Below are 115,343 nucleotides of genomic sequence, written 5' to 3' on the forward strand. Positions count from 1 at the left end.
CCTTTACGAAAGGTATTGGAAGTGGTGGCGGAAGATAGTTTTACTTATTCTATTTCGAATTATATAGAAGGAAGAAAATTGTTCGATTTAAATAGCCAGGAGTTACTTGATATCTGTCCTGACGTAATGAAAACTCTCGAAGTATTAGAATCAATAGAAATACCTGAACAAAATGGATATGGTAGATATGACAATACAGGACAGGGAGCTTATCCAACATGGGAGGATTTTATTAAGGCAGTCTATAACGAGAAGATTTATAATTGGTCGGACCTTGAACAAAATGGTTTGGATTCAAGTGTAGTAAAAAATGCTTTACAAGAGTTAAAATCTCATATAAACAGTGTTTCTTTAAGCAAAATAAATATAATACACGGAGATTTAGGATCATTTAATTTATTGGCTAAGGGTGGACGAATTACAGGTATCATCGATTGGAGCCTTTCCTTAAATGGAGATCATTTATATGACAAAGCAAATATCCTGTTTTGGAATGAAGATAAGCTTCAACCACTTATACAGCGGATCACTAATAAATATATTGATTCTCCTGAATCAAAGGAAAAAATATATTGTTACATGCTTCGCATTGGCCTAGAAGAAATCTATAACACCGTTATACTTAACGAAGCAGGATATGATATTGAATGGGTAGCAAATCGATTACAAAAAATTATGAACAGCTTTTTATAAATTTTGCTATATGTTTGTACATTAGTTTGAAAAATAATAAATCATAGGCTAAAAAAGTAAAGAGATCGGATAAATTTCCAATCTCTTTTTTTGGTGCTTTTTGTTTAGTACTTTTTAGCTTTTCTTATTTTGCTTGTTTCGCTGCTGCCAAAGCTGCATCGTAGTCAGGGTGGTTCGTCCCTTCACTCACATATTCTACATACACAACATTGTCTTCGCTATCAATCACAAATACACTTCGAGCTAAAAGCCGTAGTTCTTTCATTACAACACCATACGCTTCACCAAAGGAAAGATCACGATAATCAGAGAAGATTTTCGCATCATTTAGGCTATTTTCATTTGCCCAACGCGCTTGTGCAAATGGTAGATCAGCGGAAATGGTTAGTACTTGAACATTACCTAAATTGGCTATTTCATCATTAAATCGTTTTGTTTGAAGTGCACAAACTCCAGTATCAACTGAAGGGACAACACTAATGAGTCGAACAGAACCTTTGTAATCACTTAGTTTAACTTCAGATAAATCATTTGCCAACACACTGAAATCAGGTGCTTTATCGCCAGCTTTTACCTCGTTCCCAACAAGTGTTATTGGATTACCTTTAAACGTAACTGCTACCATACATCATTCCTCCTTAAAAAGATATGTACACTTATATCATTGCCTATAATTTCCACTACTGCAAGAAAAAAGCCTAACGATATGAAAAAAATAACTCGCTATTTTTTTAGCGAGTTTTGGAATCACTTAAGAAATCATAAATCACTTTCTAGGAAACTGTTTCCTTCTTGCTCCAGAGCCCAGCGACTAGCAAACTTCCGGTTTCTGTTTGCGTAAGTCAGCATTGGCTCACCTTATAGGCTGACAATGTTTCTTTTATCTCCACAGAGGACAAAAAAGAAACGTCGACGTCGCCACGTCCTGTGGCGACGTCGACGGACCCACATCGTGTGGGTCTGTACATCGCTGAACGGGAGCCTTGCACTTTTCTTATTACAAATCAAAATCTAAGCTTTCCTTCTTTTCCGATTGTCCTTGCTGCTGTTGCTGTTTTTTATTAGAATAATTACTCGTCATTTTCTGTATTTTCTCGAAAGCGGCCGGAGCCAAGTCAATCATTTTTTCAAACAGATGAGTGTTTTGTTCCAAATGAAGCATGTTGACACCGTGTTTATTGACGACTAAAAATGCAATTGGCGTAATAGAAACGCCTCCACCACTTCCTCCTCCGAACGGTAAATATGAGCTTTGTCCGTTCTCGTCTTCCGAACTGTCATTTGAAGAACTGCTACCGTCTGATGAGCCTCCACTTGTTTTAAACTCACTGCCGCCCATTGCAAAACCAAACCCTACTTTAGATACGGTTAAAATGACTCCTCCATCAGGTGTTTCTACTGGATCACCAATAATTGTATTGACATCGATCATTTCTTTTAGGTTTTCCATAGCTGTTGTCATGACGCCTTGAATTGGATGCTCATCCATTAATGGTCCTCCTGTCTATCTTTTGATTTTGTCCCTCGAACTGAGAGGATCTTTGGTACTTTTTCCATTCTTTATACAATTTATATCCAGCTACCATAGCTTTTCCTGTTTTCATTTCAACCATACATCTTATGTTAGTCTCAGCGGAAAACCCTTGAAAAATAGGCTGCACGGATATTTGCGGTCGATTTTTAAAGAAAAGAAAACATCTCATAAAAGATATTAACGCTCCTTTTATCGCCCAAACCACCCCTGCTGCTATACTAGAAGATGCCGCATCACCAGTTCCAATCTTCGAGTGCCATTCTAGTTTTACAATTCTTACTTTCCGCAAAATCATTTTCAAAAATTGTAATGCAGGTTTCAGATCTTCTAGAAAATGATTAGTCGATTCCCACGAAAAGCCCTGAAACTGTTCCTTTAAATCTTCAGAAGCTTCACTCGAAAAAATATCCTCTAATGATAATTTCTTTCTTATGCGAACTAATCCAAACAAAGTAGTTACAAGGATTGTTATGTAACTTTCAGATCGGCTTAGTAAAAAAAACAATTCTATTTTTATTTTCATGAATAAAGTCAATAGAAATAACAATAGTAACAAAAGACCACCTATAACAGGAAGATTCATATTATCCCTCCGGCCTTCATTATTTCCATCAAAAAACAAAATAAACCCGCTTACGAATAAGCGGGTTCTACCATTTTCGTTCGTTCATGAATAACGGTCGTATCAGCAAAAATATCGTGTAAACCTTGTTTTTTCGGAGTGAAGGCTACTACTGCATATAAAAATTGAAAAGTAGCCGAGATATAACGGCCAATCCCTTCCCTAAAAATAACAGTACTCCAAGTTATTCTATCGCCCTTTAATGGAATTACTTTCAAACCAAAAACCATTTTTCCGAGAGTTTGCCCAAATAATTTTGTCATTAAAATAAAGTACAAATAAAAGATAAGCCCTGCTGTTATTCCATAAGGGGTGAAAATGCCCGAATCCGACAGGGAAATTCCAATAGCTCGAAAAAGAGGTTTTACTAGAATTCCGTTTATACTGAATATAATAATGCCGTCGAGCAAATATGCCCAAAACCGCATCCAAAACCCTGCATAATGATATGACACTATTGGGGTTTGAACTTTTTCAACAAGTTGACTTTGATTTTCCATTCTTGTTTTCTCCCCCTCATTATTCAGAGTATAAATACATAAGTCTTGGAGAATTTGGTTTAGATAAGAGATTTACAATTCCAGTCATTTCCGCCTGTTTCCCACCTATTTTTTGTGCTGCTACCCCAAACAACGAGCCAAGTCCTGCATTGGATGTATAGCGGACTACTTGAGCACCCGCTAATTTTTGATCTTTTTTCAGTTGCTCGATTACATCTTCCTGATACCCAAAATCATCGATCAACCCAACTTCTTTCGCTTGTCTTCCGTCATATATTCTTCCATCAGCAAGTTTGCGAACTTGATCTTCTGTCATTCCTCGACCCTCTGCTATAATTTTTACAAATTGGTCATAGGAATTTGTTAACATCGATTGTAATATATCTTCTTCTTCCTTCGTCATGTGGCGATATGAGCTCATAATATCTTTGTATGGACCGCTCTTAATCGTCATAAAGTCGACTCCATATTTTTCAGCAAGATCGCTGATATTCACACCTTGCATAATAACCCCGAGGGAACCGGTCAAAGTTTCGGGACTAGCAAAAATTTTATCGGCTGGAGCGGAAATATAATAGCCGCCTGATGCCGCCATCGCCCCCATCGAAACGTAGATTGGTTTTTTAGTTTCTTCTTTAATTTCTACGAGCTTATGGTGGATTTCAGCTGACTCATTGGTTCCACCGCCCGGTGAATTAACGCGTAGAACGATCGCTTTTATGTTTTTATCATCCTTTACCGTATTTAATTTCTTCATAAAATCCCTATGTAAGTAGCCATTTGTTGAAAATATGGACGTAGCCTCCCCTGTATCTTGGATTACACCGTCCACTTCGAGTATGGCAATTTTTTTAGCAGGATTGCCCGTTTCGACAATCTCTTCTGTGAAAGCTTTATTCGCAGAAAAATTTTCTCCAAACACCTTAGAAAAATCTGAAGTAATAAAGGCGCTTGCCATGTTGATCATACTTGATACAAAAAAGACTGCGGCAGCGATTCCTAGGGCCGCCCAACGTTTTCCATTCATCTGTTTTCCTCCTTTTAGTGCGTTCCCTCTTTTATATACGTCTCTTTCTTTTAAATAGTTTCAAACTAATGATAAAATAAATACATAAGACTTACTTCACACATTAATTTCTCTACATACGACCAAATAATGGCAATAACTCCAAGGGGGATATTTAAATGGGACAACGTAACAATATTTTCTTTTTCCATAAAAATAGTCCAGAAAGTATTGAAAAGATTTCAGTTCTTAAAGAACTTGCGGAAAGATACGGATTTAATATTGTAAAGAATTCACAAGAAGCAAATCTCATTGCTAGTATCGGCGGAGACGGCATGTTTTTACAGGCAGTTCGAAAAACCGGCTTCAGACAGGATTGCCTTTATGCAGGAATCCAAGACGATGGAATGCAGGGACTATATTGCGATTTTCATATAGATAACTTACACGCAATGATTGATGCAATGACAACGGAACAAATAGAAGTTAGACGCTACCCACTTATAAAAGTTGATGTAGATAAGGAAGGCTCATTCTTTTGTTTAAATGAATTTACAATTCGATCAGGTATCATTAAAACACTTGTAATGGATGTTTTTATCGATGGCTTACATTTTGAAACATTCCGCGGTGATGGAATGGTAATTGCAACTCCAACAGGAAGTACGGCTTATAATAAATCAGTCAAAGGTGCTGTAGTAGACCCACTTCTTCCTTGTCTCCAAGTGAGTGAAATGGCATCATTGAATAATAACCGTTATCGAACACTTGGTTCCCCATTCATATTAAGTGAGGGAAGAAAACTTGTATTAAAGGTTGTCCAAGATGGGAATGATTATCCAACAATGGGAATGGATAATGAAGCATTGAGCAGCCAACAAGTCGAGCAGGTCGAAATCATATTATCTGATAAACGAATTAAAACCGTAAAGCTAAAAAACAATTCATTTTGGGAAAAAGTAAAACGGACGTTTTTATAATATCAAAAAAGTGGATATTGTTTAAATACCGCTGAATTGAGAATGAACTAAGTGGATTCTGTCTTGCTTCAGGTTGGATTGAGACTGAAATCTATAAAATATGCTAGATTTGTCTCGATTCTGAATCGATTGAGACTGGACTCTTCAAAAAAGCATGGACACTTCCAATTCTGAGCAATTATGTGAATTTCTTTAGACTATGTTCAAAAAATAAAGCGAGATCCGACCTAATTAGCGTGGATTCTCGCTTTTCATTATCATTTATGCAACTTTTTTTCTATTACGCCCTTTAACGTAACTCCAATTTAAGGAAGATAGAGTTACCAAAGCTAGAGCACCCCAAATAAAAGCAAAAGCAATCAGACGAGTCGCACCAAATGGTTCTCCGTATAAGAATACTCCCAAAATGAGCATCATCGTTGGTGCAATATATTGAATGAAGCCCATTAAATAGAGTGGTATCTTCTGTACGCCTTTCGCAAAAAAGAGCAAAGGTATTGCGGTTATCGCTCCAGAAGCAATAAGTAAGATATCCGTTAGGAAAGATCCTGAAAATAACGCACTGCTGCCATTGATCATTTGGATACAAAGATAGATAAATGCAATTGGCATTATAACAAGAGTTTCCAAAGCTAAGCCGATGGATGAATCGACTTTAATCATTTTTTTAACTAAGCCATAAACTCCAAAAGATATGGCGAGACCAAAAGAAACCCATGGGAATTTTCCATATGAAAATGTTAAAATTAGCACTCCCATTAAGGCGAGGAAGAACGATATAATTTGAATTTTTGATAAGGATTCTTTTAAAAATATAATTCCAAGGATAATGCTTACTAATGGATTGATATAGTATCCAAGGCTAGACTCCACCACTTTATCGTTATTCACTGCCCATATAAATAAAAACCAATTTCCACTAACCAAAATAGATGCGGCTGCAAGTGCCACTAACTTTTTAGGCTTCTCCTGAAACTGCTTCAAACTTTTTATTAATAATGGGAACTTTTTGCTGAAAATTAACAGTACTATCATGAACCAAAAAGACCAAAAAATTCGGTTCGCTAATACTTCATCGGCCGCTACATCAACGATATGTTTCCAGAATATCGGCAAAATCCCCCATATAGAATAAGCGGCTACTGCATATATAATTCCCTCACGATTATGATTTGCCATCGTATTTTTCCCCTGTTATTTAGATTTACGAAATAACATTTATTATATACGATTTATTTAAATAAAGCTTTAGCTTTTTTACTTTGGTAAACGATTTTCCCGTCAACTACTGTCATCTCAACACTTGTTTTTAAAATATCGTCTTTATTTACTGTAAATAAATCTTGATTAAAAATCGTAAAATCAGCTGCAAAGCCTGATTTTATCATTCCCCGATTATACTCATGCCCGCAAGCAAAGGCGCTTCCTTTTGTATAAAGAGAAATAGTTTCAAACATAGACAATCTTTGTTCAGGCATATACATATTATGGTCGCTATCATTAGGCTTTTCACGAGTAACAGCTGCATGAATGCCTAGTAAAGGATTCGCTGACTCTATTGGTGCGTCTGACCCTCCTGAACAGTGTAAACCACTTTCAAGCAGTGTCTTCCACGCATAATTAAATGCCATATTATTTTCTCCAACTCGATCCATTACCCACGGGAAATCTGATGCCATAAAACCAGGTTGAATATCGATTTCAACTGGTAGTTTTTTAGCGCGCTCAATTAAATCTTGCCGTAAAATTTGTGCATGAATCAGTCTATCCCTCATTCCATTAGGTGGAGGAAGCACTTCAATCAAGTCCAGTACGTACTCAAAAGCAAGATCGCCTATCACATGAGTAGCAATTGGCATTTTATATTTCCTTGCTTTTGTTACTAGTTCCTTTAATTCTGATAATGTATGGATAGCCATTCCCTGAGTAGTCAAATCGTCGGCGTATGGCCTACTCAAAAGAGCGGTTCTGCCTCCTAGCGAACCATCAACAAATATTTTCATGGCTCCAAATTCAATATTGCCAATGGTTGACATATAGCGGTGTCCATCCTTCTTCCATTCGTCAACAACTTTATGATGTACAAGTAAATGGGCTTTAAATGGCAGTGATCTATCCCCTAAAACTCTTAAAAAGGCAGTCATCGCTCTATCATATGTTTCGTAGTAGCTTAAATCCTCCGTATGTACACCTGTCAATCCAAATTTCCAGCAGTTTTCAATCCCTAATCTCAAAGCTTTTTCTACATAATCATCTGTGATGCTTGGCATTTTTGAAAAAATTAAGTTTTGTGCTTCATCCTTAAAAATTCCAGATAAGTCCCCGTTTTTTTCTCGTTCTATGACCCCACCTACTGGAGCTTGTACTTGTTTATTAATATTAGCCGCATCTAAAGCCAAGGTATTAACAGCAATAACATGTCTGCATACTCTTTTCATAACGACAGGGTTCTGCGGTGCCGCCTCATCCAGATCTCGTTTACATAAAGGAGTTTTATCATACCAAAGGTTTTCATCCCAGCCTTCACCAATAATCCAATCGCCGGAAGAAGACGTTTTAACTTTTTCCGCAATTGCATTTAAGATTTCACGCTTTGAAGTCATCCCGGAAACATTTAGCTTTAAAAATGTTTCTCCGAATCCAATGAGATGCATATGACTATCTACTAGTCCCGGGATCATCATTGCCCCATTTAAATCAATTGAGCGCTCGATATTGTACTTCTGTTGTAATCCCGATAAGAAACCAGTTTCGATAATTTGGTCTTCATCCGTCACAACTGCTTCTACTGTTTCACCTTCATTTTCAAGCGTATATATTCTCCCGTTATACCAAATCGTCTTCATTTTTTTCTCCTTCAAGCATTAATATAAAAATGATATATAAAAGAAGAGATAATTTCCAGTAAACTCAAAAAGAAGCGGGAAAATAAATTCCCGCTTCTAGCCATTTATATTTATTTGTTAGTGAGCACCGCCACCAAGTTGTTGTTGAGCCATTTGTACAAGACGTTTAGTGATTTCACCACCTACAGAACCGTTGGCACGTGAAGTTGAATCTGCACTGAGATTAACACCAAATTCTGTTGCGATTTCATACTTCATTTGATCAATAGCCTGTTGAGCACCATTAACTAAAAGCTGATTGTTGTTTGGCATGTGTTTTCACCTCCTTGTAATCATAGAATGTGCGAAAACACTTGCGTTCATTCAATCTTTAACTGGTAATTGTTCCTTTCACTGTCTAATCTTGTTATCTACTTTCTACCATTAGAAGAGATCTTCAACGTCGGTTTCCTCTTGGTTCCTTCTTTCACTAACGATTATGGTTTCCGTATTTTCGATTGCTTCACTTAATAAAGGCTGCCAGTCCAATTTTTGCTCGAAGGCCATAACTTTTTCCAATCTTGGCCGGGTTTTAGGAGATGGCGGAGTAAAAATAGTACAACAATCTTCATAAGGTCGATTCGATATTTCTAACGTGTCAATTTCTTCTGCAATTTTAATAATTTCGATTTTATCCATTGTAATAAGAGGGCGCAAAATAGGCGTACTCGTTACATTATTGATAGCATACATACTATCCATCGTTTGACTTGCTACCTGTCCCAAGCTTTCCCCAGTTACAATTGCTAACCCTTCATTCTTTTTACGGATTTCATCGGTAATAGTGAGCATCATTCTTCTTGTCGATGTCATTGTGTATCCTTCAGGAATTTCTTTATGAATCGTTTCCTGTATTTTCGTAAAAGGAACGATATGGATTTTGACACTTCCTGAATACTCCGCAAGCTTATGTGCCAAATCAATTACTTTTTGTTTTGCTCTTTCACTCGTAAAAGGAGGACTATGGAAATGAACTGCTTCGATCCCTACTCCACGTTTCATCGTCAAAAACCCAGCTACAGGGCTATCGATTCCACCTGAAAGCATAAGCATCGCCTTCCCTGATGAAGCAACAGGAAAACCCCCAGCTCCTTGAAAAACTTCTCCGGATATATATGCTGCATCATGCCTAATTTCTACAATTAAATTAATATCTGGTTTTTTCACATCTACTTTAATATCTTCTACATTAATTAGAATATGCGCTCCAACCGCATGATTCAATCCATTCGTATCATATTCAAACGTTTTATCCGAACGGCGTGCACTTACTTTAAACGTATTTCCTGGTTGATGTGCCTGATTAATGATGTGTAATGCAACAGCTCTAATAGCTTCGATATTTTTTTCTGTTTTTATTGCAGGGCTAAAAGATTGTATACCAAATACTCTTTTTAATCCTTTAATGATTGGTTCTACAGGTTCACCATTTAATTGAACATACATGCGATCCCATTCGGACTCAATGCGAATATTTTTAAACTCGCGAAGAATAAATTTAATGTTTTTTTTCAACTTTTGAACAAAATGCTTTCGATTTCGCCCTTTTAATGACATCTCACCGTAACGTATTAAAATTCTGTCATAATTCATCTATTTCGCCTCATCACTTTATTTAATCTCTCTAAAACGCCATTTAATGTTTTTATAAATTGTTTTGCTTCATCCATTGTATTTTCATAAGAAAGACTGATTCGGACCGCAGCTCTTGCAATATCCTCATTAACACCAAGCGCTAATATCGTACTGCTAGGAGTATTTTCCTTGGAGGAACATGCACTCGTTGTTGAAACGATTATCCCCTCTTCTTCCAACGCATGGACAACGACTTCCCCTTTATGTCCAACAATGGAAAAATTCACAATATGTGGTGCTCCATTACGAGGTGAATTGATTACAATTTGCGGGAACTTCTGTAACTCGGAGAATAAAAATTCACGAATTCGCTGGAACGTATCCCCTTTTTCTTTTTGGTCCATTAACTCCATTCGCAAAGCTTTTGCCATTGCGACAATGCCACCTGTATTTTCCGTACCACTACGTATTTTTTGCTCTTGATTCCCGCCAGTTACTTGTGGATCAAGCCGTACATTTTGTCTTTTATATAAAAAACCGCTCCCTTTAAGACCGTGAAATTTATGAGCAGAAAATGTACAAAGATCAACGGAAGAGCCATATAAATCAAGTGGTATTTTTCCTATTCCTTGAACATGGTCAATATGATAAATCACTTTAGAATAATGGGTTAACATTTGACCTATCTCTTTAATAGGCTGGACTGAACCTATTTCGTTATTTACGTGTATGATGGAGACCATAATTGTATTTTTAGTTATAGCCGCTTCAACATCATCTACGGAAACTATACCGTCCTCGTTTACAGGCAAGTAAGTCACTTCAAAACCCATTTCTTCCAACTGTCTGCAGGGTTCCATTACAGATGGATGTTCGATTGAAGTCGTAATAATATGGTTTCCTCGACTTCTATATTTTAGAGCAACTCCCTTAATGGCTAAATTATTCCCTTCCGTTCCCCCTGAAGTAAAAATAATTTCGGAAGTTTTCACACCAATAAGGCTCGCAATTTGCTCGCGTGCTTTACTAATTAAACCTTCTGCTCTTCCGCCAAAATTGTGAAGCGAAGATGCATTTCCGTAAAAATCCCGATTTACTTTTATAAATGTATCCAATACTTCTTCATAAGGTTTTGTGGTCGCACTATTATCAAAATAAATCATTGTCAACACACCTTCGAAAAAATCGTTATTGCAATTTTTTTATCATAACACTGAATAGAAAAAAGAAAAAGGACTTGTCTTATAATTTGTGGTTTTACAAAGAATCATCCAAAAAAGCTTGTAGAGTTTCTACAAGCTTAGACTTGGAATCCATTATTGATTGACTAAATCATCTTTAAACATTTCTTCGATTCGTTTTAATGCTCCAGGTTCGATTTCTTCAACTGCAGTAGCAGCCTGTTCAAGAGCAGACTTATATTCGTAATTTCTAAATGCTTGCTCGGCTTTCTCCAGGTTGGATCGTAACTGCGGATCACGTCCTCTGTATCTGTTTCCATATTGAATTACTTTTTCAGCGAGACGAGCATTTTCAATATGTTCTTCCGTTCTTGAAAATAAATAATCGACAGTATCTGTTGCATCATATAAGAACTTTTGTACTGATATTATGTTGAGTGGTTTTTCATCTAAACTTTTGATCACATCTTCAATTTGCTCTTCCGCCTGTTCATAAAGCGATTCAAAATCTCCTGGCAGCCCAGGCATACGACTTTTCTTAACTAACCAAATGATTTCCTTAATTTTCTTTTGCAGAATTTCTATATTTTTTCTAACTTCTAATTCATCTTTTCTTAAGTTTTGAAGTTTTTCAATAAAATCATTTTGCTCTTGTTGCAAAGCTTTGATTTGTGTATCAATTTCTTTTAGTTCTTCACTCAAAAGTGTAAAAGCAGTTTTTTCATCTACTATTTTTGCTTTTAAAATTTCATATTGTTTTGAAAGCTGGCTTAAGTTTTTTTCAAACTTAGTTGGTGCCTCAAGATCATCTTTTAATAATTGATAACTATGTTGAACAATTTTTGTTTCTTGGCTAATGTCATCATTAACTTCTTTTAGTTGTTGTAAAGTCGAGTCAACATTTTCATTTTCTTGTAAAATATGATGTTTGGCAAATACTTCATTTTCAAGCAAGTCATATAGTGTTTCCATCTTTTCTTTAATTTCTTGTAGGCCATTCTCTACTTCTTCTGTTTCAGTTGCTTTAAGATACTCGATATAAGTTTCGAGTTCTTTATCGATCTGTTCAAATTGAGCATCAATGTTCAAATGCTCTAGGACAAAACCTTGCTGTATCATTTCATGAAAACCATCTTTTAGCTCACTCTTTTGGGAAGGTATCACTGTTTGACATTCAGTAAGCAAATCAGGAAGCTTGTCCATTTTCATGATTAATTGTTCTAATTCAGAAGCAAGAGTGATGACAACTTTACGAGCATCTAAATAATTTCCATTATTTGTCAACTCTTCGTAATTTGCGATTTTTTCTCCTACGTTATCCAGTAATTCTTCGAGCTTCTCAGCAGCAACTCCATAAATATGGCGGTGTGCAAGTACATTTTTTTTGGAATTACGGTATTGATTAAGTAGGCCTTCAATCTCTTCCCTATTTTTCTCTTCGCTACCAATCAGTTCATCTAACTCTGCAAGAATTTGATTAATTTGATCATCAATGTCTTCAAGCATTTTTTCAATTTTTATATGAATTTCCTTCGCTTTTTTAAATCGATATTTATCCGAATATTCTTCAGCATAGAAAAGCATTTCATCAATGTTAGGAAGTTCAACCGCAATAATTTCATCCCACATTCCGCGCCAACGCTCGAACATTTCCTCCGTTTGGCCAGTCATGTTTAATTTTTTTACTTTGGCCATTTCTTCCATAACAGGACGATTCATCAATTCCAATTTTTTTGATTCAAGCCTGTCAATTGCTTTATAATATGTTTTTCTCATAAAATATCCTACGATAAATAAAATAAGGACTAAAATTATCGAAGCAATCACGACTTCCATACCGTATTTCATAGTAAGCCCCCTATTCCTTCCTTCTTCTACCGATCATCTATGTATAATTCGTTCTTTAAAAATGAATTTGAGATTATGTTCTTCTATAATACCATGAAGGCGACAATTTTTGACTAATAAAAGCAATTTTTACGCCAAAAAAATAGAAATTTTTACTAAAAATAGTTTTGTTATAAATGACAAAATAAAAAAACGCCTAAAAATAGGCGAAATCTTTTTTTTACACCGGTAATTTATTTATCGTTGGAGATGTATTCTGCTCTTCAGTACCTAGTAATACAAGCAGCCAGTTTTTGATTGTATTAAAGTATTTTTCCGCAAAATAGGGCTCTTGCGGAATCATACCCCAAACTTCTCGGACGTATAGATTATTTAGGTAAGGCATCATGAGCATCCCTTTTAATTGAATGACGATCATACTAATCGGAAAAGGTGTTTTGTTTTCTTTTAAAGCAGCTTGTATCATGGTCGAATAAAAATACTGCTCTTTCATTAAATATAATGAAATCATTTCGCGCGATGTTTGGGTATCAATCGTTACTTCTCTCCAGACAAATCGAGCCAGTTGATAATGTTTGCTTTGAAAATAAAGTGCTTTTTTAATGGCTCTAATCAAGCATAGCTGAGCTGAATCACTTGCGAGTTTTTCTGTCTCTTCCTCCAAAAAAGATAAATACGGTTCAAAAAAATAGATTAGACATTCTTCCAGTAACCCTTGTTTATTTTTAAAATAATATGAAATATTAGCTGGATTCACATTTGCCCTTCTAGCTATATCTCGAATCGAAGTACCTTGATAGCCTTTAATATTGAACAAAGCAATGGCCGCTTCTATTATAGCTTCCTGAGTATTCATAGGATCCCCGCTTTCAAAGTCTTGAATATTATGAAAAAATATGCAAAAATAGTTCAACAGTCTAATCGTACATTCTATTAAATATATATGTACACTTCGAGAGAAAAACACGAACTCCTTTGAAGACTTATCGACAGTTTGTGCAGGAATAAAGTCGTGTTGAAGATTTATGTAAAAATTTGTTGTGGAAAGGGTGGGTAATAATGTTTGAAGTAAAAGAATATAGTGGAGATCGCATTAAGAATTATGAACTAGTAACGAAGCAAATGATGGCTCTTTTAGACGGAGAGACAAACCAGATTGCTAACCTCAGCAATGCATCTGCATTACTGAACCAATTCCTTGATCGTATCAATTGGATAGGATTTTATTTAATGGAAGATAACGAACTTGTACTTGGTCCATTTCAAGGATTGCCTGCATGTGTAAGGATTCCTGTAGGAAGAGGAGTCTGTGGAACATCAGCAGCCAATAAAGAAACGATCGTTGTTCCTGATGTACACTTATTCCCTGGACATATAGCATGTGATGCAGCATCCCAATCGGAAATTGTTATCCCTTTGATCAAAGATGGCGCTTTGCTAGGAGTCCTCGATATCGATAGTCCCGAAAAAAACCGTTTTGATGAACTTGACAAAGAATACTTAGAAAAGTTTGTTGAGAAGCTACTACTTTATATATAGAAGTTACAACTAATTTTATTGTAAAAAAGCTGTAGAAGGTCGTCTTGATAACAAGACGACCTTTGCTATTGAATCTTCCTATCTGTAGTTTTGTTGTTTTTTTTCAAGACCCATCAGTTCTATAGATATTAGAGAGTTTTCTTTGTTTACTCCGATTTTTTTAATATAGCTACGGCGTTGGATAGATTTCATTTTTTAGTACGAACTTTGTCAATCATACTCATTATATTGGACAAACTTCCTTTTCCTGCTCGGATTTTGTCCATCGTACGCATTACATCGGACAAATTTCCTTTCCCTGCTCAGATTTTGTCCATCGTACGCATTATATCGGACAGTTTTCCTTTCCAAGCTCGGATTTTGTCAATCATACGCATTATATTGGACAGTTCTTCTTTCCAAACCCGGATTTTGTCCATTATACACACTTTTATAAACAAAGATCCTTTTTCTGCAAGAGTTTGTCTATCATTTACACTTTCATAAAACCAATTTATGAATGTTAAAGCTACCCAATATGATTTTTTACAATAAAATATGAAGACTTTCCATGACGTATATGTTTGTAGTTATTAGAAAGAAGCCTTTGAATGGTTCTTTTAGATTTTATACCATTACACCATTCATAAATGTTACTAGTAGTAATTTTTCTAGCCGGAAATAGAAGGTTATATTCCTCGATACTTCGAAAAATAGCGGAAGTTACATTTTCTGTATTTCCACATGCGCATTCTAAAATGGATCCTACTATTTTTTGATTAAATGAATCACAACTAGCACAAGTAATCCCTTTCCTTAGTTCTCCATAGGTATACTTTGGTGTTTTCGTAAAACGTGATTCAGTCTTGTGCAGGGAAATTAGTTTGTGCGCAAATTTATTATAATGTTCATTTATATTTGTCGGTATTTTATTTAACTGTTCAAAAAAACGGTTGAGTTGAGTTGAAAAAATAATTGATTGATTTCTTGGGGCGTTATATAAGTGGAAATCAGGATTAACGAACAGTAGGTATGATTCGATGGGGATATTGTATCCGAGTTCACGAAGTAGCCTTCGAAAAAGCACTTCTTTTCTCTCCAGCTGAGACACAGGATTCTGTATTTGAGTTCCATTTATGTAGTACCAATCATCATCTACAATATAATAATCTCCTTCGTAATTCTTAATCTCAAACAATAATATCGGTTTTTGAGCGATTATTACGGAATCGATTTGAAATTCCGTATTGTTACTTTCAAACAGCATATCATTGAGAACAAGCCATTCTTTCGAAAGTCGTTCGACTCGTTCATCAAACAACAGCTCACCTTCATAACCTTTTTCAAGTCTAGCTAGGTGTGTCGCTTCTTCATTCAACAATATTTTTCTACTATTTAACAGCCTATACATTCTTAATTCGTTGCTTTCAATTCGCGGTTTAATATTTATCATCTCCTTTCTAAGTAATTATCTTAATTGTATGAAAAATACCAAAATAATTCAAGAACACAAAAATGCTACCCATATGGTATTTTTCAACATTCTGAAAATACAATATAGGTAGCATTAATAATCAAATTTCTTTTACTGCCACTTGGTTCTTCCCAGCATTTTTCGCTTCATAAAGGGCCGCGTCAGCTCGACTAAATAATTGGGTAACTTCATCAGGTTGCCTAGAATCCCAATTAGACACACCGCAAGACATGGTAACTGCTGGTCTTGTTTGTTGTGATACATGGTTCAGGAGTCGCTCCGCAATACTTGCTCCTTTGTCTATAGGGACTCCCGGTAAATAAACCGCTAGCTCTTCCCCTCCCCACCGTGCACCAATATCAGTTGGTCGCAGACAACCTTTAATAAGATTAGCTACTTGAATAAGAACTAGATCACCAGTTTGGTGGCCGTATGTATCGTTGATTTCTTTAAAATCATCCAAATCAATGAGGATGAAAGTTCCTCCACGATCGGTTTGCATTGATTTTTCTATCATATCATTTAAATAATTTCTTGCATAAAGTTGGGTAAGTTGATCTGTAATCACCATTTTCTCCAACTTTTCTCTAAGCATAAGATTTGCAACGGCTAATGAAGATCGTTGAATTAGAGATTGAAGAAGCTTAAATTTTTCAAAAGAGAAGCTATAAGGTTTGTCACCAAGTACAATGGCGATTCCGTTCACTGCATTACTATGAATCATTGGCACTGCCATTAATGAACCGTACTTCGACTGAACACATACCGGCATTTGTTTAATTTCGCCCATAAAAAGGGAATCATTATTATTTTCGATTCTCTCTAAAACAGCCTGGATTAGTTTCTTACCGTCTTCACCTTCAAAGTAGTTTGAACTGCCCTCCAAAACCCTTGGTTCTTCTCCTCCAAGAATGATAAATCCAATGGCAGAGGCATGAAATGACTTTTTAATTTGATTATGTAAATAATTCATTGTTTTACTTAAACTTGAGGTAGAGTTTAATTTTTGAGATACTTCATCTATTAATCGCAAATCCTCTACTAACTTTTGGGATTGCTGGTATAACTTAGCGTTTTCTAGCGCATTTCCAGCTGTATTAGCCAACAAACGAATAAAATCGATTTGACTATTTTCAAGCGGAAAGGTTAAATGTGATTTGACCTGAAGCACTCCATAAACACCTTGTTTTCCTTTTAAAGGTGCATACATAACTGGATATTCACTTTCTTCCAGTTCGACCGCCGCATTAACATAGGATGCGATCGCTGAAACGTTTTCAGAATTGTATTCTAAGTTTTTGATAGGTAGATCTTCGCTCGCGTCGTGATCGTTTGATAGAAGCAAAAAATAGTCATATGTAGGAAAAACTCTTTTTAGAGTTTGGATAATTTCCGCTAACACAATATTAATATCCATGCTGGAATGGAATTTTTCAGTAACTCTAAATAATTCTCTATATCTTATTTCTTCTAATGTTTGATTTTCTTCTATGGGATTTGTCCGATTTGGCATTCGATATCAACCCACCTATCAAATAAATAATAGTTATAAATAAGACTATTCGCCTATATATCCTTAATTTCACAAGATTGGATCTAGTAAGCTACTTTAGAATAATTATATCATACATAGAACTTTTTACCTACATATATATTTTATATTTCATTTTTCCAATGTTGACTTTAAAATGTAAAAATATTATAATGGTCGTTGTGTAAAATAATGCAGCCTAGATGAACACATTATGATCGTATTTTGTTCCTCAGAATTAAAAGATTCGAGGTGCATCTCGTAACCCGCTGCTGCTAGGGCGAAGGTGCATGAAAACAAAATACACATATTTGCTGTCTCATAATCGGTTTTTATTTTACAACAAAATAAAAACAAAGGAGGAGACTACTATGTCTCGTTACACCGGCCCAAGCTGGAAACTTTCCCGTCGCCTTGGAATTTCTCTAAGCGGTACAGGAAAAGAATTAGATCGTCGCCCTTATGCACCTGGACAACATGGTCCAAACCAACGTAAAAAACTTTCAGAATATGGTTTACAGCTTCAAGAAAAACAAAAACTTCGTCATATGTATGGAGTAAACGAACGTCAATTCCATAATACGTTCGTAAAAGCTGGTAAAATGAAAGGTAAGCACGGCGAAAACTTCATGATCCTACTTGAACAACGCCTTGATAACATTGTTTACCGTCTTGGTCTTGCACGTACACGTCGTCAAGCTCGCCAATTAGTAAACCATGGCCATATTTTAGTTGATGGAAGTCGCGTTGATATTCCATCTTACAAAGTTGTTCCTGGCCAAACAATCAGTGTTCGTGAAAAATCACGCAACCTTGACATCATTAAAGAATCTGTTGAAGCTACAAACTTCGTACCAGAATTTGTATCTTTCGATGCAGACAAACTTGAAGGAACATTCACTCGCATACCTGAGCGTTCTGAACTTCCTTCTGAAATTAACGAAGCGTTTATCGTTGAGTTCTACTCACGTTAATAAAATCGCTTAGTAGATTGCAGTATTTAAAAAGCCCCAAACCCACTATATATAATGGGTTTGGGGCTTTTTCATTTATTTAAGGTATGTAAAACAACGTAAAATTAGGTATTATTTTGGGGCAAATGGGGCTATCTATTTTCCAAACCATAAATATCTAAAAATATATACGTAGAGTGACAATAAAGTTATTTATTTTTATAACCTCAAATACTTATAACCCGTCCTGATTTTTAGGACGGGATTATAATAAAGTTGCTTAATTTTTGATGAAAAATAATTCACTACTTTTAAAATATAAAATAATCAAGTCGTTTTATTCTGAGTGTTGTTCTACAATAGTGCTCTTAGTGAAATAGATCAACATTTACGAATTTTGATCTATTTCGCCTCCTGCCTTTTTCAAAGCTCTTTGAAGCTGATAAATTTTCATCATACCAATTAATCCAACTAATAGTGCTCCCAATAGGACTGAGCCAATAATGACGAGGATCAATGGCCACTCAGCTTTTCCAAATAAGTAATTAACCGTTACAATGTCAACATTGATAACTGAAAAAACCGCGATAATTAAGACCAAAATCAGTGCTAATATTAAGTTCCATTGCCTTTTCATAAGCCACCTCATTAATTGTTATTTAACTATTATATTATCAGGACTAACTTAGGACAATCACTATCGTGCAGCAAGGATTTACCCTTTTTTAAACACCTTTATTATTATTTTCGTGAGTTATTGACTGGTACGAAACGATTTGGTGATCTTAGAAATGGAATACCTGATGGTAGCCAAAAGGTACTTACACAGAATCTACGGGCTATGGAGGAAGATGGAATCATAGGCATACGCTGATGTTCCACCTAGTAATTTGGGTATTACGCTCAGACCAGTTATCGAGACAATAACAGAATGAGGATTAGGCTATCAAGCAATAGTGACAAACAATACACATGAAACGAAATCTTTGATATAGAAAATGGCAAACAGACTTTAAGGATTTTAACAACGAACATATTTTCCATAAGCAGAAAGAAATAGTCTCGTTTGTTCTGGACATATTGTCCTGATTCGTATTCGCGTATTCTTTGTCAACATAATCCATAAGGTCACGTAGATAAAAAAACTCTATGCTGTTACTTTCGCGTAGATTATAAAAAAAACAGCTAACTGAACAAAAATAACAATGGTTGGAACGATGAACACTCCATCAACCAAAAGAAACACGGCTAAAATACCCACAAATGAACCAAAATGATAAATGCTCAAACGATGTTTAACAAAGCGATATTGATGGAAAACAAGCGTGTTTGAAAGAAAATATATCAAAGTAGCTACAAAAACCAAGGTTAGTAAAAACCAATATCGAATATCATGTAAAAATGCTAATTGAATGGACGATGCAATAATACTCAAAGACATATAAATGAATAAATGTCCATAAATAACCGCTTGCCCGGTGCTTTTTATCCCTTTATCAACCTTTTTCTCAATATTATCGAAGTACTGCCACCACATGGAAATGACGATGACAAAAGATAAAAGGGCAAAACCAATCGCATTCCAATCACCTCGTTCCGGATGCAAGACTGCAATTAAACTGACTATGGACTCTCCGAGCAAAATAATAGTGAAAAGACCAAAACCGGGCTAACAGATGCGGGGTATCAGTTGGAGCTTTCGCCAAATGTTTACGGCCCAAAATGGGGACCATAATATCTATCAAAATACCAAGGTATAAAATAAGATATCGCACCCAGTAATCAAAGAAAATAGAACATAAAGAGACCCCGATGCCAATTAAAAAGCCATAGCCTAAATAATTAGCTGCTTGCTGGCGAGAACCATTTTCTTGTCTACTAATCCATAAATATTGCAGGGATGTTAACAATCTAATTCCTACATAGCCAATAAGGAATGGAATATAATATGGGTCAAAATGAACGGACAAGCTGGCCGTCATTAGGATGATAAAGATCATTTGAATGATCATAAATAAACGTTGGGTGACACAATCCTTACCAAAGCGGTTAATAAATAAAGTTTGACCTACCCAAGCCCACCAAATTGGAACAAAAATTAAAACAAATTTCAATAGATATTCAGTCGGAATAATCCCCCGCTCTATATGTAATAGCAGCTGTGTAGCTTTCGCAATGGCAGCCACAAAAATTAAATCAAAAAGAGCCTCTAACCAAGTTAGGTTTTTCTCGTCCATGAGCGTATCTACTCCTCCATACACATTACATTACAATATCAAAAAGAAGCCACAAAACGGGAGCCCTGCTGGCATCAAAAAACCGTAAATAAGAGGTTAATCGTGTTTAACCTTTTCTGACAAACCTCTCATAGCCTGTCTCGCGGCTCGTTGAATTGGATCCCAGCTGCCATTATAAGGGGGGGCATAACTCAAGTCGAGATCCTCAAGTTCAAGGATAGTCATTCGATTAAAAAGAGCAGTGGCCAATACATCCACTCGTTTATCGACACCCTTTTCCCCGATAATTTGCCCACCAAGCAATTGATAATTGTCACTTCTGTATGTGAGCTTGATATGAATCGGTCGAGATCCCGGATAATAATTAGCAATGTCCTTCGCCTCAATCTTTACGACTTCATAGGGGATGTTTAATTTCATGGCCTCCCATTCAGATAAACCCGTCTTTCCCAATGTCAAATCCATGAATTTTAAAATAGAAGAGCCAGTAATTCCTTTAAATCTCCGAGGTTGTCTCGCCATATTCAGCCCGGCAATACGTCCCTGTTTGTTGGCCGTAGTCCCAAGGGGAACATAATCATCCTGCTCTTTTACCATATGATATTGTAGCGTACAATCCCCGGCTGCATAAATATCCTTCACATTGGTTTCCATGTAACGATTCGTTTGAATGGCTCCTTTCATCCCCGTAGTAATCCCAGTCCCTTGAATAAAAGATGTATTCGGCTTAATTCCGGTAGAAATTAAAACAAGATCGGTTTTATAAACCTTTTGATCCGTTCGTATTGACTCAACAGACCGAAGACCCTCAATGGCTATCACATTCTCGTTTACAATCAATTCAATTTGATGTTTTTTAGCTTCTTCATGGATGTATTGTGCCATATCTGGATCAAACATTTTGCCGACGTACGTTCCGCGATGAATCAGCCGAACGCTTTTTCCAAGGGTTCTGAAACTTTCCGCCATTTCAAGGCCGATATCCCCCCCACCAATGACTGTCACATTTTGAATTTCTTCACTAAGATTACGAATGATTTGATTGGCGTCTGGAATAGTTTTCAAAGTATGTACGCCGCTGAGACCAATCCCTTTCCAGTCGGGAATTATAGGACTTGCGCCACTAGCAATCAATAATTTGTCATATGAAAGGTGAAACCTCTTCCCAGATTGTGTATCCTGGCCAACAACGGTTTTTGTTTTGGGGTCAATGGTTTGTACTTCATGATAAGTCCTCGCGTCGATTCCAAATTTATTTCGGAAGGTTTCGATTCTTCTTGCAATAAGATCATCAGTTGAAGGAACCAAACCGCTGATAGTATAGGGAAGTCCGCACTGTCCGTAAGAATAAATGGCACCTTTCTCCAATGTAACAACTTCCGCATCCTGATCATATTTTATAATTTGCATGGCTGCACTCATCCCCGCTGCATCTCCACCGATAATCACATATTTCATAAATTACACCCCATTCCCAAAGTTATTCGGATTTCGACAATCGACTTAAAAAGTGCGAAGAACGCGATGTTCTCCGCACTCCTTTACCAAAGGATGATCCTTAGGACCCAAAAGCGAGATCACCGATTTTTCAATATAGCGAACAAAGACGTGTGGTATTGGTTCCCACTTGGTTAGTTTTGACGATCCTTAAGAACATCTTGGTATTCCTCATGCCGATCAATCTGACTTTTAGCAAATGGACATAAAGGGATAATCTGTTTCTGTTCTTCACGCGCGAACGTTACGATTCGTTCCACTAATGCCTCACCGAAGCCCTGCCCGCGAAGCCCGTCGGAAACATACGTGTGATCGACAATTAATTTCGTTGCGCCTGTTGGAACAAAATGAATTTCTGCCAAAGGCTCCTCTTGATTGTCCCCAACATAAAATTTGTTTTCCCCTTGCTTAATATCTATCATCCTTCAGTCTCCTCTCAAATTTTTTTATGGTCGGCATTCATGGCTGTTGTCACAAAACGGCTTGTTGTTGGAATGACCGCAACCGCAAAGCGCTGCTCGGTTACATTGAATCGTTTCATTCCCGTTCTTGATTGTCACGTTCCCCCTGATATACATTACATGACCAGGTTGTAAATCAAGGGTTGTTTCAGCTTGAGGTTGTTCTTGATCTTCTCCATCTTTTCTCACATATTCCAAAGCGCCACTAGGACAACGTTCAATTACTCTAGCCACATCATCAGCTGATGCCTGATCCGGATTGACCCACGGTCGCTTCTTCACATCAAATACTTCGGAAAGCCCTTTGACACACTGAGCCGCATGAAGGCAACGTTTAGCATAAAATTTAACCTCAATGTCTTTTCCACTATACAACTTATAATCGTTCTCCAACCTCGATCCCTCCTTTTAAGATTTTAGCAAAATATCTCTATTACGTTCATTCCCCTATCCTCTTATCTATGAACCTCTATGCAATCAATCACCATTACGGAAGGTTCGGATCCAACTTTCAAAGGTCATAAGAAACCTGTCAAGATAGTGTAACGTGCGGTCATCATCAAACAGTCCGGTCGTCTCATTGAGTTTTTCATGAACCCTTCCAATTAGAATTTTAGGTCCGGGCAAGGTATATGCATCCATCGCCAGAAGGGTTTGCCTCACCTGTGCCTGAGATTGCGCTGTCCCTCCGTTTCCCGGTGTAGCACCTGCAATCGCAAAAGGCTTGTGAATTAAAACGGAATCTTTTGGTGGACGCGAGGCCCAATCCAGGGCGTTTTTTAATCCCCCAGGGATCCCTGTATTATATTCAGGGGTAACAATCAAAACACCGTCAGCTTTTCGAATGCTTTCTTTAAACTCAACCACTGATAGAGGATATCCGCATTATAAAGAGGGATTGTCGATATATTTGTGTGATCAAACTCCCAATGTTCGGGTGCGATTCGTTCAATGGCGTTTAATACTTTGCGATTGAATGAATCTTTACGTAAACTTCCGCAAATTGTAGCGATTGTTAATTTGTTTTCTTCCAAGTTTTATCCTCCTCTATTGATTGTCCAAATAGTTTGCTCAAAAATCCCAAGTTAGTATCATTTATTGCCTGAAAATTTTCCATGTCTATAAACTTCTATTTCTCAATCCTGCTAACAGTTCGTGATTGACTAAGTGTTCTAATTGTAACTTGTACTCTTTTGCTCGCTAATATCTTAAGATATCCCGATTGCCAAAATCTTCTCGTCATTACAGGAAAAGTAGTAGTGGCACTTCGCAACGAATTTGGCGGTCATGCTGTTGAAAAGGATTAATAATGTTAAACACATTTTATAAAATGAAGGAGATACTAATGATGTGGGCTGTTGATGGGTGTTACTCCATTTGTTAACCTGGTGTAGAAGCATATAACACAAACATGTTTGCATTACACGGAAAATACTGATTTGAAGCCGAAAAAGAAAAATTAATGAAACGTATGGCAGAAACAAAAAAGAAAACGATGCATAGAGTGAAATGAAGCATTTATGATTTTTTCAATTTTTTTTACACTGGCATTTGGTGTAGAACCCTACGGTACAATAGCTTAATTTCTAAGGTTTTTTCTCTTTTAAAAAATGAATGATGCTCAACCAAAAAATAATTTAATAACTTTATTGATAATCTACAGGAACCTTTCTTTATTTGTCAGAAAAAAAATGATTAGAAAAACTATATATAATAAAATCGCTTTGTAGAACACAGTATTAAAAAAGCCCCACGCCCTTGGTATATAAAGGATTTGGGGCTTTTTTTATTCGGGACTAGTTTTTAATAGAAAAAGAGCGGACAGATGCTGAATTGGAATATTTTTTGCTACGCATTGCCAACAATCAAATCAAATGTAGATGGTGGACATACAACTGAGAAGTAATAATCCTCGGCACAGTCCCAAATGTCATGCCATTCTTGATCCTCACTTCCCTCCCGTAGATTATGTCTATGGCGTCGAACATCGGGTGACACATCCACTAGAACTTTAACATCGACTACATCAGATAAGATAGGCAATGAAGAATAAATACCATCCAGTAAAATAACCTTTGAAGGCTCTTTTGTGACTATTGAAGATGACAAACCGTTCCTCGAAGAAAATGAAAATGGGTGATATTGAACGGTTTCTCCAGTCATCAAAGGAGACAATACCTCATTTCGCATTCGCTTCCAGTCAATACATCTCATAACCTTTTCCTCAGGTGAGCATGCATCCCATTCTTCAGGAGTAACAGTGGCTGCAAAAAAGTCATCACATTGAATGACTGTTGCTCCAAAATGCATTGCTACTTCAGTTGCTATTGTAGATTTCCCTGCACCACTTCCTCCGTCGATGGACACCACTAATGGAATGGTTCGTCCTTTCAGCCGGGTATTTATAGCAGATACAATTCGTTGAATTGATGCTTTTGTTATATGAGTAATTTCGTTAATTTCCACTATTACCACTCCACTCTCTAGAAACGATAAAAAAATATATAAAGAACTTAGAAGAATACTAACAACAATCGAATTTATACAACTTATTTACAATCAGCGTGTTTCATTATTTTTTGTACGGTTTCCAAATCAATTTTTATGATAGGTCCTTCAGGAGAAATGATCACACCTTCCTGCAGATAAAATCTCCCGGCCATAATAAAGTCATCCCTTTTCTTGAAATATAACTTTACATCTGGTTCGTGACTTGGATACTCACTTTTCTCAATGTACTTCGATTTTTGAAACGAGTCAGTGATTTCCTCTACCAAGTTTGGCTTATCGATCTCATAAGACGCTGGATGACACAGAACGATTATAGAAGTGGCATTTCTCAAATCTTTAATATAATGCCATCTTTCATTAGGTGGCATTTCTTCTGCTTCTAAATGATCAATTGTACTATTCTTTTCAACAATATACCTTGTCTCCTTTAAATCAGTTTGATTTGATTGAGGAGAGCTTACCTGTTTTGGTTGTTTGGAAGAAAGCAGCAAAACCGTCACGACAATAAGTATGAATGACAAAAAAAATACCATTTTTCTCACACTATCGCCCCCTGTTTTTCATCCCTAAAAAAGTGAACGTTCTAAATCTAATTATATGAAGCGGTTTTTAATTTATTTTACTTACTGCTTCGTCAGTTAAAGGTGGGATTAAAAATGATTATCTATTCTTTTTTTGTATTACAAACAATTAAATTTGCATGTTGTCGTTACTTTAGGTATTTACAGTGCAGAACAATGTAACGTAACCTTATCAGATTTAATCACTAATTTTTTTAAAAATAGATCCTTCCTCAATCATTTGTAAGATCCAATAACCGTATACAATAATATTAATGGTTACAGTAATAATAACCCATATAGGAACTACCTCTTCTTTTACTGTATCAATCACTGTCCATATACATATTAAATATAACGTTATTCTAAGAAAATTTAACCATAAAGATTTTTTATCAAGTATGAGTAGTTTCCATGAAGATAATTGCCTAGGAAACTTCCTAATTGAAATAAAGTATAAAGATAAATAAAACATGATATTAAATATAAATAATAATAAAGGAGCAATAAACATAGAGAGAGCAGCTGCTGCAACGTTGTCAATTTCAGGATTTCTTTCTCCGATTACCATAACAATTGAAAAGTACAGTTTATAAAGAGCATAACAAGAAAAAAAAGAGATAATGAAACTTAATATAAATACAATTAGTTTATTGGATATCTTCATCCTATACTCCTCCTAATTGCAGTAACCTGCACGGTCGTCGAATAAGAAAAGGCTACATTAACAGCCTTGATTTCCTTGAACTCACACTACCCTTTAGAACAAGAACATAAAGTTATTTGTTCGATTCGTTGAACGGATTATAATTGTCTCTGTTAAAAAAAATGCACCATTAGAAGAAATGGTGTGGAAGCTAGTGATAAAATGTAAAAGTAAGATACATAGAAGTCAAAAGTGAAAATATTACATTGACTTAGACGGTGCGGAAAAAGTTGTGTAAATAGGTTTCAAATCAATCCTCCTTGGCGAGAATTAGGATAACTAATTTTGCCAAGGAGGATTTTTCGTCATGAAATTACCAAAGGAATTAATCAAAGAAATGGTAAAGGAACAAAAGTTCACTAGTACCGATCAAATTATGGAAACGATCAAGGAGATGTTTTCCAATGTCTTGGAGGAAGTGCTCAAATGCGAAATTGATGAGCAGTTGGGTTATGAAAAGCACCAACGTCGGAGTGATGGACCTAATAACTATCGAAATGGTTCAACAAAACGGAAACTAAAAACGCAATTTGGCGAAGTTGAAATAAACGTTCCTAGAGATAGAAATGGCTCGTATGAGCCACAAATTTTGGATAAATACCAAAGAAATGTGGACGGGCTGGAAGAGAAAATTCTTTCTCTTTACGCACATGGTATGTCTACCAGAGATATCAAGGAACAAGTCAAGGATCTCTATAATATTGAGATTTCCTCAGAGCTAGTTAGTAAGATTAGCGAAAAGATTATGCCACAAGTAAATGAGTGGCAAAGCCGTCCACTTGAAGCCTATTATCCTTTTATTTTCATGGATGCCATTCATTATAAAATTCGGGATAATCACCAAATTGTCTCGAAGGCGGCCTATGTGGTATTGGGTATTAACAATGAAGGTTATAAAGAAATATTAGGCATCTGGGTTGGGGGAAATGAAAGTAGTAAGTTTTGGTTAGGTGTGTTGAACGATTTGAAAACGAGAGGCGTTAAAACGGTTAATCTTTTCTGTGTAGATGGGCTTACAGGATTCAGAGAAGCCATACAAGCCGTGTATCCTTTCGCTGGAATTCAACGTTGTATCATTCACCAGATACGTTCAAGTACTAAATATGTTTCTTATAAACACTTAAAGGAATTTGTCGCTGATTTAAAGCTAATCTATACTTCAATTAACGAAGAATCGGGTATGGAAAGGCTCAAAGAATTTAAAGAAAAATGGGGTAAAGAGTATCCAACTGCAGTTAAATCATGGGAAGAAAATTGGGATATTTTAGCTACCTTTTTTGCATATCCGCCCGAAATTAGGAAAATAATATATACTACGAATGTAATAGAAGGGTTACATCGTCAATTTAGAAAAGTGACCAAAACAAAATCCATTTTCCCTAATGATGATAGCTTAAGGAAAATGCTCTATTTGGCATCTCAAAATATTACAAAAAAATGGAAGATGCGTTATCGTAATTGGGATATAATCTTGAGCCAACTTGAGATTTTAAATCAAACATCATAATTGGGGACTCTGTCCCCAAACCCCTGAAGTTTAACGCATTTGTTTTCCCTAAAACGGATGAAAAAACGGACAGATCAAGTCCGTCCGTTTTAGTGTAAAAACCATAAAATCGCTCGGGTTGCACTTCTGCATTGCCCTATCCTGTTTTATGGTAAAAGGCAATAATAGTTTTGCCAGATTGTATTTTTTCATACCTATTATTTCTTGCCTTGCGAAGATTATAGAATACTACTTACACAAGATTTTACGCAGATCCTTGACTTAGAGCACACTACCTTTTATTCCGCTTAGCCTCATCTCCAACTATTTTTATATTTTCATTAGGTGGCATAGGTTTGTATTCACTTAAATCTATATTTACTTCTGAACCATTAGACATTGAACTACAACCCAATAATACGATAATAAATAAATTCACAAAAACACTTTGCCATTAAGGTTGTAAAAGTCTTTTTTGCCACTCATCACCATTTATAGTATATTGTTCTCTTATATGTAGCCGACTTTCTTTAAATGTCAGAAATTCAATAGTGATGGGTTTAACGACAAAACCTCCCCAGTTCTCCGGCTTGGGTATTTGCTTTTCCTCAATATTCTTTTTGACTTCCTCAAATTGTTTATATAAATCTTGTTCAGAGAAAAAATACTGACTCTGTTTACAACTTAATGTAGTTATTTGTGCGTCTCTTGACCTTGTTTTCCAGTATTTTTCCGCTAGGGAAGAAGAGATCTGTGAGGCAAGGCCATTAACTCTTACTTGATAACCGATTGTTTCCCACCAAAATGTTAGCGCGACCTTAGGATTACGCTGAATATCCCGACCTTTTTGAGAATCCAGACTGGTGCAAAAAATAAACCCACTCTCGTCAACAGACTTTAAATCTACAAAGCGTCCAGATGGAAAGCCATGCTCATCAATTGTTGATACACATACTGCACTAGGATGCTTCAATTTTGAATTGTTCTTTGCCTCATCCCACCATGATATGAACTTTATAATTGGTTTCCACATTGAACAAAACCCTCCTTTGTCTCCGATACAATTTATGCAACCGATTTTTTGCAAATGATCCATCCTCTACTTTTGTGGGCTCCACACGAATTTACAAGGCTGTTGAAAATTTGCCAAGGAAAAGATGATGACGGATAACAAGCAATTTTACCGTATAATTGGATTAGGTATGGAAAAAAGGAATATCAGGAAATTAATTGTTGACTGGAAATATGTTTCTTCTTGGAATGTTCTTGACGGTTGGGTTATAAAAGGAATCATAGTAATCTCTACTTACATTTTTATGAGAAAAAAACCTAGATCAAATTCTAGGTTTTTTCTTTTATGATCATTATCCCCCAATTTGTTTTCCAATTTCCCAATGATGACCGAACGGATCTTCGATACGGCCAATTCTCCAACCATGTTCTTCATATATAGGTGCAATTTCTTTAGCTCCGGCAGAAACGGCTTTCTCAAACACTGCATCTGGATTATCTACCGATAAAATCACCCGGACTGATCCTTTGCCCAACGCCTCAGGACTTGAGCTAGGATCTTCTTGAATCCAAAACATAGCCCCATCAACTGAAAGTTGAGAAATAATCACAGCATCTCCTTCGCCAAGTCGATAAACCTCTTCAGCACTAAACCCTTTTTTGTAAAAGTCTACAGCCTTAGCTCCATTACTAACCGATAGCCAAGGTGCAATATTCGTAGCGTTTGCCAACATAACAACCCCCATTATTGATACTAACTAATTTCAATATACTCTAAAAATTTAGTGAAATCTATTAAAAAGTTGTTGTACATTTATAGTCTCCATAGTAATATTTAGCTAAATTACAAGGAAAATAGGTGGACACTTGGAATATTTAACGACACATTTATTATTCAATTTATCCTTATTAATTGTCCTGCTTTTTCTTTGCTTTATGCTTCCAAAACAATTCGTAACTTCTCAATATTATAAAAAGACTGCTCTCTTATATTGTATAGCTTCAATTATTGTATGTTTTCTGTTTTCTTACAGATTAAATGATTCTATTGTAATGGATCTACGTATTGTTCCTTTTATCATTGGAGCTCTATATATGAGGCTTAGCCCATTACTTGGGATCCTCATTATTGCATTACGATCCCTTCATGGTATCGATTACGGATTCTATTTAGTCTTCGGTTTCTATAGCGTTTTAACAATTATTTTTTGGTTTATTTCACCTTGGTTTTTAAAACTTCGTTCATCTCAAAGAATTTTGTTTTCAACGAGCGTCACGTTGTTATGTAGTATCTGCTTAAGTACTTTTATTGTACTTTTTATCCATCCTTTTCAGCTTCTCGATATTTGGATTGCTTTTATAGTTGTCCCTCCTATTGGTGTTGCCATGCTTTCATATATTATAGAAATGATTGAAAAAAATCAGCAACTATACCAACAATTATTAACAGCTGAAAAGCTGGAAGCAGTTGAACAAATGGGGGCTGCCATCTCCCATGAAATTCGAAACCCATTAACATCTGCAATCGGTTTCGCCCAGTTGCTAGACGAGGACTCATTGGAAAATGGGAAGAGAATGCAGTATCTTTCTATCATAAAAGGAGAGTTAGAGGCGGCTGAACGAGTCATAAAAGACTATTTAACTTTTTCAAAACCACAGATTGAATCACTGGAAAAACTTAATATAAATAATGAACTCTTTCATATTTTAAAACTAATGGAACCTTTAGCAAATTCGGCTTCTATCAAAATATCTTGCAACTTCTCTTCAATAGGATACATAGAAGGAGAGCGTCAGAAGTTTCAGCAATGTTTTATTTATATCATACGAAATGCTATTGAATCATTGCCAAATGGCGGAGATATTTTGATAGAAACAGAAACGACTAAAAAAAATATCATCATTTATATTAAAGATTCGGGATTCGGGATGAGTAAAACTAATATTGAGCGTCTTGGAGAACCATATTACGTAACAAACGGAAAAAAAGGAACAGGACTTAGTATTATGGTCGCCTACAGTATAGTACGAGCGATGAATGGTACGGTTGATGTACATAGTGAAATTGGGATTGGTACAACATTCCGATTTTCATTCAAGAGGTTTACATAAAAGATACTCTCAAACACGATTTTCCGATAAAAGATCACTCTAAATTCGAAACTAGGAGAGATTACTGATTGGACATTACTTTACACTTCTTTTTTAACCTATCTTTATTAATCATATTGCTGTTTTTAGGGATATTATGGATAGGGTTTTCAGACAATCTACGCTCATTAAAAACAATAGCTATCTTATTTTGTTTTGCTTCCTTAATTATTTGCTTCGCTTTTAAATTTCGTTTCCAAGAAGATATTTTACTAGATTTGCGGACTATCCCTTTTACAATTGGCGGTCTCTATTTAGGTATAGGTCCGATAATAGGACTGTTTATCATTGTTGTTAGAGGTATGTATGGTATTAATTTTGGCTTTTTCTCTACTGCCATCATTATCGCATTCACTTCTTTAATATTTTGGAGAATGTCCCCGTGGTTTTTAAAAACATCTTCACGGCAAAGAGTAATAATTGCAACTATCATGACCTTTATTGTCAACTTATTTCCAGTTATATTAATGGAAATAAGTCAAAAACCATTCTCTATTTATGATGTATATTTCGGCTATTTAATCATACAACCTATTGGATCAGCAATGATAGCCATTATTATTGAAATTCTTTTTAAAACCATCTACCTTCGTCATCATCTTGTGAAAACAAAGAGATTAGAAGTAGTAGAGAAAATGGCTGCGGCGATTTCTCATGAAATTCGGAATCCATTAACTGCCGCAATTGGCTTTGTTCAACTTATGCAAGATGAAACTATTTCAAATGATAAAAGAGATCAGTATCTTTCCATCCTAAAAAGTGAACTTAATAGTGCTGAAAAAGTTATTCAAAATTTTTTAAACTATACTAACCCTCAAATTGAAAGAGTCGAATCACTTAATGTAAATGATGAATTGGATATCGTCACTAACATAATGCAGCCCCTTGCAAAAAGAAATTCGGTCACCATCGAATCTAAGTTTTCAAGTATATTCTGGATTAATGGAAATCGACAAAGCTTTCATCAATGCTTTGTTAATATTATAAAAAATTCAATTGAAGCGATGGAGACTGGTGGACCATTAAAAGTTGAGGTTGAATCTACACAAACAAACGCATTCATCCGGATACACGATACGGGAAAAGGAATGACACAAGAGCAAGTCGAACGTTTAGGCGAGCCATATTATTCAACAAAAGGAGAAAGCGGCACTGGTCTCGGAATTATGGTCTCATATAATATTATTAGAGCATTAAATGGGACAATAAATGTTAAAAGTGAGGTTGGGAAAGGAACGACATTCGAGTTTTCTTTTCCTATAGATGAAACAAAATGAAGCCAGCTCTATTAAGAGGCTGGCTTCTGATTATTGGGCTCTGCTAAAATTACTTGTTTATTCACATCAATCGGTGTAGTGTACTTTTACTTAAATCGAATTAAATGATATTTTTTCTTTCCGCGGCGGATAATGGTAAATTGGTTTCCAAGGCGGTCTTCTTCACTTAAACTATATTGAATATCCGTTACTCTTTCGCCATTAATGGAAATAGCGCCAGATTGAATGTCTTCTCTTGCCTGACGTTTAGAAGGAGAAATTTTTGCTGCGACTAGAATTTCAACTAAATTCAAATCGTCTCCTGTTTGGTGCTCATGAGATGGCACATCCTTAAATCCTTGCTCAATTTCTTCCACATTTAATTTTTTAACATCACCGCTAAAAAGAGCTTCCGTAATTCTTATAGCTTGTTGTAATGCAGATTCCCCATGGATAAGACGGGTCATCTCTTCAGCAAGTGCTCGCTGCGCTTTTCTTAAATGCGGTTCTTCCTTAACAGAAGTTTCTAATTCATCAATTACTTCCTTATTCAAGAACGTAAAGAACTTCAAATATTTCACAACATCCGCATCTGCCGTATTAATCCAGAATTGATAAAATTCGTATGGAGTCGTCTTTTTAGGATCAAGCCATATTGCTCCACCTTCAGTTTTACCAAATTTCGTACCATCCGCTTTCGTCACGAGAGGAATGGTCATACCGTATGCTTTTGCACCTTCACCCGCCATTTTTCGAATCATTTCAAGACCGGTTGTAATATTTCCCCATTGGTCACTACCACCAATTTGCATTTTACAATGTAAATTTTCATATAGCTTAAAGAAATCAATTGCCTGAAGAATCGTGTATGAGAACTCTGTAAAAGATATTCCCGTATCTAAACGTGAAGCGATTGTATCTTTTGCAAGCATGTAGTTTACACCAATGTTTTTACCAAAATCCCTCAAAAAGGTAATGAGATCCATGGAACCGGCCCAATCGAAATTATTCGTCAAAACGGCCGCATTTTCCCCATCAAAATCGAATATTTGCTCTAGCTGTTTCTTAATTCCTTGAACGTTTTTCTCAACTTGTTCAATCGTTTGCAATTGGCGCTCTTCCTTTTTACCGCTTGGATCACCAATTAATCCTGTCGCACCACCAACTAGTACGATTGGTCGATGTCCATGTTGTTGAAAACGTCTCAGTGTTAAAAATGGCAACAAATGCCCAATATGCATGCTGTCAGCAGTAGGGTCTACTCCGCAATACAATGATATTTTCTCTTTGTTAAGTGTATCTTCCATTCCTTCAGCATCAGTTTCTTGATAAATAATTCCACGCCATCTTAAATCTTCTAATAATTGACTCATCAACTATTCACCACTTTCCATAAAAATTAAAAACGCCCCTTCGTAAAAACGAAGGGACGACTATTTACCGTGTTACCACCCAACTTAGGATTATGAAACTTTTCATACTCCTCACTCAATTCCATTAACGATGCTGGTCACCGTTTGCCGCTACTGCTATTTTTCACGGCAAAAGCTCAAGGAGGTACTTCATCATACTGTTTGTGCCAGTTTTCACCTCCCACTGGCTCTCTTAAAACAGGGACAGTTGACTACTTATTCCTATCAACGCTTATCATTATAATAATTAATACTTAATATATCGTATTTTACCCACAATTTAATAATAATGTCAATCTTGACTCGGAAATTACTCTAATTTTACATACCAATCCATTCAATTATGCTATAATAGGAATGATTTTGGGGGGATTAAAACTTATGACAAATCGTGAAAATAGAGGCAAAGAACGAATAAACAAGCTCGCTTCCGCTTTTAATTTTAAAAATATCGGTAAGGGAGTCCGCATAACATACGGTGTCGTTTGGAATTTATTGCTTCTGCTTTTTATCGTCATCATGATTGGCGGTGCTTTTGCCGGTGGAGTTGGAGCTGGATACTTTGCAGCCCTCGTCAAGGATGAAAAAGTACGTGCCGAAGCTTCTATGGTAAAAGATATTCATCAATATGAAGAAACGTCAACTTTGTATTTTGATAATAATATTCCACTTGGGAAACTACGTTCAGACATTGATCGGGAAGAAGTTAGTATTAAGGACGTCTCCAAATATTTAAAGAAAGCTGTTATTGCGACAGAAGACCAATATTTTTATGAGCATAAAGGTGTTGTTCCGAAAGCATTATTCCGCGCAGTCTTTCAGGAGTTTACAAATTCTTCTGTACAATCTGGTGGTAGTACTTTAACACAGCAGCTTATCAAAAACCAAATTTTAACAAATGAAGTTTCCTTTGATCGTAAAGCAAAAGAAGTCCTCCTTGCCTTAAGGATTGAAAGATTCCTAGATAAGGATCATATTTTAGAAGCATATTTAAATGTATCCACCTTTGGACGAAATTCGTCCGGACAAAACATTGGCGGAGTACAAGCCGCAGCTAAAGGAATATTTGGAGTCGAAGCCAAAGATTTGAATTTAGCGCAAGCTGCTTTTATAGCAGGATTACCACAAAGTCCATTCGGATATACACCTTTTACGAATCAAGGTGAACTCAAGAGCCCAGAAGGACTTGAACCTGGCCTGAATCGAATGAAGACCGTTTTAAATAGGATGAAAAAAGAAAATTATATTACAGAAAAAGAATATAAAAAGGCGATTAATTACGATATTACGGCTGATTTTATTCCTAGGCAGCCAAGAACGTTTGAGGAATACCCTGCACTTACGTTCGAACTTGAGGAAAGAGCAGTCAATGTCCTAACTGAGATATTAGCGAAAAAAGATGGCTATTCGAAAGGTGATTTAAAAAAGGATAAGAAGTTATTCGATAAATATTGGACGCTAGCTAATCGAGATATACGCCAAAATGGATATAATATTTATTCTACAATCAATAAAGACATATACGATGTACAGCAAAAAACAAAAGATGAGTATCAAAACTATGGTCCGACTTATAAGGTAGAAAGAAAAAATGAAGAAACAGGTGAAATGGAAACAGTAGATGATCCTGTTCAGATCGGTTCTATTTTAATTGAAAATAAATCTGGAAAAATTTTAAGTTTTGTCGCTGGACGTGATTATGAACTAAATCAAAACAATCATGCAACTCATACTAAACGTCAAAATGGGTCAACCATGAAACCACTTCTTGTTTATGCTCCAGCCTATGAGCTTGGAGTAAGTGCGCCAGGGGCAATTGTTGCAGACCTTCCATATAATATTCCTGCTGGAGGAAAGACGTATACACCTTATAACTTTACAAGAGGGAAATTTTATGGACTCGTTTCAACGAGATATGCTCTAGCAAAATCATATAACGCCACCGCGGTTGCAACTTATATGAAAATCATCGATCAAAAGCCGACGAAGTATTTGGAAAAAATGGGCTTTACAAGCTTACAGCCAAATGAGTATGCCAACCCTTCCCTCGCTTTAGGTGGATTAACAGTTGGTGTTACTGTTGAAGAAAATACGAATGCTTATACGACTTTTGCTAATGGTGGTAAATTTAAAGATGCTTATATGATTGAAAAGATTACCGATCAAAAAGGAAATATCGTTTTCAAACATAAATCGAAACCAGTTGAAGTATTTAGTCCACAAACCGCTTATCTAATGACAGATGTAATGAGGGGCGTGTTGAATTACGGTACAGCTCAGGCTTTACCTGGAATGCTGAAATTTTCAGCTGATTGGGCAGGTAAAACAGGAACTTCCAACGAGTCTAAAGATTCTTGGCTCGTAGTTTCAAATCCGAATGTGACAATGGGAACGTGGATGGGATACAATTCAAATAAACCTCAGAGTCAAGGATATGACTTAAGAAATTATCGCATCTGGGCCAATTTAATGAACGCTGCATATGATGTTGCTCCAGACGTCGTAAAACCAAAAGATAATAAACGTTTCGAAATGCCTGGCGGAATCGTCAATCGCTCTTATTGTGCGGTATCCGGTATGCTACCTTCTGAAGCATGTTCTAAAGCTGGGCTCATTCAAGCAGATATTTTTAATGCTAAATATGTTCCATCTAAAACAGATGATAGCTTAGGTGCAGGTGGAAGGTATGTTTTAGCAGGAGGAAAAAAATATGCTGCATTGCCATCGACTCCTGAAGAATTTACTCAGCAAGGCTTAGTAATTAATCCGGATTTCCTGAAACGTATTACCATGGGATATGTTAAAGACTTTTCACAACTTATTCCGAAGGATAATCCTAAATGGAAAGATCTCTTAGTTGCCGATGACAAGCTTGCAGATGATGGAAAGGCTCCTGCTGCAGTTAAGGCTTCCTTCTCTGATGGAACGTTAAAATGGAGTGCCTCCTCGAGTAAGGATGTAATTGGTTACCGTATTTATACAGATAAAGGTAAAAAGATTGCGTCCATCATGTCTGATGGAGATCTTGCACATAAAGTCGGGGACGGAATGTTTTACGTAGTGGCAGTCGATATTGCTGGTAGAGAATCAAAACAAGCCGAACCAATTGGAAATGGTGAGGAACTGAAGAAAAAAGAAGAAGAAGAGAAAAAGAAATTAGAGGAAGAGCAAAAGAAAGCTGAAGAGCAGAAGAAGAAAGAGGAAGAACAAAAGAATAAAGAAGAAGAGAAAAAGAAAAAAGAGGAAGAAAAGAAAAAAGCTGAAGAGCAAAAAAAGAAAGAAGAAGAACAGAAAAAGAAAGAAGAAGAACAGAAAAAGAAGGACGAAGAAAGTAAAAAAAATAATGGTGGTAACAACTCTGGAGAAGAAAATCCATAAGAGAAACCGGGCTATGCCCGGTCTTTTTTTTAGCTGTCGTAAGTTCCAATCAGTTATTAACGTAAGTCTATTAGGGATTACCAAATTATGCGAGATTCATATTCTATCGAGACTAGATATTTTAAAAGCGGGAATTTTGTGCTGCGTCACGTCCGATTGAGACAGAATTTCAAATAAATCAGAGGTTTTGTCAGATTCACGAAAAGTCGAAACTCCCTCCCCTATTCCGTCTCTTAAGGATGTATCGTTATATACAAAAAAGCCCCGTGCCAATTAAATTGATACAGGGCTTTTTATTAGTCTTCCATTGTCGATAAGTCGCCTGTTGGCAAGTTCAATTCCCAAGCTTTTAGTACTCGGCGCATAATTTTTCCGCTACGAGTTTTTGGCAGTTTATCACGGAATTCTATTTCGCGAGGTGCGGCATGAGCAGCAAGACCTTTCTTCACGAATTGCTTAATATCTTCTGCTAATTCTTCTGAAGGCTCATTCCCTTCAAGCAACGCAATAAATGCTTTAATGATTTCGCCGCGAACTGGGTCAGGTTTTCCGATGACACCCGCTTCTGCTACTGCAGGATGTTCGAGTAGTTTACTTTCTACTTCAAATGGTCCCACACGTTCTCCGGAAGTCATAATGACATCATCTACTCTACCTTGGAAGAAGAAATACCCATCTTCATCCATGTACGCTGAATCTCCAGAAACATACCAATCACCAGGTAAGAAATATGAATTATATTTTTCTTTATTATTCCAAATTTCATACATCATGGACGGCCAGCCTTTTTTAATAGCGAGATTCCCCATTCTATTTGCTGGTAACACGTTACCTTGATCGTCGACAATTGCAGCTTCTACGCCTGGAATTGGTTTTCCCATGGAACCTGGCTTGATATCTAGGCAAGGGTAGTTTGCAATTAACATTGCACCTGTTTCTGTCATCCACCATGTATCGTGAATGCGTTTATTGAACACTTTCATACCCCAACGGATGACTTCTGGATTCAATGGCTCCCCTACACTTAGAATATGGCGTAATTCCGATAGATCAAACTGCTTTACAAGTTCATCTCCGGCGCTCATCAACATCCTAAAAGCTGTTGGAGCACTGTACCATACTGTTACTCCGTAATCCTCCAATGTTTGATACCAATTTTCTGGCTTAAAGCGTCCTCCAACAATTACGTTCGTTGTTCCTGTGAGCCATGGGCCGAAGATGCCATATGATGTCCCTGTTACCCACCCTGGATCGGCTGTACACCAATAAATATCTTCTTCTTGTAAATCTAAGATCCAGCGAGCCGTTTGGTACTGCTGAATCATGGCATTATGAACATGCAGAACTCCTTTTGGACGACCTGTAGATCCAGACGTATAATGAAGGATCATTCCGTCATTTCGGTCAACCCACTCTATTTCAAGATTTTTATCTGCATCTTTTAATCTTTTATTAAAATCAATAAATGGGCCTTCTTCTTCGATATCATCGCCTACTAGAAAAATATGCTTCAATGCAGGTAATTCATCAACAGGAACCCTTTTTAATAATTCTGGAGTTGTTACTAGAACCTTCGCTTCACTATCTTCTAATCTATCTTTTACTGCAGCCTCCATGAAAGCTTCAAAAAGTGGACCTACAATTGCTCCAAGTTTAATCGCTCCGAGGATAGCAAAATATAGTTCAGGCGATCTTGGCATAAAAATAAATACTCTATCGCCTTTTTCAACATTTCCAAACGTCTTAAGCACGTTTCCTGCTTTGTTAGACCCTTTTTTCATATCATAAAACGTATATTTTTCATCTCTTACACCATCACGGTAATATAGCGCAACTTTATTTTTGCGAAACGTCTCCGTATGACGATCTATTGCTTCATAGGCCATATTAACGCGGCCAGTTTCATACCATGAAAAGCTTTTCTCTGCTTCTGACCAATTAAAATTAGCATACATTTCATCGTAATTCTGTAAATTATATTTACCCTCGATGACTGGTAACGCTTCCAACTTCATGTGCACAACTCCCCTTTAGTGTCTAGAATTACCTTTTATATTATAATATAAAGTACAATTATTCTCAATTTTTTTTACAATTTATTGAACATATTTTTTTAATATCTTTACCAGTTATAATAAAGTTACAAGACTGAAGGAGGGCGTTTAGTGGAGCATCTAAAAACGTATAATGCGATGGAGTTAAAGACAAGAAATGGCATCTTGCTTATTGAAGGGCCAATATCTGCAGAACAGCTCAGTAGGCTCGAATTTCATGAAGATCTTGTTGCTTTTCGTCCAGCAAAACAACAACATGAGGCTCTAATAGGTATAGCAGATCTCCCTGAAGGAAGAATCATCATCGCAAGATATGAAAATGAAGTAGTAGGCTACGTAACATACTTATATCCTGATCCTTTGGAAAGATGGTCTCAGGGGAATATAGTGAACTTAATTGAGTTAGGTGCGATAGAAGTCATTCCTAAGTATCGTGGATCTGGAGTAGGCAAAGGACTTTTACACGTATCCATGATGGATGATGCAATGGAAGATTATATTATCATTACGACTGAATATTATTGGCATTGGGATTTAAAAGGTACAGGACTAGATGTGTGGGAATATAGGAAAGTGATGGAGAAAATGATGAACTCGGGTGGGTTAGAATGGTATGCAACCGACGACCCAGAAATAACATCCCATCCCGCTAACTGTTTAATGGTTCGTATCGGCAAAAGAGTTGACACAGAATCAATCCAGCAATTTGATAGTATTCGTTTTGTAAACCGCTTTATGTATTAATAGCCGATTGAAAAGGAGTGAATAGATTGATAGTAGAACGAATTATGGCGAAGGATGTCATTACGTTATCGCCCAACGATTCTATTAGAACTGCCATCCATCTAATGAATGAAAAAAACATAAGGCATGTGCCTCTACTAAACAGTGAAAAGAAAATGGTAGGACTTGTTACGGATCGGGATATTAAAAGTGCTACTCCAATATTTACAAAGAATGAAAAAAGGCATGAACAATTAGAAATGCCTCTCTCTTCTATTATGACGACAAATATCATAACTGGTCATCCTCTTGATTTCGTAGAGGAAGTGGCTGCCATTTTTTATGATCATAAAATCGGATGTCTACCGATTTTAAACAATGGACAATTAGTCGGAATCATTACAGGGACAGATTTACTACATACATTAGTGGAATTGACAGGAGCGAATAAGCCTGGTTCACAAATAGAAGTAAAAGTTGAAAATCGCCCAGGTGCACTCCATGAAGTAACAGGGATTTTTCAAAAGTTTAAAGTTAATGTTCATAGTGTTCTTGTCTATCCCTCACAAGACAATGAAAAAGATAAAATCCTTGTTTTTCGAGTGGCCACGATTAATCCACTTTTACTAATTGAAAATCTAAAAAAAGAAGGACTTCAAGTGATGTGGCCTAATTTGCCAGGGATGGAAGCATGATGAAAGATTCAGTTTTTATTTACTCCGATTCTTTATTGTCTTATCGTTTTTCTGATCATCATCCATTTAACCAGCATCGATTAACGTTAACTTTAGATTTATTAAAAGAATTAGGTGCCATCAAAACAGATGAAATTATAGCTCCGCGAATTGCATCCGACGAAGAACTTCTTTTAAATCATGAACAGTCTTATATTGAGGCTGTTAAGCTTGCGAGCAATGGCTATCTTCCAAAAGAGAAGGCCGAAAGCTTTGGCTTAGGCACTGAGGATACTCCTATTTTCAAAGGGATGCACGAAGCGAGCGCTCAACTTGTCGGAGGTACATTAACTGCTGTTGATTATGTTTTACAAGGGAAGGCTAATCATGCTCTTCACCTTGGCGGTGGCCTGCATCATGGTTTTCCAGGTAAGGCTTCAGGATTTTGTGTCTATAACGACAGCGCGGTTGCGATTAAATACATTTTAGAAAAATACAAGGCGCGAGTATTATACGTTGATACGGATGCTCACCATGGGGATGGAGTTCAAAGTTCATTTTATGATGAAGACATGGTCTGCACACTTTCCATTCATGAGACTGGTAGATACTTATTTCCAGGTACTGGAAGTGTTAATGAATGGGGACAAGGACCAGGGTACGGATATTCCTTTAATATTCCACTCGATGCCTTTACTGAAGATGGTTCATTTTTAGAATCGTATAAAAGCGCTTTAATGGATATTGCGGAATATTTTAAACCAGATGTTATCTTGACACAAAACGGTGCAGATGCACATTATTTTGATCCTTTAACTCATCTCTCTGCTTCCATGAAAACATATCAGGCAATCCCAAAATTAGCCCATGAAATTGCCCATAAATATTGCGATGGTAAATGGATTGCAGTTGGAGGCGGAGGTTATGATATTTGGCGTGTCGTTCCTAGAGCATGGTCTCTCATTTGGCTTGAGATGATTGGGTTTCCTAGTATTACGGGTTCTCTACCGGAAAATTGGTTAAAGCGTTGGCAGTCTAAAGCACCAGTTACATTAATCAATCAATGGGAAGATCCAATTGATATGTACGAACCTATTCCAAGGAAAAAAGACATTGAAGAAAAAAATAAACAAACGGTTGAACGTGCACTTTATTTTGTAAGGCAGCAATTACAAAGAACCAATCAAAAAAACGGGTAAGAATAATAATAACGGGTTCGGTTTTGGTGTACAAAATACAAGAAAACTGAAAAAATAACAGCCTTATTTTTATGGAATTAACAGGATCTGCGTAAAATCTTGTGTAAGTAGTATTCTATAATCTTCGCAAGGCAAGAAATAATAGGTATGAAAAAATACAATCTGGCAAAACTATTATTGCCTTTTACCATAAAACAGGATAGGGCAATGCAGAAGTGCAACCCGAGCGATTTTATGGTTTTTACACTAAAACGGACGGACTTGATCTGTCCGTTTTTTCATCCGTTTTAGGGAAAACAAATGCGTTAAACTTCAGGGGTTTGGGGACAGAGTCCCCAATTATGATGTTTGATTTAAAATCTCAAGTTGGCTCAAGATTATATCCCAATTACGATAACGCATCTTCCATTTTTTTGTAATATTTTGAGATGCCAAATAGAGCATTTTCCTTAAGCTATCATCATTAGGGAAAATGGATTTTGTTTTGGTCACTTTTCTAAATTGACGATGTAACCCTTCTATTACATTCGTAGTATATATTATTTTCCTAATTTCGGGCGGATATGCAAAAAAGGTAGCTAAAATATCCCAATTTTCTTCCCATGATTTAACTGCAGTTGGATACTCTTTACCCCATTTTTCTTTAAATTCTTTGAGCCTTTCCATACCCGATTCTTCGTTAATTGAAGTATAGATTAGCTTTAAATCAGCGACAAATTCCTTTAAGTGTTTATAAGAAACATATTTAGTACTTGAACGTATCTGGTGAATGATACAACGTTGAATTCCAGCGAAAGGATACACGGCTTGTATGGCTTCTCTGAATCCTGTAAGCCCATCTACACAGAAAAGATTAACCGTTTTAACGCCTCTCGTTTTCAAATCGTTCAACACACCTAACCAAAACTTACTACTTTCATTTCCCCCAACCCAGATGCCTAATATTTCTTTATAACCTTCATTGTTAATACCCAATACCACATAGGCCGCCTTCGAGACAATTTGGTGATTATCCCGAATTTTATAATGAATGGCATCCATGAAAATAAAAGGATAATAGGCTTCAAGTGGACGGCTTTGCCACTCATTTACTTGTGGCATAATCTTTTCGCTAATCTTACTAACTAGCTCTGAGGAAATCTCAATATTATAGAGATCCTTGACTTGTTCCTTGATATCTCTGGTAGACATACCATGTGCGTAAAGAGAAAGAATTTTCTCTTCCAGCCCGTCCACATTTCTTTGGTATTTATCCAAAATTTGTGGCTCATACGAGCCATTTCTATCTCTAGGAACGTTTATTTCAACTTCGCCAAATTGCGTTTTTAGTTTCCGTTTTGTTGAACCATTTCGATAGTTATTAGGTCCATCACTCCGACGTTGGTGCTTTTCATAACCCAACTGCTCATCAATTTCGCATTTGAGCACTTCCTCCAAGACATTGGAAAACATCTCCTTGATCGTTTCCATAATTTGATCGGTACTAGTGAACTTTTGTTCCTTTACCATTTCTTTGATTAATTCCTTTGGTAATTTCATGACGAAAAATCCTCCTTGGCAAAATTAGTTATCCTAATTCTCGCCAAGGAGGATTGATTTGAAACCTATTTACACAACTTTTTCCGCACCGTCGGTGCTACAATTAACACCATAATTAACAGCACAAAAAGGAGCTTGAATACTTAAGCTCCTTTAGAATGATTTGTAACGACCTCTTATTCAACTAAAGCGCACTTATCTCAATAAATAAGGAGCAATCTCCTTCTTAAAGATAAGCTCCCTTTAGTTCAAAATAATAATCTCTTCCTTTTCCTTTCCATCGATTATCCATTTTATAGTCAATTCGTATTCACTTTCATCATCTGAGTAAGGAACACCACCTTCAAATAGAAATGTAAGTTTTGCTTCTCCTTTAGTAAGTATTTCTTTCCCCTCTGCCTCAAATTGCTCTAAAAAATATTCAACTTCTATATCATCCTCATACAAAGAACTGGATTTTAAATCTATTTCTCCCTTAGAGTCTAATGGCTTTACAGTAACAGAATTCGTTCTTGAAGTAACAAGTACTTTTGTAGTTATATTAGCTTCAACTACCCAATTTTCACTTTTACCATTAAGATGTAATCTACCTTCTCCTTCTTGTGTTTGATTGTCACTTGTATCTTGTTGGCAAGCACTAAGAACAATAATCAAAACAAAAAAAACTAATAGATTTTTGACCATGTACATCCCCCTATTCCACAGACAAATCCATTTATTTTTAGTCGACTTATTAAACATTACTGCTTAGTATTACAATACTAATTTAACATAAATATCCATTTTTAGCTTTTTTAGGGCAAAATAAGTATAGTAGGGAATCCCACTCTGATTCGAGATGAAACTGCTCGAAAATCCATTTTGGTCGCGAAGTAAGCATTAATTCATTAAAAATATATCCTAGTTAAAATCTAATAGTCCCTTCCACTATCAAATAGAATCTATAGTTTTTCCTTCGATAAATTCATCTTGGATTGCTGCAGATGCCTACAATTTTCAATCTCATTGTATTAGGGTCGACAAACAGAAACGGACCCACTTGATGTGGGTCCGCACTTTAAACGACTGGTTCTTGTGTAATTGCTCTTATTTCGTCGTCCCTCTGTATTCAATTCGATGAGGAAGTACAACGATTTGCTCGTCTACTTTTTCCTTATTCATTAATTTTGTCAACAATCTCATAGCAACAGCACCAATATCATATAGAGGCTGAACAATAGATGTCAGCTGTGGACGCACCATAAGAGTTAGTCTTGTATCATCAGAAGAAATAACTTCTAAATCATTAGGGATCGTTAATCCTTCGTCCTGTGCACCATGCATAATCCCTAATGCCAATTCATCATGACCTGCAACGACAGCTGTTGGTTTTTCGTTCGCTTGACTGAGTTTTGTCCAAGCTTCAAGCCCCGAATCATAGGAGTCATCGCCTTCTACCACATAGTCCTCATTATATTCCAATCCAGCTTTTTCAAGGGCTTCTTTATAACCAACTAATTTTTGATTGCGATTAATTGAATCATTCAACGAACCAATTGCATATGCAATATTTTTATGCCCTTTATTAATCAGAGCAGTAACAGCATCATATGAAGCTTGACGGTAATCGATATTGACAGAAGGTACCGTCCCTGCATCTTCGATAGAGCCTGCAAGTACGATCGGAACTGGAGAACGTTTAAATTCATTACGTAATTCTTCGTTAATATTACCACCCATAAAAACAATTCCGTCCACTTGTTTTCCGAGCATCGTATTCAGTAGATGCAATTCTTTATTTAAATTTTGATCGGAATTACTTAAAATTATATTGTATTTATACATAGTTGCGATGTCTTCAATTCCACGCGCCAGTTCCCCGTAGAAAATACTAGAGATATCCGGAATGATTACACCAACTGTTGTTGTTTTTTTACTAGCAAGACCTCTTGCCACCGCATTTGGTCTATATTCTAATCGGTCGATTACTTCTAATACCTTTTTTCTAGTAGTTGGCTTTACATTTGGATTACCATTAACTACCCTAGAAACTGTAGCCATGGAAACATTTGCTTCTCTTGCAACATCATATATTGTTACATTCATTAACAACTCACACTCCTCTATTACTTCTTTCGACAAAACGATCAACAACCGTTTATTAATTCTTCAATAATCATACGACACAGAGCCTCTTACCTGCAAATCATATCCCTTGTTTGTGAAGAAATTTTCATATTTTATTATACCTTTTTCCAAAATATACCCTTTTTCGATAAAATTTATGAGTTTTTCTTTATATAAGTATGTAAATTGTAATTCCTTTCCTTCTTTTTAACTAAAAGTTATGATACATTTTAAAATAGCTAATACATAATCGCATATTTTCTGGAAGGTGAAATTCGATGCAAAGCGACAAAATATTTGCATTAGATATTGGTACCCGTTCTGTTGTCGGCCTTATTCTTGAAGAGAACGGAGAACAATATAAAGTTTTAGATCTATTTGTAAAAGAGCATAAAGCGAGAGCGATGGTTGACGGACAGATTCATGACATACAAGCTGTTGCGCATGTAATCAAAGAAATTAAAGAGCATTTGGAAAATACGCATGGAAAGCTTTCAAAGGTTTGTGTAGCTGCTGCGGGAAGATCGCTGAAAACAGAGCGTGCAAAAGCGGTCGTTAATATAAAAGGCAAGCCTATGATTAATCAAGAGGATATCCTCTATCTTGAGCTAACAGCAGTCCAAAATGCCCAAGCAGCTGCTGCTGAACGGCAATTAGCTGAAAAAATGAATTCCTATTATTGTGTAGGATACTCTGTTCTCCATTATTTTATAGATAATCAGCTAATAGGAAATTTAATCGATCAACAAGGTGATGAAGCATCAGTTGATATTATTGCAACATTCTTGCCTCGAGTTGTAGTAGATTCCCTTATCAAAGCTTTACAGAGAGCTGATTTGGAACTTGATGCACTTACATTAGAGCCAATCGCGGCCATTAATGTGCTTGTACCTGTTTCGATGCGAAGGCTTAATGTGGCTCTTGTCGATATTGGTGCGGGAACGTCTGATATAGCCATTACAAATACGGGGACAGTTGTCGCATATGGAATGGTTCCCACGGCTGGCGATGAAATTACAGAAGCTATAAGCGATCAGCTTTTACTTGATTTTCCAGAAGCCGAGCAAGCAAAAAGGGAACTTTGGGAAAAAGACTCCATTATTGTCCATGATATTCTCGGATTCGAAAATGAAATATCAAAAACAGATGTTGTGGCGCAAATATCTCCTGCCGTTGATAAGCTTTCAAGAGAGATTAGTATGGAAATTAGAGAACTAAATAACGGACAGCCGCCAAAAGCCGTAATGCTTGTTGGAGGAGGCAGCAAAACTCCTGAACTACCAAAAAGACTAGCTGAGATGTTGCAGTTACCTGAAAATAGAGTAGCTATAAGAGGAGCGGAAGCAATTCAGGGGTTAACTTTTGCAGAACATATTCCTGGAGGTCCAGAAAACATTACACCTATAGGGATAGCGATCTCTGCTAGAAAATCGCCGATACAATATGTTACCGTCACAGTGAATGACCAATCCACTCGCATGTTTGAAGTGAAGGAATTAACAGTTGCAGACTGCATTCTTTCTTCTGGAATTATCATAAATAAGCTTTATGGAAAACCAGGGATGGCCATTTTTGTGACAATGAATGGTCAACAAGTCACGATCCCAGGCTCTTTCGGTGAACCTCCTATTCTATTAAAAAATGGAGAGGAATGTAGTTTAGAAGATCCTGTAAAAAACGGTGATATCATTGTAGCTAAAAAAGGTGCAGATGGTGATCAATCACAAATTAGAATAAAAGATTTAATTGATGAAATTCCTGCAAAAAACGCGATCATTAATGGTAAATCCTATCATATTCCGATTACCATTACTAAAAATAGAAAAAGAGCGTCACTTAATGACAATATAAGTGATCGAGATGAAATAACCGTTCATATTCCAGCAACGATATCCGAACTACTTTCTGCCTTAAATATTAAAGAATTATCGAATGTTCTACTCCCTTTTAGATTATTCATTAATGGTAAAGAATCTGTTATCCCAAGTTTTACAAGTGAAATTTGGCTTAATGGAAGAAAAGTGAATGAAGCTGAACCCCTTCCGGCGATAATTGAACTAAGCATTGGAAGAAAAATAGCGCCCACTACTCGAAATCTCGCTTCATCCATGGGGCATTTATTAAAAAGATCCATCACAGTATTTTTTAATCATGAACAAATAACCGTAACGAAAACAGTCAGTGAATACAAACGTGATGGTGAGATTTTAAAACAAGACGATGAATTGTTTACAGGGGATCATATTGAATGGAATGAAGCAAGTGAATCGGCCTTTATTTTCCAAGATATATTTAATTTTGTTGAAGTAAATAAACCAGAAAATGCATCAGGAAATTTTTCGATTTTATTAAATAATGAAGAGGCTACTTTTTATTCACCAATCCAAAGTGGTGATTATTTAGAAATTGTTTGGCCAACGGTATTAGAAAACAAATAACAGGCAGCGCTTGGCTGCCTGTTATTTCTTATTCATTCATAGAGTTATTGATTTTATCTGCCATTTCTTTCGTTTTTTCAGCTACAGTATCTGTTGAATCCATTGTCTGGGCTTCTACTTGATCTATGCTTTCTTGTGCCTGATCCGCCATGTCTTCCGTTGTATCATGAATGGTTTCTCTCCATCCATCTGTCATGTCTTTTGTTGCTTCTGCAATTTCTTCCACCGCACCATTTGCTGTGTTTCGGAATTGATCCGCTTTTTCTTTTACAACTTCTACTACATTACTGCCTTTTTCCATCGCAGCTTGACGAATCTGACTTGTTTTTTCCATTGCTGTCGAAGAGATATCCGATCCCTTTTCCATAACAGTTTCTTTCCATTCACTCGACTTTTCTTTTAAAGTCCCCATTTGGTTATTAATATCACTCCGCAGCTCTTTCCCAGACTTAGGAGCGACCATTAAAGCGGTAACAGCTCCTACGATGCTTCCTACTATGATCCCGGTCATGAAATTACCAGTAGTATTTTGATTTTTACCCATTTTACCAACCTCCATCGTGATCATATTTAGCTATTACTGCGTTCAAGCTGATGTGTTTGGATCTTCACTTCAGAGTCAAATGGCTTTTTATCATGTTGTTTATTTTTTTCACCGAACCATTTATCTTTTAACTCCTTAACTACTGCACCCCATTGTACGACTTGTGCAACTTTATCTTGATTCCTAACCATTACTGATGATACGGATGTCGTAACTTTTCTTAGTGAGTCATTCATATCTTGTATCGTATTACCTACATCCTGAACAGCATGAACAACCGTATCCAGCTTCTCCACCTTACCTTGAATATCATCAGCAAGTACATTTGTTTTATGTAGAAGCATCGTCGTTTCACCAGTTACCCCTTTAAGCTGCCCTTCCAGTCCATCAAGTGTATTAGAAACACTTTCTAACGTTTCTTTCATCGCCTTTAACGTTTTCGTTAAGCTGATCACCAAAATAAAAAATGCAATCGCAATTAATGCCACACTTAAATATAAAATAATCTGCATATATGCAGCACCTCCTAATATACATTTCACATTACCCTTGTTCATCTACTCATAAACTGATAAATTTATACTTCGTGATAAAAGTGTGATTTTCCTTCTGTTATGTAAAATATGCAATATTATGGTTTACTTTTTTGTTAGATACTATTCAATAAAAAGGTAGGGGTTGACCCAAAGTCTTGCAAAAACAAGGACAGAGGGGCAACCCCTATTATGTTTTTCTTGATAATGAGTTTTGATAAAAAGGCGACTTCAAATAAGTGCATTTTCTTCATACTGGCTCAACGCCTAGCCCCTCGAGGTCTCGCTAAAAAGGAAAATATGGACTTTTCTTGCCTCTGAACATTGCTTATCGGTTGACAACAGGACATTACGTCCTTATCCTACCATTCTCCTGCAAGGCGCTTACGCTTATCGTGTTACTGAGCTTTTTTTAATTGCTGTTGTAAAAGCCCTTCATAGGCTGACTGAAATTTTTGAATATCTCCAGCACCCATAAAGAGTAGGATGGAATTGTTTAACCTTAAAAGTGGAGAGGTATCTTCTTCATGTAAAATTTCTGCTCCATCGATTTTCTCTTTTAAATCATTAATGGATAATTTGCCATGATTCTCACGGGCAGATCCGAAAATTTCACATAAATATACCTTATCCGCTTCCCCTAGACTTTCACCAAACTCCTGCAAAAACGTTTGAGTTCTTGTAAAAGTATGTGGCTGAAATACAGCAACAATTTGGCTATTAGGGTATTTTTGGCGAGCTGCATTAATCGTCGCTTTTATTTCAACAGGATGATGGGCATAATCATCAACCAAAACTTGATTACCCACAACTTTTTCTGTAAAACGGCGTTTAACCCCACCAAATGTCTTCAAATAACTTTGAAGTACTTCTACATTTATTTCCTCATAATGACATAATGCAATAACCGATAAGGCATTTAATACATTATGGTCTCCAAATGTAGGAATTTCGAACGATGCATAAAAATGATTACGAACAAAAACGTCAAATTTTGTACCACTAGTGGATTTTTGCAGATTTCGTGCTTGGAAGTCGTTTCCATTTCCAAAACCATAAAATATTACTGGTACTTCAGCTTGTATTTTTTGTAGTTGGTCGTCATCCCCGAAAGCGACAATGGCTTTATTTACTTGCATCGCCAGTTGCTGAAAAGCTGAATACACATCGTCAATATTTGAAAAATAATCCGGATGATCAAAATCAATATTAGTCATAATGGCGTAATCTGGAAAGTAGGAAAGAAAATGTCTACGATATTCACAAGCTTCAAATACAAAGTATTCCGAGTCTTTCACTCCACTTCCCGTTCCATCCCCAATAAGAAATGAGGTTGGTTTTGCGCCGCCCATAACGTGAGAGAGTAAACCAGTCGTCGAAGTCTTCCCATGAGATCCAGTTACAGCAATACTAGTGAACCTCTTCATAAATTCTCCTAGAAATGCGTGGTATCTAACAACAGGAATTCCTTGTCTCGTTGCTTCATCAATTTCTTCATGTGTATCTGGAAAAGCATTTCCGGCAATAACCGTCATGCCTTGTTTAATATTTTCGCGTTGAAATGGTAATATTTTTATTTTTGAGTCCTCAAGAGCTGCTTGAGTGAAAAAGTATTTTCCCACATCTGAACCTTGCACATTATATCCCATGTCGTGCAGGATTTGTGCAAGTGCGCTCATTCCTGAGCCCTTAATACCTACGAAATGGTATACAGTCATATTTGAACCTCCAACAATCGTCTGTCTATTTGCATCATATGATGAATAATAACATTTTGCTCAAGTCGCTTTTATAACCTTGTTATTATTATTAACGGCAAAAAGATTAGTATGTAAAAGCTAAACCTTGAATATAATGTTTTTTCTATTTAGTCATTATAACACTGATTATGTTTATTGACCATTTGTCAACCAAGATTAACATACAATATCCAAAAATAAGAATAACATTTAAAACAACATTATTCTAGAGAATCTTTTAATGCTTGTAGTTCACGCTCATTAATCAAAACATCTCTAGGCTTGCTTCCTTTTGCTTCAGAGATGATCCCTTGTTGTTCCATCATCAATATTAAACGAGCAGCACGGTTATAACCGATTCTAAACTGTCTTTGTAGCAGCGAAGTTGAGGCGCTGCCTTGATTAACGACAAAATCACATGATTCTAAAAACAACTCATCTTCATCTTCTTGTACTTGTGCTCTCTTCAATAATTCTTCTTGTTCAAACATATAATTTGGTTTTCCTTGAGTTCGGACGAACTCAACTACACGATCAATTTCTTGATCAGACACAAAAGTACCTTGAAGTCTGACAGGCTTTGATGAACCACTTCCTAAAAATAGCATATCTCCCCGGCCAAGTAATTTTTCTGCTCCACTTATATCAATAATGGTACGAGAATCGACTTGGGACGAAACGGAAAATGCAATTCTCGTCGGGACATTTGCTTTGATTAAGCCGGTAATTACATCAACGGAAGGTCTCTGTGTCGCAATAATTAAATGAATTCCACAAGCTCTGGCTTTTTGAGCGATTCGACAGATAGATTCCTCGACATCTGCTGGTGCCATCATCATTAAATCAGCAAGCTCGTCAATAACAACAACAATATATGGAAGTTTATCGCTATATCTCCCGTGTTCAGTCGCCAATTCATTAAAGCGGCCAATATCTCGAACACTTGCATGAGAAAACAATTCATAACGACGTTCCATCTCATCAACTGCCCATTTTAACGAGGCTGTTGCTGCTTTTACATCCGTTATGACAGGACTTACTAAATGTGGAATATGATTATAAGGAGCAAGTTCAACCATTTTAGGATCGATTAGTAAAAGCTTAAGTTCATCCGGTTTTGCTTTATATAACAAGCTGACCAATATTGAATTAATACAAACACTTTTCCCCGACCCTGTTGCTCCAGCAATCAATCCATGTGGCATCCTTCTTAAATCTGTTACGATTGGCCCCCCCGAAATATCAAGACCGAGTACAGCAGTAAGCGGTGATTCGTTTTGTAAAAAGGCTTTACTTCCGATAATTTCACTGATTTGTACAGGGCGACTTTCATGATTTGGGATCTCAATTCCGATCGAGCGTTTTCCAGGTATAGGAGCCTCAATCCGTATGTCTTTAGCTGCCATGCTTAATTTAATATCATCGCTAAGATTCGTAATCTTACTTACTTTTACTCCCGGATCAGGCTGAACTTCAAACCGTGTAACAGACGGCCCTTGACTTACATGGACAACATGAGCATTGACATTGAAGTTCTTAAGCGTCTCATCAAGTAATTCCTTTTGTTCTTCCAGCCATTGTATGTTTTCCGACTTTATGATAGGTGGCTGAAGCAGCCTAAAGGCTGGAAAATTGTATTCAGTTTCCACTGAACTATTTTCTTGAATAGTGGACGCCGTTTCAGCCATTGCCATTTGAGTTGGTTTCGGCATCTCTCTGTTTGTATGTGAATTTGTTGGTGAATTCAATGATCTTTGTTGCCATTTTTCTTTGTCTTTTTTCAGCATTAACACATTAAAAGGTAAATGCGATCGTTGCTTATGATTTTCATTTGCTTTTTGAGAAGGTTCACTTTCTAAAATAGGTTTTTCAGTCATTTCCGATTGATGTGTTTCCTCAATTTCATTAGACATGCGATCATCTTCTACGTCACCCAATGTTTTCTCAGGATCTTTATATTCCTTTATTCCCTCAATCAAGTGTTGCTTATTTTGTTCATGTGCTATTTGAGGAGGGGCGTTTTCTGGAAAAAGTTTTTCAATTAATTCGGATTGATTTATTTCCACATTTTCATTAGAAACATGATCTTCTTTTACATCAAATAATATTTCCTCAGGCTCTTCAAATGTATTAGATTCTTCAAATTCCTCAAAATCCGTTTCCTCACTCATTGGTCCTTCTAGATTTTCTTCAAAATTAAGTTCAAGCTCTTTTTCTTCATTTTTTGTTATAAGAAAAGAATTATTTAGTTCGTATTCTAATTCCTTTTTTTCAGGGAGACCGAAACCAAATATTGGAGATGGAATCTCTGATTCACGAACATGATCTTCTTTTACGTCAATCACTATCTCTTCAAATAATTCTTCTTGATTATCATTTCTAAGCTCTTCTTCCCCATCTTTTGGAATAAAAAAAGAATCATTTAGTTCGTATTCTAATTTCTTTTTCTCAGGTCGATCGAAACCAAATACTGGAGATGCAATCTCTGTCGCACGAAAAGGTTGTTTATTTATCGGCTCGACTTTTCTACTTTCGGATTTATTCGGATAAACTTCTCTGCTCTCTCTCTGTTTGTTAAACCTTTCCTCTTTTACAATTGCTTGAACTTGGGGCTCACGCTGGCTTCGCCGGACACGTGTTGGTTCTTTTATCTTTTCTTGATTTTGAGGATTTTTTTCTACATGAGTACGTTCATGATTTTTATCTCTTCTCCGTGGAGGATCTTCTATTAATGGAAAGCGAAACGTTCCTTTTGGATATTGATACATCATCCGAGTATCTATTTCACTAAGTTGAACTTTTGGTTTTGATTCAGGAACATGTTCTCTTTCCGTTTCATCCATTGTTAATTTAGACATTAATTTTTTCAACCAGGACATTTTATCCCTCTATTCTTTCATTCTGTATAAATACGGTCTTTTTACCAGATACCGTCATAGCTGTCATTTATTCATTATAACAAAAACCGAGGATAAAAATTGAGGCAAATGGAACATTATAAAAGAATCACGATTAAAAGGAGGAGATTATTGAATGAAATTTGCAAAATCCATTGTTTATGTAGGTTTGGCTTCTGTCATGCTTATGGGAGGATGCGCAACTAATAATAAAACGAATGATCGAATTGCAAATAATGATAATACACCTCTTGGAGTCAGATATAACCCAAATGTTGATACTAACAGAAATTGGGCTAATGATAATCGAAATGTGACAACAAGAGATGGTTACGGTGTTAATAATACTGGAACCACCAGATATGGTATGAATAATGGAAATGGTAATGGCAATGGTTTAGGTGTAAATAATAATCGTGATTTCAATGACAATCGAATAGACGTAGCAGATAATATTGCGGATAAAGTTGCAGACCTTAAAGAGGTTGATACTGCGAATGTGCTTGTTACTAATCGTAACGCTTATGTAGCAGTTAAATTAAGCAATAAAGGAAATAATGAAATGAGTAATACCGTACAAAGAAAAATCGCTAAACAAGTTAGGGATGTCGACAATAATATAGATAATGTCTACGTTTCAGAAAATCCTGATTTTTATAATCGGATGACAGGTTATCGAAATGATATTAACGCTGGGCAACCAGTAAGTGGTTTCTTTAACGAATTTAGTGATACTGTTCGAAGAGTATTTCCTAACGCTAGATAATGGTTAAAACAGGAACATGCCCTTATGATAATAGGAAGCATGTTCTTGTTTTTTACCAAAAGATTCCTATAATAGCAAGGGCTCCTAAAATGAGACCTCCAACAGTTCCAATTGTTCCAGAATCAAGAATCGGCCTTTTTGTAAAAAATTTAATATCTTCTATATCCGATTCTAGCTTCTTAACCATTTCTTTTAATTCATTGATCTCATTTAATAATTGCTCTTGATTTTGCTCACTCATTACTCTCTCTCCTTCCCCTCATCACTTTCCTTTTATACGAATATACATATATTTAGTTTCACCAAAATACTCATCAGAGTCAATAGTTCAAAAATTATTTATTGAATAAAACTCCACTTCAGAAAAAGGTGTACAATAGCTTTATTAGATTTTCTGAAAGGAATGGGCCTTATTGTTAACTCTTATTAAAAATGGCGAGGTATATACCCCGGATTATATTGGAAAAAAAGATATCTTAGTTGTCGATCACAAAATTGGCTTTATTCAAGATACAATTGATGCACCTAAAGATTTTGTCCATATTAATGTTGTCGATGCAACAGGTAAAATAATTGTTCCCGGATTTATAGATGCTCATGTACATATCACAGGAGGTGGCGGTGAAGGAAGCTATAAAACAAGGACTCCTGAATTACAATTAACTGATGCTACCCTCGCTGGAGTAACAACGATTATCGGAGTGATTGGCACGGACGGAACAACTAGAACAATGACTAATTTAATTGCCAAAGCACGGGGATTAGAGGAAGAAGGAATTACTTGTTACGTTCAAACTGGTTCTTATCAAGTTCCTGTCAAAACATTAATGGCTAAAATAGAAGATGATATCATTCTTGTTGATAAAATTATCGGGGTTGGAGAAATTGCGATTTCAGATCATCGTTCCTCACAGCCAACTGCAGAAGAATTAGCCAAAATAGCATCCGCAGCAAGAATTGGTGGTATGTTATCTGGTAAAGCTGGAATTGTGAATATACATGTTGGCGACAGTTACGAACATTTACGCTTAATTGAAGAAGTAGTGAAAACGACTGAATTACCAATCCAGCAATTTTATCCTACCCATATAAATCGTAACCCACATTTACTTGAAGCAGCGATTGAATACGCTAGGCAAGGAGGGTATGTAGATTTTACAACAAGCTCTATACCAAATATGAAGGATGATTGGAACATAAAATCAAGTAAAGCTTTAAAAAGATTCCTAGATGAAGGGATTGATATTGAGCAAATCACCTTCACATCCGATGCTCAAGGAAGTCTACCAAAATTTGATGAGTATGGAAATTTTACAGGACTAGGAATTGGAAAGGTCTCTTCCCTTTTTGCAGAAGTACGAGATGCTATTTTGAATGAAGGCCTTTCACCTGAGGTTGCTTTTAAAGTAATTACGCAAAACCCAGCTGCCATTTTAAAATTTGAAGAAAAAGGTCAAATCTTGGAAGGAAAAGATGCTGATTTGGTTTTATTGAATAAAGATGACTTAACAATTAATACCGTTTATGCAATGGGAAAAATGATGGTTGAAAATGGAGAAGCAATTGTAAAAGGAACGTTTGAGTAATAAAGTAACTGTAAGCTGCTAGTATTGGAATTTCCAAAGTTGACTGCTTTGCTTGTGATGGTAAAAATTAATGTAATGATTACATAAAGCCGATTCCGCTATAGTTTAATGGAATCGGCATTCTTATTAATATTTTAGAATACCTTACCTTACAAAATCTAAAATAGAAACAATTACTTCATTCTCCCATTGATAGGAATTGAATGTGTGGTCCCCTTCTTCAATCGTATGTAGAGTTGCTTGGTCGCCATAACATTTTTCAATGTATAATTTGGAAACGTCATACGGAACAGCTTCATCTTTTGTACCGTGAATTAAAAGAACTTTACCTTCATATTCAGCAGCACGCTCCCAAACATTTAAGGTTTTTAAATCTTCACCGAAAGCTTTGCCAACAAGATTTCCACCATGATCATATGCATTGTGGCTAGCAATAAAAGGAACGGTTGCTTCCATTGGCTCTACTATTTGATGCATAGTCCCTGCTGGAGCAAGTAACACCAATTTCTCGATCTCGTTATTTAATTTTCCCGCTAGCAAACTAGCAACGAGTCCTCCCATACTGAGACCTAATAATATGATTCTATTTTCATCAATCTTTGGATGAGATTTTACGTACTCAAATATCGTACCTGCCTCTTCGAACTCTTTTGTGACTGTCATGTCCTCGAAATCTCCATCACTTTCACCACTGCCAAGGAAATCAAAGCGAAAACTGGCAAAGCCTTGCTTTTCCAAAGCTCTTGATACTTTTAAAAATAAACGATGAGGCTCAAGCTTATTTCCTGTAAATCCATGGAATAAGATGACCGCAGGTAATTTTTCTCCGGAAGGAATATGTTCCATCCCACGAAGAGTAAGTCCATTATGAGAAATAGCTACAGCTTGTTGCAAAAGAAAACACCCTTTCTATTATTAAATTTAAGTTATCAACACTATTATTTTAGCATTTTTCTGACAGAACAACGAGCACTGAATATGGTATATAATGGTATTATCATATAAAAAGGAGGAAATGAAAATGGTTACATTAAAGCAGTTTCAATTTGCCCGTACATACACGATACGTGCTATGAACCAGATAAACCCGGATAAATGGGACATCATTCCAAATGGATACTCCAATTCAATTCGCTGGAATATTGGCCATATATATGTAACGGCAGAAATTTTATTAAATAAAGCCGATCAACAATATGAAGTGAAAAATCCTGAATGGGTAACCTTTTTTGCCCCTGGAACACGCCCATCTAAGTGGTCGAGCCCACCTCCTTCAGCGGAAGAATTAATAGAGGCATTAAAAAAGCAAAGCCGATATATTGATGAATTTTTTGCAGGAAAATTGGATAATATTGCTGATGAATCATTTGAAATTGCCCCTCATACGATGGACACTGTGGAAGCACTACTCCAATTTGTTATATGGCATGAAGGTGTACATGCTGGAAACATAAAAGCTATTGGTAACGCAGTATCATAGTTGAAATATCCCCTCTCACTTCATTCGTAGCGAAAGGGGATTTTTGTTGAGTTTTGGAAAATAATAAGTATTGGGTTATCACCATTACCTGATAACGTTATTCTTTTCGATCAAAAGCTTATCCAATTCCCTTTCAATTATAGCCAGTTTGAGGAAAGGTTTTTCAGCTTGAGAAAATAGAAAATTAGAAGTTATTGTATTCTCAATTGTTGTTAGAAGCTAAAATATAAATACCGATAAATATTATTAAGTAGAAGAGAAACTTTTCCCCTTTTTTTGTATTTTTTCTTTCAATCAAAACTGCAAGGGAAGTTACAATTAATAATATTGATAAAAACATGACGATCATATGATCCACCACTTTTAATATTATACTGACCTAATAAAATAATGCTTTACTTTCTCTAGCTCCTTTTCATACGGAATCCGCTTTTCTATTATATTACTTTCTAATTCCCTTAACTTTTCAAACTGCCAGTCTTCCATATTTTCCGGATTCCACTGTTCTTTGAATAATGTGTATAAAAACAACTCTCTCAATTGCAAAAGGATAATAAGCTGTCCATACATCTCTTCTGAAAGTTGTCGCATGGAAAGATACCCTTTTAAAAAATATGTAAGAAAATAGTGAGGGAAATCGTCCCATTCTGGATGAAAAGAAGTTCCTGTCCATAAAGCATGATAGATGGACACAGCTAAATCTTGAGCAAAAAAATAATATGCACAATCATCGAAGTCAAAGAGAACAATCTCACCGTCCACCATATGGAAATTACCTTGATGAAGGTCTTTATGGATAAGTCCAAAATTGTTTGGAGTCTTAAGAAAGTTAATAAGCTTTTTATTTAAATGCTTGTAATAATCATTCACCCATTTTTCATCAGATCTTATGTTTGCATTACCTTCTGGTCGATCAAAAGAAGCACCAGAAATATTATGCAAAGTTGCCAGCAGCCTGCCCCATCGATAAAAAAATTCACCATTCCATTCAGTACTCTCCAATACATTAACAGGATGACCACCCGTATGGTGAAAAAAAGTTAGCCAATATCTTTCTTGATTCATGGTGATTTCAATTATTTTTTCCAATCCTTCGAATTGAACAGGAGCTGCAAGACGAATTCCTTTATTATGCAAATAATCCAACCATAAAATTTCAGCTTCGATCCATTTTTTCTTCTTATCACTAAACCGAGCAACATATTGACTTTCATCTATTTTAAACGTTGCTACTATATTCTGAAATCCTTCTGACTGAAGGTTAATTTCATAAATTTCACTATTTATTACACTTTTTAATATGTTATTCATTTCTTCTACATTCACTTTACATTCCCTCTTCAAAAAATGCTGTTGGGTATCGAAGTTCCCCTTGAATCCGTTCAAGTTCACCTGTTCTAAGTTCACAAATCATAAATACATCATCAGGAACGTCAAACTGCCGTAATTCTAGCCCAAATGAGCGTGCAGGCTTAAATCCAAATCTCGGATAATAAGAAGGATGCCCTATTAATAAAACGAGTCCATATCCTAATTCCGTTACTCTTTCTAATCCTTCGTGAATCAAACTGCTTCCAATACCTTTTTTCTGATATTCTGGCTTAACAGCAATAGGCGCTAGAACAATTACTTCTGTAGTTTTATCACTTTTCCATATGTTTGCCTTGCTTAATAATATATGTCCAATGACTTTACCGTCTTTTTCTGCGACAATGGACAGTTCTGGAATAAAACCATCAGATTCTCGAATTCTCTCTACCAAATTCGATTCATCTTCTCGATTACCAAACGCCTCAACATTTATATCATAAACAGCTTTATAGTCTTCATATGTTTCAGTTCTAATTTTCATTAATGACCGTACCTCGCATTGCTTCTTTCAAAATTTCGTTAAAAACCTTATTCCACCCATCGTAATAATCGGATACCTTACTAGGTGTAATGAATATTCTCTTTGAAGATTCATATTCTCCTTTAAAAGGATGGACTTTTTGAATATCCATACGATAAAAAACTTGATAACCTATTAATGGATAAGGGCTATTTTCATTCCAATTCATGTTTTCCTGATGATTGACCTCAATATAGCCTAAAAGGTGACAATCACCTTCAACATATCCTTCTTCCATCGCCTCGCGCTTAAAACATTCTTCTGGAGTTTCTTCTGCTTCAATATGCCCTCCTGGGAAATCACAACCTCTATCATCTAAATCGATCATTAATAATTGATTTTTATAGAAGCAAAACCCGTGAACACTAGTAATTAATTTCTGATCTGGAAGAACAGAACTAAAAAACCATGTTAATTTAACCTTTCCATTCCAGTTAACATATATAGAATTCATTTGGATCACCTAGTAACAGGAATCATAATCGTAAATTCAGGATCAGTCGAATAAGGATCTTGATTCATCGGATATTTTTCAAAATGAGTTAAATGGTCTACATTATTTTCATTCAACCCCTCGGACCTAATCCAATCGTAAATATTATCATATGAACGTTCAATACTTTGATCTTTATGATGCTCACATGTTGCATACGTCAACGTAGGAACAAAAATGCTTACCATACCAGAAGGAATGTTGTCCACCTTCTCTACTTCAATAGCAGCATAATGGGTAAAACCATCGCCACCAGGTGTAGCATGATAGGAAAGACCGAGCATAATATCCGGATTTATGATATGAGGAATCTCTTTTAATCTCTCTTTCAGCTCAGTTTGAATTTCACGAATCGCTCCCGCACCTGCTTCAGCAAATGTTCCTTCCCACTTTAATCCAATTGCGTGGAAAGCCTCTTTAGAAGTTAATACGGCATTATTTTTTTGATTGATTGTCATCTCTCAAATCTCCCTTAATAAGTTTATTTTTTTTCCATTATCACAAGTAAAAAAGTAGCAACTGGTCCAAGTATGATGGAAAGTAAAAACCAATTTAATCCACTTCTATTCTTTGCTTGCGCTAATCCTGCATTAATTAAAGTGAGCGTCCCCCAACCAACAAAGTATCCATTACCGTCCAAAACCAATCCACCTTTCACATATGAGACAGAATTTGTTAATATAATTATAATTGATAAATTCTAAAAATTGGTAATAGTTTTTGAAAGAAATTGGAGGAATTATGGAACTTACAATAAAAACTTTAAATTTACTAGAAAAAGAGATAAAGAAGGAAAAAATAAGTTCATGTATCATTCACCATAATGGAAAAAACGTATTTCAATACTATAAAAATAATAAAATGAAAAACAAATTGCATAAAATCAATTCCGTCACTAAAAGTATTGTTTCAATCTTAGTTGGAATAGCCATTGATGAGGGACTAATTCATGATCTTCATACCCCGATTGTCAATTATTTTCCCCAATTAGAAGGTGATAAGAAAAAAATTACAGTAGAGCATTTACTAACAATGACTCCTGGATTTGAATGGGAGGAATTTGGTGCTTGGGGTGGTCGTCCTTTCCCAATGATCAACAGTAAAGATTGGGTTGGTTTTGTATTGGACAAAAAAATGGTCACAGCTCCTGGAGTAAACATGTCGTATAATTCAGGATGTTCTCATTTATTAAGTGCTATTATTCAAAAGACTTCTAGTATGACTTTGGAAAGATATTTATTCGAAAAGCTTTTCAAACCATTGGAAATTAAAGAGTTCAGACTACATCAAGATTCGAAAGGAATTGGAATTGGCGGTTTTGGTCTTTCCTTAAAATCGGAAGACTTATTGAAAATTGGCCTCTTAATGTTACAGGATGGGGTTTGGAAAAATAAACAAATCGTTTCTAAAGATTGGATTAAAGCATCTACCTCAAAAAAAGTTGAAGGTTACAATTGGATTGGATCATATGCCTATCATTGGTGGATTTTAGAGGATGATCGACTTAGATTTCCTATTTACTTCGCAATGGGTTATGGTGGTAATTTTATTATTATTAACCCAGCTTTTGAATTTGTTATGGTATTCACTAGTGAACTTTTCAACGATACGTTTCTTCCATTGGACATATTCAAAAAACATTTGATTAACTATTTCATTGAGTAAATTGTTCTAACACATTAATTTTTCTAAGTTTAAAGTACTAGAAAACATTTACGCTTGCACATGAAAAGTGAATTAAAAAGGAGGATTTTTTATGAGAGAAGAGAAGAATGAACTTTTGGAATGGCTAAAAGCGTTCCTCATTGCTATTGTGTTAGCAGTTGTTGTTCGGCACTTTATATTAACACCAATTGTAGTTGATGGATCATCAATGATGCCGACATTGCATGACCGAGACCGAATGATTGTAAATAAATTGCAATACTCTTTAAAAGAACCAAAGAGATTTGATATTATTGTTTTCCATACCAATGACAATAAAAATTTAATAAAACGCATAATTGGATTACCCGGTGACCGGATCGAGTATAAAGACGATGTTTTATATATTAATGGAAAAGCATATAAAGAACCTTACCTAGATGAATATAAAAAACAGAATGTACTCGATGTTCCTTTTACATATTCGTTTACATTAAAGGATACTCCAATTGGTAATGATATTGTGCCAGAAGGTCATTTGTTTGTAATGGGTGATAATAGAGGACATAGTACAGATAGTCGACATATTGGTGCTATTCCAATAGAAGAAGTGTACGGCTCAGCAAAAATAAAATACTGGCCATTTAAACATTTTCAGGTTGTTAAATAATCTTGTTTATAAAAAATATAAGCTTACATTTATGGGAAACCTCATTTTAAATGTGGTTTCCTTTTTATTGAGGTGAATTCTCTACCTTTGTTCATTTAACTCACCTACAACTTTTTGAATCTTTTCGTCTATTGCAACTTTTTTACTCAGATCAAGTCCGTGCACATAGAAAATTAACACGTTTTTAACTTCATAATAAGTGAAAGATACTAGATTGAAAGTCGCAGTTTTATTCCGAAAATCTTGTAAAGCTTTTTCTCGTTCTTTAATTGAAGTATACATATAGATCAATAACAATTTGTCATCTAATTTATACGAATCAGGTCTTACTCTATTAAGTTTCATTCCAAATATGTTTTTAGTTGGAACTTTCGTGACTTCAAGCAATAAGTTTTGTTCTTTAAAAGCAGATAGAACTTCCTCCAAATCAACCATGTTAGGATCTGAAGTTCGGCATCCAGATAACAACATCATGATATACAAAGAAACTATGACTATCTTTTTCATAGTATCTCCTCTAAATAGTTTGTTTTTTTCTAAAAATAAGAATGACTAATCAAAATCCGTTATTCATTCGCGGATGTTATTTGTTCGTTTAAAGCATCGAGCTTCTTCTCAATTCTATCAAGCTGATTTCTTCGTTTTGAATAAGAATGATATAGTAATACAATTAATACAATTGTGAATACAAGAAATCCAAAACTAAATAATTGAAATAATACATCACCTATATTAATACTTTCCACCTCCAAACATAAATATCATAAGGTTTATAGCAAAAAAAACTTACAATAAGTTTAATACTGACCTAGTTTCAATATAATACTCTCCTAAAGATTACCATATAACATATTTAAATTCTTTATCATTAATAAAATTCCTTTTTTATTCCAAACCTTTTATAGAATAAAACAAACAGGGTATGAATCGTATACGATTTCATACCCTGCTTGTATTGACTTTAAATCCGTTCACTTTACTATCAAAACTGGACATTTCGCATCTTTCGCCACTTTATGACTAACGCTTCCGAGTACCACTTCTTGCAACGCATTCAAACCGCGACTTCCCATGACAACCATATCGCATGTTTGTTTATTAACGTATTCAACAATGAGTGGACCTGGCTCCCCGTGAAGCAATGTTACTTTATATGTAATCTTTGCTTGGTTAAACATTTCCTCAACAGGCAGGAGCTTTTTTCGACGTTCAAAATCCAACGTTTCAGCATCTTTACTTTGGAGTATCTCACTTGATCTTTTTGAATAGTCGATAACAAATACAATTTCTACGACTGAGTCTTCTGTAAAGGAAGCAATTTTCACCGCTTCTTTAGCTGCGCGAATAGAGTTTTCAGATCCATCTGCTGCCAGTAATATTCTTTTGTACATTCTGTTCCCCGCCTTCTATAAAAAGATTTAGCTACCATTTTGTACGTTTTTTCAAAATGATTATAGCTTCATTTTTATCACTTTATATTAATACAACTTTATCATTTACCGCAACATACTAATTTCCCCAATTTCTAATAGATTCAATGAATTAATGATCAAGTGCTTTTTTTTGAATACAATTAAACCACATGCGGAATCATTTGGGATATGTGACATGCTTGAAGATGGTATGTTTGAAAATATTCCTCCATTACAGGAGCTTTATAAGGTTAAGCACGGACAAAAAATAAAAATGCGTTGAGAAAATGTATTGTTTCTCAACGCATTTTTATTTTAATTAATCTTATACAGTGATTTCTGCTTCAATCAACAAAATCGCAAACTGATACTGTAACAATGATTAAAACTTAAATTCCTGTCCAACTTTATATTTTTCATCTTCCAAAACTAAAATCCCTTTTTCCTGCGGTGCGTTAGGAAGTTCTAATTCTCTCGCAGAACAAATCATCCCACTTGAAGGTACTCCGCGAAGCTCTGCATCTTTAATAATCATTCCGCTTGGCATCACCGCGCCTACTTTTGCGACAACGACTTTTTGGCCTGCATCGACGTTTGGTGCACCGCAGACAATTTGCAATTCTTCCGTTCCCACATCTACTTTACAAACACTTAATTTGTCTGCATTTGGATGTTTTTCTTTTTCATTTACAAAGCCTACAACAAATTTAGGTGAGAAATCAGCCTCAAGCTTATCTGCAAAACCGTTTTTCTCAAGCGCTTCATTAATTTTATCGACTAATTCTTTATTTAATTCCACCTGACCATTTGCATCCATTTGAATGTACTGAGAAGCATTAAATAAATTGAATCCACCCGTTTTATTCGTTTGTTCATCATAAATACGGGCAACGTCCCCTTTTCTCTCAAATGTTCTATGTTCAATATCACTTAAATTGATAAGTAGAACATCTCCTACGCCTTCTAAATTATAAAATACATTCATGTTGTAATCCCCTTTCAGTCTTCTTTTTTTTGGTCTTTTGCTAAGATAAAGATTGGTTCTAATTTTCCATCTTCATAAACAAATGAAAGTGCCGTAATTGGAACATTTCCGGAAGTAAAAAAACTCATCGTTAATTCGGCTAGAATATCGTAGCCTGTCCCATTGCGGATATCTCCAATAATTAGAACATCCTGGTGAGGAACAGCAACCACCATATCACCTTCAATTGTTTCGGCTGTTTCTTGAAGGAACTTTTCATTCAAAATCCTGCTCGCATCATAGCCATCGTTCGTATTCAAGAAATAAAAATCATTACCTGCAAGCGCATCTTTTTTCATTTGAGTAGATAATGACCTGACATTAAAACGGGCTATTTCACGAATTTTTTGCGGATCTAACCCCTCTTTTTCAATTAATTTCTCATCTAACATTCGATATGTATTTCCGAGATCGAGAGCATAATAAATTCTTGTTTCGGCTGTATGGTCATCCGTCATAAACTGGATACCATCATTTGTTTCAAGTGGAAAAGAAGTAGACCGAATTACTGGATATATTTTCTTTTCACTTCCTGTCAAGGTTTGTTCTTTCCCCATAACCTCGAGCGCTTCTTCTACATAATAAATAACTTCGTCAATCGCATTCTCTTTATGCTCATGCCATTTTGCCACAATCCCCGGAAGAGCGACCTCAATCCCTTTTCCAGTTTCCTCGTTTTCAATCCGAAGTGTTTCCTTTTCACGATCATATGTAAAAGAACGGCCGTGTTTTTCCAGCCTCTTCTCAAGCTCTCTCCTTAGTTTCTTTTCATCCATTTTCATACATTCAACCCTCCTTGGGCGCCATAAACTATCCTTCATTTTACATGAAAATGTCTTCAGTCTCAAAGAAAGGACCCAAATATTTTCGTTTAAAAAACCTCTACAATTTTGTGTAGAGGTTTTCCTATTTATTCAATTAATTCATTTTATAATCCATTAATAAACTCTTCAATCTCTTCCAACGTCTTACGGTCTTTGCTGACGAAGCGACCTGCTTCTTCACCGCTATGATAAGCGATAAAACTTGGAATGCCAAAAATATTGAGATCCCCACATAAATCAATAAATTGATCACGATCTACTTCGATAAAAGTGTATTCAGGATAATCTGCTTCGAGTCTAGGTAAAAATGGCTCGATAAATTTGCAGTCTCCACACCAGTCGGCAGAAAACATAAAGATTGTACGCTCTTCATTTTTTAATGTTTCAAATTGTTCCACGGATTGCAATTTTTCCATCTTATTTCCCTCCTATGTTGATTAACATTTGGCCCGGTTTGATCCAGCGCTTTCTCATAAATTCCGATATGATTAAGCTTATCACAGCAGGGCCAATAATATGGAGTAAAATGACTTGAAAACAACAGTTGTTGAAAAGCCCATTGTTGATATGTCTATTTTTCCAACGAATTCACTCGTTCCCATTCTTGCACATGCAAAATTGCTAGTCGATAAGCTCTTCAACTGTACAGCTTGAAAAAAAAGACGGATTTCCTCCGTCTTTTCAATATACTTTATTCTTGAAGAGATGTGGAATTAACAATATTCATTAAAGCTTCTGCGTCAGTTGCGAGAGATTTTAAGTCTGATTCAGAAGTTGCTTTGATCCCACCAATTCCGACAGTCACTTCATACATATTTTTATCCATTTCATTAATTACTAAATAACCAAAACGTTCTTTATCTGAAAATGTTTTATTAACAATTACTTTATTTGCGTGGTCCACGACACCATCATAAAGTGCTTTGCTATTACTTTCTTCATTAGGATTATAAAAAAGGATATATGTCTGATCTCCTTTTTCCAAAATAATATTATTAGGAGATTCATCTTTTATTGTAAATCCTGCTGGAAGATTAAATGTAATGGACTGAATCTCTTCATTTGTGTCTGCTGGTTTTTCTTGAAAAGCCTTTTCAACATTTTCCTCGGCTTTTATTTTTTCCTTATCTATTGATTTTCCGCAAGCTGCAATGATAAAAACACTTAAAATAATCAAAGCGCTTACTACCATTTTTTTCATTTTATAGTTTCCCCCTATATTACAAAACTCATATGTCTATCATACTACTCGTAAAAAGAGATTGACAACCCCATACCCGTACAAAGAAAGTAATGGAAATTAATGATACAATGTTGTGTATTACATATAGGAGGGATGATTCATGAGGTTAACCGTCTATTTAGCTGGTGAAATTCATAGTAATTGGCGTGAAGAAATTAAAGAAAAGTCAAAGGCATTGCAGCTTCCTGTAGATTTTGTAGGGCCGATGGAAGATCACGATCGTTCAGATGCGATTGGAGAAGAAATACTCGGTGAACAACCTAATGCCATTTTCCGCGATGCTGCTGCTTCTAGTTTTAACAATTTACGTACTCAAGTACTTATGCAAAAAGCTGATCTAATCATTGCTTTATTTGGTGAAAAGTATAAACAGTGGAATACTGCAATGGATGCAAGTGCTGCTGTAACTCTCGGAAAACCATTGATTCTTATACGCCCTGAAGAATTACATCATCCGCTAAAAGAATTATCTAGAAAGTCCAATGCAACCGTTGAAACAGTCAACCAAGCGATTAAAGCTCTCGCTTATATATTTGAATAAAATATTGTGGAGACTGGTTTAATCATGCCAGTCTCCTCTTTGACCAACCAGTAATTTCATTATATGCATAAACATTTCATCTCGGTTAACCATCCCATGGGTAAAAATACCTACCGCCCCTTCTTTGGTACGTACATTTTTAATCTTACTATAATCCTCCATTACAGGTCCTAACTCCTCCCCTGCTCTCAAGCGCGCAGCAATCTCTTCTGGAAGCTTAATTCGGGCTCCACCTGCAACAATCGTCTTCTTGCCTTTTTCGGCTAAAGCACCATAGTTGATTAAAAAAAGACCATGAGGTGTTTCTGTCACCCCACCTTCAAGTCCTATTGCAATATCTACATCCCCTTGAGTTAAGCAATATTCAGCACGATTCATTGCCCCTCTTATCGTCTCTTCATCAGAAAACGGCATCCCACTTACATTCGATGGAGCATCTAAAGGAATAAGTTCGTTTATATAACCGATCTTACGTAATACCGTTTCAGCTGCCTTGATTTTTGCTGGGTTTTTCGATCCAACTGCTATTTTCATGCTGTCGCTCCTTTAAAAAATACTCATACATAAGAGGCAAAGTTTCCTTCGCCTCTTACCACTTCTTATTTTTGTTTTATAGATTCAATCATAGCACGATCGCTCGCCTTCACCAGCTTCACAATAAGCTCTTTCGCAGCCGCATAATCATCAATATGAATAATCGAGGCATGTGTGTGAATGTAACGAGAGCAGATGCCAATAACACCACTAGGAACCCCTTCGTTAGAAAGATGAACTTTACCTGCATCCGTTCCACCTTGAGAAACAAAATATTGATACGGAATATCATTTGATTCTGCTGTATCTAAAATAAATTCCCTCATTCCTTTATGGGTAACCATGGAACGATCATAAATTCGCAGTAATGCCCCTTTTCCTAGCTGTCCAAATTCATTTTTGTCTCCTGACATATCGTTTGCAGGACTAGCGTCAAGTGCAAAGAAAATATCAGGTTTAATCATATTCGCTGCAACTGTTGCCCCTCTTAAACCTACTTCCTCTTGGACATTTGCTCCTGAATAAAGGATATTTGGAATTTTTTCATCTTTTAGTTCCTTCAATAGCTCAATCGACAATCCACATCCGTAACGGTTATCCCATGATTTTGCCATAATTTTCTTTGGATTCGCCATAGGAGTAAACGGGCAAACTGGAACGATTTGTTGACCAGGTTTGATGCCGATTTTTTTGGCATCCTCCCTGTCATCTGCACCTATATCAATCATCATGTTTTTAATATCCATCGGTTTTTTCCGTTGCTCGTCACTAAGCAAATGTGGCGGAATGGAACCAATAACTCCGTCTACAGGTCCATTTTCTGTGATAATTTGAACACGTTGAGCTAATAGTACTTGGCTCCACCAACCACCTATCGTTTGAAAACGAATCATGCCATTTTCGGTAATATTTGTAACCATGAAACCAACTTCATCCATATGACCTGCTACCATGACAGTCGGTCCATTCTCATCTCCACGTTTTACCCCAAAGATTCCGCCTAAACGGTCTTGAACAACTTCGTCCGCATATTTTTTCAATTGCTCCCGCATAAAGCTGCGTACAGCATGCTCATTTCCAGCAATTCCCGGGAGTTCAGTAAGTGTTTTAAATAATTCGAGTGTTTCTTGATTCATATTTAGACCTCCTGATCATTCCAATATATGTACATTTTTTATTTTACAGAAGTTGAATAGCTCTTGCCATCAATCTGTATATAAATATTTGATAATGCTAATTGTCGAAGAATTAATATGTTTCCTGTATACTAAAATTACTTATCATATTCGGAGGTGCACACGTTTGAACTGGAAATCTTTTATTGCTGGGGCGGTTGCCGGTATAGTCGGAGGTTATTGTTTAAGTAAAAAAATAAGAGAAACGATGCCTTTGTCTGGAGAAGAAGTTCTTGCAGATGTAAAGCACGCTTTTAAAAAAGAAGGAAAAATCGATGGCTCTTGGATGCAAATGAAGCCTGAGGATTATAAAAAATATGCTATTCAAACGAAAGTGTACCGAGGCGGTATTACGACGAGACAAAACGGAGAACGCCAGCAATATGAATTCATCGCTGACGCTTATACAGGAAGTGTTATAGATATTTACCCATTATAGAAAATCAGAGGTGATCCTTCCTCTGATTTTTTACTAGTTCTTTTCCCTATTTCTTTTCACCGAATCCAAAATCTTGCCTTCTTCATCCCACTTCAATGCACGATAATGTCCATCGTGGTAAAAAGTGAACCAATTTTCCTCTTTCATCATAGATGGAATCCACGTCTGCTTTGCTCGAATCGAATCCATTGGATAATCGTCATAAGCAAGCAGCCACAGAACGTTTTGATGGGCATGAGTCGGCATAAGATCTCCCATATGGACAAGACGCTCCCCAGCGCTTTCAATCACAATAATTGAATGACCTTCACTATGTCCACCTGTGTGGATCATTGTGATTGCTCCTTCAATTTCCAGTTCATCTTTAAACGTCACAACTTGATCTTTAATCGGCGCCCAATTTTCTTTCCAATATGTATTCTGGGAACGAATATTAGGATTTCGCATTTCATTCCACTCAACTTCAGATGTGTAAATAACTGCATTTGGAAAAACAGAAGCAAAACCATTTATGTCAGGCTTTGTTAAGCCACATGCATGATCAAAATGAAGATGTGTCATACAAATAATATCTATATCCTCTGGTGTTAATCCTAATTCGGCGAGGGACTCAGATATTTTTGATTCCTCCGTCACGCCAAAATTTCGTTTTTGCTTTTCGGTCAACTTTCCGTTCCCAATGCCAGATTCAATCAATATGTTTTTATCATTTACTTGTAAAAAAATAGGATCAGTCCTTAATTCAATTTGATTATTTTCATTAACAGGATATTTTTTCGTCCATAATGGCTTTGGAACAACCCCAAACATTGCTCCACCATCCATATGAGTGACTCCACCATTCAACCAAGTTAAAGTGATTGCTCCTAGTTTAAAAACTTCCACGAAATCCACATCCTTCCATTCATTACGTTGATTTTAACATTGATGACCAATAAAAAAAATCCACTAAACACGGTTAGTGGATTCAAGCCTATTCGTATTTTACTTCACATCGATAAATTGGATGACCTTTCGATGAGAATTTCTCTTCATATTCGGTCATGATATTTCCCTCAAAATCGCTATTATGCAAATCAAGGCTTATATATTTTAATGCTAGGTCATATTGTGTAAAGCTTACCAACGAATACTCAAACAGACCACGATTATCAGTTTTAAAATGAATTTCTCCTTGATCAATTAAAATATCTTCATAAATACGTAAAAATGATTCGTGTGTCAATCGTCGTTTTTCGTGACGATTTTTCGGCCATGGATCGGAAAAATTCAAATAAATTCGTCCTACATCACCTTTTGCAAAAAACTTTTGCAAATCCTCACCATTTGTATTCAACAGTTTTACATTTGGAAGCTCTGCATCTATCAATCTATCAAGTGCTGCTACAATTACACTTTCTTGAAGTTCGATTCCTATATAATTAATTCCAGGATTTGCTTTTGCCATTCCGGTCACAAAACGACCTTTACCAGTACCAACTTCAACATGAACAGGTTGATTATTACCAAACAATGCATTCCAGTTTCCACGATATTGCTCAGGATTCGGGATCACGTATTGTGGGTAATTTTCAATTTTTTCTTTTGCCCAAGGCTTATGTCTTAAACGCATGTATATTACACCTCGTGTTATGTTTATATGAATAAAAACAGGCTAATATCCGTACACTAGCTACAATACGATTAGTGTAAAAAGGAGTTTTCAAAATGTCACTTAGCCATCAAGATCAAGTTATGTTACTTCAAGATATCTTGGTTAATCACCTTGAAGATTGCTGCGGTTCCGTTTCGGAATGTGAACAATTAGGAAGACTTGTCAAATCCTTGCTCGCCAATAATTCCGTATCCCCGGAAATTCAACCACTCTTAAAAGAAATATATACATATTGTCAATCAGGGAAAAATTCCCCCGATCTCGAGAGTCATATAAATGCCCACCAGGAAGAACTCTCCCAGTGGGTAGGTCAAATTAACACTTATTCATAATGAAAATGATCTAAATAATTTATCCAATATTCCATTTCTCTAAATCGATTTTTATTTTTATGCCATTGGACTGAGAGTAATGTATGGGCAACCGTATACCATTTCATTCGTAATTCAAGTTCGGAAGTCAATGGTTTACCATATTGTTCTAACCAAGTTTCCCAATTGTTTTTTGGAATATACCAATGTAGAAGCAATCCAAGATCCAGAGCGGGATCCGCGATCATCGCTCCATCCCAATCAATTAGATAAATTTTATTTTTATCTGAAATCAACCAATTATTATGGTTCACATCGCCATGACATACAGCCCATTCTTCGAAATCTAAATATGTTATTTCTTTTCTTAGATATTCATGAGCATCTTTTACCAATTTTACATTTCGTAATGCTTGATCGAGGGTTGAATCCACCTCTTCAAGCATCTGGGCAGGCCCAAATGGTATTTTCCCCATACGCGTAAGCATCGTTAAAAGAGGCTGCGATTCATGAATCTTTTTTAATTGTTTCGCAACCCGTTTATCAGCCATTTCATTCGGTTTAAATTCCCTGCCAATTAAATATTGCTGGGCGGTAATCACATCACCATTTTCCATTCTTTTTGTCCAAATCAACTTCGGAACAATCCCCTCTGCTGATAGTACGGCAAGAAATGGTGAAGAATTTCGTTTAAGAAACAGCTTTTTATTATCTTTTTTTGCAAAAAAAGCTTCTCCTGTTGCCCCGCCAGCAGGAGTGATTTCCCAGTCCTGCCCTAATGAAAAATCCACTTTATGTTCACCTTCGTTTATACCAACGGAGCGATTACCCCGAATTATCGTAATAAAAGCGCGTAACCCTATTTCAACAAAAAAAGACAGCTATCGGATATTATTCGACTACAATAGCTATCAGTTATTAAATTTTATATCTAATCCTCATTTTTCGTCAAGACGTTTTTAAGGAAAACATTAAATATCAGAATAATTTATTTACCATTATTCTCATTTTTGGATGAGTCCCCAGCTTTTGGGTAAGATTTTTACATAAAAAGGAGTTTCTGAAATATCCTCCCCATCAGCATGAACTCGTACGGGTTGTTCAAAATAAATAGAAATCTCTCGTCCATTATATGAATCTACCTCTTTATATTTTAAATGGCCGCCCCAAAATACCGACATAAAGATAAAGAGTAATTTAATCTTAGATAAACGATGGACTACTGTAATATTAAATTCTCCGTCCCGTGGATCCGCATGTGGGGCGATTTTCATTCCACCACCGAAATATTGCTGATTAGATATAGTGACGAACCAAGTTTTATCATATATTCTTTTTTTCCCATCCACCTCTAGCGTTAACGTAGTAGGTCGATAACAAAAAAGTTCCTTAATAACATAGTAGGAATAAACGAGCTTTCCTAGTGAGATGGAATTTAGCCATTTTTTTGCTTTTGATCGATTTCCCCTCATAGAAATCAGTGCATCAAATCCCGCCCCAATACTATTTACAAAAAATCCACGTTCACCTTGATTTGTTGTATATGTACCTGCATCAAATAAAGTTGCGGGAAAATCCATTAGTTCTTCAATAAATTCAATGCTTTTCATAGGATCGGTTGGCAAACTGAACCCTCTCGCAAAGTCATTTCCAGAACCGGCAGGGATATAGGCGATTGTAACATGAGGAAATTGCATAATCCCATTGATCACCTCATGGATCGTTCCATCTCCTCCGACAGCGACGATAAGGAGCGGATGAGAATCTTTCATCGCCAACTTTTTAGCAATATTAGCCCCATCGTTTGTTTTTTCAGTAAAAAATACTTCATAAGGAATATCTTGTAATTGTCTACTTAGTTTCTTCCAAATTCGTAAGCTGTACCCGTTTTTTGCAGCGGGATTAATAATAAAAATAAGTTTCCTTTTATCATTCAGTGTCATTTACTTTGTCCCAATCTGGCCTGCGAAAGGATGTGGTCTGACAATAATCCAGAAGAGCTTTCGCGCCTTTAATTTGCATCATTTTTAGTGGAGAAGCCAAGTTTCTCATTCTTTGGAACCATTCTTCATAGGTGCGCTTATCCAACAATATTAAATCACCTGGCACATCAGGAAAATCAATGAATCCATTTCTCGACACGATTGCTTTACGAATCGGCAATTCCACTTCGTATAATTGAAAAAGCTGCTTTATTATTTTCCCCATACGATTTGCGGACATGGCGGGATTCAATACTTTCCCTTCATGGCTCTGTAATTTTTTTGTCCAAAAATGCTCATTCGAGCCTAAATAGGCTGCATCCTCTTCATCTTCTATAAAAGCAAGACACCATATCTCAGTTGGTGTAAGGAGTATTACCTCAACCTCAACTGGGGCTTTTTTCAATAGAAAAATAGGTTCATATAACAGAAGGAAGTTATCAGGCAGTCTTTGTAAAAAATGTTGCAGCCTTTCACTATAGTTATATTCTTCATTCACAAATGATTTTTCGTGAATTGTAGAACTCGCCCATTTTATTTGGAAACGAAGAAGATGATCAAGAAATTGTTGTTTTAATTCGCTTTCAGTAGCTGCATGTAAAATATTTGGAATAGCGAAATCTTCATCTGTTTTCTCCTGCTGAACATCAAATTCTTCAACAAATGTTTCTTCTTCTCTCCGAAAGAACTGCTTCAGCTTGTTGAAGATACCTTGTTTTTCGGCAGAGATTTCTTGTTTTAACCATTCATTCTCGAATTGGGTTGTCCCGGATTCCCATGCTTCCTTTAATTTTTCCCACTGTTGCTTTTTCAAGCGTACATATTGAGCAGGATACCGGGTCATATCCGTTTCATATCTAGATACATAATCTTGTAATTTGATGAGCTGAGCCATCGTAAATCATCCTTTACTCGATCGCTAACAAAACTTGAAGTAAACTCTATTATAATATGTAGTATACCGATTAGAAAGGACGTTTACTAACGATAGTGTAATCGTTTTATCATTGATTTTGAAAAAAACGCATTTTATAGGTATTTTGAACCATCCATTACTTACTATTAGGTGTAAGTGACAATAAAGTTGTTTAATGACAATTTAAATCGTTTCATTTACAATAAAGATTTTTAAAAACGTAAGTCATGTTTTTCATTAAAGGGCCATATTCTTGAATAAAATTCAAGGAGGGAATTAGAAATTTATGTCAAAATTAAGATTATAAAGGTATCTAATTATACTAGACGTAAGCAGTTTAGTTAAATTAGATTAAAAAGACACAGCCATTTATGTTTTGCTTTATAGTATGAAATAGGACTCTTTTAAAAATGTTGATGGAAAAATAAAAAAAGGACTAGGAGGATTCAAATATGATAAGTGATACAGATCTGAAGCACTTGCGACGTTGTGTTGAATTAGCAAAAATTGCTCTGGAGAAAGGTGACGAGCCATTTGGTTCAGTACTTGTTTCAGCCGATGGAGAGGTGCTTTTTGAAGATCATAACCACGTGGCAGGCGGTGACCATACCCAACACCCGGAATTTGCTATAGCGCGATGGGCAGCTAATAACATGGTACCTGAAGAAAGAAGCATTGCGACAGTATATACGTCTGGGGAGCACTGCCCTATGTGCGCTGCGGCTCACGGTTGGGTTGGTTTAGGTCGGGTCGTTTATGCAAGTTCATCTGAACAGTTGGTACAATGGTTAGTTGAATTGGACGTTGCTCCATCGCGTGTTCGGAATCTACCCATTCAAGATGTTATCAGTGATACTACAGTAGATGGCCCTGTTCCTAATCTAGCAGAGGAAGTTCGTCAACTCCATCGTCAGTTTTACGCTAGGAGAAGTTAAACATAACACGATCTGGACATTTAGAGCTGTTATAAGGTTATACATATGATAATAAAAGCCTACTGTACTAGGTACATTAATGTCTAACGTTAATAAAATAATAAAAAAGCGGCATTGATCGGTAAAATCCAATGCTATTTTTTTGCCTATTAAATTACCATGGTGAACCGTATCATAAATAAATGACAAAGCCCATTTGGTACCAAAGTTTTATATTCGTTTCTCAGCAAACGGGCGCGTTTGTTGCATAACACTTAGATTTTAAAAGACTTTATTGTTATATGAATAATTGCAGTTCAACCAACTTTATTTTTACCCCGTCCAAAAATCAGAACGTGGTGATGCGTGTTTATCGTTTAAAAATGAAATAACTTTATTGTCACTTTACATTAAGCTCCCAGATATAAATCAAAAAAAGATGCATTTCTAGATGAAATGCATCTTTTTAATACATGGACATTATCCCATTTTTACTTCTTCAAATTCATTACCACATGGTGTGGATTCACTTATTTCCATTTCAACTTCTTCTGTACCATCTTGATGATAAAGAGGTTTGTAAAAATTACCTATTTTAGTCGCTGATATTCCAGTATAATGGCAAATAAACGATCTTCTAAAGTTATCTTTAGAAACATTCGGGTATGATCCATGTATAACGTTTCCGTTAAAAAACAAGACATCTCCCGGTTCAAGAATAGCAGGAATTGGTTCTAATCCTTCTGGAACAGTCACCTCTTCACGAGTAAATGATTTTTCAGGATCTGCCTCATGAGGACACTGCAGCTCGGAATATTGTGAATAAGGAACTACGTAGAGTCCACCATTCTCTATACTTGAAGGATCAACAGCCGCCCATGCAGCGATACAGGTGCCAGGCTCCACCTTTAGATAAAAATTATCTTGATGAAGTGCCTGCCCCTTCGCTCCCGGCGGTTTAAAATAAAACATGCTTTGTGCTGCAAGTGGCTCCTCGCCAAGAAGATTCGTGAGTACTTCAAAAACTCTTGCATCTAACATATAATCCATCGATAGTTGATCAACTTTATGCGGATGCATGATTCTTGGATACATTTTTAGCACATCACCATTTGCGTCTTCCTTTGATTTAGGTGAAAAATGTCCCGGTATCGGTCCATTTTTATGGATATTCATGAAATGTTCTTTTAATCGTTCTATCTCCTCTTTTGTAAAAAGGGATTTCACAATTAAATAGCCTTCTTTATCGAACATTTCCTTTTGATTCATAGCAGTATTTTCAGTTATCACAGATATTTCACTCCCTATTATCGGAAAATTATCTATAATTAAATAATAAATAGGTTTAATAAAAAAAGGAATGAATGATATGACGAATAACCTTAACAATCCTGCTATTATTACTCCAGCCCCTTCTCCTGGTGTCCTTATATGTGACCATTTTAATCAAAAGAAAGGCTATAAAGTTACTAGATTTGAAGGGACGAAGGATTGGCTAATGACCTATACAATATCCGGTCACGGTCAATTTAAAATTGGAGATGACATACAAATCGTTGAAAAAGGTGATATCACCATTCTTAAACCTAAAACATATCATCTGTATGAGACTCGTACCTCTCATTGGGAGTTTGTTTGGGTACATTTTCTTCCAAGGGAAACATGGATTGATTTACTTCAATTTCACGAACCGTTAAAAGGCTTATTATTTTATAAAATTGAACAAAATCATGTAAATGATCGGATTTTAGATTGTTTTAAACGAATGATTCGTGATAATCATGGCATCCATTCATTATCTAAGGAATTGAGCATGAACGCGTTGGAAGAAATTCTATTATTAGTCAATCAAATAGTAAATAACAATAACCGACCTATGCATGATATGCGTGTACAAGAAATTTTACAAATTTTTAGCCAAAACTTAAAAGAGCCACATACGATTCAATCTTTATCTAAGCGAGTAAATCTATCTCCTTCGAGATTGTCCCATTTATTTCGTGAACAAGTAGGTAGTTCAATTATGGCCACACTTTTATCTATGCGTTTGAGACATGCCGCTCGCTTACTTGAGCATACAAATGCGCCGATTGCAGAAATTTCAAGAGATGTAGGCTTTTCTAGTCCCTTTTATTTTACGAAACAATTCACCTCTTTTTTTGGAATAAATCCGAGTATGTTTCGAAAACAGGTTTCTGAACAATCAAAAAGCACCTTCCATGATTGATATTAGGTGCCTTGTCTATATATATTTTCAGACTTTTATTTATCAAATTATTTAAGCCGAAATGACTCTATCTTTTCATATTTAGGTGTCTTCTCGGGATGTGTATGATAAAGAACAACCTCGTCTGCGATAAATATAAATTCATTCATGATCTGAGCTGTATATTGTTGAAAACTCGCATATAAAAATGGATCTTCGCTATTCCATTTCCTTGCTAATGTAATATGCGGATTAAAAGGTCTGGTTTCTAGTTGAAAACCAGCGTGAACACAGCTGTCGTAAACTTTTCCTCTAAGAGTGTGGAGGGATTCCGAATGATTGACTCCAGCCCATAAAATTCTTGGTGCTTTCGAATTTCCGAAAATACCTGTATTGTTTATAAGCAACTGAAATGATCGAAAATCATTTATTTCTTTTTTAACTATCCGTACGGATTCTGCCAATTTCGTTTCTTCTGCATGGCCCAGAAAAGCAAGTGTAATATGGTAATCTTCGTGATGAACCCATTTTTTAAATGGATATTTTTCTTTGATTTGATTACATTCTTCTAATAACAACTGCTTTACTTCATCTGGAAGTGCTAAAGCAAAAAAGTAATGTCCAGTCATAAGCTCAATTCCTTTTAATATTTATTATGATCATTTAAGGATAAAAAATGGGATTAAAATAGAAGTAATTTGCCTATGCGGCAATTGATTCGTCTTGAACGGCAATAGAACTCGGATGAACAGTAATAGAACTAGCTTAAACGGTAATTGAACATCCCCGAATGACAATTGAACGTCTAGAAACAGGAATTGAACTTCCATTAACGTCAATAGAACAGAAAAATAGAACTAAGGGACTGCACAACGCTTTATATTGAGTTGTATTCTAACAAAAAAATTCGGCAATATACTCTTAATAGAGATTGCCGAATTTTTATTGTTTTATAATGAATGAGCTTTTTTTACGGATTCAAATTCCTCAACAAACAACGTTTGGAGCTTTCTTGTTAATTCACCTGGATTGCCGTCGCCTACTTCTGTTCCATCTAGTTTTACAACAGGCATTACTTCAGAAGTTGTACTTGTAACAAAAATTTCATCCGCATTTCTCAACTCATCTAATGTAAATGCTTCTTCTACAAATGGAATATTATTATTTTGACATATGCGAGCAAGAACTTGACGAGTAATACCGTTTAAAATCAAGTTCGTAGCAGGATGTGTTTTAATTTTTCCATCTACTACAATATAAGCATTAGACGAAGAACCTTCTGTTACAAGACCATCACGGTGAAGAATTGCCTCATAACAGCCTTGTTCAGTGGCAGCCTGCTTCGCTAATAAATTCGGGAGAAGATTTAAGCTTTTTATGTCACAGCGAAGCCAGCGAATATCGTCAGCAATCATTGCGGCAACACCATTCTCCAAGGATTCTACTGGTCTTGCCACTTCTTTTGTATACGCAGTAAGTACGGGTTTTATATCTTTGCTAGGGAAAACATGGTTTCTCGGAGATGCTCCTCGAGTAAGCTGCATATAAACGGAACCGTCTTTAACGTTATTTTCTTTGATAAGTTGATTCATTAAATCAAGCAACTCTTCTTTTTGAAAAGGTACAGTAATTTGAATTTTTTCGGCACTACTATAAAATCTTTCTAAATGCTCATCACCCGTGAACATGACACCATCATAAATCCGAATCACTTCGTACACACCGTCTCCGAACTGGTAACCACGGTCCTCAATATCAATGACCGCTTCTGATCTATCCATGATTTTATCGTTCACCATTACTTTTACCATGTTTTTCATCTCCCTATTTTTCATGTGCAAGCTCATAGATAGCTTGTGCATATATTGCTGTTGCTTTTACTAAATCATCTAATTCCATGTATTCATCTTTTTGATGGGCAACATCTGGACGACCAGGAAACAAAGCCCCAAAAGCGACTCCCGATTTTAATGATCTTGCATATGTCCCACCGCCAATTGCCATTAATGATGCTGGTTGATGTGTTTGCATTTCATAAACATTTTTTAATACTTGGATTAGTTCGCTATCTTCTGAGACATGATGTGGCTCAGCGTTTGTATGATTGGCGACAGAAAACCCTTTTTCTTCCACAGATTTAGTAAGAGTTTCTAAACCCTCTTTCCATTTAAAGGTGACAGGGTAACGCATTGTCAATCCAAATTTTCCGCCTTCTTGCTCATTGTATGACATAATACCAACATTAATTGTAAGTTCACCGGAAATTTTATCTTTATATTGAACCCCAAGATTCCGTCCTCGTGAATCCCCAAAAAAGAAAGCAACTGCAGATGATACAAATGTCATCCCTTTATTATCAAGATCAACAGTTGATAAAAAACTAGCTAACAACAAACCAGCATTTCTTCCTTTATCTGGTTCACTACCATGAGCGGAAACTCCTTCAAGTTCAATGATAGAATAACCACTTTCCACATAATATTGTCCTTGCAAATCTTGACTACTTAAAAAATCGTTAAACATTTGCATAAGTTCCGTATGATTCTCTTTAACATCCAAAACAGCTTTTGCTTTATCAGGGACCATATTATAACGCAATCCCGATACAAATGATAAAAGTGTTATAGTCGCAGCTTGCTCATTTTGCTCTTGCACGTTTTGAACAAGATCGAAATCGGCAATTCCCTTTTCAGCATTTATAATCGGAAAATCTGCATCAGGTGCGAACCCCATTACAGGCATTTCTTCATGTTGAAAATAATGATCTACACAGCGCCATTTACTTTCTTCGTCCGTTCCAATAATTAATCGGACTCGTTTTTCCAAAGGCAATTTTAAGTCTTTAATAATTTTCATCGCATAATAAGCGGCCATAGTTGGTCCCTTATCATCAATTGCACCCCTGGCGAAAATTTTACCATCTTGTACGACACCTTCAAACGGATTGACGGACCAGCCATCTCCAGCAGGCACTACATCAACATGACCTAGTACTCCTATTAACTGTTCGCCAGTTCCCATTTCTAAATGTCCGGCTACATTTCCACTATTTTTTGAAACAAAACCGTCTTTTTCGCCTAATTCCAACATGTAATCTAATGCTTTTCTTACATTTTCTCCAAGCGGCGCTTCTTTCGAAGTATTTTCCTCATCCAATACACTTTCAATTTTTAAAAGTCCTTGCAAATCAGAAATTAAGTCGTCTTTTCTTTTTTCAACTTCTTTTATCCAATTAATTGAACCCATGATCATACTCCTTTTCAAAGGCCCTTTCTATAATTGCCTTAACTAATCATCACTCTGTTATATATTGTACATCTTTTTACTCTTTCAGAAAAAGAAAAAATGATTACGAATCCAAATGTTTATGATAAAAGAACAGCAAATAATGATGATGAAAGGAATGGCAAGTACAGTCGTTACCATTTTCTTCCCTTCAAAATATCCTTCCTCAGAAGCATATTTCTTTGTAAAAGAATGGCTCCCTATTACCTTATGCCAAACAGAGCCAAGCCAAATGAGTAGAAATATCGTTCCTAAAGAGGCCATCGTAACTTTTAACCATATAGGCGGAAGGATCACCATTGCCGCAGATGTCACACCCATTATTTGAAAATACCCGATAATATATTCAATATTCCTAGTTGTGGCTTTAATAAAAAGTTCAATAAAACCATTTTTAGGTGTACGATTTTTAAATATTCGATTGGATTTGGAATATAAACGTGGACTGTTTCGTACAGGGACAGGCTTAGGCATCTTTTCCATGTCCATAGAAAGCCCAAAAATGATTTCCATATATTTATTTTTTTCGAGTTCGTCTATCGCCAAATCTTTTTCGAACGTATGTACAGAAGTGAAACGTGATCGTACGAGCCAGATAGATACGATTGTATTGATAAATATTAACGTAGCAATCATTAGAATATTATCGTTTATGAATGCTTTATAGCACCATGTCCAAATAATTGCCGCTCCAATAAATAAGGGAATACCTCTTAATAAACTTCTCCATCCTCGTAATTCTACATCTAACTTTCCTTTTACTGCCATAATAAACCATTTCAATGAAACCCATAAAGCCGCAAATAAAATAAGCTGCCCCACTTGTAAATCAAAATGGATGAACCACAAAGGAGCAATAAATAAACAGAGTGTTGCGGCAGACCACCATTGAAAAGCATAGGAATAAATAATGCCACCTCGTTTCATCCCGAGAAAAAGCTTTTCTTTTTTTCTTAAAAAGATTCGATCTGCTTCACGAACATAAGTTAAAAAATGATCTCCCCATAAAAACAAGAAAAAAAGTACGAAAATCGCTGATAAAGGTAAAATCCTCATCCAACCCGGAATTTGAATCCACCACGATTGATAGATAAAAAACGAAATGACGATTGTAGGTATCACTAAATATACGAGCACTGTCCAATCTACAACTCTTTTAACAACAGCAAATTGCTGTTTCCAATTTTGACTGATTCTTTTAAACAGAAGCTGCCAGCTATTCATCGACTTCATCCTCTATGGAAATGCACGAATAAAGACTTCTATCCTCTGCTCCACATTTTTCTATCACATCGTCTAAAGATCCTGCCGCCTTCATCGTTCCTTTTTCTATTATGATAAAAGAATCACAAATTCGTTGCGCAGTATCTAAAATATGTGTGCACATAAGAATTCCTGTCCCTTTCGCACGTTCTTCCTCTAGCATATTCAATAATAGTTTCGTAGATCCTGGATCAAGCCCCATAAATGGTTCATCTATTATTAATAAGTCCGGTTTCGTAAATAAGGCAAGCGCAATCATTCCTTTTTGCTGCATCCCCTTTGAAAAAGTTCCTGGAAATTCATGAATCCTATCAATTAAACGAAATTTCTTCAAAATTTCTTTTGCATACGAAAGAGAGGATTCACCGAGTTCTTCCACTGCAGTGATAAATTCAAAGTGCTCCCATAACGTTAGTTCCGGATAAAAAATCGGCCTTTCAGGTATGTATGAATAATTGCTTCCTTCCTCTCTCTTAATCTCCCCATTCAAAAAAGGAAGCTCATCGAGAAAAGCTTTTATCGTTGTACTTTTTCCCGCTCCGTTGGATCCTATCATACCAACTAATTCGGATCTCTTTATCGAAAAATGGATATCCCTAATCGTTTCAATATTCGTTTTATAACCTGCTTGATTTATCTTTACTTCTAACAGTGACATTTTGCTCACACCTTACATTTTGATCATTTTTTTATACGAATATGGCTTTATGAAAGTTTCGAAACCCTTAAATTTTCATTAACAAAATACAATTTTGCAAAAACCCTTTAAATTTTCGAACAAATGCGTTAAAATAGAACTGTCTGATTAGTTACTTTATGACAAATCTTCATTGACTTTTTTATAAAAGTCAAAAATATTTAAGGAGTTGTCTATACGGAAAAAAATAATTGCCCGTTCAGTCCGGGACATTAAGCCGACCGTTCCATCTGCCAAGGAATTTAAGATGAGGGAGTGGTTTTTTGAAACCTTCGACTAACAGAATGCTAACCCGAATCAAAGCCATTTATTTATACATTAAGGAAAATGGCACCGTAACGACACGAGAGCTTGCGGAAGAATTTGGGAGCACTCCTCGCACCATTCAAAGGGATTTGAATGTGTTAGAATACAATGACCTGATCAGCAGCCCACATCGGGGAAAATGGACAACAACAAAGAAAAAAGTAAAAATTACATCATAGAACATAATAATAACCGTTGTAGAGTTGTTTATTGATACGATTAACCAAAAAAGCCATCTATTAGTGCGATTTCCTTTTTGAAGGAGTCACATGATAGATGGCTTTTTTATTTGTTTTGATTGAAACACTTAATTTTTATTTATCCAAGTTAAGCTTTATATGGGACAAACCTCATTAATAAAATAAGTTTGATTATTTGAAAGTCGAATAATAAAAGAATTCACCTCTTTGATTATATTAAAATCGACATATAATATTCATCTACAAATTCTCCATCAATGAATAAAGAATCTCTTTTTATCCCTTCAATTTCAAAACCCATTTTTTTATATAGATTGATTGCAACTTCATTTGTTGCAATTACTGTTAAATCTAGGCGATGTAAACTAATTTGTTTTGCCCATTCAATAACATAGGTAAAAAGTGCTTTTCCTACACCTTTTCCGCGACTTTTACTATGTACACCAATCACAACATATGCTCTATGTGCAATTCGCTGTGGTTTCTCATTTTGAACAATCATATAACCTAAAATTTGCTCGTTTTCACACGCTACAAATATACCCGATTTATCGTGTCTATTAATTGAATCAATATATTTGGCAAATGCTTCAGCACTTACTTTTCTTTCTCCTGGAGAGAATAACATAAATCCTGATTCTTCTGCATTTTTTATTACAGCAACTACCTGTGATGCGTCACTAATAATTGCTTTTCTTACTTCAAGCACTTTCTATTCCTCTTTTCTTAATATTTACTCCTATTTGCATTAAAAGTTTTATCAAAAATTGTATTCTTTACCGAACTTGGTTACAAAGCTACACTTTCGCTACCTTTTCCAAATTACTCATCATCGTTAGGGGAAAATAGTTTTAACTGCTGCACTTCTTCCTCCGTAAGCTCCCTATAATGCCCATTCTCTAATGTTTCATCCAGTTCAATTGGCCCCATCGAAATCCGTTTTAAGTACACTACTTTTTTACCAACTGCTTCAAACATCCTTTTGACTTGATGGAATTTCCCTTCAGTAATCGTAAGTTCAATGTCTGAATACGTATCTGACTTTAAAATCTTTAATTTACCCGGTTTTGTTTCATATCCATCATCAAGGGTAACGCCTCTTGCAAATGCATTAATATCATCCTCAGTAACACTGCTATTGATAACGGCAAAGTATGTTTTAGGAACATTTTTTTTCGGGGATAACAGCTGATGGGAAAGCTTACCATCATTCGTCAATAGCAACAAGCCTTCCGTATCTTTGTCGAGTCTGCCTACTGGAAATGGGTTAAAAACAGCTTCTTCATCGTTCAATAAATCAATCACTGTTTTATCTTTTTCATCTTCGGTTGCGGAAATGACACCAGCAGGCTTGTTCATCATAAGATAAATAAACTCGCGATAATGGACCTGTTCTCCAAAAAGAAAAACAGAATCCGCCACCGGATCAACATGACATTTCGCATCTTTTACAATGGTTCCGTTTACCGTAACATTTCCATTTTTTAAAATCTTTTTTACTTCTTTTCTGCTTCCATATCCTATATTTGAAAGTAACTTATCGATTCGCAAAAAAGCTCCTCCTTTTTATTATTAATTATAAACAGGTTTTCTAGGCTGTGGCCCAAACATTATCCTGACAGAATCATAGGCTAATGATGCGGGTGATTAATGAATGGAGTGATTACAAACATGAAATTCCGACAACAAATGCAACCCCAGTTTCATGGAGAAATGCTTCCACAACAATTCCCTGGCACTACTGGGAGCACGGGAGTAACCCAAAGAATAAGCCAAATCGAAAGACGTATGCAACGTTTAGAGCGCGAACATGAGCGTTTAAGTTCACGATTACAAAGACTAGAAGGCATGGGTGGTGGAATGGGCGGTGGAATGACAAGTCTTCCAGGGCAGACAGGATTTCCGGGACAGTCTGGTTTTCCGGGACAGTCTGGTTTTCCAGGACAGACTGGATTCCCAGGACAGACTGGGTTCCCGGGACAAACTGGATTCCCGGGGCAAACTGGATTCCCGGGGCAAATGACTTCCCCAGGAATGGGATTTCCGGGACAAATGACGTTTCCAGGGGGGCGTCCAGGCTACGAATACCAAGATTATTAATGATTAAAAGGAAGAACTGACTGTATTGGAATGTATTTATACGGTCAGTTCTTTTTTATGCTCTGTTACAGCTCATTGTTGATTTTATCATTATATTGATTTGAGAATCGGTTACACTCTTAAATGAAAACAAATAATTAGAGAACCTTCACATATGCACCTAGGGGTTAAGTACAATCGAGTCAAAATCAACATTCAAAGGTGACTAAGCTATTTAAATGCTAGTAATTCTCAATTTACGTTTTATCTTATTTAATTTTTCCCCAAATAATCGATCGGCAAGTCCAGATTTTAGTCCCAAATATGCATAAATCACGCCACCGATTGACGCACAGATAATGACAATCAGTATTGATTGAAACCTTGATTCCGGAGTTAAGAAAAGTAACAATCCTTTATATGCAAAATAAACGGGCACTATCATTAAAATGTTAAATATAACTATTAGAAGCGATCTCCTAAAAATCAACTTAAATGGATAACTAGCAAAGCTTCTAATGACAAATAGATTAATGATGATAGAAACTGTGTACCCTAACGATGTTGCATATATGGCACCCTCAGTCCCAAATGTTTTAATCAGAGGGACGTTTAACGTTAATTTTAGTAGTATACCTGTTAACAAGCTTAATATTGTCCAACGTTGTTCGTTAATCCCCTGTAGAATGGCTGCCGTTACAGAATATAACGCAAAAAGAATCGCTACAGGTGCATATGCTTGAAGGATCTCTCCACCAAAAGGATTGTACCTGAAAAAGGCCGAATAGATCGGATCTGCAAGTAGAGACATTCCTAAAGCGGCAGGCAATGTAATAAACATCAACACTTGTATCGTTTGATCGAGTTGACGAAACATGATTTTTCGCTCATTATTTACGAACGCCTCTGTTATAAGCGGAACAAGCGTCAACGCAAAAGCAGTCGCTAATGAAACTGGAATAATGACCAACTTATGTGATGTTCCATTTAAAGTACCAAGTGCATCAAAACTTCCTGCAGCTTTACCAGCTTGCTCCATTGCACTCATGAAAGTAGCCTGATCGATAAATTGATATAGGGGGTTAGCAATTCCTACTAAAACAAACGGAAACGCATAAACGATAATTTCTTTATACATATCTTTTAAAGAAATATGTAATGTTCCTTTATCATGCTTTAAAAGTTCATCAAGGCCAGGTTTTCGTTTTTTCCAATACACTAAAAGAACGATTAAACTGGCGATTCCTCCAATAAATGCTGCAAAAGTGGCTACACTGATAGCAGTCACGATACTCCCTTTTAAGATAAATATCACGACAAAACTTCCTGCTAACAAAAAAATTATTCGAGCAATTTGTTCGAGAACCGTTGACACTGCTGAAGGCCCCATCGATTGATGCCCTTGGAAAAAGCCTCGAATCAAACTCATTAACGGTATAACCAATAAAGCAAAGCTGACAGCCTTGATGACTTGTGTGACATCAGAAACAGTATATTTAGTTTCCGCTCCCCGCAAAACGATTTCCGCCAATGGTGTAGCTGTTGCATACATAATCAGGAATGATATTACTCCTGTTGCAGTCATAACGATAAGACCCGATTTAAATAATTTACGACCAACTGCATATTCTTCCATTGCATTATACTTAGCGATATATTTAGAAACAGCTAGAGGCACCCCTGCTGTTGCAATACTGATAAAAATGGTATAAGGTACATACCCTAAATTATATAAAGCATATGGGCCTTCCCCGCCGATTATGGCATAGAAAGGGATAACGTATATTAATCCCAATACTTTCGATAAAATCGTACCTAGCGTTAAAATAAAAGTTCCGCGAATTAATTTAGAAGACATACATTCTCTAACTCTCCGTAATTTATTTTTATGTAAAAATCATAATAAGTTTATTTTACTACCGAATAGGTCCTTTTTACTACCGAACATCAAAATTTTATTACTGATTGTGTCACGGTTTACTACGGTTACAGACAGCTTTCTACCGAATATGAAGGGTTTACTACCGGTTAAGCACCCTTTTCTATCGATTGTATTCAGTAAAACTCTATTGTTAGTGTACAGCTATCTATGTCATTTGACAATGAACGGTATATGAACTGTTTGCTTTTCATCGAATCTAATTTTAAAATTGAAACAGCAAATAACAAGGTGTTGATTGAATTATGTATGATGTCATAGTAATTGGTGGAGGACCTTCGGGGTTGATGGCTGCTATAGGTGCAGCTGAAAATAATGCTAAGGTTCTGCTTATTGATAAAGGTAACAAATTAGGACGCAAGCTGGCGATTTCAGGTGGTGGGCGGTGCAATGTTACGAACCGACTTCCAATCGACGAAATTATTCGTCATATCCCAGGAAATGGGCGCTTTCTATACGGGGCATTTTCCGTTTTCAATAATGAGGATATTATCCGTTTTTTTGAAAATCTAGGTATAGAATTAAAAGAAGAAGATCATGGCAGGATGTTCCCTGTTTCTAACCGGGCCCAATCTGTTGTAGACGCTCTATTAAACCAACTAGACCATCTTGGTGTAAAAATTAAGGTAAATAGTTCTGTTCAAGAAATATTATTTTCGGATCATCGTGTTCAAGGAGTTGTATTAGCGACTGGCGAAAAAATTTCATGTACATCCGTCGTCGTCGCAACTGGTGGAAAGTCTGTGCCTCAAACGGGCTCAACAGGAGATGGCTTTCCTTGGGCAATTGCTGCTGGTCATACAATATCAGAACTATTTCCAACGGAAGTTCCTATTACTTCATCAGAAGATTTTATTAAAGAAAAAACATTGCAAGGATTATCGTTGCGTGATGTCGCTTTAACTGTTCTAAACCCGAAAGGAAAGCCGCTCATTACCCATCAAATGGATATGATTTTCACTCACTTTGGCATTTCTGGACCGGCTGTTCTTAGATGCAGCCAATTCGTTGTTAAAGCGCAAAAAAAATGGAAACTCGATGAGGTTACGATGTCGCTGGACGCACTACCTGAACAAAAGCTAGAGGATTTACATAGGGATCTTTTAAAAATAATGAAGGAAGAGTCCAAAAAAGCTGTGAAGAATGCATTTAAAGGGATTTTACCTGAACGTTACTTATTATTTTTATTAGAACGAAGTGGAATTGAACCTGGGGAATTATGTGCTTCAATATCCGGTGAAAGGTTACGTTCATTCGCAGAAATATGCAAACAATTCCGTTTTAAAGTTAACGGAACATTGTCTCTTGAAAAAGCATTCGTCACGGGGGGCGGAGTATCTGTCAAAGAAATCGAACCGAAAACAATGGCTTCCAAACTAATGCCTGGGCTTTATTTTAGTGGAGAAGTACTTGATATTTATGGATACACTGGAGGCTACAACATCACTTCGGCTCTAGTTACCGGACGGTTAGCCGGTATCAACGCTGCACAATCAAGCATATAAAAGAAGAAAGCTGTCTCGTATTCAATGAGACAGCTTCTTAATATATCGTGGGACCAGCCGTTAACGAGCACGCTTCCGCATTTCATTTTACATACAATACCATAGCGCTAAAACAATACACTTGCTCAGATCCAGCTTCTCCAATCGCAGCCACGTTATATTTAATGTCAATAATGTCTCTTTCCTCTAAGTCTCCAAGAAATTCGTTCATTTCGTCTTCAAGATCTCGTTCATGTTCACAATCGAATAATTTAACTTGAACCATCGCTCTCACCTTTTCGGGATTTTTTAATTATTATACCCGAAATGGATATTTTTTATACAATTCAGAATTTACTCTAAGTGTCGATTAAAAAATCTTCTTAGTCCTTCTCCTAAAATATTGAAAGTAAAAATGATATAGGCTAGTGCAAGTGCTGGATAGAAAGGAATCCAAAATGCTGTAACAACGTCCTTCCTTGCTTCTTTCATCATCGTTCCCCATTCAAGACTTGTATTCACAATTTCACTTACCCCATAACCAACTTGCACAAAATCCACTTTCATGAAAATTCCAAATATCGCCAACTGTCCCATTAATAATGCAACCCTACCAATATCAAGACAAAAATTCGTTGCAATATCCGGTGCTAGATTAGGTAAATAATAGTTTTTTAGTATATTTACTGGTTTCATACCAATCGTAATCCCAGCGTCCATATAAGGTTTTTTGGATATTAAATGCGCTTGCTGTTGAATGATATAGCTTACCCTTCCGACTTCTAGAAGTGCCAGCGCCAAAATAGCCCAATACATTCGATGCTCTGCATAAACGAGAAAAGGCATATTTAATATAATGATTGCAACAAAAATAGTTGGAAGACTGGATAAAAGTTTGTGCCATCCATAAATCAATTTGGACATGATCCCTTTGTTTTTATATCCTGATAATCCGAGGGGGATTGCGATGAGATATCGAAGAATCGTAATTCCAAAAATAAGTAATATTGTTTCTTTTGTTCCCATTACTATTAAGCTAAATATATCTCTTCCATCGCGATCTGAACCAAACCACTGGCGTTCAGAAGGTGCATAAGGAGCTTTTTGAAACTTTCCGTTTTCGGGAAAATAAAGTCGCTCACCTTCTAACTTAGTATCTACAATGGGTAATTTAGGACCGACATACATAACAAATAACAAAAACGCGAGCAAAATAGATCCAGTTAATAAATATTTGTTTTTTATCATCAATCTCTCTCCCATTCTAGCTTTATACTTTTTCTAATAATAAAACCAACAAGTTGAGAGAGCATGACAAGCACAATAAAGCAAAGACCTGTTCCTATAATAATTCCAGGCTCATAAATTGGCCAGCCTCCTCCAATGGTTTGAGCCACTCCGATTGCAGTATATACTCGATAAGCAATTCCTTGATAACCTACTAAATATTCTGTAATAAGAAGACTTGATATGATAAAGAGCATTAGAGGTGTTATATGCGTTAAAATAGTTTGCATGCTATTACGCATTATATGTTTATACAAAACTTTCTTTTTGCTAAACCCTTTAGACTTTGCAACTTGAATATATAACTCCCCTTCTTCAGCAGCAATCGCAGCAAATGTGATGCGTGCGATATACATCATTGGATATAGAGAAACAAGAAATCCAATTGCCAAAAAATTATACCAAACCGAATTATTAAATATTCGCAACGATGGAACCATGAAAATAGTCAGCCAGTGGACACAAAGAATAACGAAAAAATCAGGAATGGACTGAATGAACCAAGTACTTCCATTACCAAATATTTTGAGCTTACTGTCCTTGACTCTATAGTCAAAAATACCTTTTAAGATTCCAAACACAATACTGAAGCTAAAAGCGATTACAATGATCTTTAAACTTTTCGGAAAATATCGCTTAATCTCTTCTTCTGCCGTAAGTTCAAATCTCGTCATACCTAATGAGTGTTCATCTTTTAGTAAATGATAAAAATTCTGCAAATTCCCTTTATATTGATCCCAATGAAATTCATATTTAAGAATCGGCTTCATTGCCTTTCCATCATATTCGTAAACAGGTTCGCGTGGAAATAATGCAATTAAAATAAGTAATAAAATGACTACTATGTATAGTGTTAATGATTTTAAAGCTTCTAAAAAAGTAGTAATTCTAAAGTCCCCCCTTAATTAATATATTTTTCATTATAATTGTAATTTATTAATAATTAAAGGCTATCTAGAAATACATTACGTATTTCTAGATAGCCTTTTTGTAAAACATTAATTTTTTTGTTCAAGCGGTCCTTCCCATTCCAACATTCCGCCTACCATATTACATACCTTATAACCTTGGTCAAAAAGATAATCGCACACTCTACCGCTCCTACCGCTAGACCTGCAAATAAAAATATATTCCTTATTTGGATCTAGTTTAGCAAGGTTTTCTGGGATATCACCCATTTTGATATGAACTGCAGTTGGAATCATTCCTTCTGCAACTTCATCATCTTCTCTCACATCAATGAGGTTTAATGTTTTCCCTTCCTCGAGTTGCTTCTGTACCTCTTCAGGAGTAATTGTTTTAATATGTTCCATTTCCTGTCACCTTTCTACTGCTTTATCAAAGATTATAATTAATTGGCAACGATATTTACTAATTTACCTGGAACGGCAATCACTTTTCTAACTGTTTTTCCTTCAATCATTTCTTTGATTTTTTCATCGTTCAATGCAACTTCTTCAAGTTCTTCACGTGTAACATTACGTGAAATCATTAATTTAGAACGAACCTTGCCATTCAATTGAACAACAATTTCCACTTCATCATCAACAAGCTTTGCCTCATCATAGACAGGCCATGCTTCATATGCAAGTGTGTTTGTATAACCTAGCTTTTCCCATAATTCTTCTGAAATATGAGGTGCGATTGGAGAAAGCATTTTTACAAAGCCCTCAATATAATCTTTTGGAAGAACTTCCGCTTTATATCCTTCATTGATAAATACCATTAACTGGGAGATGGCTGTGTTAAAATGTAAAGCCTCATAATCATTCGTTACTTTCTTAACAGTTTGGTGATACACTTTTTCAAGAACTGATCCAGCGCCATCCTTAATTTTGTCAGTCAGATTTCCATTTTCATCTACAAAAAGTCTCCAAACGCGATCAAGGAAACGACGAGAACCATCAAGACCGGTAGTAGACCAAGCAATGGAAGCATCTAGAGGCCCCATGAACATTTCATATAAACGCAATGTATCGGCACCATGGCTTGCTACAATATCATCCGGGTTTACAACATTCCCTTTTGATTTACTCATTTTTTCATTGCCCTCACCAAGAATCATTCCTTGGTTAAATAGCTTTTGAAACGGCTCTTTCGTTGGTACGACACCGATGTCGTATAAGACTTTATGCCAGAATCGTGCATAAAGCAAGTGAAGAACCGCGTGCTCTGCACCACCAATATAAATATCAATCGGAAGCCATTTTTTTAATAGTTCCTCATCTGCAAGTGCCTCGTCATTTTTAGGATCGATAAAGCGAAGATAATACCAGCAGCTACCTGCCCATTGTGGCATTGTATTCGTTTCTCGTCGACCTTTTTTCCCTGTAGCAGGGTCTTCTACATAAAGCCAGTCTTCAATATTCGCTAATGGGGATTCACCTGTACCTGATGGCTTAATTTGATCCGTCACAGGTAGAATGACAGGGAGCTGCTCTTCAGGAACAGTCGTCATTGTTCCATCTTCCCAATGGATAACCGGAATCGGTTCACCCCAATATCGTTGACGGCTGAATAGCCAATCTCTTAGGCGATAAGTGACCTTCTTCGTACCCTTTCCTTCCTTTTCAAGCCATTCAATCATTGCAGTAATTGCTTCTTCCTTGTTCATCCCATCAAGGAATTCAGAATTCACGTGTGCCCCATCGCCAGTATAAGCTTCTTCTTCGACATTTCCACCAGCAACAACTTCGATGATTTCTAATCCGAATTTTTTAGCAAACTCATAATCACGATCATCATGCCCAGGAACAGCCATGATGGCACCCGTTCCATATGACATCAATACATAATCAGCAATCCAAATCGGAATTTTTTTGCCATTCACGGGATTTACAGCATAGGCGCCTGTAAAAACACCTGTTTTATCTTTTGCAAGATCCGTTCTTTCAAGATCACTCTTTGATTTGATTTGATCGATATACGCTTGAACGGCATCCTTCTGCTCAACCGTCATAATTTTATCCACGAATGGATGCTCAGGTGCAAGCACAGCATAAGTAGCACCGAATAATGTATCTGGACGAGTCGTAAATACAGTAAACGTTTCATCAAAACCGTCAATACCAAAAATGACTTCCGCACCTTCTGAACGGCCAATCCAGTTTCTCTGCATATCTTTAATGCTTTCTGGCCAATCCAGCTCTTCTAGATCCTCAAGTAGACGATCCGCATATTTTGTAATCTTTAAAATCCATTGCTTCATTGGACGACGTTCTACAGGATGTCCCCCACGCTCACTTTTTCCATCGATAACTTCTTCATTTGCAAGGACGGTTCCTAAAGCTGGGCACCAGTTCACAGGTACTTCATCAACATGTGCAAGACCTTTTTCAAAAAGCTTTGTAAAAATCCATTGTGTCCATTTATAATAATTCGGATCAGTCGTGTTGATTTCACGATCCCAATCATAAGAAAAACCAAGTTCCTTAATTTGTCTTTTAAATGTATCAATATTATGCTGTGTAAAATCAGCAGGGTTATTTCCGGTATCAAGCGCATATTGCTCAGCTGGAAGTCCGAAAGCATCCCAGCCCATCGGATGAAGAACATTATACCCTTGCATTCTTTTCATCCTTGAAATAATATCTGTCGCTGTATATCCTTCTGGGTGTCCGACATGCAATCCAGCACCAGACGGGTATGGGAACATATCAAGTGCGTAAAATTTTTCTCCTTCCCCATGTGCGTCAGTTTTAAATGTTTTATGTTCTTCCCAATATTTTTGCCATTTTTGTTCTATTTCTTTGTGGTTGAAACTCATGTTATTGCCTCCTTAATCTATAAAAAAACAAAAAACCCCTCATCCCAGAAAATAGCTTTTCTTGGGACGAGAGGTTGATTCTCCCGCGGTACCACCCACATTAGTGTACATTTACACTCACTTCATTCATCCTTAACGCGGAAAACGGCATGTATTACTTGGATTTTTTAAGCCATTCGCCATGAGGTCAAACCGCTTCCAGAAAATCCGTTTACACACGCAACTCGAAAGGTGAGTTCGTGATTGCTCCCGATTGGCTTGCACCTTCCGCCAACTCTCTAAACGGGCTTTTAATCATTACTAATCCTTCGTTAACGCTTTATTTATGTTATTCATGATATTACCAATTGTAATCAATATTATACATACTTTCAACAAAAAATCAAAAGATCATACAATTTAGGTAGTTGCTCTATTTCTTTTTCCAATCGATTTAAGTGGACGATCATAAAAAAGAGTAAGAAGGAATGCTACGAATAAAAGAGCGATCATAAAATAAAAAAGCGAATGCATTCCACTCAAATCTGCTAACACACCTCCAAGGACAGGGCCAATCATTCTTCCGGCAGTAGCTGTACTATTAACAATTCCTTGATAAAATCCTTCACGGCCGGTAGGTGCAAGATGATTAGCAATTGTAGGCACAACAGGCCATACTAACATTTCACCTGCGGTCAAAATAATCATTGCTATCACAAATCCCTTAAATCCATTTGATATACCCGCCATACTAAAGGCAACCACAAATATACCAATGCCTACCAACAACTGTCCTTTTAAACGGTCATTGTATTTACGGAGGATCCATTGTAAAAGTGGCTGACCAGCTACTACCAATATTCCATTTATCGTCCAGAGTATGCTGTATTGCTTTAATGATATGTTGATTTCTTGGGTGTAGGCTGCCAGTGTCGTATACCACTGAACATAAGCGGCCCAACAGAGAAAAAACATCGAACATAACATGCTCAGCATATAAAGTTTTTTAATTTCCATCCTTTTTTTCTGATGCATTTCATCATTCTTTTTAAGTTGCCCAGACACGATAATATTTTTATGGCCAAATAGAACAATTAAGAAAAAGACAACATACATCGTCATGTTTGCAAGAAATACATAGTCGAAGGAATATGATGCAACGAGACCTCCTAGAGCAGAGCCTAAGGCGACACCTGCATTGTGCGCTACGTATATGGCATTAAATGGCTTTCTTCCTCCTTCTTTCCATGCGGAGCCTACTAACGCATAAATGGATGGAAAAACGATTCCACTACCAAATCCCGAAATACCTAAACAAATTGCATAGTTTGGCCAAGTAGGCGAAAGCACTAATCCAAATATGGCAGCAATTGAAATGACTGATCCAATTAGAATAGAACGATATCCGCCTAATTTATCAAACAGGACTCCACCCAATAAGCTACCCACTACATTCGTGCCTGAATTTAGCATTAAGACTAATCCAGCTACCGATAAAGTTTTTCCTAAATGTTCGCTCATGTAAATTGAATTTAGTGGCCATAAAAAAGAAGAACCTGTCATCAATACGAACTGCCCTATTATTAATATCCACACTGCTCTAGGCATATATTCAATTCCTTTCCCAATTGCAAATGCATGAGAAAAAGGCATCCTTAACTCTTATTGAGTCTATCCATAGCAAGGAGAGATGCCTTCTGATTTGCATTCACCAATACACCCTACTTAAAACTAGTACTCTATATTAAAAGTTTTTTCATAAAATTAACTGTAAAATCAAGTCCTTTTTCTCCTAGTTCTCCTTCCCAATTATGAGAGTGAGGTTCAATGCTAAGCCCGGCATTATAGCGTTTTGCATATAGAATAGCCATAAACGATTGCCAATCGGTTTGATCTAGTCCTGCAGGAGGATCGTCAAATCTCTCACCATTTACGATGATAGAACCTTTAATGTGAACATGATAGAAGCGACTTCCCCAATCCCGCATTTCTTTTAAGTAATCACAACCTGCATAGCGTGAATGGGATGGATCGTATTTTATTCCTAAATCAGTCAAAAAGCCATGAATAATAGTCCAAGCCATGTCATCGCAAATAAAATTGTTCCACCTGCAATTATATGTAGAAATTTTTACTCCTTTTTCATTTCCATATTTAATAAGTTCTGTTAAAAATTTTATCGCAGCACGACAATTTTCATAATAAGAAAGTTCCTTTACATAGTTACAACCGCAAACGAAGTTATCGCAGCCTAAAAGACTAGCAGCATCAATTAATTGAAGAGACCTTTGCAACTCTTCTTCAATAACTTGACCATTAGCATCTATCTTATCTGTCCCCCACCGACCAATGGATTGAATTCCTATATCGTAAGTTTTACTCCAATTAGAAATAAGAGACGTATTTTCAAGAAATCCATCTATGTCATCATTTATATTGATACAAAATTCTAAGAATGATAATCCCTTATCCTTAGCATTTATAAAACTTTCTTCTACTGGAGACCCTATTAACCCTAATTTCATTAACTATCCCACCTTTAACTGTTAAGAAAAATTTTTATACCTTGCATTTCTATATTCATGAGGTGTCATTCCATAAAAGTCTTTAAAAACTTTAATAAAATAAGATGTATTTTGATATCCTACTGATATTCCAATTTCATTAATTTTTCTGTTACTATTTATGAGGTATTTGGAAGCCTGTTTCATCCGAGATTTATAAATAAAATCACTTAGACCTTCACCAGTTTCTATCTTATATATTTTTGAAAGATAAACTGGATGTAAGAAAACATGGTCCGCGATTTTTTGTAATGAAACGTCTTTATCTAGGTTTTCTTCTATAAAAGCATGAACTTGTTGCATTATAGGGAAGTGAACTCCCTTTTGCTCATTTTCAAGTATATCTTTTATTTTTTCTAAAGTAACGAATGCCCACTTCTTTATTTCCTCTGATGTGAAATTTTTAGAATTTGTTATTTTTTGAATATCGTCTTCAATGATATAAGATAAGTGTCTTCCACATTTATGAGCAATATAAATATAAGCACTCGTTATTGAATAAAAAACCTCATATAAATATTCTTTAGACAAATAACGTTCTTGATTCAACTCAATAAAAATAGAGTTAAGCTTCTCTTCAACACGATCAAATAGACCACTATCCAACAATTGATTTAAGCTTGGAGATTGATAGAGAGCTTGTAAGGAATATACCTTTTTGGACTGCACTTTAGTTTCTTCTGTTTCTACATTCACTTCAGTTTTTCTAGTTGAATTTCCTATTTTTTTGGAAACTACTTCCTGATATAAATCGGTTATATTATAAGGAAATATTCCTTGATTACTTAGAAAAACCGATACCCTGCATCCTAAGTATTTTTGCACACTTTCTGTTATTGCAATTTTACACTCGTTTAATAATTTTCTACTATTTACTGATTCGTTCTTGTCATGTTTTATTACAAAAACTATATCATCATAGTTATCTATACATCCCCAAAATTGAAAATTATCAATAAGTATTTGTTCAGCAATATTTTCAATTGAGAATTGGATCAACGCGTTGCTTTTCAGTGTACAATTGTGAAATATTTCTTCTATGTGTATATGTAGAATGTAAAATAGATTTTCATACTTAGTAGGTATCTCTAGTAAATCCAATTTTTCCATTAAGAGATTCCGAGAAATATTAATGCCGAATAATAATTCTGCAAGTAGATTCCTTTTCAACAAAGGTAAATTATTTTTTATTATGGACATAACACTTTTGTTTGAGGATATACTATCCCGTTCCTCATTAAGACTTCTTATTATTTCTTTTACTGTAGCAATCAATTCTTCGTCTTTAACTGGTTTAAGCAGGTAGTCCGATGTGCCAAATTTAATAGCCTGTTGAGCGTATGCAAAATCATCAAATCCAGAGAGTAGAACGCATTTGATATGTTTCCAGCGATATCTTACTTTTTCAATCAATTCAATACCTGACATACCGGGCATTTTAATATCTGTAATGACAATATCAATAGAGTTTTCACTCAAAATATCAAGTGCCTCATAAGCGGAGTATGCTTTAAATATATTTATTACTCCGACCTTATCCCAGGGAATGGTTAATGATAGACTATCAACAATAGAATGTTCATCATCAACTATCAGTAGTTGATACATTAAACATCACCTCAATTGATATAAGTATTACTTGAGTGAGTTATGAAAAAATATTATTCCTTTTCGGAGCCAAGTACAATCCCTTTCACAAAATATCTTTGTAGAAATGGATAAACAATAAGCATTGGCAGAGCTCCGATAAATATTTGTGCGGATTTGACAGTACGCTGAGATAAATTCCTTAACGTTTCTGCATCAACACTCATTTTTGAATAATCTTGTTGGACAATAATTGTTTGTAAAAAAGTGGATAAAGGATATTTTCTAGAATCCGTCATATAAATCATACCGTCAAACCAGGAGTTCCAATGAAACACCATAGTAAAGAGTGAAACGGTTGCAAGTGCAGGAATTGCAACAGGTAGATAAATACTGAATAATATTCTAAAATGTCCTGCACCATCCATATACGCTGCCTCTTCTAATGATTTAGGGACCGCAGTACGGAAAAAATTTAATAATAATATTAAATTAAACGCATTAACTGCCACAGGTAAAATCAATGCCCAAATTGAGTTTATCAGTCCCACTTTAGTTACTATTATATAAGATGGAACCAAGCCTCCACTAAATAACATTGTAAAAACAAAAAACCATACGTAATATTTTCTACCTTTAAAATCATGATCTTCCTTTGATAAAGAGTAAGCAGCAAATGTCATTAAAGTCATCGATACAATCGTTCCTAGGAAAACCCTATAAATCCCTATCCCCAATGCTCTAATAAAGTTTTCATTACCTATTGTCTTTTTATAGGCATCTAACGTAAAGTCAACTGGAAATAAACCTACGATATTGGCTGTTGCCGCTGCACTTCCACTTAAAGACACAGCAAAAACATGTATAAGAGGCAGGATACATAAAAACGTAATGATGGTAAGAAACACATAGTTGAACACGCTAAAAATCTGATATGATTTACTCTTGTATATCATTAATATCCCCCTCAAAAAATCCTATACTTAGCTATCTTGTAGGCTAGCCAATATCCACAAACCACTAAAATAAGACTAATGCCTGATCTAAATAATCCGACAGCAGTGGCGTAACTGAAGTCACCATTTTGAAGACCTACTCGATATACGTATGTATCGATTATATCGCCGGTTTGATAAACTAACGGATTATATAAATTAAAGATTTGATCGAAACCAGCATTCAAAATACCACCCAAAGATAATGTTCCTACAACGATAATAATCGGAAGCATGGAAGGAATTGTAATGTAAATTGTTTGTTTCCATCTATTAGCTCCGTCCATCAATGCCGCTTCATACATATTGGGATTTATAGATGCAATAGCCGCTAAAAATACGATTGTATTAAAGCCAAATTCTTTCCAAATATCACTTACAATCACTACAAATCGAAACCAAGAATTGTCTCCTAAGAAAAAGATAGGATCAATATGTAGTACTGAAACTAATATATTGTTGATTAATCCACCTTCTGGTGACAACATATCTATCAAAATACCACCCAAAATAACCCATGACAGAAAGTGAGGCAGGTATACAATTGTTTGGACCGTCCGTTTGAAAGTCATTTTATAAACTTCATTTAATAAAAGGGCAAAAGTGATTGGAACTAACAATTGAAAAATAATCTTTAGTACGGAAATTACGAGTGTATTCCATATTACTTGCTTGGCATCTGGATATTCAAGCATTGTACGAAAATGTTCCAATCCCACCCACGGAGAATTAAAAAAACCTAACCATGGTTTATAATTTTGAAACGCCATGACAAGACCAACCATCGGTCCATATTGAAAAATCAATGCGATTATAACACCAGGTAGAAGTAAAATATGTAATGGCCAATTTTTCTTTAAATTCCATTTCTGTTTTTGGGTTTTAGTAGTAATGATTTGTTTTCTTATCGTTTCAGTCCGTAAATCCAAATAAAACCCTCCTCAATACAAATCAGTAAATCTTTTGGAGTGCGGATGGTTAATATCCGCACTCCATCAATTTCATTTATTCTCCATTTACAGACTTATACCATTCGTTTACTTCTTCTGTGATCTTGTCGCCACCACCTGCTTTCCACTCTTCAACAAACTTATCAAAATCACTAAGTGGTGCTTTTCCATAAACAATTTCACTAAAAACCTTCATTTGCATCTTGTCTAAAAATTCACCTTTTGATTGTTGTGTTTTTGTTGGTGGTCCAGTAAACAAATTTTCGATACGATGTTCATTTTGATCAGTAATAATTGCCGCAGATTCTAACCATAAATCGCCTCTGGCAACTAGAATATTTTCATAGGCAGTTTCCGGCTTTTTCTCTTTTCTGTGAAATTGTTTGAGAAGATCATACATTAAAAATGGAGCGTCAGGGATATCCCCAAGTAGATTATATTTCCCAGGGTTAACCCAACCACCTGGTATTTCATCCTTGTCATACACTGGTTTCCCATCTTTCATTACATAGTCATACCCCTCGTGCATTCCATTTTCAAAATACTCAGATTCTCCTAACAAGTATCCATAAATAGCATCATAATACTTAAAAAATGCATCTAAATGTTTAAAGTCTTTATTAAAGAGAAAAGCTCCTGTCAAATACCCTTCTCCCTTACGGCCAATGTTTCCATCTGGACCACTAGGCATAGGGTAAGCTTTTATGACAGCTTCAGGGTTATTTTGTAATAGGTCAGGTAATGGCCAATCAGCTGCCCATGGTGGAGCTGCTGCAATCCCTGACTTTCCAGCAACAAAACTCTCAATGGCTTTCTCTTCATCTAAAATACCTACTTCTCGGTCCAAGTAGCCTTTTTCAAACCATTCATTTAATTTTGCTAAACCTTGTTTAATAGATGGTTGAATGGATCCATACACTAATTTTCCATCATCCCCTAACGACCAATGTTTAGGAAGATAATCCCCATATGCACCAAATATCCAGCTTCCGTCAGCCATCCAAGTTGCTAAGTTATATTTCATAGCAAGCGTAACACCAATTGTGTCATCTTTACCATTGCCGTCTGGATCTTGATGAACGAAAGCGTCCATAATTTTTTCAACATCCTCGAGTGTTTCAGGTCCTTTTAGATTTAATTTATCTAGCCAGTCTTGACGAATCCATAAAACTGAGTCTGAACCGTTTCCACCAGAATATCTTGGAATTCCATATCTTTTTCCATCAACAGTTGAAGTAGCAAATCCTTGTGGGAAATCTTCAAAAAGTTTTTTTATTCTAGGAGTCGCATACTTTTCTATTGCTTCATCGATAGGTTGAACTAAACCAGATTCGATTAGATCACTGGCCAATTGTCTATCACCGATTAACATTACATCAGGTAATGGTTCATTAGCGGATAGTGATAAGCGAATTTTATTATTGAATTGGTCACCTTCGTCAGCAACAATCCAGTCATATTTTATTTCAATCCCTAATGCTTCCTTTGCCCATTTATTATGAACGTTGTTATGTATATCCTCATCGTTCTTAAATTTTACATCCCCTGTATTAAGTCCTCTACCCGTTGTAATGGTGACTGGAGGATCATATTTTCCATTTACCAATTTTGATTCGGTAATTTCTTCATTTTCTTTCGTATTTGTTTGCTTATTACAACCGAGCATCAATACTGAAGTGAGTAAAAGAAGTAGAATTATTGAAATACATTTTCTCATGTTCATCCCCCTTGTTTTTTTAAGCGTTTTCATTATTAGGATAAAAGCTAGTAAAAGTAGTAAGAATCCTCCTTACATAGAAATAGTTGATCTATTCATTATCTTACATACTTTCATCATCGCTAAAAATAATAGAATATTAACATTCATGTTACTTTATAAACTATTTAAAAAAACCTCCTCTTTTTGTTGCAAGAGAGGAGATTTAATATTCATTTATTGTTGTATCCTATTCCAAGACAAAACAACTCTCAATCCTCCTGACTCAGGAACAAATAGTTCTATTCCTGATCCTGTTCCAAAATAAAGCAATAACCGTTGATGAACATTCCAAATACCGTAATTGTTTCTAGTGTTTATTGAAGAATTTACTGTGCCTTTTAGGGCATTTAATTCTTTTAGTTCCATTCCAATACCATCGTCCTCAATCACAATTATGTTTTTATCGCCAATAATTTCCCCTATTATGCTTATGTTCCCTTTACCAATTTTGGGTTCAAGACCATGAACAATAGCATTTTCAACAATTGGCTGAATTATTAAGCGTAAAATCTTTTCTTCTTTCATTGCTTCTGGAATTGAAATAATAAAACTAATTCGATCCATTCGTAATGTGTATATATTGAGATAATTTTCAATAAGATTGATCTCATCATTTAAGGAAACTAAAGACTTATCTACTCTTGTTGTATAACGGTAATACTCGGCTAAATTATGTATCATTTCATCTAAAGCTTTTTGATTTCCCAATTTGGACATATTTTTAATAAAAAATAAACAATTATAAAGGAAATGAGGATTGATTTGGGATTGAAGTTGTTTTAATACCGCTTCCTTAGACCTTACTTCTTCTTCATACACTTTTTCTATTAATATTTGAATTTGTTGAGCCATTTCATTATACGATTTGATTAAAAAAGCAAATTCATTCTTTGGTAAATTAGGAATTCGCACTGAATAATCCCCCAACTTTACACTATTTACTCCATGAATTAATTGATTAATAGGAACATGGACATGTCGGTATAAAATAAAAGCAGCAAATATACCAGTAATCAGTAAAAGTCCTACTGAAATATAAAATAAATTACTACTTGATTTTATAGGCGACATTAAGGTATCTAAAGGGGCATAATCCACTAAAAGCCAACCCATTTTCTTGGACCGTACGTAACTTATCAAATAGTTTTTATTATTAATTTTTATGATCTTTTCATTATCATCATCTAATGGAATATCTTTTTTTATCTCACTTGTCACAGCTCTTATCATTTCGTTATTTGAAGTTCTGCTAGTAATAGCATCGTCTTTAAAATTATAAAAAAAGGGATCATTGCGACCACTATTTTTAAACTGATCTAACATCTCATGTAAAATACTTTCTGAGAAACTTATCCCAATTACTAAATTTTCTTCCTTCATTTTTGAACTTTTTGACCAGGGCTCAACTGTGTACCATGAAAAAAAGTGTTGTTCTTTTCCATTTATATTAACCGTATGATAATTCCATCTATTTTTTTCACTCTTATATAAATTCTCTATATTAAAAGATGAGGCAGTCGTTGATATTAACTCTTTAGAATTTGGTGAATAAACTACAATTTCATTTTTCCAATTATTTGATATGTTTTGTTGCTCAATTGTTTTAATGGCAGCATCTTTTATTTGAATATAATCCATTGGATCTTTAACAAGATGAACAGTTTTAAAATCTCTAATACTTTGTATTCTACCTAATGTCATTGTATTCATTGCTAAGTTATCCATGTTCATCTCAACCTGATTGACAAAAAAGGACAGTTGTTCTCTATTTAAACGTTTAATTTCTGTGCTAGCGACATTATTACTCACATGATTTGAATAAAAGTACAAAACTAAAACTGGTATTAACAAGAACACAATTAGTATTGCAACTTTGGTGAATATATTTCCTCTATTCATATAAAATCCCTACCTGTTTACACAATTGCTTTCATTATAATATCAAACATTCGACAATTCATTACTTTTCGAAAAATCTAACAAACAAAAAAAGACAAAGAGGTTGAGAAATTATTTTCTCAACCTTTTTATTCGGTGTTTTTTTATTTTCACTCAATATTTTCTACATTTAAACACTTAGTTTCACAGTAATAGCCTTTGCCGCCAACATAAACTTTTTCTATTTCATTCTTGCTATTGGTTGCTAATTTAACTAATATTTCGGAAGGCGAGTGTAAAGAATAACCTTGTTCAAATACATAGACTTCTTTTTGCAAGTAGTGCTTTTCATAAAGGTAGCAAGCTAATGCACCGTTTGAAGTTCCAGTCGCTGCTTCTTCATTGATGTCGTAAAGTGGAGCAAAATTTCTGCATATAATTCGATTGTCATTAAAAGTATATAGATGCATCCCGACAACATTATAATACTTGCTGATTTCTTTAATTTTTTCAAAATTAGGTTGCAGTGCATGTAATCGTGTTTCGCTTTTTATAGGAATTAAAATATCTTTTAAGCCCGTGGAGACAATTTGAATGGGGTATTTATTGTCTATAGCTTTAATGTCAAAACAGTCGATGAACTCGTTTGGAGATACAACATCATAGAATATCGGTTTGTTTTGTTCCATGAATATGATGTCATCTTTTATGGTAATAGTAAGAACACCGCTGTTCGTTTCAATCGTATAGCGATTCCTGAAAAGTTTATTTAAATGCATCAGTATCGCGAAAGAGCCAATTGTGGCATGACCACATAAATCAACTTCTTCTTTTGGTGTAAAATACTCAAATTTATAATCAGCTATTTCAGATTCTGATATAAATGCGGTTTCCGCATAGCCCAGTTGTTTGGCTATTGCCATTTTTTGAGTAGTGGTCAATGTATTCTCAATAAATACCACTCCTGCTTTATTTCCGCCTTTATGATCCTTGCTAAATGCACTTGCAACATAAACGGATATTTTCATAAGACACCTTCCTTCCTCACTTATAGTAAATTGTCGCATAGAAAGCACTACGTATAAACGTTGTTGGATAAATTTGCCATAAAGCAAGAGACAAACTATTTTTTAGCATCTGAACTCTCCAAAAATAGTTTGTCTACAGTCTGAGACAAAGATTTATTAAATCTTTGCCTAACTAATAATTTGCCTTAGCTTGTTCTTTATTTAAGCGGTTAAGAGGACGATCATAAAAAAGAGTAAGAAGAAATGCAACTAATAAAAGAGCGATCATAAAGTAAAAAAGAGAATTCATGCCATTTAAATCAACAATCATTCCCCCGAGCACGGGACCAATCATCCTCCCGCCCGTAGCAGTACTATTTACAATACCTTGGTAAAAGCCTTCCCTGCCCTTTGGTGCCAATCTATCCGCAACCGTCGGGACAATTGGCCAAACGAGCATTTCACCTACTGTTAAAATAATCATCGCTACAAGGAAGCCTTTAAACTCATTTACGGCACTAGCTAAAACAAAGGAAAGTATAAAGATGAAAAACCCTACTAGCATTTGTCCTTTTAACTGTTCTCCATGCTTTCTTAAAACTCTTTGCAGTAAAGGCTGGGCAAGTACGATTAAAGCTCCATTAACGGTCCATAAAAAGCTATATTGTTTTAAAGTGATGTTGATCTCTTGTGTATAGGCAGCAATGGTAGACTGCCATTGCACATAACAGACCCATCCTAATAAGTAGGCAGAACATAAAATTATCAGTGCATAAAACATATTTTTGTTTTTTAATGTCTTGCGTTCTTGCAATACATTCGTTTGTGCTAATTGATTTCCTGCCAAATTTTTATAACCGAATAGTGCTAAAAATAAAAAGATGACATACATGAATAAATTCGCTAAGAAAATATAATCGAAGGAATAATACGCAACAAACCCTCCTAATGCAGATCCGATCGCCACCCCTGCATTTTGAGCAACGTACACTGCGTTAAAGGCTTTTCTGCCCCCTTCTTTCCAAACAGCACCGGCCATCGCGAACATAGATGGAAACACAATTCCTCCTCCGAAACCAATTAAGGCTAAAAAGAAAACATAATGTGGCCAGCCATGCCAGAAGGTTAACCCGGTTAATGAAACAACAGAAATAATGATTCCAAGCATGATTGAACGATAACCGCCAAATTTATCATAAAGAAAACCACCGAATAAATTTCCTACGACACTTGTCGCCGCATTTAGCATTAAGACTAATCCAGCAACAGATAATGATTTTCCTAAATGATCATGGATATAAATCGCGTTGAGCGGCCATAAAAAAGAAGATCCTGTTACATTAATAAGCATCCCGATGACTAACAGCCATAATGCTTTTGGCATGTTTGCCAGCACCCTTTCTAAGCTTATATTTCGTGTACCAAAACAATTTTATTCTTTTTTTGAGGGTACTGGCAAGCAAAGGATAAATAAAAATAAATTCAGTTAATTGAGGCTGTAACGTATATGTGAATGAGGAGAATATTGGATTATTGTTGAAAATAATAACGGTAAATAAGGAAACATTGTATATGTCACAATCACATCAAATTAGAAAAACCTGGCACCGCCAAAGAAGTGCCAGATTCTCCTTTTTTAATGCCAAGTACTATACAACGGATGATCATGGTCTTGGAGAATCAGTTTGTTTTGCAACTGCTGTACTTTTAAGCGAATCCGATGCAATTGTTCTCGTTGCTGTGCATTTGAGCTATCGGTTAGTTTTTCGAGCTCCAACACCGCATTTTCCAACCCTTGCTGTGCTTCACTGAATTCTACATCATAGTAGTGCTCTTGTTTTTTTGCTTCAGTGAATTGATCGTTCGCGTAAAGAATTGCTGCCTCACAACGATTAATACAGTCTTCAATCGATTGGCGAGTTGCCACTAACAATCCTCTCCTTTCACCTATCCCCATGAGAATTGTCCTCAAAGGGTCTTGTTTAGTTTGTTCTCTTCTGCTTACGGTTATGTTACAATTTTTTGTATGTTTTGCCGTTTATTTTAAGTTAGGAGCTGGATGAATTGGCTTTAGAAAATATACTATCGTTTGCACGATCCATACTAAAAAATATTGTCAAGCCTGGTGATGTCGTTGTAGATGCAACGATAGGAAACGGACATGATACTCTTTTTTTAGCCAGGCTTGTTGAAGATACAGGACACGTATACGGATTCGATATACAAAACGACGCATTGATCGAAACAGAAAAATTACTTAGCTCACATAAGTTGTTCCATAGATCCACTCTTTTTCATACTGGACATGAACATGTATTGGACTGTATTCCCATAGAAAAACATCACCATATAAAAAGTGCCATTTTTAATTTAGGGTATTTACCTAAAGGTGACAAATCACTCACCACAAAACCTGACACGACAATCTCTGCAGTTCATCAGCTTTTAGATGTCATTACTCCCGGAGGTATCATAGTTCTCGTGATCTATTATGGCCACGATGGAGGGAAATTGGAGCGTGATGCATTGCTTCGGTACACGTCAAGCTTAGACCAACAACAGTATCACGTTTTGCAATACTCTTATATTAACCAAATTAACAATCCTCCGTTTATCGTTGCAATTGAAAAAAGAAGCCGTTAGTAAAAAAAATACATAAAAATAGTTATGTTACATTTTTCCATATTTCCATTATTTAATTACAATAATAGGAACTCACGTTCTCTAAATGTAGTTTATATGTTATACTTTGCATAAGTTAATCTGAGGAATGGGAGGATTTAAATTAATGGAGCAATATGAAATTATTAATGATTTCAACCAATTTTCATCTTGGTTAAGTACATTAGAAAATATAGATGAAACATTGTGGACTGAACCAATAGCCACAGATAAATGGTCTATAAGTGAGATAATTTCCCATATTCTTAATTGGGATAATCATCTTTTATCAGAAGTTCTCCCATCAGTACGAAACGAAAATGGGATGGATTTTCCTGATTTTGATGCCTTCAATAAAAATGCTTCTGAATACGCAAAATCAGGCATATCAAAGACAAAACTACTTAAAGAAGCAAAAGATACAAGGAAACTACTTGTAAAAGAACTAGGCGAGATGCCAAATGAAAATCTTAATAAACCTTTGACAGCAAACGGTGTAACACATTGTCCATTTACAGGTACACCTTATTCTCTTTTATATATTGTCAAGGAATTTATAGACCACGACAACCACCACAAAAGACAAATCACACAATTCTTAAAGGAAAACAACTTGGGCTAATTTCAAGTTGTTTTTTTAAAGGTGAAACATTACATAATATTTTATTAAAACTAAATCACAAGATTTCCAATTTATATAATACAAAAGCGCTTGGATAGTAGCTAAATTCACGATCCAAGCGCTTAATTGATGACTTTTATCTATTTTGCAGAGTTAAAAATCTTACCGAACCACCTAATTGCTGTATCCGCCTATAAAGCCTTCCATTCCAATAAAAGAAATAGCTTGTGACGCCTCCACGCTTCATGATCTTTTTAGCAAGATTTTTGACATCCTTCTGTTCATTCACTTTTCTGTCTGATAAATAAACACCGAGAAGTCCACGGTTTATTAACTTATGGAAATTCTTGTCAGGTAAATTTTTCGTATGCTTGTCTGCTTCGTCTAAAAAGTGAATAAATCGATTTAGCATTTGGTCTTTATCCTCGTAATAAAAGCAAAAATTTAAGTCTCCACCAGCTCGGTCTTCATCTTGATCGATAAAGTAATCGAGCAAGATGTGCAATCCTTGAATATATGGGAAATATCCTTCTCGAATCATTTCCGCATGTTGTTTCTCAAAATCATTCCTTAATGCATATGAAATTAGGCAAAAAATCCCTAGAGTTGATCCAGAACAAGCTGAAAACTCATACCAGCCCATCTCCGGCAATAAGTGCTTATACTCGTCAAACCATTCTTTTAAACGGTCTTCCCGTTCTTCCCAACTAACATGTTTATGTATTTGCAGATCACAATAAAATTGACATAGTTCAAGAAGAAATGGTTTTACCGCCTCATAGTGAGGTACACCTGCCAAAACGTTCTGACACGTTTGAACAAGTTCCGTTAAATACCCACCATCTTCTCTCTCCGCTCGGAATCGATAATATTGTTTAGGCTGCTCACCTACCGTCAACGCATCCTTCATAGACTCATGCAAAGCTGCAAAATCTTTTGGGTCAAGAGATGTACTCCGATCACAAAGATTGTCTAAATAGTCGCTAATCGTTTGATAAGCAACTATAAATTTAACTGCAGATTGCTTCTCATCATGCGCGGTAAGTGCCATAATGGCTCCACCCTCACAGTGAAAAGTTTTATGTTCAATACTAGCAAGTGCTTGCTGCTGTAATTCCATATCTGGTATAGCAGCAGCTCGATCTTTCCAATACGCTAATTCAGTATGAACGGCAGGCATTATTTTTCGATAAACCTGATTCATTAATGCTATTGGATGCGATGGCAAAGACATCTTCCAATCACCTCATCATCAATACTCGGTATCATCATTATAACCTATTTGGCGAAGCCTTATTTCAACAAAGCTTTTTGCATAATCAAAAATGCGTTCTCTTTCAGGCTCGTTAAAAATTTCATGATAACAATTTTTCCATTCTTTATAAAGCTTTTCCGATATCGTCAACTGATTAAACCAATTCTTGACATCCGTCTTATTTACAATTTTATCATCTCCGCCTTGCAGAACCAATAGAGGCACGTTAGGAAAGTTTGAAAGTTTTGTAAAGGCCGCTTTCATTGCCTTTAAAAGTTCTCGATACCAACGAACTGAAACTTTTGTAACATAGAGGCTATCATTTAGAGCTCTTTCCTTTATATCATCATTTCTTGTAACAAGGTCAATATCCAAAAGACTATTAACTTTTAATTCAGGGAGAATCCAATTTAATCCAACGCTCAGAGCATTAATTGGAACTGATGGATATTCTACAAGCCCTAGACACGGGGAAGATAATAATACACCTTTTATCTCCACTTTTATATTTTGCAAAAGTCTAATAGCGGTTAAACCACCCATACTATGTCCAAGAAGAAAAATAGGGAGAGCAAATGTTTCAGCCTCCTTTATCCAACTATAAACTTCTTTTATATATTCATCAAAGGAATGAATATGCCCTCGGCTTGATCTAGTTGTTAACCCTTGTCCTGGCAAGTCACCCATAATGACATGAAAACCATTTAATCTCCAGTTTTCAATCAACCAACCGTATCTTCCGTGATGTTCCATTGCTCCATGGACTATGACCATAACCGCCTTCGGATTTTCATATGCTTCCCACTTTCGCACATAACCACCTCTAATACTGATAGAAATATTTTACCCCTTTTTTTCTCTCATGAAAGTTTTTCGACAAACATATTGGGCTTTCTGCAAAAATCAAGATAATTTGCTACACTATAGATACAATATATTGGAAGAGGCGATTGCATTTGGCTATTTACCCTTATCATGGAAAAACTCCTGATATTCATCACTCCGTATTTATTGCCGACTATTCAACGATTACCGGAGATGTCAAAATTGGTGCAGATTCAAGTGTTTGGTTTAATTGTAGCATCCGCGGAGATGTCTCTCCTACCATCATTGGCGACAAAGTAAATGTTCAAGATAACTCTGTCTTACATCAAAGTCCTGGAAATCCACTTATTATTGAGGATGAAGTAACAATTGGACATCAAGTTATTTTACATAGCTGCAAAATTAGAAAAAAGGCATTAATTGGAATGGGTTCCATTATTTTAGACGGAGCTGTAATTGGAGAAGGTGCATTTATTGGTGCAGGAAGCTTAGTCCCACAAGGTAAAATCATTCCTCCTAATACACTGGCATTTGGTCGACCTGCGAAAGTAGTACGAGAATTAACTGCAGAAGATATAAAAGATATGGAACGAATTTCAAGAGAATATGTGGAAAAAGCAAATTATTACAAATCACTACAAAAAGATTGAAAAGACATGATTAAATTCCGATGTAATAGAGGAGGGCTTTTTTCTTCAAATAAGCCCGAAGTATTATTTCCTGCAAGCAGCCATTATATTAAAAAGGTGATCGATTAATATGGAAACACTGCAGTTCATATCGATAGCATGTGCTGTCGGTGTATTCATCTTACTATTTATTAAATATAAAAAACATGTATTTTTTTCAGGAGTCATTTCATTTTTGGCTATCGTCATTTTTGGAGCTTCGATTTATTTATATGGATCCATTAGAACATATAGTGAAAAAACTGACGGAGCTAAACAAAATGTTCAAGCCGTAAAAATTAATGAACAAAAAGAAAAATTAGAGATTATTAGAATTGAGAATAAAGTGCTGATTGATGCTCCCGTTATTAAGCAATTTCCTGAGCTTCCACGTGGCTGCGAGGTCACAACGTTGGCAATGCTTTTAGGCAGTGCGGGTATTAATGTGGATAAGATGAGCCTAGCTGAAGAAATCAAAAAAGACCTGACACCTCGTACCGTAAAAAATGGAGAAATCCACTTTGGAAATCCGCATAAAGGATTCGTGGGTAATATGTACTCTTTTAATGAACCAGGACTTGGAGTTTACCATGAACCCATTATGGAGCTTGCAGAATCTTATTTACCTAAAAAAATGGTGAATTTATCTGGACAATCTTTTGATGAACTAAAGATTCCGCTATCTGATGGTCGTCCAGTATGGGTTATCATCAATTCTCAATACCGGGAATTAGAAGATTCATATTTTCAAATATGGCATACAAAAGAAGGAAAAGTTCGAGTTACGATGAAAGAACATTCCGTTCTAATAACAGGTTATGACGACCAATTTGTTTATTTTAATGATCCATTAACAGGTATAAAAAATAAAAAAGCACCCATTAAAGATTTTGAAAAATCTTGGGTGCAAATGGGCAGCCAGGCGCTCACTTATTCATATTAGTGAGCGGCTGCTTTTTTATATTCGTTTTGAAAGTCATATTGGTTTTCCATATAGACAGAATGCCAAACCATAAAGACGATAACCGTCCAAATCTTGCGGCTATAATCCATTTTTCCTTGACAATGATCTTCCAGCAAATTAAGAACATATTGTTTGTTAATAATATGGTCAGTATCGCTTTCCTTAATGATATTTTTTACCCAGTCATGCATTTCGTTCTTCAACCAATGACGGATTGGAACAGGGAATCCAAGTTTTTTACGATTTAATACATGGTCCGGTACAATTCCTTCGGCTGCTTTCCGAAGTATGTATTTCGTCGTACCTTCCGCCGTTTTTAAACTTGTTGGGATATTGGATGCGACATTAAATACTTCTTTATCAAGAAAAGGTACTCTTAACTCGAGTGAATGAGCCATCGTCATTTTATCGGCCTTAAGAAGGATATCCCCTCTCATCCAAGTATGAATATCGATATATTGCATTTGATCGACAGGATCATACCCAACTGTATCAGCGTATAAAGGTCTTGTTATATCCCGATAATCGATACCTTCATTATAAACTTTGAGTAAGTTCCTTTTTTCCGTTTCCGAAAACATTTTTGCATTTCCAATATAGCGTTCTTCCATCGGTGTAAGTCCACGCTCTATGAAGCTTTTCCCTTTTACTCCTTCTGGCAATACTTTCGCTAAACCGCGAAGAAGTGACTTTCCGATTGCAGGGATTTTATTAAACATTTCTAATGATTGTGGCTCGCGATAAATATTGTATCCACCGAATAACTCATCCGCTCCCTCACCAGACAGAACGACTGTTACATGCTTCCGTGCTTCCCTTGCGACAAAATATAAAGGAACACAAGCAGGATCCGCAAGTGGATCATCCATATACCACATTATTTTTGGAAGTTCTTTCATGTATTCTTCCGGAGTGATAACGTAACTAATATTTTCGACACCTAGCTTATCAGCCGTTTCTTTGGCAACATCAATTTCACTAAAACCATCCCGCTCAAATCCGACGGAGAATGTTTTAATACTTGGATGGAATTGTTTTGCGATCGAAGCAATGATCGATGAGTCAATTCCACCTGATAGGAAAGATCCAACCGGAACATCACTACGCATATGAACATTAACGGAATCAAATAAAACGTCTTGAATCTCTTTAATAAATTCTTTTTCAGATTTATAGACTGGATGGAATTGCGCTTTCCAGTACCGTGAAATTCGTAAAGGTTCACCAATTTTTTTAATAAAATAGTGACCTGGCTCCAATTTTTTAATGCCTGTTGTCATTGAATCCGGTTCTGGAACGAATTGATACGTCATATATTGTTGCAATGCGTCACGATTCAACTCATTGTGTGTAGTCGCAAGCAAGATACTCTTTTTCTCGGAAGCAAAGAACGTACGATTATTTTCTTCAAAATAAAAGAATGGCTTAATACCAAATGGATCACGAGCACCAAAAAGCTCCTGATTTTCTTTGTCCCAAATCATAAAGGCAAACATGCCACGAAGCTTTTCAACCGCTTTTTCTTTTAATTGACTAAAAAGAGCAATGATAACTTCTGTATCTGAAGCTGTTTCGAAATGGAATCCCTCTTTTAAAAGTTCTTCTCTTAATTCCACAAAGTTATATACTTCACCATTAAAAATAATCCAATATCGTTCATTTTCATATGATAAAGGTTGTTTACCACTTTCAATATCGATGATACTAAGTCTACGAAAACCGAATTGTATATGCTCATCTGTAAAATATCCTTCATCATCCGGACCACGATGAGTGATAATTTGATTCATTTGTTTAAATAATTCTTGATCAGACTCACGGTATTCCATTGCCTGATCATGAACGCAACCGATAAAACCACACATTTCCTTGTCACCTACTCTGTTATATTTCAAGCGCAATATTTGTTACATCAATGCGTTGCATACTTGTTAATACTATCATTATTTTATCAATTTTTGCAGTAATATTTACAAAAAAAAGAGCCGTATTTTTCATACAGCCCTATTTTTCACCATTATTTTGTTACAATTGTGCCGAATTTCGAATGGCTTCCGCTTTATCAGTTCTTTCCCAAGGTAAGTCTAAATCGGTACGTCCGAAATGTCCGTAGGCAGCTGTCTGTTTGTAAATCGGACGGCGAAGATCAAGCATCCGGATAATGCCAGCTGGTCTTAAATCAAAGTTCTTTCTAATCGCTTCAACCAATACTTCCTCTGAGACAGTTCCAGTTCCAAATGTATCGACTGAAATAGAAACAGGTTGGGCGACTCCAATTGCATACGCAAGCTGAACTTCACAACGATCTGCGAGACCTGATGCAACAATGTTTTTTGCGACATAACGCGCAGCGTAGGCAGCGGAACGGTCTACTTTCGTAGGGTCTTTTCCGGAGAATGCCCCCCCACCATGTCGAGCATAACCACCGTACGTATCAACTATAATTTTACGCCCCGTTAAACCAGCGTCCCCTTGTGGACCTCCAATAACAAAGCGACCGGTTGGATTAATAAAATATTTCGTTTGATCATCAATCAGCTCTGCAGGAACAACAGGTGTTATGACAAATTCTTTAATATTGCTTTTTATTTGTTCTAAAGTAATTTCTGGATTATGTTGGGTTGAAATAACAATGGTATCGATTCTAACTGGATTATTATGTTCATCATATTCTACAGTCACTTGCGTCTTTCCGTCAGGTCGTAAATATGCTAAAATTTCTTCCTTACGCACTTCGGACAATCTTCTAGATAATTTGTGTGCTAATGAGATTGGAAGCGGCATGAGTTCCTTTGTTTCATTACATGCATATCCGAACATCAAACCTTGGTCTCCGGCCCCGATAGCTTCGATTTCTTCCTCTGACATTGAACCTTCCCTTGCTTCAAGCGCTTGGTTAACTCCAGCAGCAATATCAGGAGATTGTTCGTCAATTGAAGTGATTACAGCACAAGTTTCAGCATCAAACCCATATTTCGCGCGGGTATACCCTACTTCCTTAATAGTGTCCCTTACGATTTTTGGAATGTCAACATAAGTGGTTGTCGTAATTTCTCCTGCTACAAGTACAAGACCAGTAGTGACAGATGTTTCACATGCTACACGTGCATTTGGATCTTTTGATAAAATGGCATCCAAGATAGAATCCGAAATTTGGTCACAAATCTTATCAGGATGCCCTTCAGTTACAGATTCTGATGTAAATAAATGGCGAGTTTTGGACAAGATGTTTCCTCCTTTTAACAGTATGATTTCCATATATAAGTAACGGTACTCAATTCCTTCATGATTAAAGACTCCATAATGATGATAAAAAGGATTTAAAAAACGAAAGTCACCCTAAAAATAAGAAAAACCTTTCCTATTATATACATTGAGGAAAGGTTTTGCTATCATCCGAGCCTTTCACTCTTATCGCCCAAGGCAAACGCCCTGCAACAGGTTAGCACCTTGCTTACAAATTGTTAGTAGGTTGCTGGGTTTCATAGGGCCTGTCCCCTCCACCATCTCAGGATAAGAGTATCCGTTCAATCTAAAATAATAGCGCAATGTGCTAGTCATTGTCAATTAAGAAAAATCGTTTACTTTACAAAGGGCATTGGTCTTTTTAAAATTTTGATATTTTACTAACCTAATAGCTTTAAAATAAACCTCATTTTTGTTTTTCTACATAATAGGGGCGTGCCAATACTTTTAATGAAGATAAAAAGTAGTCCTAAATCTTGTACGGCATGGAGTTTTTCTTACATTTTATTATGCTGAAACGATACGATATCCGACAAAACGAGTATCAAACTTTAAAAAGCAATGACCTAAATCTTGATTTTATTAATATCGTTCTGTAATTTTATTTCGTTCGATTGTTAGAAATTTGATAATTCTTTAAAAGATCTTCAACTAGTATCCCATTAATTTTCATACCCATTAGTTCACAATCTTGAATATTTACATTGCTAAGGTCACAATTTGAAATCTGACTACCTCTAAGTTCACAATTCTCAAATCTTACAGGCTGACCTGTAGTTTCCGGATTATAGTGAGGATCTCCTTCTTTAGGAATACCAATGTTATGTATGTAAGCTCCTCCCATTTGAGCTCCGTTTATTTCAAGTTTGCTCAAATTTGCATTTGTAATTTTGGTTCCAACGAGTGACACGTCCTCCAAAGTCATATGTTCTGCACCAGTAGCCACAAATTATGAATAAT

114 protein-coding genes, 2 pseudogenes, 1 riboswitch and 2 other annotated features (1 of these 119 running past the window's edge) are annotated in these 115,343 nt (G+C 35.9%); of the genes and pseudogenes, 32 read left to right on the forward strand and 84 right to left on the reverse strand.

Features of this window, described 5'->3' with window-relative positions; all coding sequences use genetic code 11:
* A protein-coding gene (locus tag KHA93_RS09960) for a helix-turn-helix domain-containing protein (RefSeq protein ID WP_213110606.1) crosses the window boundary here: on the forward strand, window positions 1-693 show its 3' portion. Its footprint begins 429 nt before the window's first position; only the last 693 of its 1,122 coding nucleotides appear in the window; the start codon falls outside the window, past its left edge; the stop codon is at window positions 691-693.
* 124 nt (window positions 694-817) lie between these two features.
* Here KHA93_RS09960 and tpx read toward each other — a convergent pair whose 3' ends face one another.
* The 5 genes from tpx to sppA form a co-directional block, all read right to left on the reverse strand.
* Window positions 818-1,318: a thiol peroxidase gene (gene tpx, locus KHA93_RS09965; RefSeq protein WP_213110607.1), complete on the reverse strand. Its 501-nt coding sequence runs from the start codon at window positions 1,316-1,318 to the stop codon at window positions 818-820.
* 372 nt (window positions 1,319-1,690) lie between these two features.
* Window positions 1,691-2,182: a GerW family sporulation protein gene (gene ytfJ, locus KHA93_RS09970; protein WP_213110608.1), complete on the reverse strand. Its 492-nt coding sequence runs from the start codon at window positions 2,180-2,182 to the stop codon at window positions 1,691-1,693.
* On the reverse strand, window positions 2,175-2,810 hold the full coding sequence (locus KHA93_RS09975) for a DUF2953 domain-containing protein (RefSeq protein WP_213110609.1): 636 nt from the start codon (window positions 2,808-2,810) through the stop codon (window positions 2,175-2,177). The genes ytfJ and KHA93_RS09975 overlap by 8 nt, the downstream gene beginning before the upstream one ends.
* Before the next feature lie 50 nt (window positions 2,811-2,860).
* Window positions 2,861-3,349, reverse strand: a complete 489-nt coding sequence (locus tag KHA93_RS09980; RefSeq protein ID WP_213110610.1) for an RDD family protein — start codon at window positions 3,347-3,349, stop codon at window positions 2,861-2,863.
* Window positions 3,350-3,368: 19 nt separating this feature from the next.
* The gene (gene sppA, locus KHA93_RS09985) at window positions 3,369-4,376 is read right to left on the reverse strand and encodes a signal peptide peptidase SppA (protein WP_213110611.1); all 1,008 of its coding nucleotides are present in this window, start codon (window positions 4,374-4,376) and stop codon (window positions 3,369-3,371) included.
* A 158-nt stretch (window positions 4,377-4,534) separates the two neighbouring features.
* Here sppA and KHA93_RS09990 point away from each other — a divergent pair, with 158 nt between their 5' ends.
* Window positions 4,535-5,335, forward strand: a complete 801-nt coding sequence (locus tag KHA93_RS09990; protein WP_213110612.1) for an NAD kinase — start codon at window positions 4,535-4,537, stop codon at window positions 5,333-5,335.
* A gap of 261 nt (window positions 5,336-5,596) precedes the next feature.
* Here KHA93_RS09990 and rarD read toward each other — a convergent pair whose 3' ends face one another.
* From rarD to refZ, 7 genes are all read right to left on the reverse strand, one after another.
* Complete coding sequence (rarD, locus tag KHA93_RS09995; protein ID WP_213110613.1) at window positions 5,597-6,514, reverse strand: EamA family transporter RarD; 918 nt, start codon at window positions 6,512-6,514, stop codon at window positions 5,597-5,599.
* 53 nt (window positions 6,515-6,567) lie between these two features.
* Window positions 6,568-8,181, reverse strand: a complete 1,614-nt coding sequence (locus KHA93_RS10000; protein WP_213110614.1) for an amidohydrolase — start codon at window positions 8,179-8,181, stop codon at window positions 6,568-6,570.
* A gap of 117 nt (window positions 8,182-8,298) precedes the next feature.
* Window positions 8,299-8,493, reverse strand: a complete 195-nt coding sequence (locus KHA93_RS10005) for an alpha/beta-type small acid-soluble spore protein (RefSeq protein ID WP_213110615.1) — start codon at window positions 8,491-8,493, stop codon at window positions 8,299-8,301.
* 111 nt (window positions 8,494-8,604) lie between these two features.
* A complete protein-coding gene (thiI, locus tag KHA93_RS10010; RefSeq protein ID WP_213110616.1) occupies window positions 8,605-9,813 on the reverse strand; it encodes a tRNA uracil 4-sulfurtransferase ThiI in 1,209 nt (402 codons plus the stop codon).
* Complete coding sequence (locus KHA93_RS10015) at window positions 9,810-10,958, reverse strand: cysteine desulfurase family protein (RefSeq protein WP_213110617.1); 1,149 nt, start codon at window positions 10,956-10,958, stop codon at window positions 9,810-9,812. The genes thiI and KHA93_RS10015 overlap by 4 nt, the downstream gene beginning before the upstream one ends.
* 153 nt (window positions 10,959-11,111) lie before the next feature.
* Entirely contained in the window at window positions 11,112-12,824 is a 1,713-nt protein-coding gene (gene ezrA / locus KHA93_RS10020; protein ID WP_233711111.1) for a septation ring formation regulator EzrA, read from the reverse strand.
* 220 nt (window positions 12,825-13,044) lie between these two features.
* On the reverse strand, window positions 13,045-13,680 hold the full coding sequence (gene refZ / locus KHA93_RS10025; protein WP_213110618.1) for a forespore capture DNA-binding protein RefZ: 636 nt from the start codon (window positions 13,678-13,680) through the stop codon (window positions 13,045-13,047).
* A gap of 203 nt (window positions 13,681-13,883) precedes the next feature.
* Between refZ and KHA93_RS10030 the strand changes: the two genes are divergently transcribed.
* Entirely contained in the window at window positions 13,884-14,363 is a 480-nt protein-coding gene (locus KHA93_RS10030) for a GAF domain-containing protein (protein WP_213110619.1), read from the forward strand.
* A 508-nt stretch (window positions 14,364-14,871) separates the two neighbouring features.
* On the opposite strand, the gene KHA93_RS10035 is transcribed toward KHA93_RS10030, so the two are convergent.
* Complete coding sequence (locus KHA93_RS10035) at window positions 14,872-15,795, reverse strand: nuclease-related domain-containing protein (RefSeq protein ID WP_213110620.1); 924 nt, start codon at window positions 15,793-15,795, stop codon at window positions 14,872-14,874.
* A gap of 121 nt (window positions 15,796-15,916) precedes the next feature.
* Window positions 15,917-17,329: a sensor domain-containing diguanylate cyclase gene (locus KHA93_RS10040; RefSeq protein ID WP_213110621.1), complete on the reverse strand. Its 1,413-nt coding sequence runs from the start codon at window positions 17,327-17,329 to the stop codon at window positions 15,917-15,919.
* Between the two features lie 389 nt (window positions 17,330-17,718).
* Between KHA93_RS10040 and rpsD the strand changes: the two genes are divergently transcribed.
* Window positions 17,719-18,321: a 30S ribosomal protein S4 gene (gene rpsD, locus KHA93_RS10045; RefSeq protein ID WP_213110622.1), complete on the forward strand. Its 603-nt coding sequence runs from the start codon at window positions 17,719-17,721 to the stop codon at window positions 18,319-18,321.
* Window positions 18,322-18,688: 367 nt separating this feature from the next.
* Here rpsD and KHA93_RS10050 read toward each other — a convergent pair whose 3' ends face one another.
* Complete coding sequence (locus KHA93_RS10050; protein ID WP_213110623.1) at window positions 18,689-18,937, reverse strand: LapA family protein; 249 nt, start codon at window positions 18,935-18,937, stop codon at window positions 18,689-18,691.
* A gap of 120 nt (window positions 18,938-19,057) precedes the next feature.
* Here KHA93_RS10050 and KHA93_RS23225 point away from each other — a divergent pair, with 120 nt between their 5' ends.
* Entirely contained in the window at window positions 19,058-19,174 is a 117-nt protein-coding gene (locus KHA93_RS23225) for a winged helix-turn-helix transcriptional regulator (RefSeq protein WP_233711112.1), read from the forward strand.
* 273 nt (window positions 19,175-19,447) lie between these two features.
* Here the strand turns inward: KHA93_RS23225 and KHA93_RS10060 are convergent.
* The 8 genes and pseudogenes from KHA93_RS10060 to KHA93_RS10095 form a co-directional block, all read right to left on the reverse strand.
* A pseudogene (locus tag KHA93_RS10060) lies at window positions 19,448-20,537 on the reverse strand (low temperature requirement protein A).
* Between the two features lie 96 nt (window positions 20,538-20,633).
* Complete coding sequence (locus KHA93_RS10065) at window positions 20,634-21,995, reverse strand: FAD-dependent oxidoreductase (protein WP_213110624.1); 1,362 nt, start codon at window positions 21,993-21,995, stop codon at window positions 20,634-20,636.
* A gap of 173 nt (window positions 21,996-22,168) precedes the next feature.
* Window positions 22,169-22,456, reverse strand: a complete 288-nt coding sequence (locus tag KHA93_RS10070) for a GNAT family N-acetyltransferase (RefSeq protein WP_213110625.1) — start codon at window positions 22,454-22,456, stop codon at window positions 22,169-22,171.
* 24 nt (window positions 22,457-22,480) lie between these two features.
* Entirely contained in the window at window positions 22,481-22,888 is a 408-nt protein-coding gene (locus tag KHA93_RS10075; RefSeq protein ID WP_213110626.1) for a (4Fe-4S)-binding protein, read from the reverse strand.
* An 84-nt stretch (window positions 22,889-22,972) separates the two neighbouring features.
* Window positions 22,973-23,529 (reverse strand): annotated as a pseudogene (locus KHA93_RS23715) (NADPH-dependent FMN reductase).
* 814 nt (window positions 23,530-24,343) lie between these two features.
* Window positions 24,344-24,961, reverse strand: coding sequence for a uridine kinase family protein (locus KHA93_RS10085; RefSeq protein ID WP_213110627.1), 618 nt, complete (start codon window positions 24,959-24,961; stop codon window positions 24,344-24,346).
* Between the two features lie 83 nt (window positions 24,962-25,044).
* Complete coding sequence (locus KHA93_RS10090; protein ID WP_213110628.1) at window positions 25,045-25,548, reverse strand: hypothetical protein; 504 nt, start codon at window positions 25,546-25,548, stop codon at window positions 25,045-25,047.
* 217 nt (window positions 25,549-25,765) lie between these two features.
* Window positions 25,766-26,233 carry a hypothetical protein gene (locus KHA93_RS10095; protein WP_213110629.1) on the reverse strand — a complete coding sequence of 156 codons (468 nt, stop codon included), beginning with the start codon at window positions 26,231-26,233 and terminating at the stop codon, window positions 25,766-25,768.
* 346 nt (window positions 26,234-26,579) lie between these two features.
* Here KHA93_RS10095 and KHA93_RS10100 point away from each other — a divergent pair, with 346 nt between their 5' ends.
* Window positions 26,580-27,779 (forward strand): IS256 family transposase, encoded by a 1,200-nt coding sequence (locus KHA93_RS10100; RefSeq protein ID WP_213109032.1) that lies wholly within the window; start codon window positions 26,580-26,582, stop codon window positions 27,777-27,779.
* A 433-nt stretch (window positions 27,780-28,212) separates the two neighbouring features.
* Here KHA93_RS10100 and pdxH read toward each other — a convergent pair whose 3' ends face one another.
* Window positions 28,213-28,791 carry a pyridoxamine 5'-phosphate oxidase gene (pdxH, locus tag KHA93_RS10105; RefSeq protein ID WP_213110630.1) on the reverse strand — a complete coding sequence of 193 codons (579 nt, stop codon included), beginning with the start codon at window positions 28,789-28,791 and terminating at the stop codon, window positions 28,213-28,215.
* Window positions 28,792-29,122: 331 nt separating this feature from the next.
* Complete coding sequence (locus KHA93_RS10110; RefSeq protein WP_213110631.1) at window positions 29,123-29,503, reverse strand: VOC family protein; 381 nt, start codon at window positions 29,501-29,503, stop codon at window positions 29,123-29,125.
* Between the two features lie 319 nt (window positions 29,504-29,822).
* Between KHA93_RS10110 and KHA93_RS10115 the strand changes: the two genes are divergently transcribed.
* Together KHA93_RS10115 and KHA93_RS10120 are read left to right on the forward strand one after the other, a co-directional pair.
* Window positions 29,823-30,881: a sensor histidine kinase gene (locus tag KHA93_RS10115; protein WP_233711114.1), complete on the forward strand. Its 1,059-nt coding sequence runs from the start codon at window positions 29,823-29,825 to the stop codon at window positions 30,879-30,881.
* Between the two features lie 68 nt (window positions 30,882-30,949).
* On the forward strand, window positions 30,950-32,197 hold the full coding sequence (locus KHA93_RS10120; RefSeq protein ID WP_213110632.1) for a sensor histidine kinase: 1,248 nt from the start codon (window positions 30,950-30,952) through the stop codon (window positions 32,195-32,197).
* Between the two features lie 86 nt (window positions 32,198-32,283).
* On the opposite strand, the gene tyrS is transcribed toward KHA93_RS10120, so the two are convergent.
* Window positions 32,284-33,549: a tyrosine--tRNA ligase gene (tyrS, locus tag KHA93_RS10125; RefSeq protein WP_213110633.1), complete on the reverse strand. Its 1,266-nt coding sequence runs from the start codon at window positions 33,547-33,549 to the stop codon at window positions 32,284-32,286.
* Between the two features lie 49 nt (window positions 33,550-33,598).
* Window positions 33,599-33,826 (reverse strand) — a binding site (T-box leader).
* Window positions 33,827-33,969: 143 nt separating this feature from the next.
* Here tyrS and KHA93_RS10130 point away from each other — a divergent pair.
* Window positions 33,970-36,966 carry a transglycosylase domain-containing protein gene (locus tag KHA93_RS10130; RefSeq protein ID WP_213110634.1) on the forward strand — a complete coding sequence of 999 codons (2,997 nt, stop codon included), beginning with the start codon at window positions 33,970-33,972 and terminating at the stop codon, window positions 36,964-36,966.
* 296 nt (window positions 36,967-37,262) lie between these two features.
* Here the strand turns inward: KHA93_RS10130 and acsA are convergent, their stop codons facing one another.
* Window positions 37,263-38,981, reverse strand: a complete 1,719-nt coding sequence (acsA, locus tag KHA93_RS10135; RefSeq protein WP_213110635.1) for an acetate--CoA ligase — start codon at window positions 38,979-38,981, stop codon at window positions 37,263-37,265.
* A gap of 150 nt (window positions 38,982-39,131) precedes the next feature.
* Between acsA and KHA93_RS10140 the strand changes: the two genes are divergently transcribed.
* The 3 genes from KHA93_RS10140 to KHA93_RS10150 are packed head-to-tail and all read left to right on the forward strand — an operon-like array spanning window position 39,132 to window position 41,616.
* A complete protein-coding gene (locus KHA93_RS10140; RefSeq protein ID WP_213110636.1) occupies window positions 39,132-39,764 on the forward strand; it encodes a GNAT family N-acetyltransferase in 633 nt (210 codons plus the stop codon).
* Window positions 39,765-39,790: 26 nt separating this feature from the next.
* Window positions 39,791-40,438 (forward strand): acetoin utilization AcuB family protein, encoded by a 648-nt coding sequence (locus KHA93_RS10145; RefSeq protein ID WP_213110637.1) that lies wholly within the window; start codon window positions 39,791-39,793, stop codon window positions 40,436-40,438.
* Window positions 40,435-41,616: an acetoin utilization protein AcuC gene (locus tag KHA93_RS10150; RefSeq protein ID WP_213110638.1), complete on the forward strand. Its 1,182-nt coding sequence runs from the start codon at window positions 40,435-40,437 to the stop codon at window positions 41,614-41,616. The genes KHA93_RS10145 and KHA93_RS10150 overlap by 4 nt, the downstream gene beginning before the upstream one ends.
* A gap of 339 nt (window positions 41,617-41,955) precedes the next feature.
* On the opposite strand, the gene KHA93_RS10155 is transcribed toward KHA93_RS10150, so the two are convergent.
* The 3 genes from KHA93_RS10155 to ccpA form a co-directional block, all read right to left on the reverse strand.
* The gene (locus KHA93_RS10155; protein ID WP_213109032.1) at window positions 41,956-43,155 is read right to left on the reverse strand and encodes an IS256 family transposase; all 1,200 of its coding nucleotides are present in this window, start codon (window positions 43,153-43,155) and stop codon (window positions 41,956-41,958) included.
* 243 nt (window positions 43,156-43,398) lie between these two features.
* On the reverse strand, window positions 43,399-43,839 hold the full coding sequence (locus KHA93_RS10160; protein WP_213110639.1) for a hypothetical protein: 441 nt from the start codon (window positions 43,837-43,839) through the stop codon (window positions 43,399-43,401).
* Between the two features lie 402 nt (window positions 43,840-44,241).
* A complete protein-coding gene (ccpA, locus tag KHA93_RS10165) occupies window positions 44,242-45,240 on the reverse strand; it encodes a catabolite control protein A (protein WP_213110640.1) in 999 nt (332 codons plus the stop codon).
* A gap of 299 nt (window positions 45,241-45,539) precedes the next feature.
* On the opposite strand from ccpA, the gene KHA93_RS10170 reads away from it, so the two are divergent.
* Window positions 45,540-47,699 carry a cell division protein FtsA gene (locus KHA93_RS10170; RefSeq protein ID WP_213110641.1) on the forward strand — a complete coding sequence of 720 codons (2,160 nt, stop codon included), beginning with the start codon at window positions 45,540-45,542 and terminating at the stop codon, window positions 47,697-47,699.
* 28 nt (window positions 47,700-47,727) lie between these two features.
* Here the strand turns inward: KHA93_RS10170 and KHA93_RS10175 are convergent, their stop codons facing one another.
* The 4 genes from KHA93_RS10175 to KHA93_RS10190 all read right to left on the reverse strand — a co-directional run bounded on the left by KHA93_RS10175 (window position 47,728) and on the right by KHA93_RS10190 (window position 53,373).
* Complete coding sequence (locus KHA93_RS10175) at window positions 47,728-48,243, reverse strand: YtxH domain-containing protein (RefSeq protein ID WP_213110642.1); 516 nt, start codon at window positions 48,241-48,243, stop codon at window positions 47,728-47,730.
* A gap of 26 nt (window positions 48,244-48,269) precedes the next feature.
* Window positions 48,270-48,755 (reverse strand): DUF948 domain-containing protein, encoded by a 486-nt coding sequence (locus KHA93_RS10180; protein WP_213110643.1) that lies wholly within the window; start codon window positions 48,753-48,755, stop codon window positions 48,270-48,272.
* A 419-nt stretch (window positions 48,756-49,174) separates the two neighbouring features.
* A complete protein-coding gene (murC, locus tag KHA93_RS10185) occupies window positions 49,175-50,494 on the reverse strand; it encodes a UDP-N-acetylmuramate--L-alanine ligase (protein WP_213110644.1) in 1,320 nt (439 codons plus the stop codon).
* A gap of 242 nt (window positions 50,495-50,736) precedes the next feature.
* Window positions 50,737-53,373, reverse strand: a complete 2,637-nt coding sequence (locus tag KHA93_RS10190; RefSeq protein ID WP_233711115.1) for a DNA translocase FtsK — start codon at window positions 53,371-53,373, stop codon at window positions 50,737-50,739.
* 175 nt (window positions 53,374-53,548) lie between these two features.
* On the opposite strand from KHA93_RS10190, the gene KHA93_RS10195 reads away from it, so the two are divergent.
* Window positions 53,549-54,178, forward strand: a complete 630-nt coding sequence (locus KHA93_RS10195) for a YhcN/YlaJ family sporulation lipoprotein (protein WP_213110646.1) — start codon at window positions 53,549-53,551, stop codon at window positions 54,176-54,178.
* 52 nt (window positions 54,179-54,230) lie between these two features.
* Here KHA93_RS10195 and KHA93_RS10200 read toward each other — a convergent pair whose 3' ends face one another.
* Window positions 54,231-54,419 carry a hypothetical protein gene (locus KHA93_RS10200; protein ID WP_213110647.1) on the reverse strand — a complete coding sequence of 63 codons (189 nt, stop codon included), beginning with the start codon at window positions 54,417-54,419 and terminating at the stop codon, window positions 54,231-54,233.
* Between the two features lie 172 nt (window positions 54,420-54,591).
* On the opposite strand from KHA93_RS10200, the gene iadA reads away from it, so the two are divergent.
* On the forward strand, window positions 54,592-55,764 hold the full coding sequence (iadA, locus tag KHA93_RS10205) for a beta-aspartyl-peptidase (protein ID WP_213110648.1): 1,173 nt from the start codon (window positions 54,592-54,594) through the stop codon (window positions 55,762-55,764).
* A 144-nt stretch (window positions 55,765-55,908) separates the two neighbouring features.
* Here iadA and KHA93_RS10210 read toward each other — a convergent pair whose 3' ends face one another.
* Window positions 55,909-56,658 (reverse strand): alpha/beta hydrolase, encoded by a 750-nt coding sequence (locus tag KHA93_RS10210; RefSeq protein ID WP_213110649.1) that lies wholly within the window; start codon window positions 56,656-56,658, stop codon window positions 55,909-55,911.
* 127 nt (window positions 56,659-56,785) lie between these two features.
* Here KHA93_RS10210 and KHA93_RS10215 point away from each other — a divergent pair, with 127 nt between their 5' ends.
* Window positions 56,786-57,244, forward strand: coding sequence for a DinB family protein (locus KHA93_RS10215; protein WP_213110650.1), 459 nt, complete (start codon window positions 56,786-56,788; stop codon window positions 57,242-57,244).
* Window positions 57,245-57,613: 369 nt separating this feature from the next.
* Here the strand turns inward: KHA93_RS10215 and KHA93_RS10220 are convergent, their stop codons facing one another.
* Genes KHA93_RS10220 through KHA93_RS10240 form a run of 5 tightly spaced genes read right to left on the reverse strand, consistent with a single transcriptional unit; the run spans window position 57,614 to window position 60,268 of the window.
* Window positions 57,614-58,570: a phosphotransferase enzyme family protein gene (locus KHA93_RS10220; RefSeq protein ID WP_213110651.1), complete on the reverse strand. Its 957-nt coding sequence runs from the start codon at window positions 58,568-58,570 to the stop codon at window positions 57,614-57,616.
* Between the two features lies 1 nt (window position 58,571).
* Window positions 58,572-59,096, reverse strand: a complete 525-nt coding sequence (locus KHA93_RS10225) for a GNAT family N-acetyltransferase (RefSeq protein WP_213110652.1) — start codon at window positions 59,094-59,096, stop codon at window positions 58,572-58,574.
* Window positions 59,086-59,589 carry an NUDIX hydrolase gene (locus KHA93_RS10230; RefSeq protein WP_213110653.1) on the reverse strand — a complete coding sequence of 168 codons (504 nt, stop codon included), beginning with the start codon at window positions 59,587-59,589 and terminating at the stop codon, window positions 59,086-59,088. The genes KHA93_RS10225 and KHA93_RS10230 overlap by 11 nt, the downstream gene beginning before the upstream one ends.
* 5 nt (window positions 59,590-59,594) lie before the next feature.
* Window positions 59,595-60,086, reverse strand: coding sequence for a GyrI-like domain-containing protein (locus tag KHA93_RS10235; protein ID WP_213110654.1), 492 nt, complete (start codon window positions 60,084-60,086; stop codon window positions 59,595-59,597).
* Between the two features lie 23 nt (window positions 60,087-60,109).
* Window positions 60,110-60,268 carry a hypothetical protein gene (locus KHA93_RS10240; protein ID WP_213110655.1) on the reverse strand — a complete coding sequence of 53 codons (159 nt, stop codon included), beginning with the start codon at window positions 60,266-60,268 and terminating at the stop codon, window positions 60,110-60,112.
* Window positions 60,269-60,369: 101 nt separating this feature from the next.
* Between KHA93_RS10240 and KHA93_RS10245 the strand changes: the two genes are divergently transcribed.
* Both KHA93_RS10245 and lepB read left to right on the forward strand, forming a co-directional pair.
* Window positions 60,370-61,293, forward strand: a complete 924-nt coding sequence (locus KHA93_RS10245) for a serine hydrolase domain-containing protein (RefSeq protein ID WP_213110656.1) — start codon at window positions 60,370-60,372, stop codon at window positions 61,291-61,293.
* Between the two features lie 91 nt (window positions 61,294-61,384).
* A complete protein-coding gene (gene lepB / locus KHA93_RS10250; protein ID WP_213110657.1) occupies window positions 61,385-61,942 on the forward strand; it encodes a signal peptidase I in 558 nt (185 codons plus the stop codon).
* An 81-nt stretch (window positions 61,943-62,023) separates the two neighbouring features.
* Here lepB and KHA93_RS10255 read toward each other — a convergent pair whose 3' ends face one another.
* The 3 genes from KHA93_RS10255 to KHA93_RS10265 all read right to left on the reverse strand — a co-directional run bounded on the left by KHA93_RS10255 (window position 62,024) and on the right by KHA93_RS10265 (window position 63,333).
* The gene (locus KHA93_RS10255) at window positions 62,024-62,449 is read right to left on the reverse strand and encodes a hypothetical protein (protein WP_213110658.1); all 426 of its coding nucleotides are present in this window, start codon (window positions 62,447-62,449) and stop codon (window positions 62,024-62,026) included.
* A gap of 59 nt (window positions 62,450-62,508) precedes the next feature.
* Window positions 62,509-62,688 carry a DUF4083 domain-containing protein gene (locus KHA93_RS10260; protein ID WP_349772347.1) on the reverse strand — a complete coding sequence of 60 codons (180 nt, stop codon included), beginning with the start codon at window positions 62,686-62,688 and terminating at the stop codon, window positions 62,509-62,511.
* A gap of 225 nt (window positions 62,689-62,913) precedes the next feature.
* A complete protein-coding gene (locus tag KHA93_RS10265; protein ID WP_213110659.1) occupies window positions 62,914-63,333 on the reverse strand; it encodes a universal stress protein in 420 nt (139 codons plus the stop codon).
* 172 nt (window positions 63,334-63,505) lie between these two features.
* Between KHA93_RS10265 and KHA93_RS23490 the strand changes: the two genes are divergently transcribed.
* Window positions 63,506-63,637, forward strand: a complete 132-nt coding sequence (locus KHA93_RS23490) for a hypothetical protein (RefSeq protein ID WP_267917276.1) — start codon at window positions 63,506-63,508, stop codon at window positions 63,635-63,637.
* Between the two features lie 99 nt (window positions 63,638-63,736).
* Here KHA93_RS23490 and ytpR read toward each other — a convergent pair whose 3' ends face one another.
* From ytpR to KHA93_RS10280, 3 genes are all read right to left on the reverse strand, one after another.
* Window positions 63,737-64,339, reverse strand: a complete 603-nt coding sequence (gene ytpR, locus KHA93_RS10270; RefSeq protein ID WP_213110660.1) for a YtpR family tRNA-binding protein — start codon at window positions 64,337-64,339, stop codon at window positions 63,737-63,739.
* A 14-nt stretch (window positions 64,340-64,353) separates the two neighbouring features.
* On the reverse strand, window positions 64,354-65,160 hold the full coding sequence (locus tag KHA93_RS10275) for a DUF1444 domain-containing protein (protein ID WP_233711117.1): 807 nt from the start codon (window positions 65,158-65,160) through the stop codon (window positions 64,354-64,356).
* A gap of 146 nt (window positions 65,161-65,306) precedes the next feature.
* Complete coding sequence (locus KHA93_RS10280; RefSeq protein WP_213110661.1) at window positions 65,307-65,618, reverse strand: thioredoxin family protein; 312 nt, start codon at window positions 65,616-65,618, stop codon at window positions 65,307-65,309.
* Between the two features lie 115 nt (window positions 65,619-65,733).
* On the opposite strand from KHA93_RS10280, the gene KHA93_RS23495 reads away from it, so the two are divergent.
* Entirely contained in the window at window positions 65,734-65,856 is a 123-nt protein-coding gene (locus KHA93_RS23495; RefSeq protein ID WP_267917277.1) for a hypothetical protein, read from the forward strand.
* 37 nt (window positions 65,857-65,893) lie between these two features.
* Here the strand turns inward: KHA93_RS23495 and KHA93_RS10285 are convergent, their stop codons facing one another.
* Complete coding sequence (locus tag KHA93_RS10285) at window positions 65,894-66,403, reverse strand: hypothetical protein (protein ID WP_213110662.1); 510 nt, start codon at window positions 66,401-66,403, stop codon at window positions 65,894-65,896.
* A 142-nt stretch (window positions 66,404-66,545) separates the two neighbouring features.
* Here KHA93_RS10285 and KHA93_RS10290 point away from each other — a divergent pair, with 142 nt between their 5' ends.
* Entirely contained in the window at window positions 66,546-66,986 is a 441-nt protein-coding gene (locus KHA93_RS10290) for a YtoQ family protein (protein ID WP_213110663.1), read from the forward strand.
* A gap of 18 nt (window positions 66,987-67,004) precedes the next feature.
* On the opposite strand, the gene KHA93_RS10295 is transcribed toward KHA93_RS10290, so the two are convergent.
* Both KHA93_RS10295 and KHA93_RS10300 read right to left on the reverse strand, forming a co-directional pair.
* Window positions 67,005-67,520, reverse strand: coding sequence for a DUF84 family protein (locus KHA93_RS10295; protein ID WP_213110664.1), 516 nt, complete (start codon window positions 67,518-67,520; stop codon window positions 67,005-67,007).
* Window positions 67,521-67,585: 65 nt separating this feature from the next.
* The gene (locus tag KHA93_RS10300; RefSeq protein WP_213110665.1) at window positions 67,586-68,656 is read right to left on the reverse strand and encodes a M42 family metallopeptidase; all 1,071 of its coding nucleotides are present in this window, start codon (window positions 68,654-68,656) and stop codon (window positions 67,586-67,588) included.
* Window positions 68,657-68,822: 166 nt separating this feature from the next.
* Between KHA93_RS10300 and KHA93_RS10305 the strand changes: the two genes are divergently transcribed.
* A complete protein-coding gene (locus KHA93_RS10305) occupies window positions 68,823-69,134 on the forward strand; it encodes a PepSY domain-containing protein (RefSeq protein ID WP_213110666.1) in 312 nt (103 codons plus the stop codon).
* A 33-nt stretch (window positions 69,135-69,167) separates the two neighbouring features.
* On the opposite strand, the gene KHA93_RS10310 is transcribed toward KHA93_RS10305, so the two are convergent.
* Window positions 69,168-70,019, reverse strand: a complete 852-nt coding sequence (locus KHA93_RS10310) for a YtnP family quorum-quenching lactonase (protein ID WP_213110667.1) — start codon at window positions 70,017-70,019, stop codon at window positions 69,168-69,170.
* An 88-nt stretch (window positions 70,020-70,107) separates the two neighbouring features.
* A complete protein-coding gene (trmB, locus tag KHA93_RS10315) occupies window positions 70,108-70,746 on the reverse strand; it encodes a tRNA (guanosine(46)-N7)-methyltransferase TrmB (protein ID WP_213110668.1) in 639 nt (212 codons plus the stop codon).
* A gap of 95 nt (window positions 70,747-70,841) precedes the next feature.
* On the opposite strand from trmB, the gene KHA93_RS10320 reads away from it, so the two are divergent.
* The gene (locus KHA93_RS10320; RefSeq protein WP_213110669.1) at window positions 70,842-71,120 is read left to right on the forward strand and encodes a YtzH-like family protein; all 279 of its coding nucleotides are present in this window, start codon (window positions 70,842-70,844) and stop codon (window positions 71,118-71,120) included.
* Here the strand turns inward: KHA93_RS10320 and KHA93_RS10325 are convergent.
* The 3 genes from KHA93_RS10325 to KHA93_RS10335 form a co-directional block, all read right to left on the reverse strand.
* Window positions 71,111-71,890, reverse strand: coding sequence for a phosphotransferase family protein (locus tag KHA93_RS10325; RefSeq protein WP_213110670.1), 780 nt, complete (start codon window positions 71,888-71,890; stop codon window positions 71,111-71,113). The two genes, KHA93_RS10320 and KHA93_RS10325, sit on opposite strands and share 10 nt — an antisense overlap.
* Window positions 71,891-72,103: 213 nt before the next feature.
* Window positions 72,104-73,042 carry a diacylglycerol/lipid kinase family protein gene (locus tag KHA93_RS10330; RefSeq protein ID WP_213110671.1) on the reverse strand — a complete coding sequence of 313 codons (939 nt, stop codon included), beginning with the start codon at window positions 73,040-73,042 and terminating at the stop codon, window positions 72,104-72,106.
* Window positions 73,029-73,976, reverse strand: a complete 948-nt coding sequence (locus KHA93_RS10335) for an NERD domain-containing protein (RefSeq protein WP_213110672.1) — start codon at window positions 73,974-73,976, stop codon at window positions 73,029-73,031. The genes KHA93_RS10330 and KHA93_RS10335 overlap by 14 nt, the downstream gene beginning before the upstream one ends.
* Window positions 73,977-74,449: 473 nt before the next feature.
* Here KHA93_RS10335 and KHA93_RS10340 point away from each other — a divergent pair, with 473 nt between their 5' ends.
* The gene (locus tag KHA93_RS10340; protein ID WP_213110673.1) at window positions 74,450-74,932 is read left to right on the forward strand and encodes a nucleoside deaminase; all 483 of its coding nucleotides are present in this window, start codon (window positions 74,450-74,452) and stop codon (window positions 74,930-74,932) included.
* 459 nt (window positions 74,933-75,391) lie between these two features.
* Here KHA93_RS10340 and KHA93_RS10345 read toward each other — a convergent pair whose 3' ends face one another.
* On the reverse strand, window positions 75,392-76,201 hold the full coding sequence (locus tag KHA93_RS10345) for a phytanoyl-CoA dioxygenase family protein (RefSeq protein WP_349772277.1): 810 nt from the start codon (window positions 76,199-76,201) through the stop codon (window positions 75,392-75,394).
* 79 nt (window positions 76,202-76,280) lie between these two features.
* Between KHA93_RS10345 and KHA93_RS10350 the strand changes: the two genes are divergently transcribed.
* Window positions 76,281-77,138: a helix-turn-helix domain-containing protein gene (locus KHA93_RS10350; RefSeq protein ID WP_213110674.1), complete on the forward strand. Its 858-nt coding sequence runs from the start codon at window positions 76,281-76,283 to the stop codon at window positions 77,136-77,138.
* 47 nt (window positions 77,139-77,185) lie between these two features.
* Here the strand turns inward: KHA93_RS10350 and thpR are convergent, their stop codons facing one another.
* The 5 genes from thpR to KHA93_RS10375 form a co-directional block, all read right to left on the reverse strand.
* Entirely contained in the window at window positions 77,186-77,746 is a 561-nt protein-coding gene (gene thpR / locus KHA93_RS10355) for an RNA 2',3'-cyclic phosphodiesterase (RefSeq protein WP_213110675.1), read from the reverse strand.
* Window positions 77,747-78,067: 321 nt separating this feature from the next.
* The gene (dat, locus tag KHA93_RS10360) at window positions 78,068-78,928 is read right to left on the reverse strand and encodes a D-amino-acid transaminase (RefSeq protein ID WP_213110676.1); all 861 of its coding nucleotides are present in this window, start codon (window positions 78,926-78,928) and stop codon (window positions 78,068-78,070) included.
* Between the two features lie 13 nt (window positions 78,929-78,941).
* On the reverse strand, window positions 78,942-80,363 hold the full coding sequence (gene pepV, locus KHA93_RS10365) for a dipeptidase PepV (protein ID WP_213110677.1): 1,422 nt from the start codon (window positions 80,361-80,363) through the stop codon (window positions 78,942-78,944).
* An 84-nt stretch (window positions 80,364-80,447) separates the two neighbouring features.
* Window positions 80,448-81,626 carry an ABC transporter permease gene (locus KHA93_RS10370; protein ID WP_213110678.1) on the reverse strand — a complete coding sequence of 393 codons (1,179 nt, stop codon included), beginning with the start codon at window positions 81,624-81,626 and terminating at the stop codon, window positions 80,448-80,450.
* Window positions 81,619-82,323 carry an ABC transporter ATP-binding protein gene (locus tag KHA93_RS10375; RefSeq protein ID WP_213110679.1) on the reverse strand — a complete coding sequence of 235 codons (705 nt, stop codon included), beginning with the start codon at window positions 82,321-82,323 and terminating at the stop codon, window positions 81,619-81,621. The genes KHA93_RS10370 and KHA93_RS10375 overlap by 8 nt, the downstream gene beginning before the upstream one ends.
* A 302-nt stretch (window positions 82,324-82,625) precedes the next feature.
* Between KHA93_RS10375 and KHA93_RS10380 the strand changes: the two genes are divergently transcribed.
* Window positions 82,626-82,847: a DeoR family transcriptional regulator gene (locus KHA93_RS10380; RefSeq protein ID WP_213110680.1), complete on the forward strand. Its 222-nt coding sequence runs from the start codon at window positions 82,626-82,628 to the stop codon at window positions 82,845-82,847.
* Between the two features lie 232 nt (window positions 82,848-83,079).
* On the opposite strand, the gene KHA93_RS10385 is transcribed toward KHA93_RS10380, so the two are convergent.
* Both KHA93_RS10385 and KHA93_RS10390 read right to left on the reverse strand, forming a co-directional pair.
* Window positions 83,080-83,577, reverse strand: a complete 498-nt coding sequence (locus KHA93_RS10385; RefSeq protein WP_213110681.1) for a GNAT family N-acetyltransferase — start codon at window positions 83,575-83,577, stop codon at window positions 83,080-83,082.
* Between the two features lie 113 nt (window positions 83,578-83,690).
* Window positions 83,691-84,419 (reverse strand): pseudouridine synthase, encoded by a 729-nt coding sequence (locus tag KHA93_RS10390; protein WP_213110682.1) that lies wholly within the window; start codon window positions 84,417-84,419, stop codon window positions 83,691-83,693.
* Window positions 84,420-84,539: 120 nt separating this feature from the next.
* Between KHA93_RS10390 and KHA93_RS10395 the strand changes: the two genes are divergently transcribed.
* Window positions 84,540-84,968, forward strand: coding sequence for a hypothetical protein (locus KHA93_RS10395; RefSeq protein ID WP_233711118.1), 429 nt, complete (start codon window positions 84,540-84,542; stop codon window positions 84,966-84,968).
* 214 nt (window positions 84,969-85,182) lie between these two features.
* Here KHA93_RS10395 and KHA93_RS10400 read toward each other — a convergent pair whose 3' ends face one another.
* Entirely contained in the window at window positions 85,183-86,805 is a 1,623-nt protein-coding gene (locus KHA93_RS10400) for a putative polysaccharide biosynthesis protein (protein ID WP_213110683.1), read from the reverse strand.
* 323 nt (window positions 86,806-87,128) lie between these two features.
* Here KHA93_RS10400 and KHA93_RS10405 point away from each other — a divergent pair, with 323 nt between their 5' ends.
* Window positions 87,129-88,391, forward strand: a complete 1,263-nt coding sequence (locus tag KHA93_RS10405) for a BaiN/RdsA family NAD(P)/FAD-dependent oxidoreductase (RefSeq protein WP_213112870.1) — start codon at window positions 87,129-87,131, stop codon at window positions 88,389-88,391.
* 82 nt (window positions 88,392-88,473) lie between these two features.
* Here KHA93_RS10405 and KHA93_RS10410 read toward each other — a convergent pair whose 3' ends face one another.
* The 15 genes from KHA93_RS10410 to KHA93_RS10480 all read right to left on the reverse strand — a co-directional run bounded on the left by KHA93_RS10410 (window position 88,474) and on the right by KHA93_RS10480 (window position 106,069).
* The gene (locus KHA93_RS10410; protein WP_213110684.1) at window positions 88,474-88,656 is read right to left on the reverse strand and encodes a sporulation protein Cse60; all 183 of its coding nucleotides are present in this window, start codon (window positions 88,654-88,656) and stop codon (window positions 88,474-88,476) included.
* Between the two features lie 68 nt (window positions 88,657-88,724).
* Window positions 88,725-89,618 (reverse strand): ABC transporter permease, encoded by an 894-nt coding sequence (locus tag KHA93_RS10415; protein WP_213110685.1) that lies wholly within the window; start codon window positions 89,616-89,618, stop codon window positions 88,725-88,727.
* Entirely contained in the window at window positions 89,618-90,427 is an 810-nt protein-coding gene (locus KHA93_RS10420; protein ID WP_213110686.1) for an ABC transporter permease subunit, read from the reverse strand. Before KHA93_RS10420 ends, KHA93_RS10415 begins: the two co-directional genes overlap by 1 nt.
* A 228-nt stretch (window positions 90,428-90,655) precedes the next feature.
* The gene (locus KHA93_RS10425) at window positions 90,656-90,970 is read right to left on the reverse strand and encodes a rhodanese-like domain-containing protein (protein ID WP_213110687.1); all 315 of its coding nucleotides are present in this window, start codon (window positions 90,968-90,970) and stop codon (window positions 90,656-90,658) included.
* A gap of 38 nt (window positions 90,971-91,008) precedes the next feature.
* On the reverse strand, window positions 91,009-93,423 hold the full coding sequence (leuS, locus tag KHA93_RS10430) for a leucine--tRNA ligase (protein WP_213110688.1): 2,415 nt from the start codon (window positions 93,421-93,423) through the stop codon (window positions 91,009-91,011).
* A gap of 59 nt (window positions 93,424-93,482) precedes the next feature.
* Window positions 93,483-93,747: a binding site (T-box leader), on the reverse strand.
* A gap of 75 nt (window positions 93,748-93,822) precedes the next feature.
* Window positions 93,823-95,010, reverse strand: coding sequence for an MDR family MFS transporter (locus KHA93_RS10435; RefSeq protein ID WP_213112871.1), 1,188 nt, complete (start codon window positions 95,008-95,010; stop codon window positions 93,823-93,825).
* A 131-nt stretch (window positions 95,011-95,141) separates the two neighbouring features.
* On the reverse strand, window positions 95,142-95,927 hold the full coding sequence (locus KHA93_RS10440) for a sugar phosphate isomerase/epimerase family protein (RefSeq protein WP_213110689.1): 786 nt from the start codon (window positions 95,925-95,927) through the stop codon (window positions 95,142-95,144).
* Between the two features lie 21 nt (window positions 95,928-95,948).
* Window positions 95,949-97,574, reverse strand: a complete 1,626-nt coding sequence (locus KHA93_RS10445) for a response regulator transcription factor (protein ID WP_213110690.1) — start codon at window positions 97,572-97,574, stop codon at window positions 95,949-95,951.
* Window positions 97,575-97,627: 53 nt separating this feature from the next.
* A complete protein-coding gene (locus KHA93_RS10450) occupies window positions 97,628-98,509 on the reverse strand; it encodes a carbohydrate ABC transporter permease (RefSeq protein ID WP_213110691.1) in 882 nt (293 codons plus the stop codon).
* Window positions 98,510-98,520: 11 nt separating this feature from the next.
* A complete protein-coding gene (locus KHA93_RS10455) occupies window positions 98,521-99,456 on the reverse strand; it encodes an ABC transporter permease (protein ID WP_432806347.1) in 936 nt (311 codons plus the stop codon).
* A 97-nt stretch (window positions 99,457-99,553) separates the two neighbouring features.
* Window positions 99,554-101,221 (reverse strand): extracellular solute-binding protein, encoded by a 1,668-nt coding sequence (locus KHA93_RS10460; protein WP_432806310.1) that lies wholly within the window; start codon window positions 101,219-101,221, stop codon window positions 99,554-99,556.
* 210 nt (window positions 101,222-101,431) lie between these two features.
* The gene (locus tag KHA93_RS10465; protein ID WP_213110693.1) at window positions 101,432-103,108 is read right to left on the reverse strand and encodes a sensor histidine kinase; all 1,677 of its coding nucleotides are present in this window, start codon (window positions 103,106-103,108) and stop codon (window positions 101,432-101,434) included.
* A 197-nt stretch (window positions 103,109-103,305) separates the two neighbouring features.
* Window positions 103,306-104,163, reverse strand: coding sequence for a PhzF family phenazine biosynthesis protein (locus KHA93_RS10470; RefSeq protein ID WP_213110694.1), 858 nt, complete (start codon window positions 104,161-104,163; stop codon window positions 103,306-103,308).
* 172 nt (window positions 104,164-104,335) lie between these two features.
* The gene (locus tag KHA93_RS10475; protein WP_213110695.1) at window positions 104,336-105,526 is read right to left on the reverse strand and encodes an MDR family MFS transporter; all 1,191 of its coding nucleotides are present in this window, start codon (window positions 105,524-105,526) and stop codon (window positions 104,336-104,338) included.
* A 252-nt stretch (window positions 105,527-105,778) separates the two neighbouring features.
* Window positions 105,779-106,069, reverse strand: coding sequence for a YtzC family protein (locus KHA93_RS10480; protein ID WP_213110696.1), 291 nt, complete (start codon window positions 106,067-106,069; stop codon window positions 105,779-105,781).
* 137 nt (window positions 106,070-106,206) lie between these two features.
* Between KHA93_RS10480 and mnmM the strand changes: the two genes are divergently transcribed.
* Together mnmM and KHA93_RS10490 are read left to right on the forward strand one after the other, a co-directional pair.
* Window positions 106,207-106,785, forward strand: a complete 579-nt coding sequence (gene mnmM / locus KHA93_RS10485; protein ID WP_213110697.1) for a tRNA 5-(aminomethyl)-2-thiouridylate-methyltransferase MnmM — start codon at window positions 106,207-106,209, stop codon at window positions 106,783-106,785.
* A 145-nt stretch (window positions 106,786-106,930) separates the two neighbouring features.
* Window positions 106,931-107,425, forward strand: coding sequence for a DinB family protein (locus tag KHA93_RS10490; RefSeq protein WP_233711122.1), 495 nt, complete (start codon window positions 106,931-106,933; stop codon window positions 107,423-107,425).
* Between the two features lie 136 nt (window positions 107,426-107,561).
* Here KHA93_RS10490 and KHA93_RS10495 read toward each other — a convergent pair whose 3' ends face one another.
* Both KHA93_RS10495 and KHA93_RS10500 read right to left on the reverse strand, forming a co-directional pair.
* Window positions 107,562-108,659 (reverse strand): tetraprenyl-beta-curcumene synthase family protein, encoded by a 1,098-nt coding sequence (locus KHA93_RS10495; protein WP_213110699.1) that lies wholly within the window; start codon window positions 108,657-108,659, stop codon window positions 107,562-107,564.
* 18 nt (window positions 108,660-108,677) lie between these two features.
* On the reverse strand, window positions 108,678-109,493 hold the full coding sequence (locus KHA93_RS10500; RefSeq protein WP_213110700.1) for an alpha/beta hydrolase: 816 nt from the start codon (window positions 109,491-109,493) through the stop codon (window positions 108,678-108,680).
* 143 nt (window positions 109,494-109,636) lie between these two features.
* Here KHA93_RS10500 and KHA93_RS10505 point away from each other — a divergent pair, with 143 nt between their 5' ends.
* Together KHA93_RS10505 and KHA93_RS10510 are read left to right on the forward strand one after the other, a co-directional pair.
* The gene (locus KHA93_RS10505; protein WP_213110701.1) at window positions 109,637-110,155 is read left to right on the forward strand and encodes a gamma carbonic anhydrase; all 519 of its coding nucleotides are present in this window, start codon (window positions 109,637-109,639) and stop codon (window positions 110,153-110,155) included.
* Between the two features lie 109 nt (window positions 110,156-110,264).
* Entirely contained in the window at window positions 110,265-111,116 is an 852-nt protein-coding gene (locus KHA93_RS10510) for a C39 family peptidase (protein ID WP_213110702.1), read from the forward strand.
* Here KHA93_RS10510 and asnB read toward each other — a convergent pair.
* The 3 genes from asnB to KHA93_RS10525 all read right to left on the reverse strand — a co-directional run bounded on the left by asnB (window position 111,113) and on the right by KHA93_RS10525 (window position 115,329).
* Complete coding sequence (gene asnB, locus KHA93_RS10515) at window positions 111,113-113,002, reverse strand: asparagine synthase (glutamine-hydrolyzing) (protein ID WP_213112873.1); 1,890 nt, start codon at window positions 113,000-113,002, stop codon at window positions 111,113-111,115. The genes KHA93_RS10510 and asnB overlap by 4 nt on opposite strands.
* Window positions 113,003-113,162: 160 nt before the next feature.
* Window positions 113,163-114,362, reverse strand: coding sequence for a methionine adenosyltransferase (gene metK, locus KHA93_RS10520; protein WP_213110703.1), 1,200 nt, complete (start codon window positions 114,360-114,362; stop codon window positions 113,163-113,165).
* 183 nt (window positions 114,363-114,545) lie between these two features.
* Window positions 114,546-114,657, reverse strand: a riboswitch (SAM riboswitch).
* Between the two features lie 327 nt (window positions 114,658-114,984).
* A complete protein-coding gene (locus KHA93_RS10525; protein WP_213110704.1) occupies window positions 114,985-115,329 on the reverse strand; it encodes a pentapeptide repeat-containing protein in 345 nt (114 codons plus the stop codon).
* Window positions 115,330-115,343 lie beyond the last annotated feature (14 nt).

The organism is Lederbergia citrisecunda (assembly GCF_018343695.1).
Classification (GTDB): domain Bacteria; phylum Bacillota; class Bacilli; order Bacillales; family Bacillaceae_C; genus Lederbergia; species Lederbergia citrisecunda.

What these genes read in the sequence shown, in the direction of transcription:
- tpx (WP_213110607.1), bottom strand. Translation starts at nt 1,318, where the DNA reads ATGGTAGCAGTTACGTTTAAAGGTAATCCAATAACACTTGTTGGGAAC.
- ytfJ (WP_213110608.1), bottom strand. Translation starts at nt 2,182, where the DNA reads ATGGATGAGCATCCAATTCAAGGCGTCATGACAACAGCTATGGAAAAC.
- KHA93_RS09975 (WP_213110609.1), bottom strand. Translation starts at nt 2,810, where the DNA reads ATGAATCTTCCTGTTATAGGTGGTCTTTTGTTACTATTGTTATTTCTA.
- KHA93_RS09980 (WP_213110610.1), bottom strand. Translation starts at nt 3,349, where the DNA reads ATGGAAAATCAAAGTCAACTTGTTGAAAAAGTTCAAACCCCAATAGTG.
- sppA (WP_213110611.1), bottom strand. Translation starts at nt 4,376, where the DNA reads ATGAATGGAAAACGTTGGGCGGCCCTAGGAATCGCTGCCGCAGTCTTT.
- KHA93_RS09990 (WP_213110612.1), top strand. Translation starts at nt 4,535, where the DNA reads ATGGGACAACGTAACAATATTTTCTTTTTCCATAAAAATAGTCCAGAA.
- rarD (WP_213110613.1), bottom strand. Translation starts at nt 6,514, where the DNA reads ATGGCAAATCATAATCGTGAGGGAATTATATATGCAGTAGCCGCTTAT.
- KHA93_RS10000 (WP_213110614.1), bottom strand. Translation starts at nt 8,181, where the DNA reads ATGAAGACGATTTGGTATAACGGGAGAATATATACGCTTGAAAATGAA.
- KHA93_RS10005 (WP_213110615.1), bottom strand. Translation starts at nt 8,493, where the DNA reads ATGCCAAACAACAATCAGCTTTTAGTTAATGGTGCTCAACAGGCTATT.
- thiI (WP_213110616.1), bottom strand. Translation starts at nt 9,813, where the DNA reads ATGAATTATGACAGAATTTTAATACGTTACGGTGAGATGTCATTAAAA.
- KHA93_RS10015 (WP_213110617.1), bottom strand. Translation starts at nt 10,958, where the DNA reads ATGATTTATTTTGATAATAGTGCGACCACAAAACCTTATGAAGAAGTA.
- ezrA (WP_233711111.1), bottom strand. Translation starts at nt 12,824, where the DNA reads ATGAAATACGGTATGGAAGTCGTGATTGCTTCGATAATTTTAGTCCTT.
- refZ (WP_213110618.1), bottom strand. Translation starts at nt 13,680, where the DNA reads ATGAATACTCAGGAAGCTATAATAGAAGCGGCCATTGCTTTGTTCAAT.
- KHA93_RS10030 (WP_213110619.1), top strand. Translation starts at nt 13,884, where the DNA reads ATGTTTGAAGTAAAAGAATATAGTGGAGATCGCATTAAGAATTATGAA.
- KHA93_RS10035 (WP_213110620.1), bottom strand. Translation starts at nt 15,795, where the DNA reads ATGATAAATATTAAACCGCGAATTGAAAGCAACGAATTAAGAATGTAT.
- KHA93_RS10040 (WP_213110621.1), bottom strand. Translation starts at nt 17,329, where the DNA reads ATGCCAAATCGGACAAATCCCATAGAAGAAAATCAAACATTAGAAGAA.
- rpsD (WP_213110622.1), top strand. Translation starts at nt 17,719, where the DNA reads ATGTCTCGTTACACCGGCCCAAGCTGGAAACTTTCCCGTCGCCTTGGA.
- KHA93_RS10050 (WP_213110623.1), bottom strand. Translation starts at nt 18,937, where the DNA reads ATGAAAAGGCAATGGAACTTAATATTAGCACTGATTTTGGTCTTAATT.
- KHA93_RS10065 (WP_213110624.1), bottom strand. Translation starts at nt 21,995, where the DNA reads ATGAAATATGTGATTATCGGTGGAGATGCAGCGGGGATGAGTGCAGCC.
- KHA93_RS10070 (WP_213110625.1), bottom strand. Translation starts at nt 22,456, where the DNA reads ATGATAGATATTAAGCAAGGGGAAAACAAATTTTATGTTGGGGACAAT.
- KHA93_RS10095 (WP_213110629.1), bottom strand. Translation starts at nt 26,233, where the DNA reads ATGAAGATATCCAATAAACTAATTGTATTTATATTAAGTTTCATTATC.
- KHA93_RS10100 (WP_213109032.1), top strand. Translation starts at nt 26,580, where the DNA reads ATGAAATTACCAAAGGAATTAATCAAAGAAATGGTAAAGGAACAAAAG.
- pdxH (WP_213110630.1), bottom strand. Translation starts at nt 28,791, where the DNA reads ATGTGGAAACCAATTATAAAGTTCATATCATGGTGGGATGAGGCAAAG.
- KHA93_RS10110 (WP_213110631.1), bottom strand. Translation starts at nt 29,503, where the DNA reads ATGTTGGCAAACGCTACGAATATTGCACCTTGGCTATCGGTTAGTAAT.
- KHA93_RS10115 (WP_233711114.1), top strand. Translation starts at nt 29,823, where the DNA reads ATGGATCTACGTATTGTTCCTTTTATCATTGGAGCTCTATATATGAGG.
- tyrS (WP_213110633.1), bottom strand. Translation starts at nt 33,549, where the DNA reads ATGAGTCAATTATTAGAAGATTTAAGATGGCGTGGAATTATTTATCAA.
- KHA93_RS10130 (WP_213110634.1), top strand. Translation starts at nt 33,970, where the DNA reads ATGACAAATCGTGAAAATAGAGGCAAAGAACGAATAAACAAGCTCGCT.
- acsA (WP_213110635.1), bottom strand. Translation starts at nt 38,981, where the DNA reads ATGAAGTTGGAAGCGTTACCAGTCATCGAGGGTAAATATAATTTACAG.
- KHA93_RS10150 (WP_213110638.1), top strand. Translation starts at nt 40,435, where the DNA reads ATGATGAAAGATTCAGTTTTTATTTACTCCGATTCTTTATTGTCTTAT.
- KHA93_RS10155 (WP_213109032.1), bottom strand. Translation starts at nt 43,155, where the DNA reads ATGAAATTACCAAAGGAATTAATCAAAGAAATGGTAAAGGAACAAAAG.
- KHA93_RS10160 (WP_213110639.1), bottom strand. Translation starts at nt 43,839, where the DNA reads ATGGTCAAAAATCTATTAGTTTTTTTTGTTTTGATTATTGTTCTTAGT.
- ccpA (WP_213110640.1), bottom strand. Translation starts at nt 45,240, where the DNA reads ATGAATGTAACAATATATGATGTTGCAAGAGAAGCAAATGTTTCCATG.
- KHA93_RS10170 (WP_213110641.1), top strand. Translation starts at nt 45,540, where the DNA reads ATGCAAAGCGACAAAATATTTGCATTAGATATTGGTACCCGTTCTGTT.
- KHA93_RS10175 (WP_213110642.1), bottom strand. Translation starts at nt 48,243, where the DNA reads ATGGGTAAAAATCAAAATACTACTGGTAATTTCATGACCGGGATCATA.
- KHA93_RS10180 (WP_213110643.1), bottom strand. Translation starts at nt 48,755, where the DNA reads ATGCAGATTATTTTATATTTAAGTGTGGCATTAATTGCGATTGCATTT.
- murC (WP_213110644.1), bottom strand. Translation starts at nt 50,494, where the DNA reads ATGACTGTATACCATTTCGTAGGTATTAAGGGCTCAGGAATGAGCGCA.
- KHA93_RS10190 (WP_233711115.1), bottom strand. Translation starts at nt 53,373, where the DNA reads ATGTCTAAATTAACAATGGATGAAACGGAAAGAGAACATGTTCCTGAA.
- KHA93_RS10195 (WP_213110646.1), top strand. Translation starts at nt 53,549, where the DNA reads ATGAAATTTGCAAAATCCATTGTTTATGTAGGTTTGGCTTCTGTCATG.
- KHA93_RS10200 (WP_213110647.1), bottom strand. Translation starts at nt 54,419, where the DNA reads ATGAGTGAGCAAAATCAAGAGCAATTATTAAATGAGATCAATGAATTA.
- KHA93_RS10215 (WP_213110650.1), top strand. Translation starts at nt 56,786, where the DNA reads ATGGTTACATTAAAGCAGTTTCAATTTGCCCGTACATACACGATACGT.
- KHA93_RS10225 (WP_213110652.1), bottom strand. Translation starts at nt 59,096, where the DNA reads ATGAAAATTAGAACTGAAACATATGAAGACTATAAAGCTGTTTATGAT.
- KHA93_RS10230 (WP_213110653.1), bottom strand. Translation starts at nt 59,589, where the DNA reads ATGAATTCTATATATGTTAACTGGAATGGAAAGGTTAAATTAACATGG.
- KHA93_RS10235 (WP_213110654.1), bottom strand. Translation starts at nt 60,086, where the DNA reads ATGACAATCAATCAAAAAAATAATGCCGTATTAACTTCTAAAGAGGCT.
- KHA93_RS10245 (WP_213110656.1), top strand. Translation starts at nt 60,370, where the DNA reads ATGGAACTTACAATAAAAACTTTAAATTTACTAGAAAAAGAGATAAAG.
- lepB (WP_213110657.1), top strand. Translation starts at nt 61,385, where the DNA reads ATGAGAGAAGAGAAGAATGAACTTTTGGAATGGCTAAAAGCGTTCCTC.
- KHA93_RS10255 (WP_213110658.1), bottom strand. Translation starts at nt 62,449, where the DNA reads ATGAAAAAGATAGTCATAGTTTCTTTGTATATCATGATGTTGTTATCT.
- KHA93_RS10265 (WP_213110659.1), bottom strand. Translation starts at nt 63,333, where the DNA reads ATGTACAAAAGAATATTACTGGCAGCAGATGGATCTGAAAACTCTATT.
- ytpR (WP_213110660.1), bottom strand. Translation starts at nt 64,339, where the DNA reads ATGAATGTATTTTATAATTTAGAAGGCGTAGGAGATGTTCTACTTATC.
- KHA93_RS10275 (WP_233711117.1), bottom strand. Translation starts at nt 65,160, where the DNA reads ATGAAAATGGATGAAAAGAAACTAAGGAGAGAGCTTGAGAAGAGGCTG.
- KHA93_RS10280 (WP_213110661.1), bottom strand. Translation starts at nt 65,618, where the DNA reads ATGGAAAAATTGCAATCCGTGGAACAATTTGAAACATTAAAAAATGAA.
- KHA93_RS10285 (WP_213110662.1), bottom strand. Translation starts at nt 66,403, where the DNA reads ATGAAAAAAATGGTAGTAAGCGCTTTGATTATTTTAAGTGTTTTTATC.
- KHA93_RS10290 (WP_213110663.1), top strand. Translation starts at nt 66,546, where the DNA reads ATGAGGTTAACCGTCTATTTAGCTGGTGAAATTCATAGTAATTGGCGT.
- KHA93_RS10295 (WP_213110664.1), bottom strand. Translation starts at nt 67,520, where the DNA reads ATGAAAATAGCAGTTGGATCGAAAAACCCAGCAAAAATCAAGGCAGCT.
- KHA93_RS10300 (WP_213110665.1), bottom strand. Translation starts at nt 68,656, where the DNA reads ATGAATCAAGAAACACTCGAATTATTTAAAACACTTACTGAACTCCCG.
- trmB (WP_213110668.1), bottom strand. Translation starts at nt 70,746, where the DNA reads ATGCGTTTAAGACATAAGCCTTGGGCAAAAGAAAAAATTGAAAATTAC.
- KHA93_RS10320 (WP_213110669.1), top strand. Translation starts at nt 70,842, where the DNA reads ATGTCACTTAGCCATCAAGATCAAGTTATGTTACTTCAAGATATCTTG.
- KHA93_RS10330 (WP_213110671.1), bottom strand. Translation starts at nt 73,042, where the DNA reads ATGACACTGAATGATAAAAGGAAACTTATTTTTATTATTAATCCCGCT.
- KHA93_RS10335 (WP_213110672.1), bottom strand. Translation starts at nt 73,976, where the DNA reads ATGGCTCAGCTCATCAAATTACAAGATTATGTATCTAGATATGAAACG.
- KHA93_RS10340 (WP_213110673.1), top strand. Translation starts at nt 74,450, where the DNA reads ATGATAAGTGATACAGATCTGAAGCACTTGCGACGTTGTGTTGAATTA.
- KHA93_RS10350 (WP_213110674.1), top strand. Translation starts at nt 76,281, where the DNA reads ATGACGAATAACCTTAACAATCCTGCTATTATTACTCCAGCCCCTTCT.
- thpR (WP_213110675.1), bottom strand. Translation starts at nt 77,746, where the DNA reads ATGACTGGACATTACTTTTTTGCTTTAGCACTTCCAGATGAAGTAAAG.
- dat (WP_213110676.1), bottom strand. Translation starts at nt 78,928, where the DNA reads ATGGTAAAAGTAATGGTGAACGATAAAATCATGGATAGATCAGAAGCG.
- pepV (WP_213110677.1), bottom strand. Translation starts at nt 80,363, where the DNA reads ATGGGTTCAATTAATTGGATAAAAGAAGTTGAAAAAAGAAAAGACGAC.
- KHA93_RS10370 (WP_213110678.1), bottom strand. Translation starts at nt 81,626, where the DNA reads ATGAATAGCTGGCAGCTTCTGTTTAAAAGAATCAGTCAAAATTGGAAA.
- KHA93_RS10375 (WP_213110679.1), bottom strand. Translation starts at nt 82,323, where the DNA reads ATGTCACTGTTAGAAGTAAAGATAAATCAAGCAGGTTATAAAACGAAT.
- KHA93_RS10395 (WP_233711118.1), top strand. Translation starts at nt 84,540, where the DNA reads ATGAAATTCCGACAACAAATGCAACCCCAGTTTCATGGAGAAATGCTT.
- KHA93_RS10400 (WP_213110683.1), bottom strand. Translation starts at nt 86,805, where the DNA reads ATGTCTTCTAAATTAATTCGCGGAACTTTTATTTTAACGCTAGGTACG.
- KHA93_RS10410 (WP_213110684.1), bottom strand. Translation starts at nt 88,656, where the DNA reads ATGGTTCAAGTTAAATTATTCGATTGTGAACATGAACGAGATCTTGAA.
- KHA93_RS10415 (WP_213110685.1), bottom strand. Translation starts at nt 89,618, where the DNA reads ATGATAAAAAACAAATATTTATTAACTGGATCTATTTTGCTCGCGTTT.
- KHA93_RS10420 (WP_213110686.1), bottom strand. Translation starts at nt 90,427, where the DNA reads ATGAAGCCGATTCTTAAATATGAATTTCATTGGGATCAATATAAAGGG.
- KHA93_RS10425 (WP_213110687.1), bottom strand. Translation starts at nt 90,970, where the DNA reads ATGGAACATATTAAAACAATTACTCCTGAAGAGGTACAGAAGCAACTC.
- leuS (WP_213110688.1), bottom strand. Translation starts at nt 93,423, where the DNA reads ATGAGTTTCAACCACAAAGAAATAGAACAAAAATGGCAAAAATATTGG.
- KHA93_RS10435 (WP_213112871.1), bottom strand. Translation starts at nt 95,010, where the DNA reads ATGCCTAGAGCAGTGTGGATATTAATAATAGGGCAGTTCGTATTGATG.
- KHA93_RS10440 (WP_213110689.1), bottom strand. Translation starts at nt 95,927, where the DNA reads ATGAAATTAGGGTTAATAGGGTCTCCAGTAGAAGAAAGTTTTATAAAT.
- KHA93_RS10445 (WP_213110690.1), bottom strand. Translation starts at nt 97,574, where the DNA reads ATGTATCAACTACTGATAGTTGATGATGAACATTCTATTGTTGATAGT.
- KHA93_RS10450 (WP_213110691.1), bottom strand. Translation starts at nt 98,509, where the DNA reads ATGATATACAAGAGTAAATCATATCAGATTTTTAGCGTGTTCAACTAT.
- KHA93_RS10460 (WP_432806310.1), bottom strand. Translation starts at nt 101,221, where the DNA reads ATGAACATGAGAAAATGTATTTCAATAATTCTACTTCTTTTACTCACT.
- KHA93_RS10470 (WP_213110694.1), bottom strand. Translation starts at nt 104,163, where the DNA reads ATGAAAATATCCGTTTATGTTGCAAGTGCATTTAGCAAGGATCATAAA.
- KHA93_RS10475 (WP_213110695.1), bottom strand. Translation starts at nt 105,526, where the DNA reads ATGCCAAAAGCATTATGGCTGTTAGTCATCGGGATGCTTATTAATGTA.
- KHA93_RS10490 (WP_233711122.1), top strand. Translation starts at nt 106,931, where the DNA reads ATGGAGCAATATGAAATTATTAATGATTTCAACCAATTTTCATCTTGG.
- KHA93_RS10495 (WP_213110699.1), bottom strand. Translation starts at nt 108,659, where the DNA reads ATGTCTTTGCCATCGCATCCAATAGCATTAATGAATCAGGTTTATCGA.
- KHA93_RS10510 (WP_213110702.1), top strand. Translation starts at nt 110,265, where the DNA reads ATGGAAACACTGCAGTTCATATCGATAGCATGTGCTGTCGGTGTATTC.
- asnB (WP_213112873.1), bottom strand. Translation starts at nt 113,002, where the DNA reads ATGTGTGGTTTTATCGGTTGCGTTCATGATCAGGCAATGGAATACCGT.